This is a genomic window from Streptomyces sp. NPDC111507 (assembly GCF_055638955.1).
On sequence record NZ_JBVKBU010000015.1, the window covers coordinates 52,739 to 159,639 of the forward strand.

Annotated in this window: 129 protein-coding genes and 3 pseudogenes (1 of these 132 cut by a window edge); 35 read left to right on the top strand and 97 right to left on the bottom strand. The window is 70.2% G+C overall.

The features are described from left to right. The 3 genes in view from ACZ7M2_RS39900 to ACZ7M2_RS39910 are tightly spaced (at most 7 nt apart) and all read right to left on the bottom strand, a layout consistent with a single transcriptional unit that may run on beyond the window. Positions 1-1,084, bottom strand: partial view of a phage portal protein gene (locus ACZ7M2_RS39900; protein WP_471599470.1) — the 5' portion only. Its footprint begins 467 nt before the window's first position; 1,084 of the gene's 1,551 nt are visible here — the first part of the coding sequence; its start codon is at positions 1,082-1,084; the stop codon falls past the left edge of the window. A 7-nt stretch (positions 1,085-1,091) separates the two neighbouring features. After that, entirely contained in the window at positions 1,092-2,672 is a 1,581-nt protein-coding gene (locus ACZ7M2_RS39905; RefSeq protein WP_471599471.1) for a hypothetical protein, read from the bottom strand. Next, positions 2,669-3,220, bottom strand: a complete 552-nt coding sequence (locus ACZ7M2_RS39910) for a hypothetical protein (RefSeq protein WP_471599472.1) — start codon at positions 3,218-3,220, stop codon at positions 2,669-2,671. Before ACZ7M2_RS39910 ends, ACZ7M2_RS39905 begins: the two co-directional genes overlap by 4 nt. Before the next feature lie 199 nt (positions 3,221-3,419). Between ACZ7M2_RS39910 and ACZ7M2_RS39915 the strand changes: the two genes are divergently transcribed. Together ACZ7M2_RS39915 and ACZ7M2_RS39920 are read left to right on the top strand one after the other, a co-directional pair. Beyond that, positions 3,420-3,614, top strand: coding sequence for a DUF7218 family protein (locus ACZ7M2_RS39915; RefSeq protein ID WP_471599473.1), 195 nt, complete (start codon positions 3,420-3,422; stop codon positions 3,612-3,614). Between the two features lie 49 nt (positions 3,615-3,663). Further along, a complete protein-coding gene (locus ACZ7M2_RS39920) occupies positions 3,664-3,894 on the top strand; it encodes a hypothetical protein (protein ID WP_471599474.1) in 231 nt (76 codons plus the stop codon). 54 nt (positions 3,895-3,948) lie between these two features. On the opposite strand, the gene ACZ7M2_RS39925 is transcribed toward ACZ7M2_RS39920, so the two are convergent. The 9 genes from ACZ7M2_RS39925 to ACZ7M2_RS39965 are packed head-to-tail and all read right to left on the bottom strand — an operon-like array spanning position 3,949 to position 6,605. Then, positions 3,949-4,170, bottom strand: a complete 222-nt coding sequence (locus ACZ7M2_RS39925; protein WP_471599475.1) for a hypothetical protein — start codon at positions 4,168-4,170, stop codon at positions 3,949-3,951. Continuing rightward, complete coding sequence (locus ACZ7M2_RS39930; RefSeq protein WP_471599476.1) at positions 4,167-4,682, bottom strand: hypothetical protein; 516 nt, start codon at positions 4,680-4,682, stop codon at positions 4,167-4,169. Before ACZ7M2_RS39930 ends, ACZ7M2_RS39925 begins: the two co-directional genes overlap by 4 nt. Beyond that, positions 4,679-4,939 (bottom strand): hypothetical protein, encoded by a 261-nt coding sequence (locus ACZ7M2_RS39935; protein ID WP_471599477.1) that lies wholly within the window; start codon positions 4,937-4,939, stop codon positions 4,679-4,681. Before ACZ7M2_RS39935 ends, ACZ7M2_RS39930 begins: the two co-directional genes overlap by 4 nt. Then, a complete protein-coding gene (locus ACZ7M2_RS39940) occupies positions 4,933-5,289 on the bottom strand; it encodes a hypothetical protein (protein ID WP_471599478.1) in 357 nt (118 codons plus the stop codon). Before ACZ7M2_RS39940 ends, ACZ7M2_RS39935 begins: the two co-directional genes overlap by 7 nt. Positions 5,290-5,292: 3 nt before the next feature. Further along, on the bottom strand, positions 5,293-5,436 hold the full coding sequence (locus ACZ7M2_RS39945) for a hypothetical protein (RefSeq protein ID WP_471599479.1): 144 nt from the start codon (positions 5,434-5,436) through the stop codon (positions 5,293-5,295). Continuing rightward, a complete protein-coding gene (locus tag ACZ7M2_RS39950) occupies positions 5,430-5,855 on the bottom strand; it encodes a hypothetical protein (RefSeq protein WP_471599480.1) in 426 nt (141 codons plus the stop codon). Before ACZ7M2_RS39950 ends, ACZ7M2_RS39945 begins: the two co-directional genes overlap by 7 nt. Next, positions 5,852-6,121, bottom strand: coding sequence for a hypothetical protein (locus ACZ7M2_RS39955; RefSeq protein WP_471599481.1), 270 nt, complete (start codon positions 6,119-6,121; stop codon positions 5,852-5,854). The genes ACZ7M2_RS39950 and ACZ7M2_RS39955 overlap by 4 nt, the downstream gene beginning before the upstream one ends. Before the next feature lie 11 nt (positions 6,122-6,132). After that, entirely contained in the window at positions 6,133-6,255 is a 123-nt protein-coding gene (locus tag ACZ7M2_RS39960) for a hypothetical protein (protein WP_471599482.1), read from the bottom strand. An 11-nt stretch (positions 6,256-6,266) separates the two neighbouring features. Next, positions 6,267-6,605, bottom strand: a complete 339-nt coding sequence (locus tag ACZ7M2_RS39965; protein ID WP_471599483.1) for a hypothetical protein — start codon at positions 6,603-6,605, stop codon at positions 6,267-6,269. Positions 6,606-6,712: 107 nt separating this feature from the next. On the opposite strand from ACZ7M2_RS39965, the gene ACZ7M2_RS39970 reads away from it, so the two are divergent. The 3 genes from ACZ7M2_RS39970 (at position 6,713) to ACZ7M2_RS39980 (ending at position 7,623) form a co-directional block, all read left to right on the top strand. After that, positions 6,713-7,018: a hypothetical protein gene (locus ACZ7M2_RS39970; RefSeq protein WP_471599484.1), complete on the top strand. Its 306-nt coding sequence runs from the start codon at positions 6,713-6,715 to the stop codon at positions 7,016-7,018. Further along, entirely contained in the window at positions 7,015-7,209 is a 195-nt protein-coding gene (locus ACZ7M2_RS39975; protein WP_471599485.1) for a hypothetical protein, read from the top strand. The genes ACZ7M2_RS39970 and ACZ7M2_RS39975 overlap by 4 nt, the downstream gene beginning before the upstream one ends. 213 nt (positions 7,210-7,422) lie before the next feature. Continuing rightward, complete coding sequence (locus ACZ7M2_RS39980; protein WP_471599486.1) at positions 7,423-7,623, top strand: hypothetical protein; 201 nt, start codon at positions 7,423-7,425, stop codon at positions 7,621-7,623. On the opposite strand, the gene ACZ7M2_RS39985 is transcribed toward ACZ7M2_RS39980, so the two are convergent. The 18 genes from ACZ7M2_RS39985 to ACZ7M2_RS40070 form a co-directional block, all read right to left on the bottom strand. Further along, positions 7,624-8,049, bottom strand: coding sequence for a hypothetical protein (locus ACZ7M2_RS39985; RefSeq protein ID WP_471599487.1), 426 nt, complete (start codon positions 8,047-8,049; stop codon positions 7,624-7,626). 80 nt (positions 8,050-8,129) lie between these two features. Further along, the gene (locus ACZ7M2_RS39990) at positions 8,130-8,636 is read right to left on the bottom strand and encodes a DUF6197 family protein (RefSeq protein WP_471599488.1); all 507 of its coding nucleotides are present in this window, start codon (positions 8,634-8,636) and stop codon (positions 8,130-8,132) included. Continuing rightward, the gene (locus tag ACZ7M2_RS39995; RefSeq protein ID WP_471599489.1) at positions 8,636-9,412 is read right to left on the bottom strand and encodes a hypothetical protein; all 777 of its coding nucleotides are present in this window, start codon (positions 9,410-9,412) and stop codon (positions 8,636-8,638) included. The genes ACZ7M2_RS39990 and ACZ7M2_RS39995 overlap by 1 nt, the downstream gene beginning before the upstream one ends. 207 nt (positions 9,413-9,619) lie before the next feature. Then, positions 9,620-11,623 carry a hypothetical protein gene (locus ACZ7M2_RS40000; protein WP_471599490.1) on the bottom strand — a complete coding sequence of 668 codons (2,004 nt, stop codon included), beginning with the start codon at positions 11,621-11,623 and terminating at the stop codon, positions 9,620-9,622. Beyond that, positions 11,620-12,969 (bottom strand): hypothetical protein, encoded by a 1,350-nt coding sequence (locus tag ACZ7M2_RS40005; RefSeq protein WP_471599491.1) that lies wholly within the window; start codon positions 12,967-12,969, stop codon positions 11,620-11,622. The genes ACZ7M2_RS40000 and ACZ7M2_RS40005 overlap by 4 nt, the downstream gene beginning before the upstream one ends. A 19-nt stretch (positions 12,970-12,988) precedes the next feature. After that, positions 12,989-13,198, bottom strand: a complete 210-nt coding sequence (locus ACZ7M2_RS40010; protein ID WP_471599492.1) for a hypothetical protein — start codon at positions 13,196-13,198, stop codon at positions 12,989-12,991. Position 13,199: 1 nt separating this feature from the next. Continuing rightward, complete coding sequence (locus tag ACZ7M2_RS40015; protein ID WP_471599493.1) at positions 13,200-13,403, bottom strand: DUF4236 domain-containing protein; 204 nt, start codon at positions 13,401-13,403, stop codon at positions 13,200-13,202. Next, entirely contained in the window at positions 13,403-13,867 is a 465-nt protein-coding gene (locus ACZ7M2_RS40020; RefSeq protein WP_471599494.1) for a hypothetical protein, read from the bottom strand. The genes ACZ7M2_RS40015 and ACZ7M2_RS40020 overlap by 1 nt, the downstream gene beginning before the upstream one ends. 13 nt (positions 13,868-13,880) lie before the next feature. Further along, positions 13,881-14,177 carry a hypothetical protein gene (locus tag ACZ7M2_RS40025; RefSeq protein WP_471599495.1) on the bottom strand — a complete coding sequence of 99 codons (297 nt, stop codon included), beginning with the start codon at positions 14,175-14,177 and terminating at the stop codon, positions 13,881-13,883. A 24-nt stretch (positions 14,178-14,201) separates the two neighbouring features. Then, positions 14,202-14,399, bottom strand: a complete 198-nt coding sequence (locus tag ACZ7M2_RS40030; protein ID WP_471599496.1) for a hypothetical protein — start codon at positions 14,397-14,399, stop codon at positions 14,202-14,204. Between the two features lie 83 nt (positions 14,400-14,482). Continuing rightward, the gene (locus ACZ7M2_RS40035; protein ID WP_471599497.1) at positions 14,483-14,671 is read right to left on the bottom strand and encodes a hypothetical protein; all 189 of its coding nucleotides are present in this window, start codon (positions 14,669-14,671) and stop codon (positions 14,483-14,485) included. A gap of 35 nt (positions 14,672-14,706) precedes the next feature. Further along, the gene (locus tag ACZ7M2_RS40040; protein WP_471599498.1) at positions 14,707-14,901 is read right to left on the bottom strand and encodes a hypothetical protein; all 195 of its coding nucleotides are present in this window, start codon (positions 14,899-14,901) and stop codon (positions 14,707-14,709) included. A gap of 45 nt (positions 14,902-14,946) precedes the next feature. Then, positions 14,947-15,327 (bottom strand): RapZ C-terminal domain-containing protein, encoded by a 381-nt coding sequence (locus ACZ7M2_RS40045; protein ID WP_471599499.1) that lies wholly within the window; start codon positions 15,325-15,327, stop codon positions 14,947-14,949. Then, positions 15,327-15,932: a DUF6919 domain-containing protein gene (locus ACZ7M2_RS40050; RefSeq protein ID WP_471599640.1), complete on the bottom strand. Its 606-nt coding sequence runs from the start codon at positions 15,930-15,932 to the stop codon at positions 15,327-15,329. Before ACZ7M2_RS40050 ends, ACZ7M2_RS40045 begins: the two co-directional genes overlap by 1 nt. Then, positions 15,932-16,162: a hypothetical protein gene (locus ACZ7M2_RS40055; RefSeq protein WP_471599500.1), complete on the bottom strand. Its 231-nt coding sequence runs from the start codon at positions 16,160-16,162 to the stop codon at positions 15,932-15,934. The genes ACZ7M2_RS40050 and ACZ7M2_RS40055 overlap by 1 nt, the downstream gene beginning before the upstream one ends. Positions 16,163-16,269: 107 nt before the next feature. Continuing rightward, positions 16,270-16,440: a hypothetical protein gene (locus ACZ7M2_RS40060; RefSeq protein ID WP_471599501.1), complete on the bottom strand. Its 171-nt coding sequence runs from the start codon at positions 16,438-16,440 to the stop codon at positions 16,270-16,272. A gap of 151 nt (positions 16,441-16,591) precedes the next feature. Next, positions 16,592-16,756, bottom strand: a complete 165-nt coding sequence (locus tag ACZ7M2_RS40065; protein ID WP_471599502.1) for a hypothetical protein — start codon at positions 16,754-16,756, stop codon at positions 16,592-16,594. Beyond that, the gene (locus tag ACZ7M2_RS40070; RefSeq protein WP_471599503.1) at positions 16,753-16,992 is read right to left on the bottom strand and encodes a hypothetical protein; all 240 of its coding nucleotides are present in this window, start codon (positions 16,990-16,992) and stop codon (positions 16,753-16,755) included. The genes ACZ7M2_RS40065 and ACZ7M2_RS40070 overlap by 4 nt, the downstream gene beginning before the upstream one ends. A 176-nt stretch (positions 16,993-17,168) precedes the next feature. Between ACZ7M2_RS40070 and ACZ7M2_RS40075 the strand changes: the two genes are divergently transcribed. From ACZ7M2_RS40075 to ACZ7M2_RS40090, 4 genes are all read left to right on the top strand, one after another. After that, positions 17,169-17,366 (top strand): hypothetical protein, encoded by a 198-nt coding sequence (locus tag ACZ7M2_RS40075; protein ID WP_471599504.1) that lies wholly within the window; start codon positions 17,169-17,171, stop codon positions 17,364-17,366. A gap of 179 nt (positions 17,367-17,545) precedes the next feature. Next, a complete protein-coding gene (locus ACZ7M2_RS40080) occupies positions 17,546-18,178 on the top strand; it encodes an NUDIX domain-containing protein (protein ID WP_471599505.1) in 633 nt (210 codons plus the stop codon). Beyond that, positions 18,175-18,600: an NUDIX hydrolase gene (locus ACZ7M2_RS40085; protein WP_471599506.1), complete on the top strand. Its 426-nt coding sequence runs from the start codon at positions 18,175-18,177 to the stop codon at positions 18,598-18,600. Before ACZ7M2_RS40080 ends, ACZ7M2_RS40085 begins: the two co-directional genes overlap by 4 nt. A gap of 187 nt (positions 18,601-18,787) precedes the next feature. Next, positions 18,788-19,081: a hypothetical protein gene (locus ACZ7M2_RS40090; RefSeq protein ID WP_471599507.1), complete on the top strand. Its 294-nt coding sequence runs from the start codon at positions 18,788-18,790 to the stop codon at positions 19,079-19,081. Positions 19,082-19,377: 296 nt separating this feature from the next. Here the strand turns inward: ACZ7M2_RS40090 and ACZ7M2_RS40095 are convergent, their stop codons facing one another. From ACZ7M2_RS40095 to ACZ7M2_RS40175, 17 genes are all read right to left on the bottom strand, one after another. Continuing rightward, positions 19,378-19,596 (bottom strand): hypothetical protein, encoded by a 219-nt coding sequence (locus ACZ7M2_RS40095; protein WP_471599508.1) that lies wholly within the window; start codon positions 19,594-19,596, stop codon positions 19,378-19,380. A 2-nt stretch (positions 19,597-19,598) separates the two neighbouring features. Next, on the bottom strand, positions 19,599-20,360 hold the full coding sequence (locus ACZ7M2_RS40100) for a hypothetical protein (RefSeq protein ID WP_471599509.1): 762 nt from the start codon (positions 20,358-20,360) through the stop codon (positions 19,599-19,601). Then, entirely contained in the window at positions 20,357-20,653 is a 297-nt protein-coding gene (locus ACZ7M2_RS40105) for a hypothetical protein (protein ID WP_471599510.1), read from the bottom strand. The genes ACZ7M2_RS40100 and ACZ7M2_RS40105 overlap by 4 nt, the downstream gene beginning before the upstream one ends. Next, positions 20,650-20,805: a hypothetical protein gene (locus ACZ7M2_RS40110; protein ID WP_471599511.1), complete on the bottom strand. Its 156-nt coding sequence runs from the start codon at positions 20,803-20,805 to the stop codon at positions 20,650-20,652. The genes ACZ7M2_RS40105 and ACZ7M2_RS40110 overlap by 4 nt, the downstream gene beginning before the upstream one ends. Beyond that, a complete protein-coding gene (locus ACZ7M2_RS40115) occupies positions 20,802-20,981 on the bottom strand; it encodes a hypothetical protein (protein ID WP_471599512.1) in 180 nt (59 codons plus the stop codon). Before ACZ7M2_RS40115 ends, ACZ7M2_RS40110 begins: the two co-directional genes overlap by 4 nt. Further along, positions 20,978-21,316: a hypothetical protein gene (locus tag ACZ7M2_RS40120; protein WP_471599513.1), complete on the bottom strand. Its 339-nt coding sequence runs from the start codon at positions 21,314-21,316 to the stop codon at positions 20,978-20,980. The genes ACZ7M2_RS40115 and ACZ7M2_RS40120 overlap by 4 nt, the downstream gene beginning before the upstream one ends. Further along, a complete protein-coding gene (locus ACZ7M2_RS40125; RefSeq protein ID WP_471599514.1) occupies positions 21,313-21,588 on the bottom strand; it encodes a hypothetical protein in 276 nt (91 codons plus the stop codon). Before ACZ7M2_RS40125 ends, ACZ7M2_RS40120 begins: the two co-directional genes overlap by 4 nt. After that, the gene (locus tag ACZ7M2_RS40130; RefSeq protein ID WP_471599515.1) at positions 21,585-22,706 is read right to left on the bottom strand and encodes a hypothetical protein; all 1,122 of its coding nucleotides are present in this window, start codon (positions 22,704-22,706) and stop codon (positions 21,585-21,587) included. The genes ACZ7M2_RS40125 and ACZ7M2_RS40130 overlap by 4 nt, the downstream gene beginning before the upstream one ends. A 57-nt stretch (positions 22,707-22,763) precedes the next feature. Then, a complete protein-coding gene (locus ACZ7M2_RS40135) occupies positions 22,764-23,285 on the bottom strand; it encodes a hypothetical protein (RefSeq protein ID WP_471599516.1) in 522 nt (173 codons plus the stop codon). Positions 23,286-23,367: 82 nt separating this feature from the next. Continuing rightward, positions 23,368-23,820, bottom strand: coding sequence for a hypothetical protein (locus tag ACZ7M2_RS40140; protein WP_471599517.1), 453 nt, complete (start codon positions 23,818-23,820; stop codon positions 23,368-23,370). Between the two features lie 44 nt (positions 23,821-23,864). Then, positions 23,865-24,548, bottom strand: coding sequence for a hypothetical protein (locus ACZ7M2_RS40145; protein ID WP_471599518.1), 684 nt, complete (start codon positions 24,546-24,548; stop codon positions 23,865-23,867). 79 nt (positions 24,549-24,627) lie between these two features. Further along, positions 24,628-24,903, bottom strand: coding sequence for a hypothetical protein (locus ACZ7M2_RS40150; RefSeq protein WP_471599645.1), 276 nt, complete (start codon positions 24,901-24,903; stop codon positions 24,628-24,630). Next, on the bottom strand, positions 24,834-25,316 hold the full coding sequence (locus ACZ7M2_RS40155) for an HNH endonuclease (RefSeq protein WP_471599519.1): 483 nt from the start codon (positions 25,314-25,316) through the stop codon (positions 24,834-24,836). Before ACZ7M2_RS40155 ends, ACZ7M2_RS40150 begins: the two co-directional genes overlap by 70 nt. A 9-nt stretch (positions 25,317-25,325) precedes the next feature. Further along, positions 25,326-26,687 (bottom strand): replicative DNA helicase, encoded by a 1,362-nt coding sequence (dnaB, locus tag ACZ7M2_RS40160; RefSeq protein ID WP_471599520.1) that lies wholly within the window; start codon positions 26,685-26,687, stop codon positions 25,326-25,328. Further along, entirely contained in the window at positions 26,684-27,280 is a 597-nt protein-coding gene (locus ACZ7M2_RS40165) for a P-loop NTPase family protein (RefSeq protein ID WP_471599521.1), read from the bottom strand. The genes dnaB and ACZ7M2_RS40165 overlap by 4 nt, the downstream gene beginning before the upstream one ends. Further along, positions 27,277-28,389: a hypothetical protein gene (locus tag ACZ7M2_RS40170; RefSeq protein WP_471599522.1), complete on the bottom strand. Its 1,113-nt coding sequence runs from the start codon at positions 28,387-28,389 to the stop codon at positions 27,277-27,279. Before ACZ7M2_RS40170 ends, ACZ7M2_RS40165 begins: the two co-directional genes overlap by 4 nt. Before the next feature lie 75 nt (positions 28,390-28,464). After that, a complete protein-coding gene (locus tag ACZ7M2_RS40175; protein ID WP_471599523.1) occupies positions 28,465-29,031 on the bottom strand; it encodes an endonuclease domain-containing protein in 567 nt (188 codons plus the stop codon). Positions 29,032-29,116: 85 nt separating this feature from the next. Here ACZ7M2_RS40175 and ACZ7M2_RS40180 point away from each other — a divergent pair, with 85 nt between their 5' ends. Then, positions 29,117-29,317: a hypothetical protein gene (locus ACZ7M2_RS40180; protein ID WP_471599524.1), complete on the top strand. Its 201-nt coding sequence runs from the start codon at positions 29,117-29,119 to the stop codon at positions 29,315-29,317. Positions 29,318-29,380: 63 nt separating this feature from the next. Here ACZ7M2_RS40180 and ACZ7M2_RS40185 read toward each other — a convergent pair whose 3' ends face one another. The 21 genes from ACZ7M2_RS40185 to ACZ7M2_RS40285 form a co-directional block, all read right to left on the bottom strand. Then, complete coding sequence (locus ACZ7M2_RS40185; protein WP_471599525.1) at positions 29,381-29,572, bottom strand: hypothetical protein; 192 nt, start codon at positions 29,570-29,572, stop codon at positions 29,381-29,383. Beyond that, positions 29,569-29,919 (bottom strand): hypothetical protein, encoded by a 351-nt coding sequence (locus ACZ7M2_RS40190; RefSeq protein WP_471599526.1) that lies wholly within the window; start codon positions 29,917-29,919, stop codon positions 29,569-29,571. Before ACZ7M2_RS40190 ends, ACZ7M2_RS40185 begins: the two co-directional genes overlap by 4 nt. Next, positions 29,916-30,917 (bottom strand): hypothetical protein, encoded by a 1,002-nt coding sequence (locus tag ACZ7M2_RS40195; RefSeq protein WP_471599527.1) that lies wholly within the window; start codon positions 30,915-30,917, stop codon positions 29,916-29,918. Before ACZ7M2_RS40195 ends, ACZ7M2_RS40190 begins: the two co-directional genes overlap by 4 nt. After that, positions 30,914-31,147 (bottom strand): hypothetical protein, encoded by a 234-nt coding sequence (locus ACZ7M2_RS40200; protein ID WP_471599528.1) that lies wholly within the window; start codon positions 31,145-31,147, stop codon positions 30,914-30,916. The genes ACZ7M2_RS40195 and ACZ7M2_RS40200 overlap by 4 nt, the downstream gene beginning before the upstream one ends. Positions 31,148-31,432: 285 nt before the next feature. Further along, positions 31,433-31,813: a hypothetical protein gene (locus ACZ7M2_RS40205; RefSeq protein ID WP_471599529.1), complete on the bottom strand. Its 381-nt coding sequence runs from the start codon at positions 31,811-31,813 to the stop codon at positions 31,433-31,435. Between the two features lie 60 nt (positions 31,814-31,873). Then, a complete protein-coding gene (locus tag ACZ7M2_RS40210) occupies positions 31,874-32,416 on the bottom strand; it encodes a hypothetical protein (protein WP_471599530.1) in 543 nt (180 codons plus the stop codon). Positions 32,417-32,483: 67 nt separating this feature from the next. Further along, a complete protein-coding gene (locus tag ACZ7M2_RS40215; RefSeq protein ID WP_471599531.1) occupies positions 32,484-33,335 on the bottom strand; it encodes a hypothetical protein in 852 nt (283 codons plus the stop codon). Continuing rightward, positions 33,332-34,219 (bottom strand): PD-(D/E)XK nuclease-like domain-containing protein, encoded by an 888-nt coding sequence (locus ACZ7M2_RS40220; protein WP_471599532.1) that lies wholly within the window; start codon positions 34,217-34,219, stop codon positions 33,332-33,334. Before ACZ7M2_RS40220 ends, ACZ7M2_RS40215 begins: the two co-directional genes overlap by 4 nt. Further along, positions 34,216-34,716, bottom strand: coding sequence for a hypothetical protein (locus tag ACZ7M2_RS40225; protein ID WP_471599533.1), 501 nt, complete (start codon positions 34,714-34,716; stop codon positions 34,216-34,218). The genes ACZ7M2_RS40220 and ACZ7M2_RS40225 overlap by 4 nt, the downstream gene beginning before the upstream one ends. Next, positions 34,713-35,045 (bottom strand): hypothetical protein, encoded by a 333-nt coding sequence (locus tag ACZ7M2_RS40230; RefSeq protein WP_471599534.1) that lies wholly within the window; start codon positions 35,043-35,045, stop codon positions 34,713-34,715. The genes ACZ7M2_RS40225 and ACZ7M2_RS40230 overlap by 4 nt, the downstream gene beginning before the upstream one ends. Before the next feature lie 170 nt (positions 35,046-35,215). Next, entirely contained in the window at positions 35,216-35,743 is a 528-nt protein-coding gene (locus tag ACZ7M2_RS40235) for a hypothetical protein (RefSeq protein ID WP_471599535.1), read from the bottom strand. Positions 35,744-35,840: 97 nt separating this feature from the next. Beyond that, positions 35,841-36,206 (bottom strand): hypothetical protein, encoded by a 366-nt coding sequence (locus ACZ7M2_RS40240; RefSeq protein ID WP_471599536.1) that lies wholly within the window; start codon positions 36,204-36,206, stop codon positions 35,841-35,843. Further along, positions 36,206-36,508 (bottom strand): DUF6197 family protein, encoded by a 303-nt coding sequence (locus tag ACZ7M2_RS40245; RefSeq protein WP_471599537.1) that lies wholly within the window; start codon positions 36,506-36,508, stop codon positions 36,206-36,208. Before ACZ7M2_RS40245 ends, ACZ7M2_RS40240 begins: the two co-directional genes overlap by 1 nt. Further along, positions 36,509-36,679 (bottom strand): hypothetical protein, encoded by a 171-nt coding sequence (locus tag ACZ7M2_RS40250; RefSeq protein ID WP_471599538.1) that lies wholly within the window; start codon positions 36,677-36,679, stop codon positions 36,509-36,511. Next, a complete protein-coding gene (locus ACZ7M2_RS40255) occupies positions 36,679-36,978 on the bottom strand; it encodes a hypothetical protein (RefSeq protein ID WP_471599539.1) in 300 nt (99 codons plus the stop codon). Before ACZ7M2_RS40255 ends, ACZ7M2_RS40250 begins: the two co-directional genes overlap by 1 nt. Next, positions 36,978-37,295 carry a hypothetical protein gene (locus ACZ7M2_RS40260; RefSeq protein ID WP_471599540.1) on the bottom strand — a complete coding sequence of 106 codons (318 nt, stop codon included), beginning with the start codon at positions 37,293-37,295 and terminating at the stop codon, positions 36,978-36,980. Before ACZ7M2_RS40260 ends, ACZ7M2_RS40255 begins: the two co-directional genes overlap by 1 nt. Beyond that, entirely contained in the window at positions 37,292-37,594 is a 303-nt protein-coding gene (locus ACZ7M2_RS40265; protein WP_471599541.1) for a hypothetical protein, read from the bottom strand. The genes ACZ7M2_RS40260 and ACZ7M2_RS40265 overlap by 4 nt, the downstream gene beginning before the upstream one ends. Continuing rightward, the gene (locus tag ACZ7M2_RS40270) at positions 37,591-39,027 is read right to left on the bottom strand and encodes a phage Gp37/Gp68 family protein (protein WP_471599542.1); all 1,437 of its coding nucleotides are present in this window, start codon (positions 39,025-39,027) and stop codon (positions 37,591-37,593) included. Before ACZ7M2_RS40270 ends, ACZ7M2_RS40265 begins: the two co-directional genes overlap by 4 nt. After that, entirely contained in the window at positions 39,024-39,872 is an 849-nt protein-coding gene (locus ACZ7M2_RS40275; RefSeq protein WP_471599543.1) for a hypothetical protein, read from the bottom strand. Before ACZ7M2_RS40275 ends, ACZ7M2_RS40270 begins: the two co-directional genes overlap by 4 nt. Positions 39,873-39,968: 96 nt before the next feature. Continuing rightward, positions 39,969-40,226 (bottom strand): DNA-binding protein, encoded by a 258-nt coding sequence (locus tag ACZ7M2_RS40280; RefSeq protein ID WP_471599544.1) that lies wholly within the window; start codon positions 40,224-40,226, stop codon positions 39,969-39,971. Further along, the gene (locus tag ACZ7M2_RS40285) at positions 40,219-40,479 is read right to left on the bottom strand and encodes a helix-turn-helix domain-containing protein (RefSeq protein WP_471599545.1); all 261 of its coding nucleotides are present in this window, start codon (positions 40,477-40,479) and stop codon (positions 40,219-40,221) included. Before ACZ7M2_RS40285 ends, ACZ7M2_RS40280 begins: the two co-directional genes overlap by 8 nt. Before the next feature lie 166 nt (positions 40,480-40,645). On the opposite strand from ACZ7M2_RS40285, the gene ACZ7M2_RS40290 reads away from it, so the two are divergent. Continuing rightward, complete coding sequence (locus ACZ7M2_RS40290; RefSeq protein WP_471599546.1) at positions 40,646-41,062, top strand: hypothetical protein; 417 nt, start codon at positions 40,646-40,648, stop codon at positions 41,060-41,062. A 438-nt stretch (positions 41,063-41,500) separates the two neighbouring features. Next, positions 41,501-42,787, top strand: coding sequence for a site-specific integrase (locus ACZ7M2_RS40295; RefSeq protein ID WP_471599547.1), 1,287 nt, complete (start codon positions 41,501-41,503; stop codon positions 42,785-42,787). A gap of 86 nt (positions 42,788-42,873) precedes the next feature. On the opposite strand, the pseudogene ACZ7M2_RS40300 reads toward ACZ7M2_RS40295, so the two are convergent. Next, positions 42,874-43,599 (bottom strand): annotated as a pseudogene (locus ACZ7M2_RS40300) (carbohydrate ABC transporter permease); the annotation flags it as partial. A 215-nt stretch (positions 43,600-43,814) separates the two neighbouring features. Here ACZ7M2_RS40300 and ACZ7M2_RS40305 point away from each other — a divergent pair. Next, complete coding sequence (locus ACZ7M2_RS40305; RefSeq protein ID WP_471599548.1) at positions 43,815-44,678, top strand: phosphotransferase enzyme family protein; 864 nt, start codon at positions 43,815-43,817, stop codon at positions 44,676-44,678. 75 nt (positions 44,679-44,753) lie between these two features. On the opposite strand, the gene ACZ7M2_RS40310 is transcribed toward ACZ7M2_RS40305, so the two are convergent. The 4 genes from ACZ7M2_RS40310 to ACZ7M2_RS40325 form a co-directional block, all read right to left on the bottom strand. Further along, on the bottom strand, positions 44,754-45,476 hold the full coding sequence (locus tag ACZ7M2_RS40310; protein ID WP_352048131.1) for a 3'-5' exonuclease: 723 nt from the start codon (positions 45,474-45,476) through the stop codon (positions 44,754-44,756). Between the two features lie 130 nt (positions 45,477-45,606). After that, on the bottom strand, positions 45,607-46,845 hold the full coding sequence (locus ACZ7M2_RS40315) for an SAV2148 family HEPN domain-containing protein (protein WP_352048130.1): 1,239 nt from the start codon (positions 46,843-46,845) through the stop codon (positions 45,607-45,609). A gap of 113 nt (positions 46,846-46,958) precedes the next feature. Further along, positions 46,959-48,278 (bottom strand): copper amine oxidase, encoded by a 1,320-nt coding sequence (locus ACZ7M2_RS40320; protein ID WP_352048129.1) that lies wholly within the window; start codon positions 48,276-48,278, stop codon positions 46,959-46,961. A gap of 96 nt (positions 48,279-48,374) precedes the next feature. After that, on the bottom strand, positions 48,375-49,190 hold the full coding sequence (locus ACZ7M2_RS40325) for a Tat pathway signal sequence domain protein (RefSeq protein ID WP_471599549.1): 816 nt from the start codon (positions 49,188-49,190) through the stop codon (positions 48,375-48,377). A gap of 178 nt (positions 49,191-49,368) precedes the next feature. On the opposite strand from ACZ7M2_RS40325, the gene glgX reads away from it, so the two are divergent. Both glgX and treY read left to right on the top strand, forming a co-directional pair. Next, the gene (gene glgX / locus ACZ7M2_RS40330) at positions 49,369-51,477 is read left to right on the top strand and encodes a glycogen debranching protein GlgX (protein WP_471599550.1); all 2,109 of its coding nucleotides are present in this window, start codon (positions 49,369-49,371) and stop codon (positions 51,475-51,477) included. A 60-nt stretch (positions 51,478-51,537) separates the two neighbouring features. Further along, complete coding sequence (gene treY, locus ACZ7M2_RS40335) at positions 51,538-53,943, top strand: malto-oligosyltrehalose synthase (protein ID WP_471599551.1); 2,406 nt, start codon at positions 51,538-51,540, stop codon at positions 53,941-53,943. Here the strand turns inward: treY and ACZ7M2_RS40340 are convergent. Further along, entirely contained in the window at positions 53,903-55,240 is a 1,338-nt protein-coding gene (locus ACZ7M2_RS40340) for a cytochrome P450 (RefSeq protein ID WP_471599552.1), read from the bottom strand. The two genes, treY and ACZ7M2_RS40340, sit on opposite strands and share 41 nt — an antisense overlap. 292 nt (positions 55,241-55,532) lie before the next feature. On the opposite strand from ACZ7M2_RS40340, the gene ACZ7M2_RS40345 reads away from it, so the two are divergent. Then, complete coding sequence (locus tag ACZ7M2_RS40345) at positions 55,533-56,783, top strand: M14 family zinc carboxypeptidase (protein WP_352048124.1); 1,251 nt, start codon at positions 55,533-55,535, stop codon at positions 56,781-56,783. Positions 56,784-56,933: 150 nt separating this feature from the next. Here the strand turns inward: ACZ7M2_RS40345 and ACZ7M2_RS40350 are convergent, their stop codons facing one another. The 3 genes from ACZ7M2_RS40350 to ACZ7M2_RS40360 form a co-directional block, all read right to left on the bottom strand. Further along, positions 56,934-57,350 (bottom strand): SSI family serine proteinase inhibitor, encoded by a 417-nt coding sequence (locus ACZ7M2_RS40350; RefSeq protein ID WP_471599553.1) that lies wholly within the window; start codon positions 57,348-57,350, stop codon positions 56,934-56,936. Then, on the bottom strand, positions 57,347-58,714 hold the full coding sequence (locus ACZ7M2_RS40355; RefSeq protein WP_471599554.1) for a M14 family zinc carboxypeptidase: 1,368 nt from the start codon (positions 58,712-58,714) through the stop codon (positions 57,347-57,349). Before ACZ7M2_RS40355 ends, ACZ7M2_RS40350 begins: the two co-directional genes overlap by 4 nt. Positions 58,715-58,864: 150 nt before the next feature. Continuing rightward, positions 58,865-59,416 (bottom strand): DUF1707 and FHA domain-containing protein, encoded by a 552-nt coding sequence (locus tag ACZ7M2_RS40360; RefSeq protein ID WP_352048121.1) that lies wholly within the window; start codon positions 59,414-59,416, stop codon positions 58,865-58,867. Positions 59,417-59,685: 269 nt separating this feature from the next. Between ACZ7M2_RS40360 and treZ the strand changes: the two genes are divergently transcribed. Then, the gene (gene treZ, locus ACZ7M2_RS40365; RefSeq protein WP_471599555.1) at positions 59,686-61,431 is read left to right on the top strand and encodes a malto-oligosyltrehalose trehalohydrolase; all 1,746 of its coding nucleotides are present in this window, start codon (positions 59,686-59,688) and stop codon (positions 61,429-61,431) included. Positions 61,432-61,458: 27 nt separating this feature from the next. On the opposite strand, the gene ACZ7M2_RS40370 is transcribed toward treZ, so the two are convergent. The 4 genes from ACZ7M2_RS40370 to ACZ7M2_RS40385 form a co-directional block, all read right to left on the bottom strand. Next, complete coding sequence (locus ACZ7M2_RS40370) at positions 61,459-62,388, bottom strand: aminoglycoside phosphotransferase family protein (RefSeq protein ID WP_471599556.1); 930 nt, start codon at positions 62,386-62,388, stop codon at positions 61,459-61,461. Between the two features lie 67 nt (positions 62,389-62,455). Beyond that, positions 62,456-63,595 carry an aminopeptidase P family protein gene (locus tag ACZ7M2_RS40375; RefSeq protein ID WP_471599557.1) on the bottom strand — a complete coding sequence of 380 codons (1,140 nt, stop codon included), beginning with the start codon at positions 63,593-63,595 and terminating at the stop codon, positions 62,456-62,458. A 242-nt stretch (positions 63,596-63,837) separates the two neighbouring features. After that, positions 63,838-64,476 (bottom strand): PDZ domain-containing protein, encoded by a 639-nt coding sequence (locus tag ACZ7M2_RS40380; RefSeq protein ID WP_471599558.1) that lies wholly within the window; start codon positions 64,474-64,476, stop codon positions 63,838-63,840. Between the two features lie 92 nt (positions 64,477-64,568). After that, complete coding sequence (locus tag ACZ7M2_RS40385; RefSeq protein WP_471599559.1) at positions 64,569-65,435, bottom strand: LysR family transcriptional regulator; 867 nt, start codon at positions 65,433-65,435, stop codon at positions 64,569-64,571. Positions 65,436-65,552: 117 nt separating this feature from the next. Here ACZ7M2_RS40385 and ACZ7M2_RS40390 point away from each other — a divergent pair, with 117 nt between their 5' ends. Both ACZ7M2_RS40390 and ACZ7M2_RS40395 read left to right on the top strand, forming a co-directional pair. Continuing rightward, the gene (locus ACZ7M2_RS40390) at positions 65,553-66,344 is read left to right on the top strand and encodes a CTP synthase C-terminal region-related (seleno)protein (protein ID WP_471599560.1); all 792 of its coding nucleotides are present in this window, start codon (positions 65,553-65,555) and stop codon (positions 66,342-66,344) included. A gap of 38 nt (positions 66,345-66,382) precedes the next feature. Further along, the gene (locus tag ACZ7M2_RS40395; protein WP_471599561.1) at positions 66,383-67,945 is read left to right on the top strand and encodes a hypothetical protein; all 1,563 of its coding nucleotides are present in this window, start codon (positions 66,383-66,385) and stop codon (positions 67,943-67,945) included. Here the strand turns inward: ACZ7M2_RS40395 and cyc2 are convergent. The 3 genes and pseudogenes from cyc2 to ACZ7M2_RS40410 all read right to left on the bottom strand — a co-directional run. Beyond that, complete coding sequence (gene cyc2, locus ACZ7M2_RS40400; protein WP_471599562.1) at positions 67,905-70,250, bottom strand: germacradienol/geosmin synthase Cyc2; 2,346 nt, start codon at positions 70,248-70,250, stop codon at positions 67,905-67,907. The genes ACZ7M2_RS40395 and cyc2 overlap by 41 nt on opposite strands. Before the next feature lie 138 nt (positions 70,251-70,388). Next, positions 70,389-71,555 carry a damage-control phosphatase ARMT1 family protein gene (locus tag ACZ7M2_RS40405; protein ID WP_471599563.1) on the bottom strand — a complete coding sequence of 389 codons (1,167 nt, stop codon included), beginning with the start codon at positions 71,553-71,555 and terminating at the stop codon, positions 70,389-70,391. 77 nt (positions 71,556-71,632) lie between these two features. Beyond that, positions 71,633-71,896, bottom strand: a pseudogene (locus ACZ7M2_RS40410) (proprotein convertase P-domain-containing protein); the annotation flags it as partial. A 519-nt stretch (positions 71,897-72,415) separates the two neighbouring features. On the opposite strand from ACZ7M2_RS40410, the gene ACZ7M2_RS40415 reads away from it, so the two are divergent. After that, positions 72,416-73,360, top strand: coding sequence for a lytic polysaccharide monooxygenase auxiliary activity family 9 protein (locus tag ACZ7M2_RS40415; protein WP_471599564.1), 945 nt, complete (start codon positions 72,416-72,418; stop codon positions 73,358-73,360). 34 nt (positions 73,361-73,394) lie between these two features. On the opposite strand, the gene ACZ7M2_RS40420 is transcribed toward ACZ7M2_RS40415, so the two are convergent. Next, on the bottom strand, positions 73,395-74,045 hold the full coding sequence (locus tag ACZ7M2_RS40420; protein WP_351426005.1) for a Tat pathway signal sequence domain protein: 651 nt from the start codon (positions 74,043-74,045) through the stop codon (positions 73,395-73,397). Between the two features lie 665 nt (positions 74,046-74,710). Between ACZ7M2_RS40420 and ACZ7M2_RS40425 the strand changes: the two genes are divergently transcribed. The 3 genes from ACZ7M2_RS40425 (at position 74,711) to ACZ7M2_RS40435 (ending at position 77,276) form a co-directional block, all read left to right on the top strand. Then, positions 74,711-75,367 (top strand): DUF6230 family protein, encoded by a 657-nt coding sequence (locus ACZ7M2_RS40425; RefSeq protein ID WP_054236784.1) that lies wholly within the window; start codon positions 74,711-74,713, stop codon positions 75,365-75,367. Continuing rightward, positions 75,367-75,786, top strand: a complete 420-nt coding sequence (locus ACZ7M2_RS40430; protein WP_403701027.1) for a DUF6114 domain-containing protein — start codon at positions 75,367-75,369, stop codon at positions 75,784-75,786. The genes ACZ7M2_RS40425 and ACZ7M2_RS40430 overlap by 1 nt, the downstream gene beginning before the upstream one ends. 227 nt (positions 75,787-76,013) lie before the next feature. Continuing rightward, positions 76,014-77,276, top strand: coding sequence for a cytochrome P450 family protein (locus tag ACZ7M2_RS40435; RefSeq protein ID WP_471599565.1), 1,263 nt, complete (start codon positions 76,014-76,016; stop codon positions 77,274-77,276). A gap of 10 nt (positions 77,277-77,286) precedes the next feature. Here ACZ7M2_RS40435 and ACZ7M2_RS40440 read toward each other — a convergent pair whose 3' ends face one another. The 5 genes from ACZ7M2_RS40440 to ACZ7M2_RS40460 form a co-directional block, all read right to left on the bottom strand. Next, positions 77,287-78,585, bottom strand: a complete 1,299-nt coding sequence (locus ACZ7M2_RS40440; protein WP_471599641.1) for a cytochrome P450 — start codon at positions 78,583-78,585, stop codon at positions 77,287-77,289. 83 nt (positions 78,586-78,668) lie between these two features. Continuing rightward, entirely contained in the window at positions 78,669-79,274 is a 606-nt protein-coding gene (locus ACZ7M2_RS40445) for a GTP-binding protein (protein WP_120985597.1), read from the bottom strand. Continuing rightward, positions 79,252-79,611 carry a DUF742 domain-containing protein gene (locus ACZ7M2_RS40450; protein WP_054236780.1) on the bottom strand — a complete coding sequence of 120 codons (360 nt, stop codon included), beginning with the start codon at positions 79,609-79,611 and terminating at the stop codon, positions 79,252-79,254. The genes ACZ7M2_RS40445 and ACZ7M2_RS40450 overlap by 23 nt, the downstream gene beginning before the upstream one ends. Then, on the bottom strand, positions 79,608-80,021 hold the full coding sequence (locus tag ACZ7M2_RS40455; RefSeq protein ID WP_067375890.1) for a roadblock/LC7 domain-containing protein: 414 nt from the start codon (positions 80,019-80,021) through the stop codon (positions 79,608-79,610). The genes ACZ7M2_RS40450 and ACZ7M2_RS40455 overlap by 4 nt, the downstream gene beginning before the upstream one ends. Continuing rightward, positions 80,018-81,508: an ATP-binding protein gene (locus ACZ7M2_RS40460; RefSeq protein ID WP_471599566.1), complete on the bottom strand. Its 1,491-nt coding sequence runs from the start codon at positions 81,506-81,508 to the stop codon at positions 80,018-80,020. The genes ACZ7M2_RS40455 and ACZ7M2_RS40460 overlap by 4 nt, the downstream gene beginning before the upstream one ends. A gap of 188 nt (positions 81,509-81,696) precedes the next feature. Here ACZ7M2_RS40460 and ACZ7M2_RS40465 point away from each other — a divergent pair, with 188 nt between their 5' ends. Together ACZ7M2_RS40465 and ACZ7M2_RS40470 are read left to right on the top strand one after the other, a co-directional pair. Beyond that, positions 81,697-82,638, top strand: coding sequence for an AraC family transcriptional regulator (locus ACZ7M2_RS40465; RefSeq protein ID WP_471599567.1), 942 nt, complete (start codon positions 81,697-81,699; stop codon positions 82,636-82,638). A 181-nt stretch (positions 82,639-82,819) separates the two neighbouring features. After that, positions 82,820-85,210, top strand: a complete 2,391-nt coding sequence (locus ACZ7M2_RS40470) for a SpoIIE family protein phosphatase (protein WP_471599568.1) — start codon at positions 82,820-82,822, stop codon at positions 85,208-85,210. A 24-nt stretch (positions 85,211-85,234) separates the two neighbouring features. Here ACZ7M2_RS40470 and ACZ7M2_RS40475 read toward each other — a convergent pair whose 3' ends face one another. Then, on the bottom strand, positions 85,235-85,699 hold the full coding sequence (locus ACZ7M2_RS40475; protein ID WP_471599569.1) for a cupin domain-containing protein: 465 nt from the start codon (positions 85,697-85,699) through the stop codon (positions 85,235-85,237). A 312-nt stretch (positions 85,700-86,011) separates the two neighbouring features. On the opposite strand from ACZ7M2_RS40475, the gene ACZ7M2_RS40480 reads away from it, so the two are divergent. The 7 genes from ACZ7M2_RS40480 to ACZ7M2_RS40510 all read left to right on the top strand — a co-directional run bounded on the left by ACZ7M2_RS40480 (position 86,012) and on the right by ACZ7M2_RS40510 (position 94,347). Continuing rightward, entirely contained in the window at positions 86,012-87,031 is a 1,020-nt protein-coding gene (locus tag ACZ7M2_RS40480) for a substrate-binding domain-containing protein (RefSeq protein WP_471599570.1), read from the top strand. A 115-nt stretch (positions 87,032-87,146) separates the two neighbouring features. Further along, a complete protein-coding gene (locus tag ACZ7M2_RS40485; protein ID WP_471599571.1) occupies positions 87,147-89,576 on the top strand; it encodes a sensor histidine kinase in 2,430 nt (809 codons plus the stop codon). 11 nt (positions 89,577-89,587) lie between these two features. Beyond that, entirely contained in the window at positions 89,588-90,019 is a 432-nt protein-coding gene (locus ACZ7M2_RS40490; protein WP_352048101.1) for a roadblock/LC7 domain-containing protein, read from the top strand. A 1-nt stretch (position 90,020) separates the two neighbouring features. After that, positions 90,021-90,377 carry a DUF742 domain-containing protein gene (locus tag ACZ7M2_RS40495; RefSeq protein WP_471599572.1) on the top strand — a complete coding sequence of 119 codons (357 nt, stop codon included), beginning with the start codon at positions 90,021-90,023 and terminating at the stop codon, positions 90,375-90,377. Then, a complete protein-coding gene (locus tag ACZ7M2_RS40500; protein ID WP_471599573.1) occupies positions 90,364-90,966 on the top strand; it encodes a GTP-binding protein in 603 nt (200 codons plus the stop codon). Before ACZ7M2_RS40495 ends, ACZ7M2_RS40500 begins: the two co-directional genes overlap by 14 nt. A 140-nt stretch (positions 90,967-91,106) precedes the next feature. Next, positions 91,107-92,048, top strand: coding sequence for a glycosyltransferase (locus ACZ7M2_RS40505; RefSeq protein ID WP_471599574.1), 942 nt, complete (start codon positions 91,107-91,109; stop codon positions 92,046-92,048). Between the two features lie 157 nt (positions 92,049-92,205). Continuing rightward, on the top strand, positions 92,206-94,347 hold the full coding sequence (locus ACZ7M2_RS40510; protein ID WP_471599575.1) for an ArnT family glycosyltransferase: 2,142 nt from the start codon (positions 92,206-92,208) through the stop codon (positions 94,345-94,347). Positions 94,348-94,430: 83 nt separating this feature from the next. Here the strand turns inward: ACZ7M2_RS40510 and ACZ7M2_RS40515 are convergent, their stop codons facing one another. Continuing rightward, on the bottom strand, positions 94,431-95,183 hold the full coding sequence (locus ACZ7M2_RS40515) for an NADPH-dependent F420 reductase (protein WP_471599576.1): 753 nt from the start codon (positions 95,181-95,183) through the stop codon (positions 94,431-94,433). Between the two features lie 138 nt (positions 95,184-95,321). Between ACZ7M2_RS40515 and ACZ7M2_RS40520 the strand changes: the two genes are divergently transcribed. Next, the gene (locus ACZ7M2_RS40520; protein WP_471599577.1) at positions 95,322-95,915 is read left to right on the top strand and encodes a TetR/AcrR family transcriptional regulator; all 594 of its coding nucleotides are present in this window, start codon (positions 95,322-95,324) and stop codon (positions 95,913-95,915) included. Positions 95,916-96,034: 119 nt separating this feature from the next. On the opposite strand, the gene ACZ7M2_RS40525 is transcribed toward ACZ7M2_RS40520, so the two are convergent. After that, positions 96,035-96,601, bottom strand: a complete 567-nt coding sequence (locus ACZ7M2_RS40525; RefSeq protein WP_352048094.1) for a cysteine hydrolase family protein — start codon at positions 96,599-96,601, stop codon at positions 96,035-96,037. Positions 96,602-96,880: 279 nt separating this feature from the next. Here ACZ7M2_RS40525 and ACZ7M2_RS40530 point away from each other — a divergent pair, with 279 nt between their 5' ends. Then, positions 96,881-97,912: a lysylphosphatidylglycerol synthase transmembrane domain-containing protein gene (locus ACZ7M2_RS40530; RefSeq protein ID WP_471599578.1), complete on the top strand. Its 1,032-nt coding sequence runs from the start codon at positions 96,881-96,883 to the stop codon at positions 97,910-97,912. Between the two features lie 3 nt (positions 97,913-97,915). On the opposite strand, the pseudogene ACZ7M2_RS40535 reads toward ACZ7M2_RS40530, so the two are convergent. From ACZ7M2_RS40535 to ACZ7M2_RS40550, 4 genes and pseudogenes are all read right to left on the bottom strand, one after another. Next, a pseudogene (locus tag ACZ7M2_RS40535) lies at positions 97,916-98,125 on the bottom strand (peptide-methionine (R)-S-oxide reductase); the annotation flags it as partial. 375 nt (positions 98,126-98,500) lie between these two features. Then, a complete protein-coding gene (locus ACZ7M2_RS40540; RefSeq protein ID WP_471599579.1) occupies positions 98,501-99,415 on the bottom strand; it encodes a hypothetical protein in 915 nt (304 codons plus the stop codon). A 368-nt stretch (positions 99,416-99,783) separates the two neighbouring features. Next, positions 99,784-100,500, bottom strand: coding sequence for a response regulator (locus ACZ7M2_RS40545; RefSeq protein ID WP_471599580.1), 717 nt, complete (start codon positions 100,498-100,500; stop codon positions 99,784-99,786). Next, positions 100,497-104,747: a HAMP domain-containing protein gene (locus ACZ7M2_RS40550; RefSeq protein ID WP_471599581.1), complete on the bottom strand. Its 4,251-nt coding sequence runs from the start codon at positions 104,745-104,747 to the stop codon at positions 100,497-100,499. Before ACZ7M2_RS40550 ends, ACZ7M2_RS40545 begins: the two co-directional genes overlap by 4 nt. A gap of 87 nt (positions 104,748-104,834) precedes the next feature. Here ACZ7M2_RS40550 and ACZ7M2_RS40555 point away from each other — a divergent pair, with 87 nt between their 5' ends. Beyond that, entirely contained in the window at positions 104,835-106,715 is a 1,881-nt protein-coding gene (locus ACZ7M2_RS40555) for a SpoIIE family protein phosphatase (RefSeq protein WP_471599582.1), read from the top strand. Positions 106,716-106,901: the final 186 nt, after the last annotated feature.

Genomic DNA, 106,901 nt, shown 5'->3' on the forward strand with positions numbered 1-106,901 from the left:
CCTCCCCTGAGATCGCGTCCCCGGTGGAGTCGAACAGGGCGAACGGCGTGTCCGTGACCTGCGACATTGCCTTGATGTATCGGTCGAACGGCTCCAGGTACACCTTGGGGTCGGCGGCAGCAAACTGACCGACAGCCTTGTAGCCCTGGAGCTGCCACACCTCGCCCGGGTCGTTCCGCAGCTGGCTGTAGTTGAGCGGGCTTTCGGGGTCGGCCGCCTCGTCCTCGGGCCGGTCGGGGAAGAAGTCGGACTGCTGCCCGGACTGGTCGACGGCGGGATCGATGAGGCCGTAGCGCTGCGGCAGCGACTGGTAGTCGATCGTCGCCAACTGCCCCAGCACGATCTTGTTGATGGCTGCCTGCGGGCCGTAGGCGGCGTAGTGCTCGGGGCGTCCGTAGGGGCGGCCGGTGCGGAAGTGGAAGAACGGCACCTCACCCCACGGGTTCGGGAGGATCGCGTCCTGGCCGTCGTCGGTGTACGGCATCCACTTGTCGACCTTGCCGGAATGCTTGCCCTTCCACTGCCAGCGCTCGATGCGGGCAGGCGTCTCGCCGTCGGCCGCGTACCAGAGGTCGGCGCGGATGACCTGGGTCTTGCCGGAGCCGATGCACCACGACTTGATCGCGAGCTTCTTGCGGAGCGGGTTCTCCTCGTCGTAGATGATGCGAACCGTGGCCGCCGAGTTCACGAACATGTCGACGCCTGCGGGCTGGCCGTCGTCGGCGAGGTCGGGCCACACCATCAGGTAGGCGTCGCCCTGTGAGCACGCCCGCGTGTGGAGCGCCGGGCCCTCTTCGTCCAGCTGGTTCCGCTTGATCAGGTCGGCAACCTCGGCGTCAGCATCCTCGTCGCCCGTGGTGATCGCGGTGATGTGGAGCCGGTTGGCGACCGCGTCGACGGGAATCCGCGCAAAGTTGATCTCGTCGAGTTCGTCGAGATGCGACTTGGCGAGCATCTGCGCGACCTTGTCCGACGCGTAGATCTCCTCCACGTCGCCGTCGTAGTACGCCTCCGCCTTCGCGTACTTGGGGCGGTTCTCGCACAGCTCCTCATACGCGGCGATCAGGTCAGCGGTACCGGCCATCAGTGGATCACCTCGGGCTCACGGACCGCGCTGCGGCCTTCGGGCGGGCAGGGGGCTTCAGGAACCGCAGGACCGCGTTACCGACGCTGTCGACGAGGTCGTCGTTGGGGGCCTTCGGGAAGCCGACCATCTCCTCCTCCAGGGCGGGGAGGGGTTCGGCGTGCATCACGCGGGTCGGAATCAGCTGGTACAGGTTCAGGGCCCGCTCGGCGCGGGTCTCCTTCTTGTCGCTGTTGGAGAAGGTGACGACCTTGACGGGAAGGTCGTGGAACACCTCCAGCCACAGATCGCCGCCCTGGTTCGACTCGACCAAGAGGGCGCCGACTTCGGGGAAGGACTCCAGGATCTGAAGGATGCGGGCACGTAGCGGCTTGCCCTTGAGCTTGACGCGCTGCGCGAACTTGACCAGGCAGCGGGCAGGGTGCGTCCCGTTGGCGGGCGCCCAGCTGACGACGGACAGGCCCGTGAAGTCGGAGCTCTGTTTCGTGGTGACGGCGCCGTCAACGGACAGGTAGGTGCGGGCGGTCGGGAACTGGCCGTAGGTGAAGTCGGTCTCGGACCAGTAGGCGCCGTCGGCGGCCATCGGGTCGTTGAGGTAGTTCTTCCGGAAGCTGCGCGTGTGTTCGATCTGCTTCAGGAAGGAGATCGGCCACTTTGACGGCCACATGGACCGTTCGCGCCCGTAGTCGTCGGCGACGATCGGGAGGTGGTGGTGGACGCGGAACTGCTGCTCCCCCACCCACGCATTCGACTCGGAGCGCTCGCCCTTGCCCCACTTCACCAGTTGATGCGTGACGCTGCCGGGCATTGTCACCGTCCCGGACAGGACAACGCGGGCGTAGATGTTCAGGGGCAGGATGGCGTCCGTGACGGTCTTCAGCCGCTTGTCCGCCTGATACGCCGAGTACTGTGCCTCGTCGGGTTCCACATCGTCGAGGAGTAGCAGGTCAGGGCGCTGCGATCCCACCTTCATGCCGAGGCTGGATGCGTCGATGCCCTTCGCAGCGAACACAAACCCGTTGCCGCGGATGACCATGTGCTTCGCGTCGGACTCCGACGCACCCGACGGGCGCCGGCCCGCGGTGCACAGCTTCGGGAAGTCGCGGCTGAGCGCGGCGTTTTCGTCGACCTCTTTGCGGAACGTCCCGAGGTGCATTTCCGCCTGCGGCCCGGAGTCGGCGAACACGGCCGCGAACTTGACGTGCCCGTGCGCTGCCGCCCACAGGGGCAGAATGAACAGCATCCACGTCGACTTGCCGGTATCCCGTGGTGCGAGGAACGCGTCCCGCTGCTCCATGGGGGCCTGCGGCGGGATCGCCCACTGGCGGGCGAGGCGGACCCATTCGAGGTGGGCGTCGGCGAAGGTGACGTGGCCTTCGGGGTCGCGAAGGTGGTGCAGGCAGTAGAGGACGGCAAAGAGCAGCGGGTCGTACTTGGTGGCTTCGATGCGGGCTTCGCGGTGTTCGGGGCTGCCGTCGAGGAGGCGCGCGTCGATGCCGTTGACCCAAGCGCCGAAGTCGAACGTGTAGGCGTTTGCCGCCGAGCTATAGGGGTCGGCAGGGCGCGGCCGGTCGACGGCGGTGGTCACTCGCCCTGCTCCCGGTCCGCGCGCAGAGTCTCGGCGACGACAGCGTTCTTCGCCTTCATCTCAGCGACGAGCTCTTGCAGCGCAACGTCCTGCTGCGTGGTCTCGGTGACCGTTGCTTCGACCCTGGTGGGTGCGTCGAGGCCGAACAGCTGTCGGAGGGCCGCGGTGTTCTTCTGCCGCTCGCTTTCAACTTTGACGAGGCGGTCGATGGCTTGGAGGACGGGTCCGTCGTCGAGGAGGGGTTCGCCGTCGACGACGATGACGCGCCCATTGTTGACGGTGATGTGATGCCGCTCGAGGACTTTGAGTGCGGCCTGCTCGAGGGCGTCAAGGCGCGGAAGGGCGGCCTCGATGCGTTCGAGGACGACGGCACGCCAGGTATCGATCTTCGGGTCGACGCGGCGCGCGCCTTCTTCGCGGATGAGGTCTCGGACGGTGCTGGCGCTGATGCGTCGGCCGCCGGTGGGCCCGTCGGGGTGTTGGGTGAGGTCGTCGATGGCGCCGTTGCTCATGCCGCGGGCTTTGAGATCGAACACGATCTCGGCCAACTGGGCGCGTTCGGCGGTGTTCCGCTTTGCGTAGGGGGCCGGTCCGCCTGCCATACCTCACACCCCTCACTGCCGATGATTCTTCAGGATGACACCACCTTCACCTTCGAATCGTAGGACATCGGCGCGCATTAGTCGCTATCCCCCTACCGAAAGCCTCACGGTGGGCGCACCATTGAAGGCGACGAGAGGGCGCGCCATGGTCAGCAGCCGCGGAGGCCGGTACGGATTCGTCTACCGAAACCGCTTCAAGACGTATCGCGCCCTGCGCCGGAAGGGCATGTCGAAGACGCGAGCAGCGGAGATCTCGAATGCGGGCCGGAGCTTCCCGCAGAGGTCAGTCATGGCTCGCAAGGCGGCCAAGTCTCGGCAGGCGAGGGGTCGTCGGCGGTAGCATCCCCGGACTGCACGCAGGGGGTGCGTGCGCCTTGTAGGGGGTTGCGATGGGGGTTCGACTGTCGGGCGGGATCGGACCGCTGAGAGTGTCGGTGTCGCCGGGTAGAGCTGCGGGCGGGTTCTTCGCCCTCGGGGCTGCGGTCATCGTCGGCATGTTCAGGTTGATGTTCTGGATGCTGTACGGCTGCTACTGGCTGATGCGGGCGCTCTATTGGGAGCTGCCGCGGGCGGGCTACCGGTGGTGGCAGCGGCGCCAGGCGGCAACCAGCCCGCACTGACGGCACGTCAAAGGGCCCGCTCCGGACGTCGGAGCGGGCCCTCGGTCTCGCGATTCACGTATCGTCGCCGACAGCCTTCGCGCATCCCCGGCATTCCCGGATCGCCCCGCCCGGGTATCCGCGGCAGAGGTATCCGGTTTTCCCGCAGGCGGCTTCGAGCAGGTCCCACCACCGCTCATCGACGGGCCGGCGGGTGCGGTGGTGGGTGCGGCCGTTGACGAAGCGGACGTTCTTGATCGGGTACTCGTCGGCGAGCGTCGGGGTGGGCGCGGTCACGTCGGGAACACCTCGGGGTGCGCGGCCTTCCAGTCCGTCCAGCGCTTCAGGTAGATGCTGTGGTCGAGGTCCATGACCTGCTCCAGGCTCAGCGGACCGGGGTGCTTCGTGTATTCGTGCTCGCCACCGCGCGCCTTCGGGCCGGTGGGAACGAATAGCGGCCCGTACTGCCAGGTGACGACGCGGTATCCCCAGTCGTCGGGCCCGTACTTGACGAACACCCGTGTGACGACTCGGCCTTCGACGTCGAGGGGCCGCTTGAGCATGCGCTGCCGTTCGCGGTCGCCGAGGAAGTAGTGGATGTACTCGTCGATGTACGAGGCGATCATGGCGGCTTCGGCGTCGGTGGGGCGTTCCTGGCTGCCCCAGCTGTAGCGGCTCCGGTCGACGTCGATGTATGCGGCGATGTACTTCCACATCGGGTTGAAGCTGGTCACGACGGGGATGCGGAGCTTGGTGAGCGGGTCGTTCTCGTCGGCGTCGGTGCCGAAGGGCCAGGCGGTGGTGGTCATGTGCAGACTCCGTTCAAATATCCGCGGGCGGCAGCTTCAGCGGCCTGCCCCCGCCCGTCGGCGATCACGTCGAGCGGCGAGCCGTCCCCGAGGTGGGGGTTCATCCCGACCATCCACGCGGTCGCCACGTTGTCGCCTGCCGTGTCGGCGATCATGCGGTGGATGCGGTGCGCCGCCGCCCGCTGTGCTGCGGTGGTCAGAGTGCGGGCGGCGGTCGGGCCGAACCAGACGTTTAGGTCGGCGGCGATGCTCACCATTGACCTCCCATGTGGGCAAGGATGCTGGTTGCGCGGTCGAGGGCGGCGCCTGCTTGGGCAAGGAGTTGGCGGGCTTCGTTCAGCTCCACCCGACCTTTCTCGGCCTCCTCGTTCACGTCGGTGCCGTTGTCCATGCGGATGGCGTCGGCGTCCCGCATGGTGCGGAGTTCCCCCCAGATCTGCTCGATGGCCTGCGGCATGCCCCACACGGTCTGCTTGAGCTCGTTCACGGTGCTGTAGATCTCGGAGGGCTCTTCGAAGACGCTGCGTCCGAGGGTGCGGTGGTTGAGGGCGCGGATTTCCTCGGCTGCGCTGCGGGCAATGGTGGCGGGTTCGCGGTTCAGGTTCACAGGTCAGTCCTCATTCCAGTAGCGGCGGTCAAGTCGTGCGGCTTCGGCGGCCGTTTCCTCCCACCAGCCGGGTGCCGGGCCGGGCTCGACCGGCGGCGGCACCTCGGCAGGCGGGATGGGGGCGGCGGTGCGGTCGGTGGCTACCAAGGCTCACCGCCTCCCCAAACACCGCCAGAGCCGGTCGCGTTCTTGGTGCGGCGCTTTGGGTTGATGCCGTCCAGTTCCATGCGCCGGTTGTCGAGGCGGGTCTGGATGCGCATCCACTGGCGGCATCCGTCGGTCTTGCAGTCGGCGCAGTACGGGTCGGCGCTCTCACCGGTGAAGTCCGCGGCCCATCCGGTGGCGGCGTGGTACTTCGTCGGCTCGGCGTCGAGGCGTGCGGCGCGGCGGGCGATCATCCGTTCCAGGATCATCGCCTGATCGGGCTCCATCCACTGGTGCATGCCGATGATGGGTTTCCACCGACGGCCGTGGTGACGACGTTCGATGCCGCACCAGCGGCAGCCGTAGGGCGGCTCGGCGTGGATTCCCCGGGCAGCCAACTCGGCGCGGATCGCGGCGGTCACGACTGCGGCGCCTTGGGCGTCTCGGTGCGGGCCGCGTACAGGGCTTCGCGGTGCTGGTCCATGGCTTCTTCGCGAGTGGTGGCCTTCTCGGCGGTGGTCTCGATGGCGCGGTCGCCGATCTTCCAGCCTTCGAGCCTCCTGTCCGGAGTATCGTCGAAGACAGTGGTGCTGTACGCGCGGAAGCCGACCTGAACGGTGGACACGATCAGGGCCCACTCGTCGCCGTGCTTGACGGGCGTCTGGCGGACGATCTTCGGGAAGCTCATGACGGTGCTCCTTACGGCGTGGTGACGGCGACTGCGGGCTGCGGGGTGACGGCGTGCACGTGGTACGGGGCGAGCGCGCACCACACGAACAGCAGCGTCAGCAGCAGGCACAGGCCGGATATTTGGGTGCGCATCACAGGCCTCCTCAGGCGGCGAGGGCGAGCTTCGCGGCGGCAAGCTTGTAGGCCGGCTTGCGGGGGCGGTACAGGGCGACGAGCGCGGCAACCTCGACACGCGAGTAGCGGGTGCAGGGGCGGGCGGCGCCCTTCCGGAACGCACGGCCCGCGATGCCGACGACTCCAGCCTTCTCGACCTTGTCCCGCAGGCTTCCGGCGACGGAGCTGGCCTGGGAGTGGGTGAGGCCGACCGCGATGCAGTGGCTGGCAAGGGTGCCGTTGCCGCGTCGGGCGATACGGGCCGCGACGCGGGTGGCGATGGCGCGGGCCTTGGCGGTGGCGCGGCGGCTGCGGTTCGAGCGGATCACGGATCCCCCTATGGATCATCGGTAGCGATACTGACTATCGCTGCCCACAACTCAAACCATACCCACGAGGGGGCGGCATCGCAAGTCAGTTGCGGTACCTTGTTCTCATGACAAGCGAATCCCCCACGCTCGACGACATCGCCGCTGCAGGCGCACGCCGCAAGCGCGACGCCGAACGCCTCAAGCAGTCGAGCGACGCCCTGAAGGAACTGGTTCTCGCCGCGCTGCGGGACGGCCAGCACAAGCCGACCGAGGTGACGAAGGCTTCGGACTGGACGGCAGCACACGTGCGAAAGATGGCGCGTGAGGCTGGCATTCAGCCCGACGAGCGCTACAAGGAGCGCGCCGACCGCCTCCGTAAGACGACCACCACCCCGGAGCGCCCGGAGGGAAGCGAGGAGGACGCCGGATGAAGGTCAGATACCGCACCGAGCTTGGGGGCGAGTCGACGGCTTATCTGGACGACGGAGACGGCAACACCCGAACGGGAGCCGACAAGTACACGGATGAACCGCTGACAGTCTGGTGGGACGGCTCGAACTGGGTTGAGGTCGCCGCGCTCTCGGAGCACGGCGCGGGCTCGGTGCGCCCGGACGAGGAGTAGCCGTGAGCGAGCGATGCGACGTGTGCGGTCTACCCGACCTGCACCACGGATACGGTGACGGCATCGGCTCCTGCGACTGCCCCCGCTGCGAATGCGGCGTAGCCGAATGGTCTGATCTTTGCACCTGCCCGCCGGACGATGAACAGCCCTGGCCCGACGCCTGATCCCCCGATTCCCGCCCTACTCCCCCACCGGCCGCGTCACACTCCATGTATGGCGCTTCGTTTCACGGTGCAGGGCGACGACGAGCAGGAGACGGCAGCCGGTCTGCGGCTGCTGCTGACGCTCGGGCTGCGGCAGAAGATGCCGCCCACCGACATGATCAGCAACGGGTGGATGGCCCGCGCCGTACCCGCCCGCACGACAAAGGCCCCGACCGCCGAGGAAGGCGGCCGGGGCCCTGGCGTTGGCTGATCAGGCGGCGAGCAGCACGGTCTTTGAGCAGATAGCGATGAGGACTTCGGCACCACAGTGCTGACACCAGTACTCGTCGACAGGGTCTCCGTGCTTACGGGTCCGCCCGTCGGTCCAGGGGGCGACGCGGCAGCATTGCGGGCATTCGTAGAGACTGTTCGACTCGGGCTCCCCGATGGCCTGCCACTCGGTGACAGCTGTTTCGATCTGATCGCGGTGTAGCAGTACGGGGTGCGAGTGGGTTGCCGGGTCGACTCGGCCGACGACGCCTGCGGCCTGGAGTTCCACCAGGATGGCGCGCGCGGCCTCGAATGTGATCTCGACGCCGTAGTCCTGCCGGAAGCGCCGCTTCAGCATCGACGGCGACCCGTGCCGCGCCCCCTCGGTGACGAGCTCGGCGGCTGCGTAGAGAAGGTTCTGTCCCATGGCTCGAGTGTCCTCCTACTGCTGGTTGTTGGTCTTGGCCCACACGCCGCGGGTGCTGCTGTGGACGTTGCGCTGGTCGGTCACAGGGTTCTTGCGTGTGCGAGTGCGGCGGCCCGGTCGAGGTAGAGCAGCGGCAACCGCGGGTCGCGCTGTACGTCGTTCCAGCTGGCGATGGTGTCGACCTGGAAGTCCCGCCGGATCGCCTCCAACAGGAGGATGCATGCGTCGTCGGCCTCGCTGAGGCTGCCGGCCGAACGCTGGATGACTCCGATCAAACAGGCGGCGCCCTGCTCGTCGCGCAGCTGGCCGGTACACCAGCCGCCGGCCTCGAGTCGGACGCGCGCCCGGTGCAGGGTGGCGGCGACGGGTGTCGGGTATGGGCAGGGCGCCGCGGTCGGGGTGAGCGGCAGCGGCGCGACGATCTCAGGGATCGGGTCGGCGGCAGGGATGTGGGCGGTGTCGACTTCGAAGGACAGGTTGGCCAGGGCCAACCGGGCGTCCATGACCAGGCCCACCTCGACCAGCCGCGTGTCCAGGTCGAGTTCGACCGGGGCAGCGACTTTCGTGGCCGTGGTGGGCGTGGTCATCAGGCGGCAGCCTTGACCGGTGCACCGCGGCCTTGACATTCACCGCAGACGACGATGAGTTGCTGACCACCGAAGGCGCTGTAGATCTTTCCGTCGCCGGAGCACTGCCAGCATTTGCCTGCAGCAATGGCTTTGGCGACGGGCATGGCCTTGTTCTGCTTGATCCATTCCTCGTCGGTCTTGCCGGAGTCCGCGACGACCTTCGACACCGGGGGCGGCATCTGAGGTGCGGCCTGTTCGGGCGCCGCTTGGGCGGTCTGCGCGTACCAGGCGCCGCCGACGGTGGTCCCGCCGTGCTTCTGCCGCTCGTGGGTGCGCAGCGCCTTGGTGGCCGTCCGCGCGTCGCGGTAGCGGGGCTTCTCCTTCTTGCCGCAGGGGCAGGCCCAGCCGACGAGACCGGTGTTCCTGTCGGCGCCGAACCGGCTGGCCTTCCAGACCTCAAGGCGTGAGGCGCGCTCCTTGGTGGGCTTGGCGGGGCACGGCTTCGATCCGGTGAACGACCCGTCCTTGCCTTTGGTGAAGATCTGCCCGTTGCCCTTGCAGACGGTGCAGCCCTTGTGGGTGGCACGGAGGATGGCGGCGTCCTTGCGGGACTGGACGGTATCGGGGCGGATGTCGATACGGGAGACGGCGAAGAGCACCATGCGGGCGCCGATCTGCTGGTGCAGCGGGCCGGTACGCGGGACCTTGACGCGGCTGGCCGGGTGCTTGCGGGCGGCGGGCTTGCGGCGCTTCGCCGGGGTAGTCCGGCGGGCCGGCTGGCGCTTCGGGGGCATGATCGGGGCTCCTCGGACGTTGGTCGGTATGTGATGGTTTGAGAGGTGCTCGACTGCTGCTCGCGGGTGCTCCGTTGCAGGTCACAGCCGCTCGGAGTGCTGCTCGCGGGGTGCTCGGCATTTCGGCGAGCAGTTCGCCGAGCACCTGGTCGAGCGGCTGTGACCTGCGGTCGAGCAGTGCCGAGCACCCCGCGAGCAGTGCACATATCAGGTCAGAACGGTCAAGGCTTCGAGCTTGTAGCCGCGAGGGTTCTTCATGCCGTCGATGTCGCCGATCGGCACCGGGGAGCCGACACCGACGTCCTTCATCAGCTTCCGCAACTCGGCCGCCGTGAGGTCGCCGTAGGTCTCCTCGTTGAGTACGGCGAGGGCTTCCGCGAGGGGCTCGGGGCGGATGCGCTCCACGCCCGAGTCGGCCATGACCTCGATGGCATCGAAGACGATCTGCCGGTCGCCCGGGATCCGCTTCTCCCCCGCCCCGCCATCCATAAGGTGAAGCAGGCCGGCAGCTGCGAGGGTGTCGCGGTCGAACCACGGACGGCCCGCCTCGATGCGATCGGCGACGGCCCGCTTGATCGCCTCGTTGCTGTGCTCGTTCCAGCCGTAGAGCAGCGGCCGGTCGAGGCCAGGCCCCTTGATGTAGGACTGGCCCGCATCGTTCTTGAGATGCTTGTTCTGGGCAGGCACGAGCCGGTCGGGCCGGTAGCCGGCGGCGATCGCGCCGCGGCCGAGAACGAGCGGGATGTCGTCGTGCCGGGACGCCAGCATGACGCTCAGGGTGAAGGTGTCGGCAATGGCGTCGCCCATGCTGCTGCTGGTGGCGTCCTGCCCGGCGGCGACGACGTAGATCCCGGACTGCTTGCCAATGCGCTGCAGCTCGATGAACTTCTCCTTGGCCTTCTGGCTGAGGAAGATGAACTCGTCGACGAGAGCGAAGATCGCCGGGCGTTCCTTGGTGGCCACCCACGTGTCACCCATGCCCAGCCGGTTACGGACGACGTTCCGGCCGCCGGCCATCTTCACCAGGTGGTCAAGCCACTGCTCGCACGCCTTGCTTCCACGGATCGGCGGTACGGCCATGGCGCCGTCGAACTCACGCAGACCGTCCTTGACCGGGTCCATTTCGATGGCGATGGCGTTGTGGCATGCAGTGATGACCTCGGCCAGGTCGCGGAGCACGCCGGTGGACTTGGCGGAGCCGGACACGCCGATAACGAGGATCCGCTGTCCTTCGAGGACGATATCGAGCGGCGATCCGTCCATGCAGCGGCCGAAGTTGTGCGAGTCGGCGATGTCGATGCTGTTCGGGGCGTGGATGGCCGGGCGGGGCATGTTTTCGAACGGGTTGGCGGTGACGAGACGCAGCACGATGTGGGAGGCGTCCTGCGGGTCGGGGTCGATGAGGGTTCCGCCATGCTTGATCCCGAAGTGCGTGTCCAGCTGCTCGGTCGCCGCGCTCACCCTGCCGGGCGTCGAGCCCTTGAGGATGACGTCGATCTCCCAGCCCCAGCCTCGGTAGCCGAGCGCGCGCACCGCGCGGGTGCCGACACCTTCCCAGGCGAGCGCCCGCGAGACGCAGTCCCCAATCTGCCCGGGGGACTGGGCCAGCGCGAGCGGGAACGGCTCGTCCGAGTTGGGATCATCCTGGTCGGCGATCATCATCTGGGGTGCAAGCTCGGGCCGGTTGGTCCGGTAGCGGCCGTACAGGGTGACGGCCGCGGCGGCGACCGCCACGGTCAAGGTGGGCGGGATCTTCCAGGACCAGTCGACGGCGGTCATGCCGCCGAATTTCACGAGCGCCCACCAGCCGGCCAGGTTCAGCCCGGCGACGGCGCCCGATGCCCAGCCGAGGAACCGCCAGCGGGAGTGCCGCTCCAGTTTGACCTTGTTCCAGTCGGAGGCCTTCGACATACCGCCGAGGGTTTCCTGGAGGTCGTGGGTGCGGACGTAGCGCCAGCCGAGGAAGCCGACCGCGCGGGCGCCGGTGAAGAACCAGCGGGCGGTGAGCCCGCACGCCCGCCCGGTTGTCGCGGCGACGACCATGGCGGCCGATCCTGCGGTGCGCAGGGCGGGCAGGCGCGGCTCGTAGGGGACGACGATGCCGGGCGCAATGTCCTCACCGGACAGGTCGTCGGGCACGTACAGCTCGCCCGGGACGACCTTCGTCAGGTCCCAGTCGGCGGGGAACTCGGGGTTCGCATCGAGGCTCATGACGGGTCCTTCTGGCGGGCGTTCGCCTCGCGCTTTGCGTCGGCGGCGAGGGCTCGGGCGGCAGGGTGGAACTTGGGCGTGTCGTTGCGTCGGCGGCGGGGCGGAACCGGCTTGTACGAGGACGTCTTCCGAGGCGCGTTCACTTGGATCGCACGCTGCGCGTTCGTGGTCTTGCTGAGGGTGTTCACGGGGGTGCCGGTGAGGGCCGATTCGACGCGCTTCTCGGCGGTACGGCGGGCAGTGATGGACTCGATGGACTCGCCCGGGTCGCAGCCCTTGATGTTGCGGTAGGCGCGCGGCCACACGGCCGGATCGTCGGGCGCCTTACCGAGCGCGGCACCGATCTTCACGGCCTCATCCCACACGTCCTCGAACACGGTCTGCCGTGTCTCGCGCAACTCCTGCCGAGCCTCCTCGGCGGCCTTGTCAGCGGCTTCCTTCTCGAAGCGCTGCGCCTTCTCCTCAAGCTTCTTCACGGCCTCGGCCCTGGCCTCATCCCGCTTCTTCGTCTTGCGCTCCCGGCGGGTGAGGACACCGTCGCGGCGGCGGATCCGGCCGTGCTCGTGGAGGTCCCACACGCCGGGGCCTGCGAGCGAAGCAAATGCTGTGCCGACCGCCGTCGCCGGGTCGAAGTGAGAGAGACCGTGCGACAGGTTCACCGCGGCGGCGACGAATGCCAGCAGCCAGGCGATGAGCCGGTAGTGCCAGTGCGGCCGGTGATCGTCGACCGCAGCGGCAGCACCGCGGAGTACGACCCAGGCGCCGCCTTCCAGCATCACGGGGGCGGCAAGCAGCCATCGGGCGTGCGGGTTGTAGAACGCGGACATCTGTACGGGCAGTGCCACGATGGCGCAGGCGATCGCGAATCCGAGGGCCGCGTTCCGCCACGACTTGGCGGACTTCCCTCGCCTCTTGTCCTGTGCGGCGGCGGAGACCTGTTCGGCTTCGTCCTGTTCGCGCGCCTTCTCGCGAGCCCGGTCGGACTCGTCGCGCTTGAGGTTGGACGCGGCGATGCGCGCCTCGGACGCGGCGTCCTCCTCGCGGGCCTGACGTTCCTGCTTGTCGTTGCCGAGCTTCATCCGCCTGGCGGATTCCACGGCCTTGGTGCGGATCGCGTCGGCTTCCGCCTCGGCGATGAGCCGCGCCTGCTCAACCTCGGCTTCGCTGCGGGCGCGGATCGCGGCGGCCTCCGCGGCGGCGACCAGGTCGATCTTCGGCTCGGCGTCGGGTGCCGGTTCGGGCTGGGGGGTGCGCTGTTCCTCGGGGGGTGTGGCGATACGCCAGTCCGCGAACTGCACGGTGCGCGGCCTGGTGCTGCCGTTGGCCTTGGGCGGGCTGGCGGTCATGACGTTCGGTCCTTTCGGGTCAGCCGCGGGTGCGGCGGTCGATGACGGCGGCAGTGGCGAAGTACACGCCGAGGGCGACGGTGAGGGACATCAGGGCCGCGACCGGCCGGGCGATGCCGAGGGCGGTGAGGCCGAGTAGGGCGCCGAGGACGACGGCCACGGCGGGGATCAGGAGGGTGAAGGACTCGCGCACCGTGTAGCGGCGGTTGAGGTAGTCGAGGATCCGCACGTCAGTCCCCTCGGTTGCGTCGGGTGGTGGTCTTGCGCCAGCCGAAGCCGCCGGGAAGGTTCATCGACGTGGTGCGGCGGCCGGTGGAACTGCGCGTGTGCTTCGGCCCGTTGCGGAACCCGGTCGTCACCGACCAGGAACGCCGGTTGATGTTGAGGCGGACCCCGGGCAGGATCCGGAAGCTCTTGCGGAACGTGATCGGCATCAGAACTCCCCGCTCGTGAACGCGTTGATCTCCCGGGTCTCGGCTGCGACGTAGAACAGGACTGCCTCGACGTCCTCCGGCCGCATCCAGCCCACGATCTGGCCGATCGCGGCGCCGATCTGACCCGCACTGTGATTGAGGGCGTTGCCGACACGAACGGCAGACACGACCTGGTCGGCGGTCTCGGCTAGGTCCAGCGGCATCGGCGCGAAAGCCTCAGCGGTGCCCTCGGCGCCGCCGTAGTCCGGTCCCGCCGCGCGGTGGGAGCGCGTCCGGTACGGGTGCAGCAGCCGCCACACCTCGGGCTCGTAGTCGAACGCGATCGACCAGCCTTCACTGACCGGCAGTTCCTGTTCGGCAGCCATACGCACGGCGTCGGCCGGGTCGTCGGCGCGGACCAGCTGGGTATAGACGCCGTTCGGGCGCGTCGGCCAGGTCACCGACCATCGGGGCTTGCGGAACATGCGGTGCTCCTCTCTAGGCGGGCGCGCTGGTGCGCGCCTTGTGGAATTCGCGGATGAACTCGTCGGTCAACCCGGAGCCGACAGCCGCCCCAACCGGGCCGATCCCGGTCACCGACGCGGCCCACAGCTCCAGCCAGGCGGCCCGGGTCGCCACGTAGTTGAGGACCGGTCGGGCGGCACGCAGCGGGAACACGACCGCCCCGAGCCCGACCATCACCGCCAGGGCGAGGAGCCGCACCGTCCACCGGCCCGCCCAAGCGGCGGCACGGGCCAGCCGGCCAGGCTTCGCAGTGATCAGATAGGCGTGCACGATGGGCTCCTCTCAGGGGTGGGGTCAGCGGGAGTAGCGGACCTGGATGTTGTCGGTGTCGACCTTCTCGCCGGGCTTGACGGTCTTGCCGAGCTGGGTGGCGGCGTCGGCGCGGGCCCTGTCGTGCGTGTACATGGGGCTGGACTGCTCGACGGTGCCGGTGACTTCGCGGGTGGCGCCGTCGCGGCCGGTGACCTTCGCGACGATGTTGAACTTCGGCATGCGGTTCTCCTCGGATGGGCGTTGGAGGGCTGATGCGACTCCCCTCAACCGGGACCGTGCGAGACGGTCCCGGCGGGCAACCGTCAGGCCTTGCGCAGCTGGTCGTCGGTGAACGTCGGCAGGCCGAGCGCCAGGTCGACCTGCGGATCACGAAGGCCGTCGACCTCCACCCGCCCGTCGCCCGTCGGCCACGCCTCGCCGGTCCGACCGACCAGACCGGGCGCATCCGGGCTGGACACGACGGTCACCTGGTCGCGCTTCTTGATCGTCATTGCTTCTCCTTCAGGGATGCGGGTGTGGGTTGGTCCTAACTGCGACGGCTTGCCTCGTTGCGCATCCACTGCTGCAGGTCCTGCGACTGCTGGACGGCTTCCGGTCGCACGCCTCCGTCGCCCGCCATCTCCTGCTCCCGGGCGAGGTCCGAGCTGATGCGCTGGGCCGCCTCGCGCAGCTGGTCGGCGCTGTGGTTGCTGTAGTCGCGGTTCGTGTGGTGGGTGCTCATTTGTTCCTCCTGGGTTGATTGCGCATTGGTTGGTTGTTGGTCTGTTCAGCGCTGTACAACTGGGCGACGGATGTCGCGGTGCTGGACGGTCACGGCGTGGCCGCGGCGCCGGAGTCGGCGGGCGAGCTTCTCGGCGACGACCACGGAGCGGTGCCTGCCGCCTGCGCAGCCGGAGCCGATGACGATCCGGTCGACGGACGGGCCGGACGCGTAGGCGGCGACCTGCCGGACGGTGGCCCGCAGCAGGGCGCGAACCCCGCCAGTACGGAGTACGGCCCGCCGAACGGGCCGGTCGCGGCCGGTCAACTGCCGCAGCGCCGGGTCGACGTGCGGGTCACGGAACGCCCGCCGCAGATCGAGGACAACGTCGGCTTCCGGCGCCTCGGCGTGCAGGTAGCCGAAGGACACGATCTCCACGACGGCCATCACGCGGCAGCCGACTGGTGAGTGATGGCGGTCTCGAGCGCGGTCCACAGCCGGTCGTTGCGGTCGTACTCGGGATCGATCACGGTGACCTGCCAGGCATCCACGACCGCGTCGAGCGCGACCGGGCCGAGCCCCTGCCAGATGAACCGCAGGTCGCAGGGCGACAACTCGGCGCCGAACCAGGTACACGGCTGGCCGCCGCGCCACGTCACCGCAGTCCCGTGCGACCACAGGCCAAGGTCGGGGTGGTGGAGCATCACGAGCAGTCCGGCAGACTCGCCGGCCTTGCGGATGCGGGCCAGTAGCCGCTCGTCGGCGACGAAACCGGTCACCGCCGCGGACTGCCGCCACCACGCCCCGTCGAATCCGATCCCCTCGCGGCCGGGCTGCGACTGCTCGGTGACGAATCCGGCACGGTTCACGGCGGCGAGAGTCGGGATCAGGTCCGTCGTCTCGTCGTCGGGCCCGCATCCAACGGCATAGCCGGGCCACGAGGACAGATCGCCCTCCAGCCAGCGGGCCACCAACTCGCCCAGCTCGGCGACCGTCTCGGCCTGCGCCCACTGCTTCCGGTCGGCGCGCGCCTTCCGCCAGCGGCCGAACATCACGCGGCGGCCGGGTAGTCGAAGCCGTCCAGCTCGGCGAGAAGCTGCGAGTCGGCGGCGAGACGGATCTGCCGCATGCGGGCCAGATCACCTGACCCGCGGGCCTTGGCGTACTCGCCGAACAAGTCGCTGATGCTCAAGACGGTCGCCTCGGCCACGGTCGTGTTGGCGCGGGCCCGACGGCCGATCTCGGTAGCGGCAAAGTCGGCGGAGAACAGGAACGGAGACATGGGGGTGCCTTTCACGTGGATCAACGGAATGGGAGAGGTAGTGCAGAGGTGGGGCACCGCGACGCGAGACGGGGGGGTTGGTGTCCGCGCCGCGGCGGTTCTTGGGGTTAGCGCTGCTGCTGGGCGAGGAGCTGTCGTGCAGCCTCGGCGGCCAGCGCGGCGGCCGTGGCTTCGGCAATACGCTGCTGAGCGAGAGCGTCAGCGGCTTCCTGCTCGGTCATGACGTCACCGCCGGCCACGGCCGTGCCGTGCATGCGCCGGCGTGCTGGATGGCCCACGCCTCAACCTGGGCGACACGGTCGGTGTCCCCGCGGTGGGCGTACCGGCTACCGCTGCAGCCCGAACACAATGCGATCCGGAGCGGGCTGCCGAGCGAATCATCGTCGCGGACCGAAACTGGGGCACCAGCAGCAGTCGTGAGGGCGGCCATCACTGCTCCCCCGTCTTCACGACGAGGAACCGGTCGCTGTCGATGTCCTGGACGACCGTGGCCGGGATGCCCTGGTCGCGGAACTGCTGCGCCTGCTCCTCCGCCGGCCACGAACCGCGCGGATGCCCGGCCTCGGTGGAGGCGAGAACCTCGCGGGCGGTCACGACGCCACCTCGATCAGGTCGAGGCGGCCGACATCGGCGAGCTGGCAGCGGCACATCGTCATCTCGTCGCGGACGTACTCGCAGCCCTCGTAGTCGCCGTGCGCGGCGAGCTGCTGGTAGTGGGTGGCGGCGGCCTGGTAGCGGGCCAGAGCCTCGACGGCGGCCGGCGGGAGCGGAGCGGTGGTACGGGCGATGCTGGTGCGCTCGGGCGCACCGGTAAGCTGCGTTCCAGCCATCAGGGTCTCCTTACAGAACCTGTGTGGTCAGGCCTCGTCGCGGTGTGTGGAAGCCCGTGACGGGGCCGTTCTGCATTCCAAGGCGAAGGCGGTGGAAGACGCCTTGCCCTGGTGGCACTCCACCAACATAGACCGTCCTATGGACCGGTGGCAATCCACCGTGCGAAGATTTCGCCATGCCCCATGGAGTCCACAGAAACAGCGCGCGCACATTCCGGCCCGACCCTGAGCTGTACGCCCGGGCGCAGACCGGCGTGGCCTCGGTGGGCTCCGACATGAACACGTACATCTGCGCGTTCTTGAGCTGGCTCGTCCACGACACGGACGAGCTGCCGACGCGGCCGGCGCCACAGCCTGCCGAGAAGTCGGCGTAGCGGACTGTCATCGCAGACCGCGCGGGGAGGGAGTTGCTCATGCCGTCGAGTCAACGCGCACCGCAACGTCACCTCCATGCGGTCGGCCGCAGCCCGCATGAAGTGATCATGCAGCCACCTTGCAGTGATCATGCAGTGCCAGTGCAGAAGACCCCACGCGAACGGCCAGGGGGCCGATAGTGGACGACCAGTGGACCGGCCGAACGGCAAGCCGGCTACAGGAAGCATTCCAAAAGACGCACGAAGAATTCGCGGAGTATCTAGGCGTCTCAGTAAGGACCATTGCGGCATGGCGCGCCCACCCCGAAATGGTTCCCCAGCTGGAGACTCAGCGGATCCTTACGACGGCATTCGAGAGGGCAGGTGATGCGGTGCGCCGGAAGTTCATCCATCTATCGCGCGTAGCAGCCGGGCAAGTCGAAGCCCAGGCGCTGCGCGTGGCCATCGCGGTGGTACGCCGCGGCGGCGAAGTGCTCCTCGTCTGCAGGCAGGACGGCACCGACATCACCTGGCAGTTCCCGGCTGGCATCGTCAAACCGGGCGGGTCTGCGCAGAAGGTTGCGGTGCGGGAGACGCTGGACGAGACGGGCGTGCATTGCATGGTCCGCGAGCACTTGGGTGAACGGCTTCATCCTTTGACGCGCGCCTACTGCGATTACTTCATCTGCGATTACGTGCACGGCGAGGCGGTCAACGGAGATTCCTCCGAGAACGTCGCCGTGGCGTGGGCTCCAGTGAAGGAGCTCGCCCGCTACATCCCCGAAGACCGCATCTACCCGCCGATCCTGGAAGCCTTGGAGGCCACCGTATGACGACCGACGCCAGCACTGAGAAGAAGACCGAGAAGCCTCCGGTGTCGGTCGCCATCATTGTCGACCAAGGCAAAGTGCTGATGGCGCGTCGGCGGGCGGCCGAGGGTGAGATCTCCTGGGTGTTCCCCGGCGGCGCCATCGAGACTGGGGAGAGCCCGGAAGAGGCCGCGGTCCGCGAGGTCGCCGAGGAGACCGGGCTGAAGGTCGAGGCGGCGAAGGTTCTCGGGGATCGTGTCCACCCGAAGTCTGGGGTGCCGATGCACTACGTCGCGGTCAGGCTCGTCGACGGTGAGGCCACGGTCGCCGACGACGAGGAGCTCGACGCGGTCGCCTGGATCACGCATGCGGAGATCGCCGACTACGTGCCCTACGGCCTGTTCGGCCCGGTGCAGGAGTACCTCGACGGGGTCCTGCCGCACTGAGCGAAAGACGTCAAGCGGGTCCGGCCAAACGCAGCCGAATTCCAACCGCTGCTGGACCGATCCCGCCGCGCCGGAAACCCTGGCACCCCCACAAGCGAACGGCCGAGGTGCGTCAACACCCCGGCCGGTTCGACCAGCGGATGTCCGTCCGCTGATCTTCAAGCTCGCCTCGTCAAAAGGAGCCCACGTGAATGCTACTGCCTTAGCGCCCGCCGCACGATGCACAATCACCGCCGCCCGCCTGTTGGCTGCGCCACTCGACCAGCTGCTCGCCGAGACGGGCGCCGAGCTGGTCGAGTCGTCGATCACCGAGCGCGGTTTCAGCGGCTACGCGCTGCGGGAGAGCGGCCGGCTGCTGCTGGCAATGCGCCGCGGCCAGCCGATGGTGGAGCGGGACTGCATCGCCCGCGCACTGCTGGGCGACATGCTCGGCGTGCCGCTGCCGCCGCTGCCGGAGCCGTACCAGCTCACGACGCTGTAGCCGCACAGCGAAGCGCCCCCGTAGCCGAGTTGGCTGCAGGGGCGTTGTCGTCTCCGGGGGCCTCTGCCCCGCTGCGGCGTTGATCCCGTCGGGCGCGGCGTGTTGCGGGAGGGTCCAGTTGCCTGGTCTCGGCCTGATCCCGGCAGACGGCGCGGGGCGGCGGCCGTCACCGCCGGGTGTCGGCGGAGGCTCCGCCGGATCGTGCCGTCCCGCTGGTCGTCCGGCTTGTGCCGACAGGTTCTCGGGTGCCCGGGTTTCCCAGGGCAGACGGACGTCCCACGGCCAGGATGCCACGGCTACAGCGATCGCGTGCTGCCGACCATTGGCCCGGGGATGGAGTCGGCCCACTTGAGGCAGTAGGCGTGCTGGCCGATGACGACGGCGACGCCGATGATGAATCCGAAGGAGCGGTTCCACATGGCCCTTGGCGCGCCAGGGGCGACGCGGTATCGGTAGGCGCGGAGCCGGTGCCACTTTTTGCGGTCGGCGGGTGTGAACGGGTCTCGTGCGGCCATGGTCAGTTCTCCTTCGTGGTGTCGGTTGCTTCGGGTGCGGGCTGTTCGGTGACGGGCCACGGGTACGGGAGTGGCCCGCTGAACATGGCGGTGATCTTCTCGTACAGGCCGGGCTCGTCGGCGGCGAGTTGCCTCCCGCAGCGTGCGCCCTTCAGCCATGCACGGACGTCGGCGGTGGTGATGGGTCGTTGTTCCCGGTCGAAGATGTCGCACCATTCGCCGACGTATGCGAGAGCGTCCTCAGCTTGGTACAGCTGGGTGCCGAGTTCGTCGGCGAGGTCGCGGGCTTCCTCAGCGGTCAGCTCAGGGTCGTCGGTCGCTTGGGTCGCTTCGGCCGGCGCGGGCTCACCGAGGACGGCGAGGCGCTGTTGTTCGCAGGCGTCTTCCTCCTCGATCGTCTGGTGCGGGAGTTCGCAGATCTTTGGGGTGACGGGCTCGACGTCGAGCTGGCGGCGGAGTTCGGGATCGGTGGTCGGCTGGCCGGTCATGCGGCGGATCTCGACAGGGGTCGGGCCGTGGCGTTCCCCGAACGGGAACTTCGGCCACGCGTTCGGGTCGGCCATGAAGGCGTGGGCCCAGTTTTGTTCGTAGTCGCATCCGGTGACGTAGCAGTGCCAGCCGTTCGTCGTGGCTTGGAGGATCGCCTTAGGGTGCGCGGGGTGTTCATAGCCGCAGGTGAAGGGGTGCATGCCGCCCTCCCGTTGGAAGCGGTTCAGGGCGGCCACCTGCTCCGGCGTCCACGGGGCGCGGATCTTGTCGGTCATGCTGCTGCTCCTCGCTGCTGGCTGGTGAGTTCGGCGATCTGCTGTTCGAGCCGCTGGATCTCCGTGTCGGCGGCTTCCCGGTGGCGTTCGAGTGCGCGGGTGGTGTCGGCGAGGGACTGCCGGGTCTTGTCGGCGTTCTGCCGTTCGGCCCGCACGTAGTCGGCGAGGAGCGCGGCTTCGGGGATGGTGAGGGCGACGCCTCGGAGGGCGCGCCCAATCAGGTTGTCGATGGCGGCCTGGCGGTCGGCGCGGTCGTGCCGGTTGGGCTTGGGGGCACGGACGGTGGGCTTCACAGGTACTCCCCCATGATCGTCGCGTCGGTGATGTTGCCGAGCTGGTCGTCGTCGATCTGCCCGTGCAGGTTGGGGTGTTGTAGCTGGTCGGCGAGAGCAACGAGGTCGCTGATGTGGCCGCAGACGTCGGCCCAGACGGGGTCGTCGGTCACGGCTGGTCCCCGTCTCGCTGCTGCCGGCGGGCGAGCATCCGGTCGCGTTTCGCCATTTCCCGCAGGGCGCGTTCGATGACGACGGCCCGGACTTGTCCGGCGTAGTCGGTGGCGAGGATCCCTTCGGACTGGCGGGTCAGGAGCTGGCGGGCGGCCGGACGGTGCTGCGGGCTCACGGCTGGCCGCCGTTGATGGCGCGGGCCACGGCGAGGGCGTGCGGGTCGGGACCGATCTGCTTGGCGTCCTCGGCGGCGGACTCCAGCCACTTGGCGAGCAGCGCGCCGACGCCGGGGTGCATGGCTCCGATGTAGTGGGCGTCGTCCTGGTGACGCTCACCGCTGCTGATCGTTTCGGTGACGTAGTAGCCGATGCTGTCCGCCCACAGGCTGGCGTTGATCTCGCCGTGCTGGTGGTGGTCAACGACGCCTTCCCACGGGCCGGGCGTCGCGTCGGCTGCGAGGTTGCGTAGCTTCTCGGCTGCGGTGCGCAATTCGTCAGCGGGCGTGGTCATGCGGCTTCCTCGATGTCGTAGGTGTAGGGCTCGGTGTGGGCCCAGGAGGGCACGGGGCGCCGTTTGGGCGCGGGTTGGACCTCGGGGGCCGGGACGGGCTGCGAGGGCGGGAGACGGCGACTGAGACGGCTTCGTGCCGCCTTCACGCCGGGCCCGACGCACATGGCGAGCGTGCACAGCACGATCGCGGCGAGCCCGGCAGCGATCTGGACCGCCGCCTTGGCCCCGTCGATGATCGCGACGAACGCGGACGCAGCATCGTGGACGATCACAGGCGGGGCTCCTGCGGGATCAGAACGTCCACGCCGCAGTCCGGGTAGGTGCAGATCCCGCCGTCGGGCAGATCGTCGGAAGTGACGGGGGTGCAATCGACCGCTCGTGCGGCGGGCGGCGGTACGTGCTCCAGGCAGCGGAGCATCTGGGCGGAGAGGGAACGCCAGGCGACGATGCGGTCCGTCTGGGTGTCGGCTGGTTCGGCGGGCTGCACCACAACAGCGGGCTCCTGGTGCGCGCCGCAGTGGTGCTTGCAGCCCTCGCAGGGACAGCGGCACGGGGTCGGTCCGTCCAACTCGCGGCCGGGGCAGGAGGCGATCGCGGCGGCGACGTCGCTCGGGCATCCGCAGCCCCAGTTGTGGGACTCCGGGGTCGGGCAAGTCTCGGGCTTGGGTGTCTCGCCAGCCACACGGCGCAGCTCGGCACGGCGCAGCGAGTCGAGCGCGGCCTGATCCTCTTCGGTGAACCCGTCCTCCGACCAGATCTTTTCCTGGGCCTGGTCGAGGGCGTAGGTCAGCATCGTGCGCTCGGCCTCGGATAGTGCGGCGGTTTGGTTGGTGGTCGCGGGGAGGACGGCGGCAAGGCGCCGCTGCTCGCACTCGTCCTCGTCCTTGATCGTCTCGTGGGGAAGCTCGCAGATCGTCACGCCGGCCCGGTTGGCGAGTTCGGGGAGGACGGCCAACACCGCGTCGGCGCCCTCAAGGAAGGTGGACTTGCTCCAGTCGCCGAGCCATTCGCGGATGGCGTTGGCGATGCGGTCGCGGAGGTCGGCCTGGTCTGCGGGCGGCACGACGACAGACACGGCGTCTGGGTCGTGGAGCCGCGCTTCCTCGGCCAGCCACGCGGGCCAGCCGTCCGGGCCGTTCTTGAAGTGCACGTTCACCGTGCGCTCCGGCTGCTCGCGCTTCCCGAACCGGGTCCAGATGCCGGTCACGGCCGCGTGCACGTAGGCGGGCCTGTCCTTCAAAGCTGCGTGATAGTTGAGTTCGATCAGGGTCGGGGCGACGCCGACACCGGGGGCGTAGCTGCCATCCATCTCGGACTCGTCGAGGATCGGGGCGCCGGTGATGCCGTAGCGGATCTTCGTGCAGTACGGGGTGCGGGTCTGTTCGGTCATGGCGATCTCCAGGGGTGGGGGTGGGGCTGCTACACGACAGCCCCACGGGCAGGCAGGTCAGGCGGAAGCGGCCCATGCGGTGAGGGCGGCGAAGTCGGGCTCCAGCAGGCCAGCGCGCGGGCTCACCCAGTGCAGGAGCGCCGGGCCGTCGTGGTGCTCGGCGACGTACTCGCGGTCGACGTCGTCGAAGTCGTCGTCGATCCACGCGAACGGGCGGCCCTGTGCCCACTCGACGACGTACTCGGTCTTCCAGAACGTCGGGGCGTGCGGCGCCCGTCGTCGGGCAGCGCCCTCGGGCCAGTCGACGACGGGCAGCTCGGGCAGTCCGATGTGCGGGGCGATCCACTCGTTGGCCTCGGCTGCCCACGTCGTGCACCACACGAGATCGAACGGCAGTGCTTGGAGGGCGGCGCCGTGGGTGGGGTTGAGCCAGACACGGAGCGGCTTCTGCCAGGGCTGCTCCCAGCCGGAGGGCCGCATGCGGTGGGTCTGGTAGCCCTCGGGGCGCCGGGAGGGCTTAGCGGCGTAGGGGTTGAGCGGGCCGTCGACATCGATGAGCAGCAGCGGGCGGTCGGGCATTGGGTCTCCTTGCGGTGAGAGATGCTGGGAGGCACGGCCCGCGCGGACTACGACTCCGCGCGGGCCGGCATGCGGGGCATGGCTACGCGTCAACAGCCGGCGGGGTCGGCTCCGGCCAGCCCAGGACCTCCCGGATCTCCCGCTGCGACAGCACCGCTTCGGAGACGAGCCGCTCGCCCTTCCACTGCTGCCCCTGCGCCATGAGGCCGGCCAGTCGCTCCAGCGGCCCGGTGCGCGGCTCGTCAGCGTCACGCCACTGCTGGGTGACAACGGGCCGCTGTTCGACCTCGGCCGCCTTGATCTCGCGGTCGTAGTTCCAGGGGTCGGTGTCGTCCTGGTGCTCGGTCAGGCCCTGGTCGTAGTAGACGCGGTAGGCCTTGCCGTCGTCGGGTGCGCGGAAGATCAGTTCGTTGACGGAGACCCAGCGGCGGGTGTCGACCTGTTCGCGGTGGAGGATCTCGGGCGCGTTGTCGGCCCACGCGTCGGGGAGGTCCCAGGCTTCGAGATGCTCGCGGGTGAAGATGCGGGTGGTCATGGTGCTGCTCCTTTGGTGGTTGTTGGTGGTGGTTGGGTGTCCGGTCACAGGCCGGACACGGGCGCGGGCCGGTCGGCGGCGCGTTCGGCGGCGGCCTTCCGGTTCCGTTCGAGTTGCGCCATGGCCGCGTCGTGCGGCAGCTGCCTGTACGCCGGGCACGGGCAGGTCTGGCCGAACGCGAAACAGGAGTGCGGCGCCGGGACGGTGTGGGCGATGTGGCTGTGCCCGCACTCGCAGAGCCGCGGGGTGCGCGGGGTGGCGATGCGCTCCAGCTCGGCGACGCGCTCGATCAGCCAGTCCACAGCCGGGGTGAGCGTGTCTCCCAGCGGGAACGGAACCTTGCGGTCCTCGCCGTGCGGGGAGAGCGATCCGCGCATGCTCAGCGCGTCGTTCTGGAGTGCGACGAGCCGGACACGACGCCGCTCCCGCTGCGCCTCCAGCTCGGCGACTTGGGCGCGGAGGCGGCGGATCTCGTCGGCCATCGCGTTAACGTCCTCCGGCGCGTGGGCGATGAACTCGCCGAGAGCGCGGTTGCCGATGCTCACCACGGCCGATTGCTCGTCGGGCTCGTCCGGTCCGCTGGCCGGGGTACGGACGACCCAGAGGTGGCCGGGGTATCCGTCGCCCTCCAGGTCATCGGACAGGGCCCACGGGCCGTCAGGGACGGCGTTCAGGCGGGTTTCGATGTCGTTGAGCTGCTGGTCGGTGAGCGGGGCGGGCAGGGTCATCGGGTGTCCTTTCGGCGGAATCGCGTGGTGGGGTGGTGTGGGCGCAGGTCAACGGGCGACAACGGGCGGCAGGGGGCGGTCAGGCGGCGGTCCCTTCCTGGTGGCTGGTGTTGCCGGGGTTGCTGCGGTGGATCTCGGAGTAGGCCGACAGGAGCCGGCTGGTGGCCCAGCGGTGGCCGCAGCCGGGGCACTGGTAGCCGTGGACGATCGAGTCGCCGCGGCGTTTCTCAGCGGCAGGGGCTATGCCTCGGCGGCAGCAGTTGGGGCAGGAGTCGGTCACGGCGATCACGCGGCATCCCGCCTCGCCCGGCGCAGTCGGTATCGCGCCGCCGCGTCCCGGCTGCAAGCGCGGCATGCCCGTTTCCCCCGATCCATCCAGGTGTTGGACGGGGTGAACTCGTGGCCGTTCTTGCAGCGTGTTTTGCGGCTGTTGCCGCCGCGGATCGTGTTTTCGAGCCCAGCGACCGGTTCGAGGTGTGCGGGATTGATGCAACGGCGGTGCAGGCAGTCGGTCCCGCCTGGACAGGTCATGTCGCGCGTATGGCAAAGGTGATCGAGGTGGAGCCCTTGCGGTATCTGCCCAACCAGCAGCTCGTAGGCCACGCGATGTGCCCGCCGAGTCTTCCCGCCAGACTCACGGATGAGGCTGTAGCCGTCGCGGTCAAGTCCCGCTGTGCGCAGGATGCAGCCTCCCCAACCGGGGGTAACGGAGGCGAGGAGACGCTCGCGAGTTGTGTCCAGGCCGCGCTTGGCTCGGGTAGATGCCATGACGCCCTCCTAGCTCTGTGCCATGTCGACGAAGCGGGAGTAGTGCCCCTGGAAGGCGGTCGTGATCGTCGCCGTCGGGCCCCCGCGATTCTTCGCAACGATGAAGTCGGCTTCGCCGGCTCGCGGGCTCTCGCGGTCGTAGGCGTCTTCCCTGTGCAGGAGGATCACCATGTTGGCGTCCTGCTCGATCGCTCCGGACTCGCGGAGATCGGACAGCAGCGGCTTCTTGTCAGTGCGCTGTTCCGCGCCTCGATTCAGCTGCGACATGGCGATCACGGGGACCTCGAGCTCCGCGGCGAGCTTCTTCAGGCTGCGGCTGATCTTCGCGACTTCCTGCTGCCTGTTCTCGGTGCGCCCGGACAGCTCGCCTTCCATCAACTGCAGGTAGTCGATGACGACGAGGCGCAGGTCTCGCTTCCGCTTGATGCGTCGGCAGTGAGAGCGGATCTTCGTCATCGTGAGGCCCGGGTCGTCGACGATGTCGAGTGGCGCGTCGTTGATCACCGGCCAGACTTTGGCGAGGCGGGTCCAGTCGTCGTCCGTCATGCCGTTCTGGCTCTGCAGGTGATGCAGGGCGACCCGCGCTTGAGCTGACGCGATCTTCATCTTGAGTTCGGTGCGGGACATTTCCAGGCTGAAGAACACCGCGGGCAGGCCGTCGACGATCGTCGCGTGGCGGACGATGTCGGTGCCGAGCGTGGACTTGCCGACGGCGGGGCGGGCTGCGATGACGATCAGTTGGCCGGGCTGGAGGCCGTTGGTCAGCGAGTCGAAGTCGGTGAATCCGGTCTTGATGCCGCGGGCCGGGCCGTTCTTCTGCAGGTTCTCCAGCTGCTCGAGGAAGTCTTCGCCGTCGGCTCCGATGAGGGTGTCTTCGTCTCCGCGGGTGGTGTCGTCGACGATGCCGTCGACTTCGGCGCGCAGGTCGTCGAGGAGTTCTCCGGTCTCGCCGGTGCCGTCGGCGATGACGTGCAGGGTGCGGGTGCATGCCGCCTGAAGGTTCCGCAGTACGGCTTTCTCGCGGACGATCCCTGCGTAGTACTCGCCGTTCGTGGCGCTTGGTACCTGCTGGATCAGGTGGTGCAGGTAGGAGGCGCCTCCGATGCGGCTGACGTCGCCGCTCTTGGCCAAATCGTCGGCCAGGACGATCGGGTCTACGGGCGCGCCATCGACGTAGCGGGCAACGATCGCGCTAAAGATCGTCTGGTGGGCGGGTCGGTAGAAGTCGGCAGGGTTCTTAATGCTCTCGGTGACGTCTGCGATCGCGTCGCGCGACAGGAGCATCGAGGCAAGGGTGGCCATTTCGGCGGCCAGGTCGTGCGGGGGTGCGGATTCGCGCTGCGGCTCAGGCTCGAAGTCGTCGTGGGTCACTGAGTTTTGCCCTTCCTGCGGTCGGCGCCGGTGAAGTGGGCGACGGTTGCTCCGTCGCCGAGTCGGGATGAGGCCCGGTCGCCGAGGACGTCGCGAATTTCGCGGCCGATCAGGTTCGTTGCGATGAGCGTCGGCCGGCGCTTCTGCCAGCGGTTGTCGATCAGCTCGCTGATGGCGTCCGCGGTCCAGTCGTTGACGGCGCGGGCACCGAGGTCGTCGATGGCGTACAGGTCCGCCTCGCGCCATCGGGTGAGCGCCTCGTGATCGACGGGCCGGTCGGTGGCGAGCTTGACGTCGTAGGTGGTGGCGACACGGAACAGGCCCTGCCAGCCGCGGCGGATGAGCGTCTCGTTGAGCTTCCACAGGTGCCACGTTTTGGTGGTGCCGATCTCGCCGGTGAGGATCAGCGATCCGTGATGGCCAGCGAGGAAGTTGTTCATCCAGGCATGGACGTCGGTTCGCAGCTCGCCGGGGTCGGCGAAGGCGGCGGGGCGGCGGCCGAGGAAGGCTTCCAGTCGGTTGGCGACGGCTTCCGCTTGGGCTTCGGCCAGCCAGGCATCGTGATTGTGGGGGTCGTAGTCGGTGGTGTTCATGATGCGAACAGGTCCTCCACTGATGAGTTCGTGTAGTCGTCTGCGGTGTGCGAGTCGGCACGTGACCCGGTGCCCGGGTGGCGGTTGCCGCCAGCGGCCGGCGTGTTCATGGCCTGGTTGACGAAGCCGGGGATCGCGGATGGTGCGGAGCCTTTGGCCATCCAGAGGGACATGCCGCGGCGGACGTCGTCCGGGTGGATCTTGTCTTCCTCGAGGAGTTTCTTGATCTGCCTGGAAGCCGCGCCGATCGTCTGTCCAGGTGGCCGCTTCTGGCAGCGGTCGATCCATTCGCCGACGATCGTCTGGGCCGTCACGGGTGCTTCGTCGAGGGGAGCGGCTTCTGCCGCTCCGGCGTAGCCGCATTCCTCATCGGAGACCAGGCTGAGCTCGACGACCTCAGCCACCCCTAGCGGAGCTGTGGCAGGGGCAGGGGCAGGGGCAGGGGCAGGGGCAGGGGCAGGGGCCGCGCGCACGTGCGGGGCTGCGCGCCCGCGCGTAGAGCCTTTCGGACCCCCTTCAGTAGGGGGCTCTTGAGGGGTATCAGAGGGGGTTCCGAAGGGGGTTGCCGAGGGGGTTTCGTTACCCCCTTCAGAGGGGTCCGGGTCGGGGTCTCCGAAGGCCTTGCGGAGGGTGTCGATGTGCTCGGCAACCTGCTGCCGAATTGAGGGACCTTCGCTGCCGTTGCGGAGCTTCGCCGGTTCGTCGCTGAGTTCTTCCAGCGGGATCCGGTCCACCTCCGCGAGCAGTGCCTGCTGAAGCCGCTTGGAGGAGATCTCGAGCGCGCCGGACACCATGGCGCCCATGACCTTTGGCATGCGCCAGACGCCGTCGTTGCGGACGAACGAGCGGATGAGGAGCTCTTCGGTGTCGTCGTCCATGACAATAAAGTGCGCGGCCTCCAGTGCCTGGAGAAGCTTCTCGAGCTCGGCCGACGTGAGGCCGCGCGCCTTGCGGGACCAGCGCCGGAGGGTGAGGTCGAGCAGGCCGGCGTGGTTCAGGTTGGGCTGCGAGATCAGGAACAGATAGAGCCGCTGCTCTCGCTCGCCGAGGTTAAGGAAGTCGGCGTCGTCCCAGATGCTGGTGAGGATGCGTCCGTGTCCGCGGGCCATGAGTTGGTGTCCTTCGAGGAGTGCTGGTTGGGGGCTCGGATTGGGCGGTGAGCCCTCAAGGCGGCTTCCGGCGCGCTACTTGGGCTTCGAGAGGAGCTCGACCAGCCGAGCTCGCTGCCTGTCGGAGAGATGTCGACGCAGCTTCTTGGCCATATCTGTCACCGACCGGTCCAGTCGGACCTGAAGCGTCTTCGGCCGTTCCATGGGAACGAAGGGTCGGTCCTTGACCTTGTAGGTCCGCCTGGATGCGATGTAGCGATCGGCCTGCTCGAATTGCTCGGGTGTCGGACGCTCGAAGGCGGCCACGTGGTAGGCGCGAGCCTGTTTCGCCCATGGCAGTGATGAGGGTCCCCAGGCGGCCGTCCTGTCGTGGCGCGACATGACCGAGTTGCATCGGTCGCAGATCAGTCCCCTGACGAAGAACAGGCCGTCGCCCTGGAAGTGATCGATGACCAAGGCCCCCCGCGGTGTCTCCCTCTCTGGCGTCTGGCAGATCTCGCATTGGCCATTCGCGCGAGACCGCAGGCGATCGAAGTCCTGGCAGGTCATGTCGTACTTCAGAAAGTGAGTGCAGGCGTTCCCGGGTGTCGCATGGCGTGTTTCGGTACGCCTGTTGGGCACAGGCAAGAGTTCCCCTGTCATGCGTATGAGAATAGCGTTCGCGCATCGCGTTCACAATGCGCGGCAACGTAGCGCGACCGCAGATCGGTATGTCACTATGTGCAACATGGACGAGCTGGACGAGAGGATTCAGGCCGCCGCGAAGAAGCGGGCCCGCGCCGAGAAGGCCTTCAACGACGCCGACGCTGAGCTCCGCGACCTCCTGGTGGAGGGCCGCGCCGCCAACAAGGGCCCCTCCCACATGGCGAAGCTGACGGGTTTCACCCGTGAGTGGGTCGCACGCATCGCGCCGGCTGCCAAGTCCTGACGTCACGTCCCCTCCTCCTCTCCTTCCTGGCCCCGCCATTGCGGGGCCTTCGTCATGCGCGGGTTAGCGCTGGCCGGCTTGCCAGCAGTTGGGGCAGATGTCGCGGCCGTCGCGGGTGCGGTGCCAGCCCTGCTTGCCGAGCCGGCGTCGGGCTTCGGTGGCGGTCTGGGCTTCGCCGGGCGGGGTGTCCTCGGTCCAGCAGGGGCCGGATTCGGGACTGCTGGCCTCGCAGACGAGGGAGACGTAGAAGCTCACGCGGCCCGCTCCTCGTCGTCTTCACCGTCGGGCGTCTCGTGCTCGAAGGCGCGTTCTTGGTCGGCCGGCGTGAGGGTGCGGTAGCAGGCGCGGCATAGCTGCTCGTCGCGGAACCGGTTGGTCTTTACGTGGTCGCGTTCGAACTGGGGGAAGGTTCGCTTGCCGCAGCGGGTGACGGTGGGCGCGATGGCCATGGCGATGAAGGCGCCGCCGCCGTCGACGGTCTTGGTGATGGCGTCGTCGTCGAGGTGGTAGGCCCGGTAGCGGACGGCGATGTGGACGGTGCCGGTCGCCTCGGTCTCGATGAACAGCAGGTCGGCATCGGACGGGATCGGGTCGACGCTCACGCCGCCACCTCCCCGAAGATCGCCGCAGGCTCGGCCGACACCTCGACCGCGGGGTGGCGTTTCATCGCCTGGTGCAGGTGCGGCCGGGTGACCTCGAGCCGCTCGGCGGCCTGCTCGACGGTGAGCCCGCACACGCGCATCAGTTCGCGGGCGTCGTGGGCGAGGTCGGCTTCGCGGGTGGTGGCTGCGGCGCGGGCGCGGAAGCGTTCCTGGTTGAGCTGCTGCATGGTCAGGTCGGCGTGTTCGTCGAGCCACTCGTCGTGGGCCTGCTTGCAGCGCGGGCACATCGGCAGGTTTTGCCGTTGGTGCATCCAGTAGCCGCGGTCGGTGCCGCAGTGCCCGGTCCAGTCGGGGACGGCGTTCGGGTCGTCGATGTCGTCCCAGGCGGCCGGGGGCGCCCAGCCGTTGGCGAGGGCGTGCTTCCTGGCGACGGTGGCGCTGCGCCCGGCGGGTGCGGGCGTCTGGTGGAGCTCCACGAAGACCTTGAGGATCTTTACGGCGAGGAAGTGGCGGACGGTGGGCTGCTGGCCGGAGCAGATGAGCTGAATGCGGACTTCGGCGCTGCCGGCCTTGTCGGCGATGACCTTCGCGGAATAGCCGATGGCGCGGAGGGCTCGGATGCGGCGGCGGATGCCGGTGGAGTCGATGAACTTTCCGGGGGCGGGCGCCTCGGGCTGGACGGCAAGGACCGAGTTGAGGGTGCTGCGCCGGGTCTGCTTGCGGCGCCCGTCGCCGATGTATCGAAGGTTGTCCGGCCGGCATCCTGTGGCGGCGGCGATCTGCTCCCAGGTCATGGTCTGCCGGAGGAGGGTGAGTCGTTCGCGGGCCGGGGTGGCGTCGATGAGTCCGGGTCGGCCGGTCTGCCGGTTGACGTTGTACTGCTTGCGTCCGCGGCGCATGGCCTGGTGGCAGGGGTCGCACGGGCAGGGTTTGCGGTAGCCGGGGGCGCCGTTGCCGCGGGCGTAGGTGCCGTGCGCCGGCGGGGTCTTAGTGGTCACGGCTTCTCCCTCCTCTGGTTGATGGGTGCGTTGGCGTAGTACTCGGCTTGGCGGGCGAGGCGGGGCCCGTGCCAGCGGATGGCTATGCGGGTGCCGGTATGCCGTCCCGCGAGGATGATCAGGTAGGCGGCGAGGATGACCGGCAGGGCGAGGGAGACGACGGCGAATCCGAAGGCTCCGGCGAGCGCCCAGTCGTGGGTGAGGAGCCAGCCGGCGATCACGGCGATCACGTCCGCCTCCTGTTGCGGCGGTCGATGATGACGGCGATCACGGCGACGAGGCTGAAAGCGAGGCCCAGGCAGCCGAGGAAGAGGGCGACGTCGTTCATGCAGCCACCCCCCGTCCTGCGCGCTCTTCGCGGATTCGTCGGCGGATGGGGAGCTCGACGGCCCATACCTCGTCTGCCGTCATGCCGGTCTGGGTGAGGTGCCGACGGATGCCTGTGATGGCGCCGCATCGACGCAACTCGGCTTCGAGCTGTCGGAAGAGCTGTCGGCGAAGGCGCAGGTTGGCGGTCACGCTGCTGCCGCCTTCCGCTGCTGGGTGCGGGCGGCGCGGCGCTTGGCGGCGATGACCCGCCCCTTGCCGGTCAAAGTCCAGACCGCTATCCGATGCCCGTGCGTGTTGGCCTGGGTGGACGGCACCATCTGCCCGGTGTGGTCGATGATTCCGGCGCCGCGAAGGCTGTTGATGACGGCGCCGAGGAGGCCGCTGCCGAGGTCGGGGAGGACGTCTCGGATCTGGTTGCAGGAGAAGGTGATGTACCGCTCCCCGAAGTGCAGGACGGCCTGCTCGACGAGGAACCGGTCCCATTCGGAGTGCTTGGCGATGTCGTCGAGGAGGGCGTCCTTCTCGGTGGACGCGAGTCGCTCGGCGACAGACAGACGACGGGTCATGTGATGTCCTTGGGTCGAGGGGCCGGCCCGATTCCCGCGGGCCGGCCTCTGGTGTGCGGGCTAGAAGGGGTGCTCTTCGTCGAGCCGCCCGAGGGCGATCTCGGTGAAGCGGTTGGCGATGGCTTCGCGGAGGTCGACGTCTGTGCGCCGCAGTTCGTGGGTGAGGCTGCGAGCCCAGGTGCGAACCTCTTCGCCCTTGCCTTCGACGAGGGCTTCGGCGAGGTGGCCGGTGACGATCCGCTCCACGGCCGCGAGTCGCCGCTCGCCGGGGCCCATCTCCGCCCAGGTCCACGGGTCGATGTCGGGAGCGGCGGCGCCGTACTTGTCGTGCTGCTCGTCGTCGTGGACCTGTCCGCAGTCGCCGCGGCGCCGCTCTTCGTCGGTCATCAGCGAGCACGGCACGCGACCCGAGTCGATGACCCGCTTCAGGTCGCGGATGTTGCGCAGGTAGATGTGCCGGTAGTCGGCGTATCGACGGTCGAGGTCGTCGCGCGGCGGGTCAGTCTTGTAGGCGTCAGCGACTTCCTGCCAGCGCTCGATGAGCGTGGCGATGAGGGCGCGGCTCGGGTCGCCTGGAGAGGTCTCGGTCTGGTTGGCGGTCATGGCCTGTGATCTCCTGGGGTTCAGGAGCCGCCCGCATAGCCCGCGGGCGGCTCTCTGCGGGTGCGGGCTACTTGGTGGGCTCGTCGGCCCACGGGTCGTCGCCGGGCGGGGACTGCTTGCCGCGACTGGCGTTGCTCTTGATCTCGCCGCCGGTGATGCGGGCCTGCGGGAATTCGTCCTCGACGGCAATCTCGCGGCGGTCGATGGACTTGTGCGTGATCAGCAGTTGGGCGATGTCGGCCCCGGTCCACTGGTCCTTCTTGCGGCCGAGCTTCTGCTCCAGGCGCTCTTGGCTGACGCCGAGGCTCTTGAAGACGCCGATGGCTCCGTCGGCGCGCTGCTCGATCGGCTTGCCGTCACCCTTCTGCAGGGTCTCCTTGCAGAGCTCTTCGGCCTCTTCGATGAACCAGTCGGGGATGACCGCGAAGATCGCCTCGCGGAGTCGCCGGGCGCCGTTGTTGGCGTTGTTCTCGTAGATGTCCCGCAGGTCGATGAGGGCTTCGACCTTGCCCTTCACGAACTTGGCGTGGGGGACGATAAAGGTGAGGACGTGCCGGGTGTTGGCCTCGACGTCCCACGCCCACGCCTGCATCTCGGACTGGCGATACTCGTCGTCGCGGCGCATCTCGGTGACGCCGTATTGAATATTTCCCCAGGTCTGGGCGAGGGCCTTTGCGAGGTGGATGGTCGATCCCTCGACGGCGCCACCGGCCCGAGGGAAGCGGAAGCGGGACTTCTCGGCAAGGGCCATCGAGCCGCAGGCGGCCTGCATGGCGTTGCGGGAGCGGCCGACCTCGCGCGGGAACTGGCGGGCCACGTAGATGGCGGCCTGGACCTCGGCGACAGCGCGAGACTGCTCGACGGCCGTGGACTGGCCAATGCGGTCGGGCCCCTGCGCCTGTTGGACGGGGAAGTTCATGAGAGGTAGAGCTCCTTGTCGCGGTTCTCGGCGTAGCCGGGGAGGTCGAGGTAGTTGGGTTCGTCGTCGGCGTAGCCGGGCCAGTAGCCGGTGCTGCTGCACTCGGCGAACTTCTCGATGGCGTGCCGGTTTTTGGCGCCAGCGATGACGCGGGAACCGAGGGTGATGCCGATGACGTTGACGAGGTACGGGGGCTTCTTCTCCTGTGCGATGAGGAGGAGTTCGGCCGTGTGGTCGCCGAGTCCGAGGGCTCGGGCGCCGGTCTCGTACCAGTCGGCTTGCTGGTTGTAGCCGTACTTGTCGATGTCCTTCTGCATCGCTTCGTTGCTGGCGTCGGCGCAGGTCTTGAAGTCGGGAATGATCAGGCGGCCTCCTTGGATGGAGGGCAGCCAGTCGAAACGCACGCGGCAGCGGATACCGCTGGCCTCGTCGATCCAGAACCCGGACTGTTCGGGCGCCCCGTAGGCGGGGTCGAGGAGGGCGGAGGCGAGCGGGTGGCGGCGGATCTCCGCGGCCATCGCGTCGATCATGTCCATCTCCGCTCGCTTCAGCGGGATCGCGCCGCGGGCACGGGCTTCGAGGACCGCAGCCTTCGCGTCCTTGGTGTTCCAGGTGTCGTGCTCGATGACGACGAGTTCGGGCCCGTTGCCGAGCACCTTCTTGTGGGCGGCGTTGCCGTAGTCGAAGGTCTTGCTCGCCGGCTGCGGGTTGTCCTGCTCGTACCGGAACTTGGCGGGGCAGGAGGGCGGGAGGAGCTTGCGGGCGCCGGACGACGAGAGCGACGTCTTGTCCGCGTGGTAGTCGTCGTTGGAGAGGTCGTCGTGCATGCCCAGGGCGGGCGGTGCGACGGCCGTCTCAACCGGCGGCTCAAGGGTGGTCGTCATGCGGCGCCGCCTTCGATGAGGGACGTGTAGAAGCAGTGGCCGGGCCGCTCGCTGTGCAGTTCGACGAGCCCGTCGCGATGCAGGGCGTCGAGGTGGCGGCGCGCCACGGATCGGTAGACGTTCGTGCCGATGGCTCGTCGGAGGACGACCTTGGCCCGGCCAGGGGTCCACTCGCCGCCTTCGTTCGCCATGGCCTGCAGGAGGGCCAAGGCGGGCCGGACGCGACCCCCGGGGTGGCGCCAGACGGTCTTGGGGGTGAGCAGGTAGGCGCGCTGGCCGACGACGGTTACGGCGAGGAGGTGACCGCGTCGGGCGAGGTCTCGCAGGTCTCGGCGGGCGGCGTTGCGGCCGATGCCAGACCACGGGGTGACGCTGTACAAGTCTTGGGCTCGCCCGGTTGTGACGGGTCGCCGCGGGCCTTCCTTGATGAGCGCGAGGAGGCTGTCGCGGCGTGCAGTGACGTCGAGGGCGCCCCTGAGCTCGACGGCGGCGGTCATCGGACACCGTCCAGCGGCATGGGCTGGGCGCAGGCTTCGCAGTGCCCGGACGGCGTGTTGGGCCCGTCGTCCTTCTTGCAGCGGGGGCAGCGGCCGGCGGCCAGGTCCTGGAGGTGAGCGACGCCGTTCGGGTCGTACTTGATGGCGGTGATCGCGGCGACGTAGTCGGGGAATCCGGCGGCGAACCGGTCCCGGTTGATGTCGTCGGCGCGGGAGATCAAGCTGATCAGGTCCTCGGCCCAATCGCCAGCGGGGTGGCCGCCGCGGCCGTAGTGGAACAGGACGTGCGCGGCAACGTCCGGCGGGATGGTGGGGCTGTTGGTGCTCATGGTTCTCCGTTTCTGGGTGTGCGGGGTGGTGGGCCCGCCGTCAGCGGTGGGGGGTGCCGTGACGGCGGGCCCTGGGTGCCGCGGCGCGCCGGGGGGTGCGCGTCACGCGGCGGACTGTGTGGTTGTTGGCGCCGGGTCCGCCAGCCGGTGACATCTGGCGGCCCGGCGAGTCAGGTGGCGGCCGGCTCGGGCTGGCTGATGACGGGCACGGGCACCGTGTCGTCCTCGCTCCGGGCCGAGGGCACGTGGCCGGGGTCGGTGGTGGCGAGCCGTGAGGCGCCGAGGCGGACCGGGATGCCGGTCTCGAAGCGGTCATGGGCTGGGGTAGGAGGCGCGGTCGGGGCGGGCAGGCTGCTGACGGAGGTGACGTTTGCCTTGAAGGCCCGGAGTGCGTTCAGCTCCTCCGTCTGCTCGTCGAGTTCTCGTTCGGCGTTGGTCGCCCGCGTTTCGGCGTCGTCGTACCGGCACGCCTTGGCGTTGACGGCGGCACGGATCGTCTTCGCCGTGTTGAGCTGCTCGCGCAGGCTGTTGATGGTCAGGGCCTGCTCATCGAGTCGGGCTTCCAAGGCGGTGGCCTGCTCGGCGCGGGGCGTCAGCTGGCGGACCTTGCGCTGGAGTTCGCCGAGGAGGCGGTGCAGTTCGAGGCAGGACATGCCCCGGTGGGAGGCGATGCTGCGCACGGTGTCGACGGTGCTCACGGTTGCTGCTCCTTGCGGGCGCGGATGCGGCGGCTGATGGGCTCGCCGAACAGGAGGAGGAAGACGGCGACGTTGCCGAGTACGGCGGCGATGTAGCTCACGACGCCTCCAGTCCGGCTCGGTCGATGGAGCCGGAGCTGGCGGCCCGCACGGCGTGCTCCAGTTCGGCGATGTACGCGCGGTACATGGCGAGGTAGAAGCAGACGGCGAACCCGATCCGCTTGCCGATCTGCTCCAGCGACGGGACCGTCGGCAGGCCGAGCGTGGCGAGGAGTTCCAGGACCCCGGCTGCGGCGATCGGGTCCCGGGCGATGAGCCGGCCCGCAAGCTGCGGCATGGTGTCGTCGAACAGGTGCGGGTGCTCGGCAGCGATGTGGCCAGCGACTCGTACCGCGGCCCGGTGCTGTTCGTCCTGCTCCGAGACGGCCGGCTTCGGCCCGTAGTCGGCGAGTTCCATGCCCATCAGCGGGTCACCGCCTCGGCAGCGCTGCGGAGCGCCGACAGCACCTGCATCTGCGTCCGTCCCGGGGCGGTCTCCCACTCCACGACGAGCTGGTCGCCGAGGTGGGTGACGAGGGCCTCCCAGGCGTCGAGCGTGGCCTGCTCGGCGTCCGGCGTGCCCTTGCCGGGCATGTAGCCAGCCGCCCGGTCGATGGCGTCGGCGATCGGCTTCTGCAGCGGGTCCCAACCCTCCGCCTCCAGCAGTTTCACCGCGCGCCTGAGGACGGCGGCGACACGGGAACGGGTTACGGACAGCGTCACCATCTACGCCACCACCTCAGGGTCGAAGCGGGCGGCGTCGAGGCGCAGCCAGTACTCGCGCCACTGGCCCGGCTCCCACGCGGACTCGTCGGGCCCGAACTCGCGGTGAACTTCGGTCCAGACGCGGATGAGCGCGTCCTCCACCACATCGGCCAGTTGGATCGGGGAGGGCATCACGCCACCGCCTCGGCGTCGGCCTTCAGGCGGGCGATCTCCTCACGGGCGGCGGCCAGTTCGTCGACCGCGGTCCGCCGCCTCTCGGCACCCTCCGCGATGCTGTCCCGCCACCGCTGCACACCGGCCAGGACGCGATCGGCCACGGCGAGCTGGACGTCGACGGGCGTGTTCGAGCGGAACATCATCTGCAGCTCGTCCGAGTCGGGGCGGCCGTTCGACCGCAGCGACAGGGAGGCGATGGGGTACGGGCCCGACTCGACGGTGCCGGTCTCGTCCCAGAAGTCGTAAGCGCGCATCAGGAGCCCTCCTCGGGCTTGTGCTTGGTGAGGTTCACGCGGAAGGCGGGGCTGGTGGAGTCGGGGTCGGCGTCGTGCAGCCAGTGCCGCTGCTCCTTGATCTCGCCGGACGTGCCGTGCTTGTCCGCGGTCTCCGGATGGGCGAGGAGTTCGGCGAGGTGGTCCATTCGGGCCTGGAACTTGTCCCGGGCGATCTGCCGCTCGACGTCGGCAGCCGGCACGTCCAGGTCGGAGATCGGGCGGATGGAGCCAGCCGGCATCGGCAGGGCGCCCAGGGCGGCAACAGCGGCGGGGAGGGAGGTGATGGGATCGGTCATCGCGCACCGCCGATCAGCGCGGTCACTGCTTCTGACCAGGCGACGTCGGCACTGACGCCGACGTAGCGGGCCTCAACCCGCGCACCGAACTCGGTGAGCGCGTGCCGCGTCTCGAAGCTTCCCGCCGGGCTGTACGGCGACCGCTGTGACGGCCGCTTCACCATCGCGTTCTGGATGTAGCCGGCCGCCCCGTCAGCAGACTGTGACGAGTTGTACTCGCCGACCGGCTGCCACACGCCCGGATTCGCCCGGCACGATGCGGCCACTGCGAAGTGATCGATACGGGGAAGGCGCTTCATGACGCCACCGCCTTCGGGAACTCGTCCCAGGTGCGGCCGTCGAGCTCACGACCAGCGGTCCGCTTGCCCCAGCGGCGGATGGCGGCCGTGCCGTCCGGCAGGCCGACCCGCTCAAGTGACCAGGGCTTGTGCCCGATCTCGTGCAGCCAGTACTCCCGCTCGCCGTCCTTCTCATACGAGTGGCCGGTGTGGACGTGGGTGGCGCCGCGGGCCTCGCTGTCGGCCTTCGCCGCGGCCAGCTCCTCGTCGGTGCCCTTCCAGCCCACCTTGGGGTCGCAGACGCGGACGATGAACGGAGCCGGACCCCACTCGCCGTGCTGCTTGAAGAAGAACGGCACGTCAGCGGCAACGGCCTGGTCGCGCAACGAGCGTGCCCAGTCGGGGTGCATGGCGCGGGCCCGGTGACCGGACTCCCCGCCAGCGATGACCCAGTCGATGCCGCGGGCCTGCTCCTGGGTGCGGGATCCGAACGAGGTGTACGCGTACTCGCGGGTCGGGTCGTCGTCGAGGACCAGGCGGCCGATGTTGTTCCACGCGTGGACGTACCGGCCGGTCAGCTGGCGAGGGTTGCGACCGAAGCCGTCATCCATGCGGAGCGTGGCACCGAACGGCGGCGCGCCCTGGTGGTGCATGTCGCGGATCCAGTCCCGGGGCGAACGGCCCTGACTCGCGCCCCAGGAGCCTTGGATCTCCTCGCGGACTCGGGCGGGCACCCAGTCCGGCCAGGTCCACTCGGCCCACGTGGCCGGGGCCTGCTCGGCCGGCATCGGGGCGATCGGCGGCATCCACCGGGTGAGGTCGAGCGGCCCGAGCAGCGGCTCGCAGGACAGGAACCGCACCGCGGCCGGCACCTTGACCAGGGCGGGGATGCGCAGGTCGGCGTACTTCTGGTTCTCGACGCTTGTGCCGATCCATACGTTCGGGAGGGGCCAGCCGGCGCGGTGGTAGATGCCGTGCTCCAGACCCGGGACGTAGGTCGGGCTATGCGAGGTGGCGGCCCACTCCATGTCGGAGCGGAAGTGCTCGCCGTTCGGATGCCCGCACTTACACCCGCCGCCGAGGATGCGGGCCGCGCGCTCGGGACGCTTGGTCAGGATCTGGTAGGTGTGCTGCGGGGTTGCGGCCATGACAGCAAACACGCGGGCGAGGAACTCGCGCGGGACCTTCGCGTGGAACAGGTCGCTCATGCTGTTGACGAAGACGCGGCGAGGCTTGCGCCAGCGCAGCGGCTCGGTCAGAGCCTCGTCGTGGGTAGCGATGCCGAAGCCGGGTCCCGAAGTACGCGGGTCGCCGTCGGTCTGGTACTTCGCCTGCCCCATGGCCTTAAGGCGCTTGGCCATGCCCAGCGCGTAGCAGTTGTCGCATCCGGGGCTGATGCGGTCGCAGCCGGTCGTCGGGTTCCAGACCTCGTCGGTCCACTCGATCTTCGTCATGCCGCACCGTCCAGGCCGAGCTGGGTGGGGTACTTGGCCGCGTAGTAGCGGTCCCACGTCTCCTCGAAGACGGGGCGATGCCGCTCCGTCCACGCCTTCGTCTTGCGGACTGTGTCGTTCGGAAGCTCCGACTGCCGCTCCTGGGGCGGGTCGATGCCGAGCTCCGCAGAGATCTCGACGGCGAACCGGCCGAACCAGGACTGCACGGACTCGATGTCCTTGCGCTTCAAGCCGAGGGACTTCAGGAAGTCCGGCACGTACAGCGGGACATTCAGCGGGTCGATCTCCGGCTCCTCGCCGAGCGCCTTCGCCACGACCAGCCGGGCCTTCGTCTCCAGCCACTCGGAGGCGACGATGCCCTCGGCGGCCTTGAGCACCCGCATTCGGGCCTCGGAGAGAGCGACCAGCTCGGCAGCTTCGGTGCGCGCTTCGGGGGTAGCAGCCTCCTCGACCTCCAGCAGGTACGTGCGGACCTGGCGGGCGACGTCCGACTCCGTCAGCAGCTGGCCGACGTTCAGGATCGTTCGGCGGGTGAAGAGGGCGGCGGTCCGAGTCTTGGGGTTTGCTGCGGACAGATTGTCCGCAGCAAAGGAGCGGTACTCAGCGCCACGGAGGACCGTGTAGCCGTTCTCCTCCAGCTCCTTGCGGTTGCGCTGCACGACCTTCTCGATCGCGTCGATCGAGGATTCGAAGAACCCGGCGACGATCTCGATCGTGGCGTGCACGCCGTCCGGCAGCAGCGCCAAGGCCTTGACCTTGGCGAGGACGTCGACCCGGCCGGCAGTCTGGGCCCGCATCGTGCGGGACTCGGTGAGGATCAGCTCGTTGGGCTGATCTGCGATCATCGGAGACACGGGGTCCCCTTTCTTCTCAGTGGTGAAGGTGGATCTCGATCGAGGTCGTCCCGGGCTTGGCGGTTACGGGGCGGCCTCTTTGCCGCTCTAGGCGGCGTGCTGGAGCTCGGCCGGCTTGGCGGCGGCCCGCTTGCGTCCTGCGGCGTGGATCCGGGCGCGGTCGGCCTTGCTGGTCATGACGCGGCGGCCGATCTTGCTCTTGAGCTTCAGCTCATTGAGCCGGGTGCGGATCGTGTCGACGCCGCAGCCCAGGACGTAGGCCGTCTCCTGGATGGTCATGAAGTCCTGGTTCACGTCGGCCGGCGGCGTGGGGCGGCCGTATCGGAGGTACTTGTCGCTAGGCACGGGGGGTCTCCTCGGGGGGTGTGGTCTCGGGTGGGGCCAAGATCAGTTCGGTTTCGTTCGCCCCCAGGGCCTTGCGCAGGCGCTGATACGGGGCCGGTCTCATGCGCTTGCGGGTGCCGTTCTCGATGTGGCTGAGGTAGCGCCGACTTATGAGCGCACTTCTGGCCATGTCTGCGAGTTCGACCCCGGCGTCCATTCGCAGTTCACGGGCTCTCGGCCCGTTCACCAGGAAGGTGGTTGGGGGTTGGTACATGCCTAGAAGTTAGCCGTACATAGCCTCGATGTCTAGCTCTAGTTAGGAACAGATCGAGCCGGATATCTAGCCGAAGTTAGGTCAACCTCAAATGTGCTGGTCAAGGATTCGGCCTTAGTTGCCCCTGGTCCTAGCTGGCCCTGGCTGGCCCTGCCAAGATGTCCCCATGTCGACACCCGACCTTGCTGGCCTCGCCAAAGCTGTGAAGGCGCAACGCCTTGCCCTGTTCCCGTCACGCCTGGCCGCAGCAAAGGCCGCGGAGATCTCGAAGGACACCTGGGCTCGCGTCGAGGACGGCCTCGTGGTCCGCGACGGGACCTACGCCAAGATGGAACCGGCGCTCCAGTGGGCAGCCGGAAGCTGTGAAGCGATCCTGCGCGGCGAAGATCCGACAGGAGCCGTGCCGGTGGACAACGGTGTCCCTGGTGCCGTGAAGACGACTCTCACAGGAGAGGATCTCGGCGAAGACGTCCGCGAGTCCGTGCAGCTGGCAGCGATCGCCACGACCGGACTGTCAGCCGACGAGATCCGGGCGCTGAGCGAGCGGGTGGTCCAAGACCTCAGGAAGCGCGGCCGGATCTGACTGAAGTTCACCCAATTGGCGTACAACCATTTGCTTTGTCGACCCTGTAATCGATTACTCACACACCTCTTGTGACTCAAGTGGTTCTAACCGGCACTGAACGTGGCAGAGTTCAAGCCACACCCTTGGAGGCTCCCTTCAAGCCCGAACAGGGGGAGTCATGATGCAAGAAGGCGCACTCATAGCCGACTACGGGCCGGGTTTTCTAGGTCAGGCCACCAAGGTCGACAACGGGATCGTCTGTGTAATCCCCTGCCAGTGGGGGCGTGTCGAGGTGCGGGAAACGATGCGCAGTCTGGTGCAAGGCCTCGGTGGCGAGTGTGGAAGATGCCAGGGCTGTCCGCTGGGCAACGCTGGCTGAGATCATGAGTGGTGCGGAGTCTCGGCGGTAGGGGTACCTGCCGAGCCACCGCTCACCACCGGCACTCAGGGGGCGAGATGACGAGACGAGCGCGCGACGTCTATGTCGAATGGCGCGGCGGTACCTGCCGCGTGAAGTGGTGGACTGGCGAGTACCACGATGACGGACGTAAGCGTTTTGAGTCCAAGGGCGGCTTCACCGACGAGGACAGCGCCTACGAGCACGGTCTCGAGAAGATGTCCGAGATCCGGCGCGGCGATCACGTCTCCAATCGCGACGGCAAGACCCTCATGTCGGACTGGCTCGACGACTGGCTCGAAGCGATGGATCACGGGCACCTGACCGAGCGCGGCTACCGGTCGGTGATCGAGAACCACATCCGCCCGTACTTCAAGAAGCGGAACACTGCGGTCGCCGACATCGACGTCCTCGCCTATCGGGCCTTCCGCAAGTACGCCAACGGCGCGGTCGGGCCGGGGTCCGCGAAGAACGTGATGATGGTCCTCGGCATGGTCCTCGACGACGCGGTGCCCCGACTCATGAAGACCTCTCCCGTCGAACGAACCAGGCGGCGCGGCAAGTTCACGAAGAAGCCGAAGGAGCGGAAGAAGGATGTCCGCCCGGAGACCGTTGAGCAGCTGGCCCGCAACGCGCGCATCTACTTCGGCGAGTCCGGCTACGTCTTCATGTGGACGATGGCCATGACCGGGATGCGGCCGGCCGAGCTGTACGGGCTGACCCGTGAGTACTGCTATCCGAACTGGCCGGGCTCCGATCCGCGGGAGAGGCCGGAAGAGGAGGAGCGGTACGAGGAGGATCCGGAGCGCTACGGCAAGGGCGGCGATCTGATGCCGGCGATCCGTGTTGAACGCCAAGTTCAGTACGCAGAAGGGAAGCTGCAGTTCTTCCCTCCGAAGTACGAGAGCTACCGCACCCTCGTCGTGCCGCCGTTCCTGGCGCACCTGTTGGAGCAGCTGCTCGACTCGCATGACAGCCGGTGGGTGTTCCCGGCGATCGAGGGCGGCAGTCTGGGCGCGGTGAACTTCGACTACAAGTACTGGCGCCCCATCGCGGACGGCGCCGACGCCCGGTCCGGTGAGCGGGTACGCAAGCCGCGGCCGGCGATCCCCAAGGTTCCGACGTTCGAGGGGAAGCGTCTGTATCTGCTGCGGCATGCGGCCAAGGCCTGGCTGGACGAGGACGGGCACAGCAAGTTCGCGGTGGAGTCCCGGATGGGGCACGAGGTGCCGGGCGTCGAGGGGGTCTACAGCAGCGTGACGGTGCCGATGGAGCGTGCCATCATGAAGACGTTGCAGGAGCGTTGGGATGGGCTCCAGGAGCGGTTGAGGCGGTCAGAAAGCTAGATCGTTTCCCACTCGTTTCCCACTCCCCCTCTTTGGATCAAGGGGTCCGCAGGCCAGGGCGATCGGGAGGCTCAATCTCCCGACTTCCAGATGAAGTTCAGCGCCGTGATGGCGAGGGCGATCGGTCTCAGGGCGGGCCAGGTGACGGTCAGGAAGCGGCGCCAGGCTCCGGCGCCGTCCATCGCGGCCGCCTCGTGGAGTTCGCGCGGGGTGTTCTGCAGCCCGGCCAGCAGCGCGACCGTGGTCTGGGGCATGCCCGCCCAGACGCCGACGACGATCACCGCGGGCAGGGCGGTACCGAGAGCGCTCAGCCAGTCGTGGCCGTCGCCGAGGCCGAGGTCGCGCAGGGTCTCGTTGAGGATGCCCGCGTCGGGGTTGTAGACGAGCCGCCACATGATGCCGACGACGACCTCGGGCATGGCCCAGGGGATGATCGCGAGGGCGCGGGCGAGCGGACGGAGGCGGAGGTCCTGGTCGAGGAGCAGCGCGAGACCCAGGGCGAGGAGGAACTGCGGCACGGTCACCCCGACCGCCCACAGCAGTCCGATCCGGAACGAGTCCCAGAACAGGGTGTCGTGCAGCAGGTCCTGGAAGTTGAGCGCCCCGATCCACTGTGTGGGCGCGGTCCGGCCCGACTGCGCGTCGGTGAACGCCAGCGCGATCCCGTAGAGCAGCGGTCCGACGCTGAGCACCAGGATCGGGATCAGCGCGGGCAGCACCAGGAACCAGGCCCCCTGGTCGACGGGGCGCCGCCTCCCGCCCGCATCGGGGGTGCGCGTCGCCGGCCGCCTGGTCGCGCTCGCCAATGTCATGGAATCGGCTCCTTTGCACGACTCGTGGCGGTCTGGCCGTCCCGGCGGCCCCCGTCATGGTCCTGACGGAGACGGAGACCGTCAAGACACCTCGCACGCGGTCCGACCTGTGCGAATGCGAGACTGGCCGACGGATGGCGGGAACGCGACGCCTTACCCGAAGGTCGTACACGAGGGTCGTGCACGGACTGTGCGCGAGGACACGGAGGCGAAGGATGGACGAGGCACGGGCGCGGGACGTACTGGCCGCGGCCGAGGTGCTGCCCGGGCCGACGCGGGACGCGACGCTCCTCGCCCTGGGCGAGAACGCGGTGTTCGCCGCCGGTGACCTGGTGGTCAAGGTGGGACGCGATGCCGAACTCCTCGACCGCGCCCGGCGGGAACTGGACATCGCCGCGTGGCTCGCCGAGGCGGGCGTTCCCGCGGTGCGGGCGGCCGAGACCGAGGCTCTGCTGGTGGACGGCCACCCGGTGACGGTGTGGCACCGGCTGCCCGATCCCGTACGTCCCGCCGAGCCGCGGGATTTGGCCGAACTGCTACGGGTGGTGCACGCACTGCCCTCCCCCTCCTTCCCCCTGCCGCCCCGCGAGCTGCTGGGCGGGGTGGAGCGCTGGCTGCGGCTCGCGGGCGAGGCGATCGACCCCGCGGACGCGGCATATCTGCGGGCCCGGCGCGACGGCTTCGCGGACGCCGCGGCCGTGCTCACCCCGCATCTCGCGCCGGGCCCGATCCATGGCGACGCACTGCCCCGCAATGTGCACGTGGGCCCCGACGGCCCGGTCCTGGTCGACCTGGAGACCTTCTCCGCCGATCTGCGCGAGCACGACCTGGTGGTCATGGCGCTCTCCCGCGACCGCTACGGGCTGCCCGCCGAGGCGTACGACTCCTTCACCGATGCCTACGGCTGGGATGTGCGCGCGTGGGAGGGCTGCTCCGTACTCCGAGGCGCCCGCGAGACCGCCAGCTGCGCCTGGGTGGCCCAGCACGCGCCGAGCAACCCGAAGGCCCTGGCCGAGTTCGAGCGACGGGTGGCATCACTGCGGGACGGCGACGAGACCGTGCGCTGGTACCCGTTCTGACACTTCCCGGCTGACCTTTCCGGGCGCCCGGGCAGTGCGGGCCGTCCAGCTGGGCCCGGTCCGGTGCGGGTCCGGTCAGACCTTCTGGTCCGCCACGTCCCGCATCGGCCATGTCCCGTCGACCACCGCGTCCGTCTCCCCCTTGCGGCGCAGGAAGCTCTGGAAGTCGGCCGCCCACTCGGCGTACCACTCGATCTGGCGGCGGTGCAGCTCCGCCGGGCCGAGGGCCGCGACCTTCGGGTGGCGGTCGGCTATCGCACGCGCGAGCCGGGCCGCGGCGAGGGCGTCGGCGGAGGCGTCGTGGGCGGAGTCCAGCGACACGCCGTACTCCGTGCAGACCGCTTCGAGGTTGCGCTTGCCTCGGCGGTAGCGGTCGACGGAGCGGTCGATCGTGTACGGGTCGACGACCGGCGCGGGGTCGGTCCCGCCGAGCCGCTCGCGCAACGACGGCAGCCCGTACCTGCGCAGTTCGGCGGAGAGCAGGGTCAGGTCGAAGGCCGCGTTGTACGCCACGACCGGGACGCCGCTCTTCCAGTACCCGGTGAGGACGCCGGCGATCGCGTCGGCGACCTGGTCGGCGGGCCTGCCCTCCGTGGCCGCCCGCTCGTTCGAAATCCCGTGCACCGCCACCGCGTCCGCCGGAATCTCCACGCCCGGATCGGCCAGCCACTCACGGCGCCCTATCGGCTCTCCGTCCTTGACCTCGATCACGGCACCCGTGACGATGCGCGCCTCGCGCGGATCGGTCCCGGTCGTCTCCAGGTCGAAGCCGATCAGCAGCTCCCGGTGCCAGCCCATGGGCGGCCCCCCTTCTTCGTGGTGCTTTCCCCCAGTGGTCTCCACGATCGCACGAGCCACTGACAGTCCGAGGACCGCGTTCCGCTTCCCGCGCCGGACACCACGTCACGACCCGGGTCGGGGCGACGTTTCAGGACACCGGGCGCGAATCCGCCCAGGCCACCTCGAACTCCTCGCGATATGTCGGGAAGAGACCCTCTTCGCCGATCTCGTCCGGTTTGACCACCCGGCCACCGCCGCGCAGCACCAGCACCGGCGCCTCCATGCCGCGGGCGCGGCGCAGATACGACTGCACGATCGCGATGCCGTCGGAGCCGTCCCCGTCGACGAGGTACGCCGTGAAGCGCGGCGTCTCGTCGTACACCTGGATCTCGAACGCGCCGGGGTCGCGCAGCCGGGCCCGCACCCGCCGCATGTGCAGGATGTTCATCTCCACGGACCTGCTCAACTCGCCTCGTTTGAGGCCGAGTTCGCGCTCGCGTCGCTTGACCGCGCTGGATGCCGGGTTCAGGAAGAGCAGCCGCACCCGGCAGCCCGTCTCGGCGAGGCGCACGAGCCGCCGCCCGGAGAAGTTCTGCACCAGCAGGTTCAGACCGATGCCGATGGCGTCGAGGCGGCGGGCGCCGCCGAAGAGGTCCTCGGCGGGGAACTGGCGCAGCAGCCGCACCCGGTCGGAGTGCACGCCGACCACGTCCGCGTACCGGTCGCCGACCAGGTCCTCGACGGCGTCGACGGGCAGCCGGCGCGCGGAAGGCACGTCGCTGCCGGCGCCGAGGATCTCCAGGAGCTTGGCCGCGGCTCGCTCGGCCTGTCCCAGGACCGCCTCGGACAGGGCCCGGTTGCGGGAGACCACGTTCCGGGTGACTTCCAGTTCGTCCAGCGCGAGTTCGACGTCCCGGCGCTCGTCGAAGTAGGGCTCGAAGCACGGCCAGTGCTGCACCATCAGCTCGCGCAGCTGCGGCAGGGTGAGGAAGCTGAGCACGTTGTCGTCGGCCGGGTCGAGCAGGTAGCCCTTGCGGCGGCTGACTTCGCGTACGGCGACCGCGCGCTGCACCCACTCCTGCCCGGCGGGTCCCGCGGCGGCGACCACCCAGTCGTCGCCGTGGACGGGCTCGTAGATGGGACGCAGAACAGCGGCCACGACCGCGCGCAGCCGCTGTTCGACCAGGTTCAGCCAGATGTAGGCACGGCCGGCTCGCTGGGCGCGCGTACGCACCTCACGCCAGGCGTCGGCGCCCCAGTCCAGTTCCGGTCCAATGGATCCCATCTCCATCGGCCGTGCCAGGGACACCGCGCCGGGTGGGACATCTGTGGAGTTCCCCTCGTGACCCTCGTCACCAGGAGGCAACTCCAGCCCTCCCGAGCCCACCCGCGCACCGCCTTCCGCTCCCCCGAGCTCTTCCGTGGGTCAGCCCCACTCAACGATCAAGGAAGGGTACTCCGGGAGCGGCGGGCGGTGCAGCCCGATGGACAGGTCGTTTCTCAACTACCGTTTTCCACATGCCCGTTCTGGTCGGCGAGCTCCGGCGGAGTGAGCGGATTCATAGCGGTGACGTCGCGCGGAGCGAGAGAGAAGCCCTGCCAGTGGACCGGCATGGGCTGCTGGTCCTCGTCGCGCGCTATGTGGTGGAAGCCCACGTTGACCCACACGATGGGGTGGGTGAGCGTCTGACCGTTGACGTACTTGTCGACGGACGTGCCCGCTCCGGCACCGCAGTTGAGCAGGTTGTCGGTGGCGAACTGCTCGCACTTCTTGTACTCGGTGAAGTACACGTCGTGCTTGGTGAAGGGGCGGCCGAGGTACTTGGTGGTGGCGCCCGGGACGATCTCGTAGCTGCGGGCGTGGTTGTCCTTGTTCTTGCCGGTGTCGCTGACGACGCGCCACCAGCGCATGTTCGCGGCGTCGCCCGCGAGTTCCTTGGTGACCTTGGTGCGGGTCGTCTTGTTGGTCGGGCCCTCGTTGCCGTTGCGGGGCGGGCTGACGACGGAGTCGTACTGCTCGACCTTGTTCTTGGAGGAGCCGTCGAGGCCGAAGTCCAGCCGCCAGAAGACGTTGTGGCTGTGGCTGGTGGCGTAGGCCTTGGCGCCCTTGCCGATGGGCCAGCCGCGGCCGTCGCCCGCGTCGTAGTCGCCGGGCGAGAGACTGCCGGTGGCACCGATGTTCATGTTGATGGTGCCGTCGTCCTGGAAGCGCCACTCGGTGATGTACTCGTACCAGCCGACCTTGTTGGCGGTGTAGATCAGCAGGTCCTTGCCCTGGGTCTGGTAGACCTTGTTGCCCGTGTCGGCCTCCATGCGGTAGGCGTGGCCGCGCGAACGGGTGGTGGTGCACAGGCCGTTGACGTTCGGGTGCTGCGGGTCCCAGGCGTTGGGGATCTTCACGGTCTTGATGGTGCCGCCGGGACACTCGCCGGGCGCCATCTTCATCAGACCCTGGCCGAAGCCGGCGCCCGTGAGGTCGTCGTACTCGGCCTTGCCGTCGTCGTAGGGGACGTGGATCTGGCCGAGCTTGGCACTGGTGAGGACCTTGATCGGCTGGGCCTCGCCCTTGGGCTGGTACGAGATGTTCTCCAGGACGAGCCCGGCCTCACTCTCGTAGTGCCAGCACATGCGCCAGGTGGTGCCGGTGGAGAGCTTCTGCTCGATCTTGTACGCCGTGCTGCAGCTGGGGGCCGCCGCGGGCGCGGCCTTGGGCTGGGCGACGGCCGGACCCGCGGCCGTCGTCGCGCCGACGGCGAGTGCGGCCACCGAGAGACCGACCGCCGCCCGGCTGCGGGCACGACTGATTCTGTTCACGCGCATAACGAAGAGACTCCTTGCGAAAGCATGCGAAAGAAGGAGGTGAGTGGGAAAAGTGAACGGAGGCGGCTCAGCCGCCGGGAGCGCGTCGGTCGCGGCTCAGCCGAGCTTGCCGACCTTGCGTGCGCTCAGATCGATGACCAGTTGACGGGCGTCGATCCAGGACCCGTTCCTGACCTTCGGGAACAGCCTCACGCAGCGGTGCTCGCCGCACTTCGCGAGAAGAGCGGGCTGGGCGCCCGGGGTCGCCCGGTAGACCATGCTGTTCAGCGTCAGCTGGTCGGGCGAGGTGAGTTCCTTGCCGGTGGCGTCCTTGTAGTCGGCCCGCAGGCCCGCGCCGAGCGGGTCGGCGATCAGCAGTTTCGCGGCCTCGGTCATCTCGTCAAGGCTGATGGGCGGCTGGACACCGTGCTGGGTGTCCGTCCGCTCGACCTTCCCGCTGCCGAGGTTGACCGTCTTGGTGACGAGCGTGTCGTCCTTGTAGTCGTAGAACGTGACGTCCGCGCGGCGCGGCGCGTTCGGGTCGTCGAGTTCGTTCTCCTCCGGGTCGGCGAGGTCGACACCGATGCGCTGCGGGCCGCGCTGCCCCTCGACGTTCTCGCCGGAGGTCGACAACTGCCGGTTCAGCGCGATCTGTTCGACCCGCTTGGTCTCGTCGTCGGTCAGCGGGTCACGGCCGGTGCCCTTGTCGCCCTCGGCCGGGGCCCGCTCGACGACACCGGGCTCGACGGCCGTCTGCCCCTGTCCCTGTCCCGCCTGCTGTGCGGCCTGGTTGCCGCCGCGCAGGCCGCCCGAGCTCTCATCGGCCCCCGCCGAGCCCGGAAGGGTGATCCCGACCATCACGGCCGTCCCGGCCACCGCGACGGCGGCACCCGCCACCACCTTTCCCAGATGGCGGTGCACTATCTTGCGCACATTTCCCCCTACTCCTTCTGTTTCTCCAGGAGTGATCTGAGCCCCACTGGTTCGGCATACGACGTATGCCTGGTCAGCGGGTAAGAGGGACATAAGTCATAGGAGGTTCCCTCAGTTTCGGGGAGACTCGACCCCGAGTTGCCCCCAGGGGCGCGGCACTACTGGAAGAGTCATATCCATGCAGGTCTGGCCTGGAGAGGCATATCCACTCGGTGCCACGTACGACGGCGCCGGTACCAATTTCGCGGTCTTCTCGGAGGCCGCCGACCGCATCGAGCTGTGTCTGCTGCAGGACGACGGCTCGGAGACGGCGGTGGAACTGCGCGAGAGCGACGCGTTCGTACGGCACGCGTATCTGCCGGGGATCATGCCCGGGCAGCGGTACGGGTTCCGGGTGCACGGACGGTACGCGCCGGAGCGCGGACAGCGCGTCAACTCCGCGAAGCTGCTGCTGGATCCGTACGCACGTGCGATCAGTGGCTCGATCAAGTGGGGCGAGGAGGTGTACGGCTATCCGTTCGGGGCGCCCGACAAGCGCAACGACCTGGACTCGGCGCCGCACACCATGACCTCGGTCGTGGTCAACCCGTACTTCGACTGGGGCGACGACCGGCGCCCGCGCACCGAATACCACCACACGGTGATCTACGAGGCCCATGTGAAGGGCCTGACCATGCAGCATCCGGCGCTGCCCGAGGAACTGCGCGGCACCTACGCGGCACTCGCCCACCCGGCGATCATCGAACACCTGACGGAGCTGGGTGTCACGGCACTGGAGCTGATGCCCGTACACCAGTTCGTGAACGACCACCGGCTGGTGGAGATGGGCCTCAACAACTACTGGGGCTACAACACGATCGGCTTCTTCGCCCCGCACAACACCTACGCGTCCTGGGGCGACCGCGGCCAGCAGGTCCTGGAGTTCAAGTCGGCGGTCCGGGCACTGCACGAGGCCGGGATCGAGGTCATCCTGGACGTGGTCTACAACCACACCGCCGAAGGCAACCATCTGGGCCCGACGCTGTCCTTCAGAGGCCTCGACAACGCCTCGTACTACCGCCTCGCGGACGACCCCCGCTACTACATGGACACCACGGGGACCGGCAACTCGCTCCTCATGCGCTCCCCGCACGTGCTCCAGCTGATCATGGACTCGCTGCGCTACTGGGTCACCGAGATGCACGTCGACGGCTTCCGCTTCGACCTCGCGGCCACGCTGGCCCGCCAGTTCCACGAGGTGGACCGGCTGTCGTCGTTCTTCGATCTGGTCCAGCAGGATCCGGTGGTCTCCCAGGTGAAGCTGATCGCCGAGCCCTGGGACGTCGGCGAGGGCGGCTACCAGGTGGGAAATTTCCCGCCACTGTGGACCGAGTGGAACGGCAAGTACCGCGACACCGTACGGGACCTGTGGCGCGGCGAGCCGCGCACGCTGGCGGAGTTCGCCTCCCGGCTGACCGGCTCCTCCGACCTCTACCAGGACGACGGCCGCCGTCCGCTCGCCTCCATCAACTTCGTCACCTGCCACGACGGATTCACGCTCAACGACCTCGTCTCCTACAACAACAAGCACAACCAGGCCAACGGCGAGGACAACCGCGACGGCGAGAGCCACAACCGGTCCTGGAACTGCGGCGCCGAGGGCGACACCGACGACGCGGCCGTACTCGCGCTGCGGGCCCGTCAGAAGCGCAACTTCATCGCGACGCTGATGCTCTCCCAGGGCGTGCCGATGCTCAGCCACGGCGACGAGTTCGCGCGCACCCAGAACGGCAACAACAACGCCTACTGCCAGGACAGCGAGCTGGCCTGGGTGCCGTGGCCCGAGGACGACGGCGAGCTGCTGGACTTCACGCGCGCGATGGTGTGGCTGCGCCGCGACCACCCGGTCTTCCGGCGGCGCCGGTTCTTCCACGGCCGGCCCGTCCAGGGCACCCACGACGAGCTGTCCGACATCGCGTGGTTCACCCCGGCGGGCACCGAGATGACCCAGCGCGACTGGGGGTCCACGCAGGCGCAGGCGCTGTCGGTCTTCCTCAACGGCAACGCGATCTCCGAGCCGGGCCCGCGCGGTGAGCACATCGCCGACGACTCCTTCCTGCTGATGTTCAACGCCTCGCCCAAGCCCCTGGAGTTCGTGGTTCCGGTCAACCACGGACGGCAGTGGCAGGTGGCCGTCGACACGGCCCTCCCGGACGGGGTCACGGCGGGCACGGGCGCGAAGGTCCAGGCCGGCGACCGGCTGACCCTGCTCGACCGAAGCCTGACCGTGCTGCAACGGCCCGCGTAGCCGGTCATTCGGACGTACGTCGATGACACGAAAGAGGGCGAGGCGGGTACGTAGGTTTCCATGACACCTGAGCGTCCCGAACGGGAGATCCCGGCCCCGGTGGTACCCGCCGCACCCACCGCCACCTACCGGCTGCAGCTGCAGCCGGAGTTCCCCTTCGGGGCCGCCGAGGCCGCCGTGCCGTACCTGGCCTCGCTCGGGGTCTCCCATCTGCACCTGTCCCCCGTCCTGGAGTCGGTCCCCGGCTCGACGCACGGCTACGACGTGGTGGACCACGCGCGTGTGCGCGGTGAACTGGGCGGCGAGGAGGGGCTGCGCACCCTCGCCCGCACGGCACGGGAACACGGACTCGGCCTGGTCGTGGACATCGTGCCGAACCACATGGCGATGGCCCCCCGCCACAACCACGCCTTGTGGCAGGTACTGCGCGAGGGCCCCGAGTCGCCGTACGCGCGCTGGTTCGACATCGACTGGGACGCCGGGGACGGCCGACTGCTGCTGCCCGTGCTCGGGGGCCGGCTCGGCGCGGAGATCGACCACCTGAAGGTGGACGGCGACGTACTGCGCTACTACGACCACGTGTTTCCGCTGCGCGAGGGCACCGCGGGGCTGCCGCTGCCGGAGCTCCTCGACGCCCAGTGGTACCGCCCGGCCTGGTGGCGGCTGGCCCGCACCGACCTCAACTACCGCCGCTTCTTCAGCATTTCGGAGCTCATCGGAGTGCGCGTCGAGGACCCGGAGGTGTTCACGGCGACCCACGCGAAGATCCTGGAGCTGCTGGACGAGGGTGTGATCGAGGGACTGCGCATCGACCATCCGGACGGCCTGGCGGACCCGGACGCCTATCTGCGCCGCCTCCACGAGGCGACCGACGGGCGCTGGACGGTGGTCGAGAAGATCCTCGCGGACGGCGAGCCGCTGCCCGCCGCCTGGCCCGTCGCGGGCACCACGGGCTACGACGCCCTGCGGCACGTCGACGGCCTCTTCACGGACCCGGCGGGCGCGGGGGAACTCCTCGGCCAGTACCTGCGGTTCGCGGCCCCCCAGGCCGATCGGGGCGGCCGCTGGGAGGCGACGGTGCGCCGGGCGGCGTACAAGGTGATCACGCACGAACTGGCCACGGAGTTCGACCGCCTCACGCGCGTGGCGAGCCGGCTGTGCGCCGCCTCCCCCGACCCACAACCGCGCGACCACGCCCCGTGGGCCCTGGGCACCGCGCTGCGCGAGCTCCTGGTGCGCGTCGAGGTGTACCGGCCGTATCCGTCCACGGACGCCTCCCTGGTCGTGACGGAGGAGGCCGCCGAAGAGGCCCGGGCGGTCTTCACGGTGCCGGAGGAGGCGCATGCCGTGGACGTCGTGCGGGACCTGCTGCTCGGGCGGGCCGGTGACGGGCCCGAGCACGCGGAGTTCCGGGCCCGGTTCGCGCAGACCTCGTCCGCGCTGCGGGCGAAGTCCGTGGAGGACACCGCGTTCTACCGCTATGTGCCCCTGCTGTCGGCCAACGAGGTGGGTGGCAACCCGGGCGCTCCGGCCGTGTCCCCGGAGGACTTCCACACCTACTGCGCGCGCGTGCAGCGCGACTGGCCCGCCACCGGCACCGCCCTGTCCACCCACGACACCAAACGCAGCGCCGATGTCCGCGCCGCCCTCTCGGTGCTCACCCAGTGCCCCGAGCGGTGGGCGGACGTACTGGCCGAGGTGACCCGCGAGGGAACGACGGGCGTACCCGACCCCCAGCCGGCGTGGGCCGCGTGGCAGACGGTGTTCGGACTGGGTCCGGCCGACGCGGAACGCGTCCAGGGGGCACTGCTCAAGCACGTCCGGGAAGCGGGGCTGCACACCTCCTGGACCGAGCAGAACCCCGCCTACGAGGAGTCGGTGGCGTCCTTCGTGGCGGCGGGCCCCTGCGGGCCGCCCGGGCGGCGCGTGACGGACTTCCGGGCCTCGCTCGCCCCGCACGTCCGGGCGAACGTCCTGGGGGCCGCTCTGGTCCAGCTGACGATGCCCGGGGTGCCCGACGTCTACCAGGGCACCGAGGGCGAGTACCTGGCGCTGGTGGACCCGGACAACCGTGAGCCGTTCGCGCCCCTGAAGCAGGCTTCGGCGAAGTCCGCGCTCACCACGGCGGCGCTGCGGCTGCGCCGGCGGCGCCCCGAGGTCTTCGGCGACGCGGCGACGTACGTGCCGCTGGCGGCGGAGGGGCCGGGCGCCGCGCACTGCACGGCGTTCGTCCGCTCCGGAGAGGTGATTTCCGCCGTCACCCGGCTTTCGCTGCGCCTGGCGGAGGCGGGCGGCTGGCGCGACACCCAGCTCGCGCTCCCGGAAGGGCGGTGGGCGGACGTGCTCGCCCCGGAGCGGGAGTTCACTGGGCACACACGTGTGGCCGAGCTCTTCGAGCCGCTGCCGGTGGTCCTTCTGGAGCGGGTCAGCGCAGACGGACCAGCAGGCTCCGGGGAGAGCGGCTGATCAGGCCGTCCGCGACGGGGTGGAAGCCCGGGGACCTGCGCAGCTCCGGGAGGGCGGCGAACAGGGCGCGCAGGCCGTGTTCCGCGGTGAGCCGGGCGAGCAGCGCGCCCGGGCAGAAGTGCCGTCCGGAGCCGTACGCGAGCTGCCCGGGGTCGGGCCGGAAGACGTCGTAGCGGTCCGGGTCGGCGAACCGGGCCGGGTCGCGGCCCGCGGCGCCCAGCAGACACGCCACGGTGGCGCCCACGGGTACCGCGCCCACCGGCTCGACGGCCCGGCGCAGCACGATGTGCAGCGGGGGATCGCGGCGCAGCGACTCGGCCCAGGCCCCGGCCGTCAGCTCGGGGCGGGCGCGGACCAGCGCCAGCTGGCCGGGGTGGTCGAGAAGGTTGGCGAGGAACGACGCCAGCGCGTGCGCGGTCGCCTCGCCGCCCGCGCCGAGGAGCGTCCCGGCGATCCCCGCCACCACCTCGTCGGACAGCGCGCGCCCGTCCGCCCGTGCCGTGCACAGCGCGGAGAGCAGATCGTCGCCCGGGTGGGCGCGCCGACGGGCGATGTACGGGAGCAGGAAGGCGTCGAGCTCGGGGTGGTGGCCGCCGAGGTGGTCGAGGCCCGTGCGGCACCACGCGTGCACGCGCGCGGTGTCCTCGTACGGCAGCCCGAGTGCGGCGACCGCCGCCGCGGTGGGCAGCCAGTGGCAGAACTCGGCGACGAGGTCGGCCTCCTGACGGTCGGCGAGGCGGCGGGCGAGGACGTACGCCGTCCGTTCGACCCCGGCGGTCAGCGCGGTGAGGGCGTGTCCGCGGAACGCCGGTGAGACGAGCGCCCGGTGCGCGCTGTGCGTGCCGCCCTCCAGGTGAGCCAGGGTGCGTCCGGGCGGCGCGGCGACGAGCCGGGGGTCGGCGAGGGCGGCGCGTACATCGGCGTACCGGCTGACCAGCCACGCGCCGAACGGCCGGTCGTACACGAGCGGGAACTTCTGGCGCAGGATGCGGTACAGGGGGTACGGGTCGCGTTCGATGCCGGGGGTGAGCAGGCTCGCGGGGTCGGGCAGCCGTCGCACGACGGGCGGTCGTGTCGAGGTCGCGCGCGGTGTGACGGGGGCGACGGGGGCGACGGGGGCGACGGGGGCGACCGTAGCGGTGGGCGCGATGGAAGCGCCCTCTGTGGGAAGGCCATGAGGACACAACACCGCGGGCCTCCCACCTCGGGTCTGCGCGCCGAGGAGCGGCACGTGGTTGTCCCAGCGGACCACCGCGACCCCCGGACCGCAGTCCTCGTGCGCCCGTACGGGTGACACCGGGGCTCGCCCCTGAGACCGGCTCGCGACCGCGCACGCTCCCAGGGCTCGCACCGGACGGACGGTGTGCGCGGTGGGCCACGATGAGCGGGCCGCGCCGGGACTCCCGAGGTCGGCCCCGGCTCTCGGACCTGCACGAGCGGCGCCGCGTGCGCCCCTTCCGGCGCCGCACGCCCGTCCTGGCGGAGATCAACGCCACCTGGCACCCCGGGGCGGCGCCCCGCCTTCTCCTTGACAGTTCCCCCAGACCGTGGAGTACTGCGGAAAGCGACGCAGGGCGGACAAGTCGGGGGTGAGTCTCCTGCCGGAGTTGCGCTACCCCAGTGTGACCGAAATCGTCTCGTCCGCTCGGACGTTGGCGGCTCACCGCCCCGGGCTGTGCGCCCTCAGACAGATCGGCGTCTCGCGCGCGGGCAGGCCCCTCCATCTGCTGTCCGTCGGTCACGCCGAGCGCGCGGTCCTCGTCGTGGCGGGCGCCCACGCGAACGAGCCGACCGGCGGCTCGACGCTCCAGGCCCTGGCCGAACGTGTACTGCACGAGCGGGAGTTGCGGGCCGACACCTCCTGGCACTTCCTCCTCTGCGCGGACCCGGACGGCGCGAGCCTCCATGTGACACCGGCCCCGCGCACGCTGTTCGACTACCACCTCGGGTTCTTCCGTCCGGCCGGCCCCGAGCAGCCCGAGTGGTCGCCCTCCGTCCTGCCGCCCGACCGGCTGCCCCCGGAGACCCGCGCCCTCACCCGGGTCATCGACGAGCTGCGGCCCTACCTCCAGGTGACCCTGCACGGCACCGATCTCGGCGGCAGCTGGGTGCAGCTGACCAAGGACATCCCGGGCCTCGCCGAACCCTTCGCCAAGTCCGCGGCGGAACTGCACATCCCCGTGGAGACGGGCGCCTCCGACGCCGCCGGCTGGCCCGCTTCCGGACCCGGGGTGCATGTGATGCCGGCGCCGGGCTCGGACGCGGCGTACCCGAGCATGCCCGACGACGCCCGGCACAGCACCTGGTACCACACCCACCGGTACGGCGGTCTGACCGCGGTCGTCGAGGTGCCGATGTGGGCCAGCGACCTCGTGGACGACCCGGCGCCACATCCCGCACCGGACGCGGCGATGCGACGCCTGGCACACCGGCTGCTGCGCGACGCGCTCCAGGTGCAGACGGTGCTCACGGAGGTCCTGCCAAGGCTCCCCGGCCCCGACGGGCCCCTCCTGCGCGCCGCGAAGTGGGCACTGGAGCTGGTGCCGGGCCTGGCCCACGACTGGGTGCGGACGCCTCCTCCCGATCCGACGATGGCCTACGTCGGCAGTGTCGACGCGTTCGGACGCCGCCTCCCTTTGCGAGCCGCCGCGATGCTGCTGCGGGTCCTGCAGGAGGCCGACGACCGGGCGGCACCACGCCTCGAGCGCCTGGTCGCCGCGTGGAGCGACGCCTTCGCCGAACGCTTCCGGGCCCGCTGGGTTCCCCTGGAGCACCAGGTCGAGCACCAGTCCCGCACGGTGGTCGCGGCGGCGCGGCATGCGCGGGACGGTGCGGCTTGACGTCTGACAGACGGCAGATGGCAGATGACAGATCGCGCCTGACGGATGACGGATGACGGATCGCGTCTGACAGATCGCGCGTGACGGGTGACAGATTTCAGATGACGGATATCAGATGACAGATGTCGTCATCTGTCATCCGATGCCACCTCAACCCGCCAACGCAAACACCGCCCCCGTCTCAGCCCCCATCACACACGAGTTCGAGAACGTGTGCGAGTACGTCACCTGCCGCCCCTCCCACTCCCCGCGCGCGGAGGCGGTGACCGGGGCGTAGATCATCGAGCAGATGGTGTCGGGTCTGGGCGGGATCCGGGAGATGTCTCCCCCGACGGTGGCGAGTTCGACGCAGGCCTCGGCCGCGCGGGCGTGGCCCTGGGGCGGGTCGCAGAGCAGGAGCGTGCCGCGGGTGCTGCTGGAGTGGGCGTCGCCGGTGGTGAGGGTGAGGTAGAGCCAGTTGCCGGGGAACGCATGGTGAGACGTCGCCTGGGCCGGGGTCGCGCCCAGGGTGAGCAGGGCGACGGTCGCGAGGAGAGCGTTGCGTACCGTGTGGAAGTCTCTCGTCATTCCCGGTGCATCGGCAGCGCGGCCTGCGAACCCCACCCGGCCTCACCCGAATGGGAGCGCGCGGGCGCGTACCGCCCGGCGAGTTCGAACGCGGCGATGACCACGCGCGCCTGGTACTCGACCTGGCGGGCGACCGGGATCCAGCGCGCCCCGCAGCCCTCGCGGTAGTCGGCGCACCATGCGTCGATCAGCCGGTCGAGCTCCGGCAGCGCCCCGCTCGGGTCGCGCCCGGAGCCGGTCACGAGCTGGTGCAGCAGCCCGGCCGTGCGCAGGGCGACCCGGCGTCCGGCGAGGCGCAGGGCGGTCAGGCGGGCCGTGTCGAGCGGTGGCAGGGGGCGCGCGCCGGCGTCGTTCACGTCGGGGTCCCAGGAGTCGGCGAGGCCGGGGCCGACGAGTAAATAGTCGTCGACGGGCGCGAGGAGGCAGGCCGCGTCCGGGGAGGTGTCGAGGCCGGGGCGGATCCGGCCGAGGATGCCTTCCAGGAGTCGTGTGTCGTGGCGCAGCGCATGGCTGACGGAGCGCAGCACGGCGTCGGCGTCGGCGGGCCGGGTGGCGTCCTCCACGGCCGCCACGCCCCACATGGGCGCCTCGACGACGGCGGTGACGGTGCCGTAGCGGTGCGGATGGAACCAGGTGGACTCGACGGCGGCCTCGGTGATGGCGGCGGCCAGGTCGCCGGGGTGCGGCGGCGGGATGCGGTAGACGGCGGGGCCGAGCCTCGGCCAGTACAGGGTGTCGTAGGGGCCGAGTTCGCGCGGGATGCCGAGGCGGGCCGCGGTGTGGGCGACGCGCTGGGCGAGCCCGGGCAGCTCGCGGGTCAGTTCGACGAAGGCGCCGCCGACGTCGACGCCGTGCAGGGAGCACTGGAAGACCGGCCGCAGTTCGTCCTGGAGGTCGAGGAGGGCGCGGGTCTCGGGGAGGGTGGCGCCGGCCGCGCCCTCGGGCAGCCACTCGGGCTGTTCGAGGAAGCCGGGGCGAAAGAAGTTCCGGAAGTAGTGGCCGAGGGTGTATGGGCCGGACAGCCAGGCCTCGTTGCGGCGGGCGCCGTCGGGGTCGAGGCAGAGCAGCAGGTTCCAGGTGGCGTCGGCGCCCTCGCGGAGCCGGGGGTCGGCGAGCACCCGTTCGGCCAGGCGCAGGGCCGTGGCACCGCCCACGGGCTCGTTGGCGTGGGGTCCCGCGACGACGAGGGCCTGGCGGCGGCCGTGTCCGACGGACAGCAGCCACATCGGCGTGCCCGCCCGTGACGTGCCCACGCGGCGCAGTCGGGCGTCGCGCGGCCGGCGGGCGACGAGCGCGGCCGCACGGGCGCCCAGCTCGTCCACGGTCGGGTAGCGGAGGAGTGGCGGCAGGGCACACCTCCACAAATGTGGTGCCGTCGATTCACCTGATGTACATGGTGTACGCACAGTCAGTCACGGCTGTGGAGGTACGTCAACACCGTCGAACGTAAGGGAATTTAAGGAAATCGCTGAGTGAAACCGAGGCCAAGGCTCACGCGGGTGCGGGTCGGTCGCTCAGGAGGACGAGAGGCGGAAGGACATGCGTCCGAAGCTGATCTGGTCGCCCTCTTTGACGACGGCGGCGCTGATCACCCGCCGTCCGTTGACGGTCGTCCCGTTGGTCGAGCCGAGGTCGCGCAGCACCCACAGGCCGCCCTGGCGGCTCAGTTCGGCGTGGACGCGGGAGACCGTCTCGTGGTTGAGGCGCAGTCCGCTCGCGGGGTCGCGGCCGATCCGCAGGGGGTAGTTGTTGCCCGGGTGGGGAAGCAGCAGTTTGGGGAGCCGCTCGGCCTGCCAGGCCCTGCGCAGCCGTACGGTGAAGCCGGAGAGCGCCTCCACGGTGCCGAACACCAGTTTCGACCAGCGTCCCTCGGTGGGCAGGTCGGCGATGAGCACGGCGAGTTCGTCGGAGCGGCGGGCGGCGAGCGCCAGTTCCATCCGGCGGACGAACGTGTCGTGCGAGAGCCGCCCGAGGGCGACGCCGTCACTGAGCGCCTTCAGCGCCCGGTCGCGCTCCGCGTCGGACAGCCGCGCGGGGTACGTGTGGAACTCGAAAGACGACGTCACGGAGGTGATTGTCGGTCAGTAGGAGCGGGGTGTCCAGAAGACCCGGAGAAGGCCGTCGGCGCCGACAGGTGGGTTCCACGCGTCCATCACGTGGCAAACACGCGGCAAAAGGGTGGATTCGAAAGCGAATTGATCTCGTGTGAAGCACCATGGACGTGCTACGTCACGACATATTGCGTCACTCACGTCGCGCTCTGTCACGAAGAGCGGACAACGGAGAACAAGCAACGGGCAGCGGACAACAGAGAGCGGACAAGGGGGAACCGTCTGTGCGGTTCGAGGTGTGGGCACCGGAGGCCGACCGGATGACGCTCCACTGCGCGGGCGCCACGCGCGCGCTGGAGCGCGATCCGGAGCGCGCCGGATGGTGGACGGGCGACGCGGAGGCGCAGGACGGCACGCGGTACGGATTCGCGGTGGACGACGGCCCCGTGCTGCCCGATCCTCGTTCGCGACGGCAGCCGGACGGCCCGGACGGACTGAGCGCGGTGGTCGACCAGGCCCGGTACGCGTGGCGCACGGAGTGGGCGGGGCGCCCGCTGCCGGGCGCGGTCCTCTACGAGCTGCACGTGGGGACGTACACCCCCGAAGGAACGCTCGACGCGGCCTCCGGGCGGCTGGAGCACCTCGCGGAACTGGGTGTCACCCACGTCGAGTTGATGCCGCTGTGTCCGTTCCCCGGGCGGCACGGCTGGGGGTACGAGGGGGTCTCCCTGTGGGCCGTGCACGAGCCGTACGGGGGCCCGGAGGCGCTGAAGCGCTTTGTCGACCGGGCGCACGAACTCGGGCTCGGTGTGGTCCTCGACGTCGTGCACAACCACCTCGGCCCGTCCGGCAACCACCTCCCCGCGTTCGGGCCGTACTTCACGGACACCCATCAGACGCCCTGGGGCTCCGCGGTGAACCTGGACGCACCGGGTTCGGACGAGGTGCGCGCGTATCTCGTCGACAGTGCCCTGGCCTGGCTGCGGGACTTCCGGCTGGATGGGCTGCGCCTGGACGCGGTGCACGCGTTGCGGGACACGCGCGCGGTGCACTTCCTGGAGGAGTTGTCGACGGCCGTGGACGCCCTCGCCGACGACCTGGGCCGGCCGCTGTTCCTGATCGCGGAGTCGGATCTGAACGACCCGCGGCTCGTCACCGCGCGCGCGGAGGGCGGTCTTGGACTGCACGCGCAGTGGAACGACGACTTCCACCACGCGCTGCACACCGCGCTGACCGGTGAGGGGCAGGCCTACTACGCGGACTTCGCGCGGTCCCCGTTCGCGGCGCTCGCGAAGACGCTGAAGTCCGGCTTCTTCCACGACGGTACGTACTCGACCTTCCGCGGTCGCCGCCACGGCCGCCCCCTGGAGCGCACGCGCGTCTCGGCGCACCGGCTGCTCGGCTACTCCCAGACCCACGACCAGATCGGCAACCGTGCCCAGGGTGACCGGCTGTCGGCGTCCCTCTCCCCCGGCCTGCTGGCCTGCGCGGCCGCGCTGACGCTCACCGGGCCCTTCACCCCGATGCTGTTCATGGGCGAGGAGTGGGCGGCGGGCACCCCTTGGCAGTTCTTCACCGACCACACCGATCCCGAGCTCGCTCAGGCCGTACGGCGGGGCAGGCGGCGGGAGTTCGCGGCCCACGGCTGGGCGGAGGAGGACATTCCCGACCCGCAGGACCCGGCGACCCGCGACCGCTCCTGCCTGGACTGGTCGGAACCCGAAAAGGCACTCCACGCGCGTGTGCTGGCCTGGTACCGCGAACTCATCGCCCTGCGTCGGCGTCAGCCCGACCTCGCGGACCCCGATCTGGCCGCCGTCAAGGTCGCCTACGACGACCAGGCCCGCTGGCTGGCCCTGCGGCGCGGGGACGTACGGGTGGCGGTGAACCTCGGTAAGGAGGCCGCCTCGATCCCGCTGGGGCTGCGCCACGCGCGCGTGCTGGCCGCGTGGGAACCGGTCGAGACGCCGGACGCGAACGGGGTGTTGAGCGTGCCCGGCGAGTCGTGTGTGGTGCTGACGCAGGCGTGAGCGCCTGGCGGCTTCGCGCGGCCGGACTCAGCTGTCGCCCGGCAGTTCCGTGACCCGTTCGAGGAGGATCGGCTCCCAGGCGCGACCCAGTTGGGTCCGCAGCAGCGGGAGCGGGCCTTCGCCGCGGCCCCGCAGGTGCTCGGCGAGGCGGATCACCGTGTCGCAGCGGGACAGCCACAGGCCGCGCAGACAGGGGCGGGCCCCGTAGTCGGCGAGGGTGGCGGCGCGTACGGCGGCGGGGGCGCCGACGGCGATCGCGAGCCCGGCGATGTCCTCGGCGGGGTCCCCGAGGACCGCGCCGGCCCAGCCGAGGACGCCGCGCACCCGCCCGTCGGCACTCACCACCAGGTGGTCGCCCCTGAGGTCGTGGTGGACGAGGACGGCGGCCGCGGTCTGTGCGGCCAGCTGGCCGGCGGCGGGCTGGGTGAGCTGGGCGAGGCGTCCGGGGTCGAACTCGTCGGCGGCGGCGAGCCCCTCGGCGGCCCGCTCCGCGGCCGTCCGCAGCTCCTCCAGGGAGCGGGGCGCGGCTCGTGGCACCCCGAGCGCCTCGGCCTGCCGTACGGGCACCTCGCGCAGCCCCGTGAGCAGTCCCGCGAGGTCCGCCTCCCCCACCGCGGAGACGTCCTGTGCCTCGCCCGAGCGGCCGGGAAGCCGGGTGTCCAGGGTGTAGGGCAGGCCGCCCGCCCAGTCGCCGTGCGCGACACTGGTCGGCACCGCGACCCCGACGAGCGGGCGGACGAGGTCGCGCAGCCGCAGCTCGCGGCGCCGGCGCACGGCGGTCTCGCGGTCCGGGGCGAGTCGCAGCACATGGCGGGTGCCGACCCACCAGGTGGAGTGCTGACCGCCCTCGGTGACGGGCCGGACGTCGGGTCCCGCGCCCGCCGTCTCACTGTCGGCGAGCAGCGAACGGACCAGTCGGCGGACGGTGTCCGCGGACGGTGTCGGTGCCTGGGTCATGGTCGCGCCGTTGACGTCGGGGGCCTTGGACTGCCGGGAGGCCCTGGGGAGTACTCCTGGTCGCCGGTCAGTCGACGATCGCCATCTCGCGGGACGTGGTGTTGAGGCGCCATCCGCCCTCCTCGGTCACCGTCACGATGTCCTCGATGCGTACCCCGAAGCGGCCGGGCAGATAGATGCCGGGCTCCACGGAGAAGCACATCCCGGGCACGAGGGGCAGTTCCTCGCCCTCGATCATGTACGGCGGTTCGTGGGTGGTGACGCCGATGCCGTGCCCGGTGCGGTGGATGAAGTACTCGCCGTATCCCGCCTCGGTGATGACGGCGCGGGCCGCCCGGTCGACGTCCTGGCACGCGGCCCCCGGCCGGACCGCCGCGACGCCCGCCTCCTGGGCCGCGCGCACGACGTCGTGCACCCGGCGCTCCTCGAGGTCCGGCTCGCCGACGTGGACCGTGCGGGAGGTGTCGGAGCCGTAGCCGTGCTTGAGACCGCCGAAGTCGAGGACGACCATGTCGCCGCGCTCGATGACGCGCTCGCCCGCCTCGTGGTGCGGGTTGGCGCCGTTCGGGCCCGAGGCGACGATGGTGAAGTCGACCTGGGAGTGCCCGAAATGCCGCAGCAGCCCGGCGAGGTCGGCGGCGACGTCGGCCTCCCTGCGTCCCGCGAAGGGCACCTTCCGGATCTCCTCGTACGCGTCGTCCGCGGCCGCCCCGGCCTCCGCCAATCGCGCCACCTCCGCCGCGTCCTTGACCGCCCGCAGCATCGGCAGGGCTTCGGTGAGTGCCACGTACCGCGTGTCCGGCAGCCGCCGCTGGAGGCCGAGGAGATGCAGGGCCCAGGAGTTGTCGCTGACGCCGAAGCGGCCGTCGCTCCCAACCAGGGACGCGGCCGCCGCGTACGGGTCCTCGCCGTCGGTCCAGTCACGCAGGGTCAGCATGGGGGCCGCCGCTGCCGCGTCCGGGGCCTCCAGGGTCGGCACGACCAGCACGGGGTCCTGCCCGGCCCTGACCACCAGCAGGGTGAGGCGTTCGGTCTCCACGGGCCGATAGCCGGTCAGCCACACCAGATCGGGCCCGGGGGCGATCAGGACGCCGTCGAGTCCCGCGTCCACGGCGGCCTCGGCCGCGCGCCGCATACGGGCCTCGTAGTCACCGGCGGTGAAGGGCGCGGGATCACCGGCGGTGAAGCGCGCGGGCGTGCCGGTCATCCATGCCTCCGTCTGTCCGGAGTTTCCCCAGGGGCTACGGGCAGCATCCTGCCCGTTCGCCGATGCGGACGCGAGCCGGTTGCGGCCGTGGCGTCGGTCCGGGAGCTCAAACTAATGACTGATCGCCGCCCGTCCATTAGAGTCCATGAGCGCTCATGGTGGGATGCGGATGCTCCATTATTTCCAGGGTGAGGTCTCAGGCCCTGCGAGCCGCCGACCGGGACGCCCCCTGGCTTCGCGTTTCATGTCACGATGCCCGGGACCGTGGACAGTTCCTGGTGGTTGCCGTTCGCGTGGCGCACGTCGAGTGTGACCGTCGTCCCGGGATCTGCGGTCGAGACCGCCCGTGCGAGGTCGCCGGCCGAGCCGAGCCGTGTCCCGCCGAAGGCGGTCAGGGTGTCACCGCGGACCAGGCCCGCGGTGCAGCCGGGGCCGGGAATGTGCACACCGACGACGAGCGCGCCCCCGCCGTGGGGGGCGTCGACCGCCTCGATGCCGAGCGTGGCCTTCCCGGGCGCGGGCTCCGGTGCCGTCGAAGCGACCGGACTCCCGCCGCCGGGCGCCGACTTGGTGCCACCGGCCCCCGGGGCGCCGGGGACCTGCCCGGGCCGGGACGGCCGGCCGGACGGCCCCTGCGCCGCCTCCGCCCGCTTCTGGAAGTCCGCCAGCCTGCTCATACCGATCACCGTGGCGCCTACGGTTCCGAGTCCGACGCCCGACAGGACCAGCACGGTCGCGACGAGGAGACCGAAGAGCAGGGACATCAGCCGCCTGCCACGCCGTCGCGCGGCGTGGGGGCGCTTGGTGGTGCCGGTCGGACTCCCGTCACCGCCCGGATCCTGACCGGGCATCGGTTTGGGACGCAGTGCGGCCTGTTCCATGGATCGCCTCCGGCAGATGCTCTACGGACCGCCCCCGGCTGTTGCTCTACCCTGCGCTCCGGCGCACGACGATTCACGAACGAGTGAGACTGTCAGACACGTTCGAGAAGTGTGTCCACCACGGCCGCGGCGGCTCCGCGCGGCGACCCGCTGTGCACCAGTTCCGTCCGGTGCACAAGGCGCGGCGCCACGAGCGGAACGGCCACCGCCCCGGGGACGCCGGTGGCCGCGGCCCGCGGCAGCAGCGTGAGGCCGTGCCCGGCGGCGGCCAGGGCGGCGAGGGTGCGCACGTCGGTGCCCTCGTAACGCAGGGCCGGGCGGAAGCCTCCACTGCCGTTCGCCCGGCGGAGGTGGGCCAGGGGCAGTCCCGCGTCGGGGGCGTCCAGCCAGCGGGCGTCGACGAGATCGGCGAGGCGCAGCCCGTCGCGCCGGGCGAGCGGATGGGTCTCGGGCAGCAGCACGCAGACGGGTTCCTCGCCGACGCCGTACGTGGTCAGCGGGGCCACGTCGGGATGGCGCAGGGGGTCGTTGGGCGCCGTCAGTCCGTCCACCAGACCCAGCTCCGCCGCGCCCTGCGCGACGGCGGCGGGGATCTCCTCGCGGGCCAGCACCCGCAGGGTCACCCCGGCGGCGGGCAGCGCCGCGAGCGTGCGCGAACCGAGCGCCGTCGGTGTCGCCGCGAGCGTCAGCCCGTGCTCGGGCGCGCCCACCATCCGTACGACGTCCGCGCGGGCCGCGTCCAGACGCAGCAGCAGCGGCCCGGCGTGTTCGAGAAGCCGTTCGCCCGCCGCCGTCGGTGCTACGGGGCGCCGGGTCAGCAGGGGCGCGCCGAGGTCCTGCTCCAGCGCGGCGATGTGCTGGGACACCGCGGACTGGGTGTAGCCGAGTTCCCGTGCGGCCTCCGAGAAGGAGGCGACGCGGGCCACGGTGACGTATGTGCGCAGGAGATGCGGATCCATGCGCTCCAGGATCCCGTAGGGAACCTGTACCTCAGCAGCATTCCCATCAGCGTTGCTTATCGAAGGTGCAGTAATCATCGTTGGACGTGAACGAGCGGGCGCGCCGAGGATGAGGGCATGACGAACATCGTGGCGCAGACCGCGCGCCTCGCCCTCGTGGGCGACCGCTCCCCGAACGTCCTCGCCCACACCCGCGTCCCCCTTCTTCTGGACGCCCTGGCCACCCGCGACCGCCTCGTCCTCGACGCCTACTGGGTGCCGTCCGAGGACGCCGAGGACGCGGCCGCGGTGCGCGGCTTCGACGCGGTGTGGGTGCTGCCCGGCAGCCCGTACCGCAGCGAGGCGGGGACCCTCACCGCGATCCGCACCGCGCGCGAGGAGGGCATCCCGTTCCTGGGCACGTGCGGCGGATTCCAGCACGCGCTCCTGGAGTTCGCGCGCGACGTCTGCGGGCTCACCCGAGTCGCGCACGCCGAGCAGGACCCCGACGCCGATGACCTTCTGATCGAACCGCTCGCCTGTTCCCTCCTGGGCCACCAGGCCACCGTCACCATCGAACCGGGTTCGCTCGCCCAGTCCGTCATGGGCGTCGAGCGGACGGTCGAGCGCTACTTCTGCGCGTACGGCCCCACCCGCCATCTCGACACCCTGCGCGCCCACGGCCTGCGCTTCAGCGGCCACGACGAGGACGGAAACGTACGGATCGTCGAACTCCCGGGCCACCCCTTCTTCCTGGGCACCCTCTTCCAGCCGGAGCAGTACGGGGACGGCTCACGCCCGCACCCGATCGTGCGGGCGCTGGCACGAGCCGCCGTGGCCCACGCGGCCGTCGGGGAACTCAGGGAACCCGGCGCGGTCGGCGGGGCCGACGTGGTCGACGTGGTCGGCGGACGGCGTCAGCCGGTGTGACGGAGCCGTTGTCAGTGCCGGCTGTTACGTTCGGCGTCATGAGCGATCACGCCCTGCGGCTGCTCCGGGAGCAGCCTCACCTGGCCGAACTGGCCGCGTTCCCCTTCAACTTCGACCTGGCCCGGGCCGACCACGGCGAGGACGTCCGGCTCGCCTCGGGCGGTCCGCTGGAGGCGGTGGCGGGGGACGACACGGGCGGCACGTATTTCGTGTGCGGGGACGGCTCCGTGCTGTACGCGGACTCGGAGGGCTCCGCCGGAATCATCGGCAACAGCGTCGACGAGGCGTTGGAGGTGCTGGTCGGGCTGCCCGGCTGGCACGACCACCTGGGGCTCGCGCCGGCCGACGGCGAGGAGAAGATCCGCGCGGCGGTCGCCGAGACGGAGGAGGAGATCCGGGAGTACCACGGGATCGACGACGAGCGGACCGAGCTGCGGGCCGGTCTGGGCCTGCCCGAGCGCTCGCCCGTCGAGCTCGTCGGCCTGCTGCACGCGGCCCTGCTGCGCACCGAGCCCGACTTCCTCCTCCTGAACGCGGAGGAGGGCGGCGCGCACGACCTCCTCGACCGCCACCCCCGTCCCCCTCTGTGGGAGGCGGTCCTCGCGCGGGGCCGCACCGACCTCGCGCTGCTGCGCGAAGGCTCGGCGTGGGACGAGGTGGCCGGGGACCGGGCACGCCGGGCGCTCGCGCTGCGCGCCGCCCAGTTCGACCGGCGCGAGGGCGATCTGCCGCTGCTGCGGCATCTGCTGAGGCACGAGGCCGAGGCGTCGATGACCGACGAACTGCGGCTCGCCGCCGTCCTGGTGGGCCTGCACGGACATGCGGAGGATCTGCCGCTGCTGCACGAGGTCCGTGAGACGGACTTCGACACCTGGTGCGGACTCGGTGGGATGCCCGAGCCGGGCGCGGATCGGGCCGAGCTGCGGAGGTGGGCGCGCGACCTGGACGACTCGCTCTTCGGTACCGACCCCGCCGACGAGCCGCTGTTCACCTGGACCGGCCTCGCCCACGAACAGGGTCTGGTGGAGCTCGCCCGCGCCGCGCTGATCCGGCGGTTGGACGACATCGACTTCCGGGCGTACTGCGACGCGCGGGACAGCAAGGTCATGGAGCGCCGCGACGCCTCCCAACTGAGCTCGCTCGTCCGCGAGTTCGAGCAGTTGGGCGACACCTTCCAGGCGCTGCGCGCTCAGCGGCTGTACGTGCCTCTGCAGACCAAGGCCTGGGACCGCGTCTCGGCCCTCCTCAGGCTCGCCCGGCTGGAGCGGGAGGAGGGTCGGTTCGGCGCGGCGATACGCACGTTGACCTCGCTGCGGGACACCCTCCCCGAGCCGGACGGCGGCGTCGGCGACAGCGACGGCTCGCTGGAGCACTGGTGGCGCACCAACCTGGGCACGTACATCGTCGAGGAGCACTATGCGCTGGCCCGGACCGCGGCCACCGACCCGGCGCTAGCCGACGAGGTCCGGGCCGTCACCGTGGCCGCCGGCGAGCTCCTGGCGAGACTCTCCGGGACGGCCAGGGCGAACACGGACACCGGTGCGAACCCCGACGCCGACGTCAGTGCGGAGCCGACGCCGCCTCAGCCTTCGGCAGGCTGAACTCCGCGGCGGCTCCCACCCCCTTCGGCAGGGTGAACGACGGGGTGGCGCCTGCTGCGATCCGGGGAGTCAGGTCCGGCGGGGCTTCCGTCACCGCCCTGCCGTGCGAACTGAGCACCGGCTCCGGTACCGGCACGGTCCCGGCCTCCGCCCCGGGGAACGGGACCGCGGGGGCCCGGTCCGGCAGGAAGCCGTGGGCGCGGCGGGCCAGGTCCTCGGCGCCGTAACGGTGGCAGTCCTGGTGCCACTTCAGGATTCCGGACAGCCAGTTCTCGAGTTGCACCACATAGCCGTCCATGATGCCGCGCACCTCCGGCGAGAGCTTGAAGTCCTCGTACAGAACGGGCAGTTCGTGAGCGGCGACGTGCTGGAACTGCTCCATGCGCTGGGTCATCAGGTCATGGACGATGCCGAGGCCGGTCGGGTAGTCGCAGCCGAAGAAGTTCTGCACGACGAGGATGGCGTTGTGGACCTCGCCCTCGTACTCGATCTCCTTCTGGTACGAGAAGACGTCGTTGATCAGCATCGCGTAGTCGATGGCGGCGTTCTCCAACGACCGGACGGGACCACTCCCGTACACCTCGGGCGGGACCTTGGGGCCGTGGCCGAGGCGGCACAGGTTCAGGGTGAGGTCGGAGCCGAAGGTGGCGCGGCGCATCTCCAGGTAGTCGACCGGGTCGGGGATGCGGTGCTGGAGCTGGTTCGACAGCTCCCACACCCAGCTCTCCGTCATCTTGTCCACGTCACCACGCAGCTTGCGCCGCTCGTCCGGCGTCATCGTCGCCGCCGTGCGCTCCCACAGGTCGAGGAGGCCGTGCTCCATGGCGTTGGCCGGGACCGGGGTCGGCTCGCCGTCCATGGGCATGCAGGCCGAGAGGCGTTCGGTGGTCGTCCTGGCCGCCGCGAGGTCGCGGCGGTGTCCGAACACCAGCGGGTAGTAGTCGTCGCCGTACGTCCCCCAGGCCAGCCACTGCGAGGCGAGGTCGAGGGCCTCCTCGGTCGCGTCCGGGTGGATGCCCGCGGCGCACAGCGGAAGGTCGTACGCGTCCAGCTTGTCCTCGTCCCAGACGCCCTCCTGGAGCATGCCCTTCTCGTACATCCAGCCGGTGAGGCGGTCGCGGGCGCCGTCGAGGTGGGGGCTGAGGGTGAGCTCGAAGGGCATGTGGAAATCGGGGAGCAGGGACGGGCCGACCTTCTGGTACGGGACGTGGGTGTACCTGCGCAGCCGCTGCGCCCCGGCCGCGGAGAGCAGGGCGCCGATGTCGACGGCCGAGGTGCCGAACCCGGCGCTGCCGAGCGGCCGACTGCCCTCCACCGCCCCCTTGTTCATGTAGCGGCTGGAGCGCAGGTGCCACTCGTGGCCGCCCGACTGCCAGTCCTGGAGCCCCTGGGTGTACGCGGCGACGGCGGCGACCTGGTCCGGGGTGAGCCCCTTGTCCGCGGCGAGTGCGGGCACTTCGGTGAGGGCCGTGTGCTCGAACTGGTGCAGGCGTGAGGTGAGGATGTCGTTGACGGTCTCGGCGGCCTCCTGGGTGGTGCAGCCGAAGAAGGTCTCCAGGACGAGGATGCCGTTGCTGAGCTCGCCCTCCTCCTCGACCTCGCGCTGGTAGGAGAACAGGTCGTTGCGCAGATGGACCCCGTCGGAGAACGTCTCCATCAGCACCCGCAGCGGACGCGTCCCGGCGACGGAGGCGGGCACCTCGGCCGTCGCGTACTCCACGAGCCCCGCCGACCAGGGGGCGCCGCCCACCTTGCGGCGCATCTCGATGTACTCGACGGGGTTGGCGATCCGTCCCTCGTTGATGTTGGAGAGTTCCCACATCGACTCGTTGAGCAGGTGCTCCGTGGACACCGCGAACCGCTTGCGCCAGTCCACCGACATCGCGGGCACCGTGCGCGCCCAGAGGTCGGCGAGCCCCGCCTCGACCGGATTCTCCGGCTCCGGTACGGGGGTCGAGAGGTCGAGCGGCATGAAGAGGGGTAGCCGGTCCAGGTAGGCCTTGCCGCCGTCGCGGTCCTGGGTGCGTTTGAAGGTCTCCAGGAAGTGGTCGTCGAAGAAGAAGACCCACACGTACCAGTCGGTGATGAGCGAGAGTGCCGGGCCTTCGCAGTCGGGGTGGGTGTACGCACAGAGCAGCCCGTAGTCGTGCGCGTCGAGGTCGGACTGTTCCCAGATGCCGGAGCCCTCCAACATGCCCATCCCACGGGCCCATTCGACCGTGTGGGTGCGCGCCTCGTCGAGGTGCGGGTTCAGCCGTGCGGGATACGGCATGTAGAAGTGCGGGAGTTCGAACGGCTGCGTCATGGCCGGGCCCTACCCAGGGCCCTCCGGGGGCATCCACCGGGCGGGACATGATCACACCATCGCGTGAATTTACCCCTTTTCGAGGCAGGTGAAGTGCACGGCTGATGGCCGCTTGGCCCTCAGGCTCGCACCTGGCTCTCAGGCCCGCACCTGGATCAGGGCGTGTGTGCCGCTCGTGCGCCAGCGTCCGCCCTCGGCCGCGTCGAGGGCGGCCTCCGTGCGGGCGTCCAGGCCCACGATCACATCGGACTTGAGGGTGCGCAGGGCGGCGACCGGGCCCGGGAAGTACGCGGTGGGCTCCGCGAAGGGGGTGGTGGCGGGGTAGCGCCGGTCGCCGACCAGGCGGCGGTAGTTCAGGTCGCCCTTCACGACGGTCACATCGGCTTCGGCGAACTCACGGCGCAGGTCGTCGGGCATGTCGGCGTACGGCAGCGGGGCACAGGAGAAGGGGTGGGCCCGGACGGTGAGGCGACCGTCGGTCAGGGCCGCCCACAGCCGGTGGCCGGACTCGGCCGCCGCGCCCTTCGCGCCGATGAGGTGGCGCAGGGCGTCGACCACGTCGGCGGTCGTGGCGTCCGAGACGTAGTACGGGTACGGCTTCACGTGCAGGAGCGCCCGCCCGACGCGGCGGTGGTGGAGCAGGTGGTCGATCAGGAGCAGATCGGGGATGAGTTCCCGGCCGGAGTTGTCCGCGACCAGGCAAAGGATGCCGCCAGGGAAGAGGGACCGCAGCAACTCGCCTTCATTGGCGACCAGTTGGGCGCTGACGTCCGAGTCCTCGTCCGCGGCGGCGAGACGGAAGCCGAGGTCCGCCCGGTTGCCCCACAGCGAGCCGTGCAGCAGAGCCTCCTCCCGCTCCTCGACCGGACGCTCGGCCAGCGGGTCGAGGGCGGCGAGCTCCTCGTCGGCCTCCGGGGTGTCGAGTTCCGCGAGCTTGAAGGGGCGGAAGGGGTCGATTCCCTTCCAGGGGCCGGGGGTGAAGTAGCCGACGGCTTCGAGGAGTTGGCGGTAGAAGTAGCTCTCGGACCAGAGGAAGGGCACGTCGAACCAGGAGCGGCCTGTGTACTCCTCGGCGCCCCACCGCTCCCACTGCTCGCGGTCCGCCGCCCGCTCGCCGAGCGGTTCGATGACGCCCTCGGTGGCGTTCTTCAGCAGGGCGTCGAGCGCGCGGTGCTGCTCGGGGCCGTAGGGGAAGGCGTCCCGGACCGTCCGGATGAGGGCCGGATGCCGCTCGGCCAGCACGCTCCAGGGGAACGAGCCCGGCTCGTCGCTGAGGATCACGGGCGCGTCGGCGGGTTCAGACATGTGGCTCACGGTACCGGCCGAGCCGAAAGGGGCGGCCCACGCCGCGCGTGGGCCGCCCCTCCCCCCGTGGGCCGCGCTCAGAGGGTCAGTTTCCAGCCGTTGAGCTTGCCGGTGTCCGAGGCGGCCACGTCCTGGACGCGGAGTCTCCACGTGCCGTTCGCGGTCTCACTGGACGCGTCGACCGTGCAGGTGGTGTTGGCGTTGTCCGCGGAGTCCGAGGTGCTGGAGGACTTCAGGCGGTACGTCGAGCCGTTCGGGGCGACCAGGTCGATGACCAGGTCACTACGGTAGGTGTGGGTGATGCCGACGCCGACCTGGAGGGCGGAGGGCGCCTCGCCGGTGGCGGTCACGGTGGACGGCTGGGCGGCTGGGCGGCGGCGATCGTGGTGGTCATTCCGGCCGGCAGGGCCGCGGAGACCGCGGCGACGGACATCAGCTTCCGTCGGACTTCTCGTGAGGGGGCGGGACGCAAGGGCTTGCCTTTCGTGGCCGGCTCCGGGCGGTGAGGGGCGCGGCGGAGCAGCGGTCGAATCGCTTCGTCGTCGAAGCGGCGGGGGGCGCGGTCCAGAAGCGGCGCGGGGGCCGGCCGTACGTCGCGAGCGACCTGTCGAGGGTTGCCTGTGGGTCGGCTGTGCCTGAACGATAGGCAAAGCCCAGGCAATACGGATACAGGGGAAACCCTCGATCTGGCCGGTAACCGCCCCTCAAGGGCTCCCAGTTGGCCGGGAGTGCCCGGTTTCACCTGGCTCGCGCATCTGAACGCACGGCCCTGTGCCCCCGTACTTCACGGTGCGGCCACGCCTGCGCGCGATGCCGTACGGCCGCACCCGCCGTCCCCACCCCGCGAGGAGACCCACCGGATGACCGCACACCGCACCGCCACCGCGGCCGCTGTCGCCGTGGCGGCCCCGCTGCTTCTTCTGACGTGGGCCGTCGGTCCGGCCCAGGCGCACGGCGCGCCCACGGATCCGGTCAGCCGGGTGGTGGCCTGTTCGCCGGAAGGCGGCAGCAACACCGGTACGGCGGCCTGCAAGGCGGCGATCGCGGCGAACGGCGCGCCCTTCACCGCCTGGGACAACCTCCGGGTCGCCGGTGTGGGCGGCAGGGACCGTCAGGTGATCCCGGACGGGCAGCTGTGCAGCGGGGGTCTGCCCGCCTACAAGGGGCTGAACCTGGCCCGCGCCGACTGGCCCTCCACGCGGATGACGCCGGGTGCGACCTTCACGCTCTCCTACAGTTCGACGATTCCGCACACGGGGACCTTCAAGCTGTATCTGTCCAAGCCCGGGTACGACCCGACCAAGCCCCTCAAGTGGTCCGATCTGCCGACGAAACCGTTCGCCACCGCGACCGACCCGGCGCTGGTCAACGGCGCCTACCGGATCAAGGCCACGCTGCCCTCCGACCGGACCGGCCGGCAGATGCTGTACACGATCTGGCAGAACACGAGCACGAGCGACACGTACTACTCATGCTCGGACGTGGTCTTCCCGGCCGCGAGCGGCGGCGGGGCCGCCACGCCGACGACCGCGTCTCCCGCGCGTACGACACCGACGGCGAAGGGGACGGCTCAGCCCAGCCAGGAGCCGACCGCGACCACGGTCAGCCCCACCGACCGGTCACCGTCGCCCGCCCCGGAGACCACCGCGGCGACGACGGAGGTGACCGCGCCCGACCATCTCGCACCGGCCGCGGACAGCTCGTCCGGCGGCAGCAACACGCTCCCCCTCGTCGCCGGGGCGGGGGGAGCGGTCGCGTTCCTGCTCACCGCGGGTGTCGCCATCACGCTGCGACGCCGTCGGTGACCGGCCGTCCGGGTCGGGTCGGTTCCGGCTCGGGTCAGTTGACGGTGACCGCCGGGCTGCCCGACTGGGTGGTGTCGGAGACGGGCGCGTACTTCGCGGTGAAGTAGCCGCTGCTGAAGCAGAGCGAGGAGCCCGAGGACTTCGCGAACGCCTGGTTGGTGAAGGTGATGCTGTTGTCGGTGTTGCTCGCCGTGCCGGTCAGGCTGGGCGCCTGGTAGACGCAGTTGATGCTGCCCAGCAGGGTGCGCAGCACGACGGTGGTCTGGATGGTGGAGCCGGCGGCCGGGGTCACGGTGACCGTGCCGCCGGAGGCGACCGTGGTGGTGTACGGGAGGTTGTTGACCGTGACACTGGTGACGCCGAGCACGCCGATGACATTGCTGGTGCAACTGCCGAAAGTGTGGGCGCTGAGGGACTCGGTGGCCGTGCCGGGTGCCGTCGGGTTGTCGGTGACGGAGGCGGTGAAGGTCGACGCGGCACAGGAGACACCGCTCGTGCCGGTCGCGCTGGAGTAGAGCGTGGCGGCGGTGCCGCTCGCCAGTGAGGCGGTGAGGACGTCACCGGTGGCGACGGCTGCTCCGCCGGCGGTGAGCACGGGGGTGTCGTCCGCGGAGGCGGGGGCGATCGCGGAGACCGAGAGCGCGGCGGCGGTACCGAGGAGGGCGAGCAGGGATCGAGTGCGCATGGGGGTGCCTCTTTCTCAGACGGGGGTGCGGGTGGGTACGAGGTCGTCGCGGGCATGCGGTCACCGGCGGACCGCTGCCGGTCCGTGACGCCTTCTCCTTACGTCACGGACCGGCAGCGGAAGCCGGGCGACCGGACACGGCTCAGGGGGGAAAGTGCCGTGCCGGTGCCGCGGGGGGAGGTGGTTTCGGGGTTGGAGCGCACCGCACGTTCAGACATGCCACGGCCGCCCCGCGAGGAGCGGGGGGTCCAGGAGGTGGCGTACGTGCCGCGCATCGGATCCGGCGCCACGGATCCAAGGGAAACCATGCAGAGTTCTAGACCTGATGAATGGTCAACGTCAAGGCGTAGTAAGGAAGTTGAAGGTCAACGCGGCCTCAAGAACGACGCGGCGGCCGACCCGGCCACGAGCGCGTCGCGGGACCGAGACCGAGGTCAGCACGGCCAGGCCTCCACAGTTGGCACACAATCAACATCCCTTTGCCACATGTCTCTTGACCCACGAATGTAACCCCCGGTAACTTCCATGTCGGCTACTGCTGCGTAACGAGAAAGCCCTTGCGACCGCCGGGAGTTGTGAGGAGGCGTGCGCGGCAGCCGCTGTCCGCGCCAGGACAACGTGCCCGTTGAAGCCCCACCTGCATGACTATGTCCAGGGAGCAGAACATGGCCTCGTCCTCGGACGCCACGGCGTCCACCGATTCGACCCCCGAGAACGAAAGCGGTTCCGGCAGACGCGGGCGGGTCCGCCTGCGCCGCGCCGCGGTGATGGCGGTGCCTGCCACCGCGGTCGCCGCGGGACTGATGATCCTCACCGCCCAGGGCGCTCTGGGGGTGCAGTTCGCCATCTCCGGCATGCCGTTCACCGTCACGGCCACCGAACTCAACGGCACCGGCTTCGAGCAGTTCGGCAACCTCGACAACATGGCCGACGGCAGCCCGAACGCCGGCGACACCGGCGGCCAGGTCCTCGTCATCACCTCCGCGATCAAGAACGCGACGCTCACCAAGCTGTGCCAGAGCGTCGACCTGGGCGGTACGAACCTGGTCATCACCGCGGGCGGTGGCACGGACAAGGTCCAGGCGACCAATCTGACGACCGACTCGACCGAGCTGTCGGGCGACGCGGCCTTCAACAACATCGAGATCGGCAACGACGCGAGCACGCTCGACAAGGCCGGGGTCCAGGGGAACAAGGGCGTCTTCAGCCAGCAGGCCGACACCGTCCACATCGGGAACCTGCGGCAGACCAACTACGCCACCACGGCGGCCGTGTTCAAGCTTCCCGGTCTCAAGCTCCGCTTCAGCGACTCGGGCTGCTGATGTCGACCGTCCAGGATCTGCGGTCCGGCTTCCGGCAGTGGCGTGCGGACCGCCCCTTCTGGGGCGGGCTGCTGCTCACCCTGGGCGGGGCGGAGATCCTCCTCACCGAGAAGGCGTCCCTGAAGGTCGTCATGCACATCGGGATGCAGGGCATGGCGGGCTATCTGCTGCCGACGGTCATGATCCTGTGCGGTCTGCTGATCCTCTTCAACCCGACGCAGCGCCTCTTCTACTCCCTGCTCGGCATCCTCCTGTCCCTCGGCACCTGGCTCACCTCCAACCTCGGCGGCTTCTTCATCGGCCTCCTGCTCGGAGCGACCGGCAGTTGCCTGGCCTTCGGCTGGCTTCCCCAGCAGGAGCCGCGCAAGCGGCGTCTGCTGCGCAGGCGCCGCCGGCAGCAGATGGCGACCGAGGCGTAGGAAAAGCGAAACGGAAGGGGTCCGCCCCGGCCGAGCTCAGGGCAATGGGCGGCCGGGGCGGGAGCTGTGACGGTACGGCTCCAGGAGGCGGACTGTCCTCCAACTTGCTTGTACGCGCAGGGAATTTGCCCTCGCACGCAGTGGATACCGGACGGTCGCGTCGGGGGACGCCACCCTCGCGTAGCGTGACACGCCGTACCGACATCCGAGCGCCAGGGAGGCTTCCGATGGGAATCCCGAGTCCCTTGACGGGCAACCCGAGCCCCTTGGTGGTGGACGCGACGGGCCGTGACATCCACGCGGAGGCGGCCCGCATCCGCGCGCGCGGACCGGCGACCCGTGTCGCCCTGCCCGATGGCGTCGAGGCCTGGGCGGTCAGCAGCCCCGAGCTGCTCAAACGGCTGCTCCTGGACCCAAGGGTGTCCAAGGACCCGCGCCGGCACTGGCCCGCCTGGATCAACGGGGAGATCTCCCCCGAGTGGCCGCTGTTCACCTGGGTCGCGGTGCAGAACATGTTCACCGCGTACGGCGGCGACCACAGGCGGCTGCGGACCCTCGTCTCCACGGCGTTCACGGCCCGCCGCACGGCCGCGCTGCAACCCAGGATCGAGGAGATCACCTCCGGCCTCCTCGACCGCATCGCCGAGGCCGGCCGGCACGGCGAAGTCGTCGATCTGCGCGAGGAGTTCTGCTATCCGATCCCCATCCAGGTGATCAGCGAACTCTTCGGACTGCCCGAGGACAAGCGGGCGGACCTCAGGGACCTGGTGGACAGCATCTTCCACACCTCCGCGCAGCCCGAGGAGGTGACGGGCAACTACGCCAGGCTGTACGCCGTACTGGGTGAACTGGTCGCCGAGAAGCGGGAGTCGCCCGGCGACGACCTGACCTCCGACCTCATCGCGTCCCGCGACGAGGGCGACGGCCGGCTGAGCGAGCAGGAGCTGCTCGACACGCTGGTCCTGATGGTCAGCGCCGGTCACGAGACCACGGTCAACCTCATCGACAACGCCGTGCACGCCCTGCTCACCCACCCCGAGCAGCTCGCCCACCTCCGTGCCGGACGCGCCACCTGGGACGACCTGATCGAGGAGACCCTGCGGGTCGAGGCGCCCGTCGCGAGCCTGCCGCTGCGCTACGCCGTGGAGGACCTCGACCTCGCCGAGCTGGGCGGTCCTGACGGCACGGTGATCGGCCGGGGCGAGGCGATCCTCGCCGCGTACGCCGCCGCCGGACGCGATCCCGAGCGCCACGGCAAGGACGCCGACCTCTTCGACGTCACCCGGGCGGACAAGGAGCACCTCGCCTTCGGACACGGAGTCCACCGCTGCCTCGGCGCCCCGCTGGGCCGCCTGGAGGCCCGCATCGCCCTCCCCGCCCTCTTCGACCGCTTCCCCGACCTCCGGCTCGCCGTACCGGCATCGGATCTGGAGCCGGTGGACTCCTTCATCTCCAACGGCCACCGCACCCTGCCCGCCCGGATCCGCTAGCGGCCGGCGCTCACTCGCCGCGCCACCAGGACAGGAGTCGGGTCCAGCCGCTGCGCGGGCGGTCGGGCTGCGGAGCGGGAGGCTCGGTCACCAGAGCCGGGAGAGGGCTCGCGTACGACTGCCGCTCGCCTTCGGGCCGTTGGACCGCCGTGGTGGGCGGGAAACGTACGGGCAGCGCTGCCAGCGCGCGGTGGAAGGGGCCGGGCCGCCAGGACAACTCCCCCAGCGCCACACCCAGTTCGACATCCGGGAGGCGGTCGAGGAGCTTCTCCACCGCGGCCGTCGCGATCAGCCGGGCCGGGCTCTGCGCCGGGCAGTTGTGGGGTCCCGCGCTCCACGCCAAGTGGGCCCGGTTGCCCGCCCGTTGATCGGCCGTGAGGGCGGGATCGGTGTTGGCCGCGGCGAGACTGACGACCAGCGGATCGCCGGCGCGCAGCACCGCTCCCTCGTACACGACGTCGTGCAGCGGATAGTGCACGGCGTAGTTGGCGATCGGCGGATCGGTCCACAGCACCTCGTCGAGGGCGTCCTCCACCGGGAGGCTGCCGCCGGACAGGTCGCCCGCGAACCGTTCGTCGGACAGCAGCAGCCGCAGGCTGTTCGCGATCAGGTTCTGCTGGGGCTCTGTGCCGGCGCCCATCAGCACCACGAGGGTGTGGATCATCTCCTCGTCGGTGAGGTCCGCGGGGTGCGCCATCAGCCAGGACGTCATGTCCTGACCGGGGTTGCCCCGCTTCAGCGCGACCAGGTCGAGCAGGGTGCTGGTCAGCAGTTCGTCGGCCCTCTCCGCGTCCACCCCGTCGAAGATCCCGGACATGCCCTCGACCAGCCGGACCCCGTACTCGGCCGGGCAGCCGAAGAGGTGGTTGAAGACCAGCAGCGGCAGGACCTGCGCGTACTCGCCGAGCAGGTCCGCCGTGCCGAGCGGCGCGAAGCGGTCGATGAGGGTGTCGGCGCTGCGCTCCACATAGCCGCGCAGGGTGTTCGGATCGACGAGCGCGAGGCTGTCGGTGATCGCGCCGCGCAGCCTCTCGTGCTGCTCACCGTCGGTGAACAGCGCGTTGGGCCGGTACATCATCATCGGCACGACCGGGCTGTCCGGCGGAACGGTCCCGTCGGCGAGGTCGCGCCAGCGGCGGGGGTCCTTGGAGAAGGTCTCCGGAGTGCGCAGGACGTGCAGGGCGGCGTCGTAGGAGGTGACGAGGGTGGCCCTGACGCCGGGTGCGAGCTCGACGGGTGCGGTCGGTCCCGCCGTACGCAGCCGCCGGTAGACGGCGGCGGGGTCGGCCGCGAACCCGGGCCCGTACAGGGGCTCGTGCGCCGGGCAGCCGGGCGGTGGCCCGGACGGTGGCGACGGGGACGGTGGCGGTACGGGCGGTGGTGGTTCGGAGGTCACACGGGCTCCAGTTCGCCGCTGCGGGTCATCAGGTACTCGACGAGGGCGATCAGCGCCTCGGTGGACGAGACCCGGTCGCGGGCGTCGCAGCGCACGAGCGGGGTCGAGGGCAGCAGGTCGAGGGCCTCGCGCACCTCGTCCAGGTCGTGCGCCGCGGAGGCGGCGTCGAAGTCGTTGAGGGCGACGGCGTAGGGCAGGCCCAGCTCCTCCAGTACGCCCATGACGTCGAAGGACTCGGACAGCCGCCGGGTGTCGGCCAGCACCAGCGCGCCGAGCGCTCCGCTGGTCATGTCCTTCCAGAGTTCGGTGAAGCGGTGCTGTCCGGGCGTGCCGAAGAGGTAGAGCACCAGGGCGTCGCTGAGGGTGAGGCGGCCGAAGTCGAGGGCGACGGTGGTGGTCGTCTTCTCCCTCGAACCGGCGAGGTCGTCGACGCGTGCGCCCGCCTCGGTCATCACCTCCTCGGTGCGCAGCGGCCGGATCTCGGAGAGCGCGCCGACGAACGTGGTCTTGCCGACCGCGAAGTGGCCCACGATCAGGAGTTTGACCGCGGTTCGCACACCCGGGCCGAGGTGGACGTCGTCAGAGGCGGGCGCGGAGCCCATCCAGTACCTCCTGGAGGATGCGGGCGTCGGAGAGACGGGCGGCCGGTACCGGCGCCCGGGTGACGAGGTGACCGCTGTCCATGAGGTCGGCGATCAGTACTTTGGTGACGCTGACCGGGAGTTCCAGATGACCGGCCACCTCGGCGACCGACAGCGCTCCGGGCCGGCACAGCTCCATCAGCCGGCGCTTCTCCGGGTTCAGCCCCGTCAGCGGCAGGTCGTCGGCGGCGATCAGCAGGGTGACGAGGTCAAGGGTGTTCCGGGAGGGGTGGGCGCGGCCGTCCGTGACGACGTACGACCGCACCAGCCTCCCGCCCGGCCGGCGCCCCGGCGTCATGCCGGGCTGCCGGTGTCCTGCCGGGCCGGGCTGGTCAGCTCCTTGCCGAGCCGGTCGACCAACTTGTGCATGCGGTAGGTGACCGCCTCCATGTCCACGTTCTCGCCGGTGGACACCGCGAGGTGGGCGCCCTGCCCGGCGGCGACGAGGAAGACGTATCCGTGCGCGAACTCGATCAGGGTCTGCCGCCACGGGGCGGTCGCGCTGCCGCAGAACTCGGCGGTGCTGCGGCTGATCGACTGCACCCCGGACAGGCCCGCGGCCAGCCGCTCCGCGTCGTCGCGGCCGATGTCCGCGGAGTGGGCCCGGAGCATGCCGTCGGCGGACAGCAGGATGGCGTGTCGCGCCTCCGGCACCTTCAGGACCTCGTCGAGCATCCACCCCAGCTCGTTGGTCATGGGCGCGATCATCCCTGTGTGTTCCCTTCGGATTCGTGGGGGGCTTCGATGTCGTGGGGGGCTTCGGCCGCGGTACGTGAGGAGGGCGCGGTGTCCTGCCCGGCCCGCGCGGACTCCGTGTCCTGCTCGGCCCGCGCGGAGCGGGTGCCGCGCGCGAACGCGCCCATGCGCCGGGCGTTCTCCTCCGCGGAGCGGCCCACGCTCTCCTCGGCCGGTGCGGCCGGCGCGGCTGGTTCGCCCGGTGCCGCCGGGGGCTGTGCGGCGGCGGGCGGGGATACGGGTGCGCGGCGGCGCCGCTTGGGCAGTCCGCCGGCGGTCGTCGCCTCCGCGGGCCCGCTCGTCCGGGCCGTACGACGGGGCGTGCGCGCCGGTTCCCTCGGCGGTGGGGGCTCCTGGACCGGGTCGGCATGGGTGAGCAGCGCGGCCGGTACGAAGACCACGGCGCGGACGCCGCCGTACGGCGAGCGGGTGTCCACGGAGACACTGAACCCGTAGCGGGCGGCGAGGACGCCGATGACGGCGAAGCCGAACTGGGGCGGGTCGTCGAGGCGGGTGACGTCCACCGCGCGGCGGCCGGTCAGCAGCGCGGCTGCGTGCTCGGACCCGCGGCTGTCCATGCCGACGCCCGCGTCGTCGATGACCACGACGGCGCCGTTGTGCACCGCCTGGACGCCGACCTCGACCGTGGTGTTGGGCTGCGAGTGGCGCGCGGCGTTGTCCAGGAGTTCGGCGACGGCGAGGACGACCGGTTCGACGGCCCGGCTCTCGACGGCGATGTCGGCCTGTCCGTTGATGCGGATGCGCCGGTAGTCGCGGATGCGGGAGGTCGCGCCGCGGACCACCTCGATGAGCGGTGAGGTGGCTCGTTGGCGTCCTGGCCAGGATCCGCAGAGTACGGCGATGGCCTGTGCGCGACGGCCGAACTGGGCGTTGGTGTGGTCGATCTCGAGCAGGTCGCGCAGCACGTCGGGGTGGTCGTGGCGGTCCTGCATCTCCGAGATGGACACCTGCTGCTCGTTGGCGAGAGCCTGGATGGAGCGCATCGACGCCTTGAGGGCGGCCTTCGCGGACTGGTCGGCGCGGGCCTGTGCGTGCCGCACGGCGTCGGAGAACCGCTCCAGGAGGCCGTCGAGGCACTTCGCGAAGTCGGTGTCGGCCAGCCGCGCGTCGAGGAGGCCCACTGCGGGGAGGGCCGGTGCGGGCGGGGACGAACCGGCCGCGGGCAGGGTCTGACCTGGTGCGGAGAGAGGGTGCCCCGTCACGGCGAGGTGGTGCCCCGTCGCGGAGGCGGGCTGGTGCGGGGCGCTTTCGAGCGCGGGCAGGCGGACCGCGACCAGGTGGCGCAGCTCCTCGTCCCGGGCCCGCAGCGCGTCCGCGAGCTCGGCGCTCCGGCCGCGCTGCCGTCCCGTGATCCCGCGCTGGCGCACCAGCAGCACGATGACGGCGAGCAGCCCGGCGGCCAGGCACCAGAACGCCGCCTCCGGTATCCGTTCGGTCATGAAGTCCTCAATGGCATATGCAAGTTGACGGGTCGCACGACCCTAGCCGCCCGCCCGTACAAGCGCTTGCCGTCGCGCGCAAGGAAGTTGCCGTGGGGCGCACGGACTGTATGCACTAGGCTGACATGGAGTAACTACCGCTCGCTGCACGGGAGTTGAGGGTGTCTTTGCCCGCGGAAAGCTACATCGTGGAAACACGGACGACCGCGGAGGTGGATCCGCGCGAGCGGGCCGACTTCTGGAGCGAGCACGTCGGGTCCTACCAGTCCAGCATGGGCTACCGGTACGCGCGCACCGACGACTTCCGTGGCACCACGGTCCGCCAGCGCACCGAGCGCTATCAGCTCGTCAAGTTCTGGTCGGACGAGGTCGCGTACAGCAGGACCGCCCGCCAGGTCCGCCAGGACCCCGACGAGGACTACCGATTACTGCTGCCGCTCAGCGGGGAGATCGTGCTGCGGCAGGACGGCCAGGAGGCCCGGCTGACACCGGGCACCGGCACCCTCGTCAGCTTCGGGGCGCCCTTCGAGTGCCTCCAGGACGCCTCGACGCACGCGTTCGTCCTCACCATCCCCGCGCGCGAGATGGACGGCCCGCTGAACCGCAAGTCGCCGCTGGCCACCGGGATCGATCTGCGCAGGGGGCTCGGCCGGGTGGTGAGCTCCATGATCGGCGACCTGCACGCGGAGCGGGAGCACCTCACCGACCCGCACTTCAACGCCGTCTCCGACCGTGTCGTCGAGCTGCTGTGCATGCTCACCCTCGGCGACGACCGCCCCGACGGGGCGGGCCAACTCACCGACGTGGAGACGATGGTCCGCCGCTACGTCCGTGAACACGCCGCCGACCCGGGTCTCACCGGTACGTCCATGGCGCACACGCTCGGCTGGTCCCTGCGTCAGATCCAGCTGGCCCTGCAGCGCGCCGGCACCACTCCGCGCGAGCTCATTCGCGAGGAGCGGCTGCGGCTGGTGCGTGAGCGTCTCCAGTGCGGCGACTGCGAGCACCTGACCATCACCGATCTGGCCTTCGCCTCGGGGTTCTCCTCGGCGAGTGCGCTGAGTACGGCGTTTCGGCAGCGGTACGGGGTGAGTCCGCGGGAGATGCGGTCCGGGGGGCGGCGGCCGTGACGCCGTGGTGCGGCCGGCGCCCCGGGCCGCGCCCCTGAAAGCAGAGCGCCCGCCTCACCGGGGCCGGGCCGGAGGCCGTGGCGCCGGAGGACCCTCCGCGGCTGCTGAGCGACCCTTCCTGGACCGGATTCCGGCCCATTCCGGGTTGATGTGACTGCCGGATCACACCATCCTTGTACATATGGTGAAAATCCCGGGCGATGCTGGGCGGGCAACCACGGCCGGTGACGCCATGATGGTGGTCGACGCGCACGGTGTCGTGACCGGCTGGAGCGAGGGCGCTCAGCTGCTGACCGGGTACGCCGCGGCGGAGGTCACCGGCCGCCCGGTGTCGGACCTGCTGGACGGCGACCCGGACGAGGCCTGGCGGGCGCTGCGGGCGAACGGCGGCCACGGTGTGGTGGCCGTACGGCGTGCGGACGGGCGGCGGACCGAGCTGGCCCTGCGGGCGTACCCGCTCCAGGGCCTGGAGGGGGCGCCGGCCGGATACGTGATCACCGCGGCGCCGGACGGGCGGGGCCGCGACCTGGGAGAGCTGGCGTTCAAGCAGGCGTCGGTGTCGATGTCGGTCTTCGACACGGAACAGCGCTATCTGCGGATGAACGACACCGCCTGCCGGATCATGGGCGTCCAGGAGGCCGAGGTCCTCTACCGCTACTTTCCGGACACCGTCGAGGACGCGGAGCACAGCCGCGGCTTCTTCAACCATCTGCGCCAGGTGGTCGAGACCGGCCGTCCCGTCCACTACGAGAGCTGGACCCGGGCCCCCTCCGGACTGCATATGCACGCCTGGAACATCGAGATGTGGCCGCTGCGGGCCCCCTCCGGACAGTTGCTCGGCGTCTCGCTGGCCGGTTACGACAGCACCGAGCAGTACCGGGCCCGGCAGCGGCTCGCCCTACTGAGCAAGTCCGCCGCCGCCATCGGTACAACGCTGGACGTGATCCACACCGCCCGTGAGCTGGCCCAGCTGGCGGTGCCCGGGCTGGCCGACTTCGTGAGCGTGGACCTGCTGGACTCGGTGGTCGAGGGCGAGGAGCCCACCGGCGGCCCGGTGGAAGCCGATGTGGAGCTGCGCCGGGTCGCGCACCACTCCCGTACCGCCGGCGTGCAGGAAGCGGCGATCGACCTGGGCGCGGCGGACGTCTACCCGTCCTCCTCCCCACCGGTCCGCGCCCTGGTCACCGGGCACGCGGTGCTCACCAGAACCGGCGACCCGGACCTCGACGGATGGCTCAGCCGGCGCGGCGCCCAGGCCGCCAAGCCGCACCAAGCGGACCGCCGGGACTTCTCACTGATGGCGGTACCGCTGGTGGCGCGCGGTACGACGCTGGGGGTGGCGGTCTTCGTGAGGCTGCTCACCGCCGAGAGTCCGGACCCCTTCGACCAGGACGACGTGTCGCTGGCCCAGGAGCTGGCCAGCCGCACGGCCGTCTGCGTGGACAACGCCCGCCGGTATGCCAAGGAGCGCACGACCGCCCTGGCCCTCCAGCGCAGTCTGCTGCCCCAGGCGATGGCGGGACAGGCGGCGGTCGAGTTCGCCTCCCGCTACCTTCCGGCGCTGTCGCGGGCGGGCGTCGGCGGCGACTGGTTCGATGTGATCCCGCTGTCCGGGACCCGGGTGGCGCTCGTCGTCGGCGATGTCGTCGGGCACGGCATCCACGCCTCCGTCACGATGGGCCGGCTCCGTACGGCGGTGTGGACGCTGGCCGACGTCGACCTGCCCCCGGAGGAGCTGCTCACCCACCTCGACGACCTGGTCGGGCACCTGGCGGCCGACGAGAGCCCGACGGGCGCGGAGATCGGCGCCACCTGCCTGTACGCGGTGTACGACCCGGTCTCCGGGCACTGCGCCGTCGCCACGGCCGGGCACCCGCCGCCCGCCGTGCTGTTCCCGGACGGCACCGTGAAGGTCGTCGAGGTGAGCGCGGGACCGATGCTCGGCGTGGGCGGGCTCCCCTTCGAGGCCACCGAGCTGCACCTGCCGGAAGGCACCGTCCTCGCCCTCTACACCGACGGTCTCTTCGAGGCCCGCCACCTCGACGCGGACGCGGGCACGGCCGTGCTGTGCAGCGCGCTGACGGTCCCCGCCGGAAATCTGGACGAGGCCTGCGACAACGTGCTCCAGGTGCTGCTACCGCAGCATCCCAAGGACGACGTGGCCCTGCTGCTGGCCCGCACCCGCACCCTGGACAGCGACGAGGTGGCGGTGTGGGACCTGCCCGCCGATCCGGCGGAGGTCGCCACCGCCCGGCAGTACGCGACCGACCAGCTGGCCCGCTGGGGGCTCGACGAGGTCGCGTTCGTCACCGAACTCGTCGTCAGTGAACTGGTCACCAACGCCATCCGCTACGGCGGCGCGCCCATCCAGCTCCGGCTCATCCGCGACCGCACCCTCATCTGCGAGGTCTCCGACGCCAGCAGCACCTCACCCCATCTGCGCCGGGCCCGCACCTTCGACGAGGGCGGCCGCGGACTGCTCCTCGTCGCCCAGCTCACCGACCGCTGGGGCACCCGCACCACCGGCACGGGAAAGACGATCTGGGCCGAACAGGCACTGCCGTTCGAGTGATCGCGGCCCAGAGCCTGTCGGGCGCTATTGGAAGTCGCAGCCGGGGTTGGGCGCGTCCTCCGAGAACGGCGAGCCGTGGGGCAGGACGTACAGCACGTCCAGGACGACGGGGACCGAGCCCTCGTTGCGGCCGATGTGCACATGGCCGGGACCCGCGGGCTCGGTGATCGCACGGCCGGCCGGGTAGCTGCCGTCCTGCGCGCAGGTGGCGTCGAAGTGGCTCAGGGTGCCCTTCTTCACGAGGCCGTACAGGGGACCGTCGTGATAGTGCCAGCCGGTGCTCTGGCCGGGCGGGATGGTGATCTCCCGGAGCGTGTAGTCCGTGTTCCCCACGGTGGTCCGGTAGAGCACCGTCGCGGTGACACCGGGGCCGGACGGAGTCGCGTACGCGGTCCCGGCGACCAGCGACATGGCCGACAGGCCGACGACCGCGGCGCCCGTCACTCCCGTACGCAGCACGGCCCGGACAGCGGAAACCTCACGCGTCATCTCGTCCTCCCCCGTGTGAACGCAACAGCCCGCCAACGGCAGGCCCGCGCACCATCATTGAACATTCGTGCCCCATGCGGAAGGTGCGATACCACCCAACTCACTCGCCACGCGTCCAACTAGTGACGATGCGACGGCGACACCCCCGCCCCGGCCATCTCCGGCATATGCCCGCTCACTTGACGGCCGAGTGTGACACACGATTGGCTCCGGCCCAACGAAAGTACGACAGTCGGTGCACAACATCCCGACATCGCACCGATCTCACTCTCCCCGACCCGCCGCTGGGCCGCACAGCGAGGTGCCGCACCCATGAACATGTCCCCCACACCTCACCACTTCACCGGATCTCCGCACCGCGCAGCCCTCGTCGCCGCCGTCGCCGCGGCCTGTCTGCTCGCCGCCGGCTGCTCCGGCTCCGGCGGCTCGAACGACACGAGCGACGCCTCGGCGGGCAAGGCGGGCACCGGCCGGATCAAGATCGCCCTGATCACCCACGGAGCCCGCGGAGACGCGTTCTGGGAACTGGTGCGCAAGGGCGCACAGGCGGCGGCCACCAAGGACAACATCGACCTGACGTACGCGAGCAACTCCGAGGCCGCCGCCCAGGCCAGCCTGGTGCGGGACGCGATCCGCGACCGGGTGGACGGCATCGCGCTGACGCTGGCCAAGCCGGAGGCGATGCAGAGCGCGGTCAGCGCGGCCAAGGCGGCGGGGATACCCGTGGTCGGTCTCAACTCCGGGATCGACGCCTGGAAGTCCGAGGGCCTGCTGGAGTACTTCGGCCAGGACGAGAGCGTCGCGGGCCGGGCCACCGGCGACAAACTGGACGAGCTCAAGGCCAAGCACGCCCTGTGTGTCATCCACGAACAGGGCAACATCGCCCTGGAGGCCCGCTGCGCCGGAGTGAAGAAGGCGTTCGGCGGCGAGACCGACATGCTCTATGTGAACGGCACCGACATGGACGCGGTGGGCACCGCCGTCACGGCCAGACTGCGCCAGGACCCGAGCGTCGACGAAGTGGTCATGATGGGCGCGCAGTTCGCGCTCGCCGCGGTGAAGTCGGTGAAGACGGCGGGCAGCAAGGCCCAGGTCGCCACCTTCGACCTCAACAGCACCGTGGTGAAGTCCGTGCAGAGCGGGGACGTCCAGTTCGCGGTGGATCAACAGCCCTATCTCCAGGGCTACCTGGCCGTGGACTCGCTCTGGCTCTACCACTCCAACGGCAACTTCAGCGGCGGCGGAACCGCCCCCGTGCTCACCGGACCCGCGTTCGTCACCAAGGAGAACGTGTCCTCGGTCGCGAAGTTCGCGGCGAACGGTACCCGCTGACCGGCCACCGCCCGTACAGGCGGCACCAAGGTTTTCCGTCCCTCACGGTGCGTACGGTCACTTGTACGGATAGCATCCTGCGCACCCTCTCCTCGCTGATCGCTCTAGGACGACGATGTCTCCACGGACCGGTGCCCGGCGCCGTCTCGGCTCCATACGTCTCTCCCTGATCCTGCTGGCGCTGGTCCCCAGCGTCACCCTCGCCGCCATGTGGGGTGTGACGACGACGCAGATCTTCTCGGAGGGGCTGCGACTGCGCGAACAGACGGGGCTGAGCCGGTCGACGGGTGCCATGGGCACCGAGGCGACGCTCGCGCTGCAACAGGAGCGCAGCCTGTCGGCCGCCTGGATGGCCTCGCCGCACGGTTCCCGGGCCGCCCTGGACCGGCAGCGCGGGCGCACGGACGTCGCGGTCGCGAAACTGGTCCGCCGGTCCGAGGACTTCAGAAACGCGCCCGCCCGGATCGGCGACCGGATGTACTCGGTCATCGCCTCGGTGGGAAGCCTGGAGTACTACCGGGGGCAGGTGGACCACCCCACCGACATCACCGCCCAGCAGGCCCTGGACCAGTACACCTCGATCATCGGCGACCAGATCCACGCCTTCCAGGAACTCTCCCAGGTCGACGACGGCGACCTCACCTCGCAGGCGGGGCCCCTGATCACGGTGGGGAACGCGGCCGAGCTGGTCGCCCAGGAGGACGCCGAGCTGGCGCTGGCCTGGCCCTCGGGAAAGCTCGACCAGGAGTCGTGGCAGCAGTTCGCCCAGCGGGTCGACGTGCGCCGCTGGGTCTTCCAGAGCCAGGTCCTCAACTCGCTGCACGGCACCGTGAAGGACCAGGTCGAACGGGTTCTCCAGAGCCAGGACTGGAAGACCCTGGAGACCGTCGAGGACCAGATCATCACGGCCCGGACGGCCCACGGCCGGGTGGCCAGGACGGTCGACCTGCCCGACGCGCACGCCCGCTGGAACACCGCGCTCGGCAGGATCTCCGACCAGTACACGAACCTGATCCAACAGCAGACCACGCAACTGCTCGACCGCAGCGCCGACAAGGCCCACAGCCTGCTGATCAAGGCGGCCGCGCTGAGCGCCGGCGGACTCGTCGCCCTGCTGGTCTGCGTCGTGATGTCCTGGCGCATCACCCGCTCCCTCTCCCGGCGGCTGCGCGGTCTCAGGATGGCCACGCTCAGCCTCGCCGAGGAACGGCTGCCCGACGTGGTCACCCGGCTGAATCGGGGCGAGAAGGTCGACGTGGAGTCCGCCACCCCGCCCCTGGACTACGGCGAGGACGAACTCGGCCAGGTGGCCAAGGCGTTCAACACCGCCCAGCGCACGGCGGTGTACACCGCGGTGGAACTCGCCGACACCCGACGCGGCTTCCAGAAGGTGATCCTGGGCATCGCCCGGCAGAGCCAGAACCTGGTCAACCTTCAGCTCAGCAAGCTCGACGCGCTGGAACGCGAGCACCAGGACCCGGGGATCCTCAAGGGCCTGTACGAACTCGACTCCACCGCCAGCCAGCTCCGCCGCTACGAGGAGAACCTCGTCATCATCAGCGGCGAGCAGCCCCGGCGCAGCTGGACCGAACCGGTCGCGCTGATCGACATCCTGCGCAGCGCCGTCGGTGAGGTCGCCCAGTACCAGCGGGTGGACGTGCACACCGACGACGAGGTGTACCTGAGCCCGCCCGCGGTGGCCGACGTCATCCATCTGCTGGCCGAGCTCATCGACAACGCGACCACCTACTCCCCCGCGCCCAGCCCGGTGGGGGTGCGGGCCGCGATGGTGGCCAAGGGACTGGCCGTCGAGATCGAGGACCGGGGCCTGGGCCTGTCCGAGGAGGACTACGCCGCGTTCAACGCCCAGTTGGCGGTGGCCCCGCAGTTCGACGTGGTGGCACTCGCCGACGACCTGCGGCTCGGCATGTTCGTGATCGCGCGGCTCGCCACCCGGCACGGCATCGCCGTCACCCTGCGCTCCTCGCCGTACGGCGGGACCACCGCGATCGTGCTGATCCCGCACGACATCGTGGTCCGCGAGACCCCCGACTCCCCCGCCACCGACGGGGAGGTCTCGGTACCGGCGGGGGTCGTGGCGGCGAAGGGCTCCGCCGACGACGCGGTCCCGGAGCGCCGGCCCCATGAACGTGCGGAGGAGGCACCCCCCTCCGCCCGGGCCCGCACGACCGACTCGGCCGCGCCCCGCTCCGGCCCCGGTCAGGGCGCCGCCCGCCGCGACGGACTTGCTCCGCTGCCGCGCCGGGTGCCGCAGACCAGCCTGGCCACGGAGCTGCGGGAGGAGGCGGCGCCGTCCGAGGCCGACTACGCCGACGACAAGGACGCCACCGACCTCGCCGACTTCACCGCGGAACGCGCCGCCTCCTCACTCGCGGGCTTCCAGCGCGGGACGCTCCGGGCCCGCGACGACGAGGAGTTGTCGTACGACCACGGGGGCGAGGAACCGTCGTACGACCACGGGGAGGACCCGGCCCCGACCCAGCCCGCAGACCGCTCGTGGACTCCGCCCGCCGATCGCTCGTGAAGGACAGAGAAATGACACGCCCCAGCACCGCCACACACAGCCAGCTCGACCAGCTGCTCACCGGACTGGTGGAACGGGTCGCCGATGTGAACCACGCCGTCGTGCTCTCCGAGGACGGACTCGTCGTCAGCAAGTCCACGGCGTTCGTCCGCGACGACGCCGAACGGCTGGCGGCGACCGCGTCCGGCCTGATGAGCCTCAGCAAGGGCGTCAGCATGGACTTCCGCGGCGGTCCGGTGCGCCAGGCGCTGATCGAGATGCGCGACAGCTATCTGATCCTCACCGCCGCGGGCCCCGGCGCCCATCTCGCCGTGCTCACCAACCAGGGCGCGGACGTCGGCGTGGTGGCGTACCAGATGAACATGCTGGTGAAGAAGATCGGCGAGCACCTCAGGGCAGCACCTCGTGCGGGCATCGCCGCCGCGGCCGACAACGGCGAGTGAGGTGAGCGAAGGCGACGCGGCCGGCCGGCTGGTACGGCCGTTCACGCTGACCGGAGGCCGCACCCGGCCCAGCCGCGCCGACTTCACCCTCATCACGTCGGTGACCGCGGTGGAGCCGCCGCCCGAGGACGCCACCCGGCCGCAGCCCGAGCACGCCCGGATCCTGCGGCTGTGCGCGAAGCCCATCGTGGTGGCGGAACTCGCCGCCGAACTCGACCTGCCGGTGAGCGTGGTCGTGATCCTGCTCTGCGATCTGCTGGAGGCGGGCCGGATCACCGTCCAGGCTCCGCGTCTCGTCTCCCGTACCCCGGACCTGGACCTGCTGCAGAAAGTGAGGGACGGCCTTGGCCGGCTCTGACCCCGCCGCGCGCGGGACTTCGGCACCCGACGCACCCCCCGCTCCCGACGCGGTCAAGATCCTGATCGCCGGAGGGTTCGGCGTCGGCAAGACGACCATGGTCGGGGCGGTCAGCGAGATCGTCCCGCTGCGCACCGAGGAACCCCTCACCTCCGCCGGTCTGAACGTCGACGACCTCGACGGCATCGAGGAGAAACGGGCCACCACCGTGGCGCTGGACTTCGGGCGGATCACCCTCAGCCCCGAACTGGTCCTGTACCTCTTCGGCACCCCGGGCCAGCAGCGGTTCTGGTTCATGTGGAACGACCTCGCGATCGGCGCCCTGGGCGCCGTGGTCCTCATCGACGTCCGCAGGCCGGAGTCCAGCTTCGCCGCCATCGACTTCTTCGAGCGGCGCGGCATCCCCTTCGTCGTCGGCGTCAACGGCTTCCACGGGCAGCACCCGTACACCCCCGAGGAGATCCGCGACGCCCTGGCCCTGCCGAAACGGACCCCCGTGCTGCTCTGTGACGCCCGTGAGCGCGGGTCGTGCCGGGACGTACTGATCACTCTGATCGACGAGTTGATCGCCTCGCCCAGCCGCAACTGACGTAGGGAAAGGGGCTGTTCACCGGTCTTCCTGTGACCCGCCAGGGCCCGGCTGTGCGGAAGCTGTGAGTTCCCTGATTCTCATCCTTCCCTCAGCGCGGGCTCAGCGACGGCCCAGATCCGGCCCGGATCGTCGGGGCCATGAACGAAACGAACGCGGGAGGCGTCCGGCAGCGGTCGGTCGAGATCGTGGTGCCGGTCCACAACGAGGCACACGTCCTCGGCGACAGCATCGGCCGCCTCCACGCCTACCTCGAAGCCTCTTTCCCGTTCCCGTTCCGGATCACCGTCGCGGACAACGCGAGCACGGACGCCACCTGGCAGGCGGCGACCGGCCTGACGGCCCGTCTTCCACACGTCCACGCCGTCCACCTGGAGGCCAAGGGCCGGGGCCGCGCGCTGAAGTACGTGTGGAGCCGGTCCGAGGCGGACGTGGTCGCGTACATGGACGTCGACCTGTCGACCGGACTCGACGGCTTCCTCCCGCTGGTCGCGCCCCTGTTGTCCGGTCACAGTGACCTGGCCATCGGCAGCCGGCTGCACCCCCAGGCGGCGGTGGTGCGCGGACCGAAGCGCGAGTTCATCTCCCGCTCCTACAACCTGCTCCTGAAGCTGGGGCTCGCTGCCCGCTTCTCGGACGCGCAGTGCGGCTTCAAGGCGGTACGCACCGAGGTCTTCCGGGCGCTCGCCCCGCACATCGAGGACAACACCTGGTTCTTCGACACCGAGTTGCTGGTACTGGCCGAGCGCAACCGGCTGCGCATCCACGAGGTGCCGGTGGACTGGGTCGACGACCCCGACAGCCGGGTCGACATCGTCGCCACCGCCGTCGACGACCTCAAGGGCATGGGCCGGATGCAACGCCGGATCCTGACCGGCCGCACCCGCGTCGCGCTACCGCCCCGGGCCGGTACGGCGCACATGACGGGCGCCACCCACGGGGCCGCCTCCGTGGAGCCCGGCCCCGGTGGGGGCGGGGCTCCCGCGGCGGACGCCGGGCGTACGCCGCCCGCCGCGGGAGCCGAGCGCACGCCGCCGCCCGCGACAGCCGCCGCCCCGCCCGCCCGGGCGAGAGCCGCGTGAGCGGGCCGCACGACCCTGATCACCACGGTCCTGATCACCACGGCCCTGATCACCACGGTCGGCGCCCACCTCGGCGCCTTCGCACCCGCTTCGCCCTGATGCGGCTCCGGGCCCTGCGCCCGCGTCGCACTCCCTCTCCCCGCTTGGAGCCCGCGTCATGACGACTCTCGCCCCACCACCCACGTCCTCACCGAGCAGCCGACACCGGGCGGCACCGCCCGCAGAAGACCCCCGCTGGACGCGCCCCGCGCTGTGGGCGATCCTGCTCGCTGCGACGGCCCTGTACGCCTGGAACATCACCTCCATCAGCGGCAACAGCTTCTACAACGCGGCCGTCTACAGCGGCACCAAGAGCTGGAAGGCGTTCTTCTTCGGCGCGCTGGACTCCGGCAGCTTCATCACGGTCGACAAACCGCCGCTCGCCCTGTGGGTGATGGGGCTGTCCGCCCGCGCCTTCGGCTTCGGCACCTGGCAGTTGGCGCTGCCGATGGTCGCGGTGGGCACCGGCTCCGTGGCCCTGCTCCACCGCATGGTCAAGCGCGACTTCGGCCCGGTGGCGGCGACCGTCGCCGCGCTGGCACTGGCGCTGACCCCGATCACCGTCGCCATCAACCGGGACACCAACCCGGATCCGATCCTGGTCTTCCTGATGCTGCTCGGCGCGGCGGGTCTGTTCAAGGCCGTCCGCACCGGCCGACTGATGCCGCTCGTCTGGTCCGCCGTCGCGATCGGCTTCGCGTTCAACACCAAGATGATGCAGGCGTACGTCGTCCTGCCGGCCTTCTTCCTGGTCTATCTGTGGGCCGCGCGCGGCTCCCTGGGCCGCCGGATCCGCCACCTCGCCGTCGCCACCGTGGCCCTGGTCGTCTCCAGCGCCTGGTGGATGGTGGTCGTCGACCTGATCCCCGCCTCCTCCCGTCCCTACATCGGCGGTTCGACCGACAACACGGTCTGGGACCTGGTCATCGGCTACAACGGCTTCGGCCGTATCTTCGGCGCCGGTTCCTCGGTCGGCTCGGCGGGCAACGGTGCGAGCTTCGGCGGCAGCGCGGGCGTCTACCGGCTGTTCAACGAGATCATGGGCGGCCAGATCTCCTGGCTCATCCCCTTCGCGGCCATCGCCCTGATCGCGGGTCTGGTCCTGCGCGGCCGGGCGCCGCGCACCGACGCCGAGCGGGCGGCGCTCATGCTCTGGGGCGGCTGGTTCGTCCTGCACTACCTGACCTTCGCCCTGGCGGAGGGCACCTTCCACCCGTACTACGTCACCGCCATGGCCCCCGGCATCGCGGCCCTGGCCGGTGGGGGCGGCGTGACCCTGTACCGGGCCTTCCGTGAGGGCTCGACGGCGATGGGGGCGCCCCCTGCTCGAGCGGAGTCGAGAGCTTGGGGGAGGGGCTGGGTGCTGCCTGCCGCCGTCGCGGCCAGTGCGGCCTGGGCGATCGTGCTGCTCCAGCGGGTCTCGGGCTCCGGCACGCTGTACACCGTCGCGGAGATCGTTGTCGGCGTCGCGGGCACGGTCGCGGTGCTCGGCCTGCTCGCCGGACGCTTCACGCGACGCGACCGGCTCATCGGCTTCGCCGCGCTGGCCGCGGTCGTCGCCCTGCTGGCCGGCCCCGCCGCGTACTCGGTCTCGGCGGCCACCTCCGCCACGAACGGCACCAACCCCACGGCCGGCCCCGGCACCGGTGGCGGCATGGGTGGCATGGGAGGGGGTCCGGGCGGCGCGAGCGGTTCGAGTCGTACGAGTGGTACCGGCGGCCGGTCCATGGGTGAGCCCCCGTCGGGCGGCGGCTCCGCGCCTTCGGGCTCCGGCACCCGGCCGAGCGGCAGCGGGACGGGGGACGGCGAGACGGGCGGTGACCGGACAGGCGGTGGTCAGACGGGCGGAGGCGGCACGCAGGTGTCGTCCGCGATGATCACGTACCTGAAGAAGCATCAGGACGGGGCGACCTGGCTGCTGGCCGTGGCCACCGACCAGACCGCGTCCTCGATCATCCTGGAGTCCGGGCAGCCCGTGATCTCCATGGGCGGCTGGTCCGGCAGCGACAACGCCATGACCCTCGCCAAGCTCAAGAGCCTGGTGACGTCCGGCAAGCTGCACTACATCATCGTCAGCAGCGACGGCGGGCAGGGCACGAACTCCGAGATCGCCACCTGGGTCAAGGCACACGGCACGGCCGTCAAGTCCTCGGCGTACAGCTCCGGTTCGTCCTCGACCACCTCTTCTTCCACGTCTTCCACGTCCTCCACGTCGAGCACCGGCGGCCTGTACCGCCTGGACGCCTCCGACGTCGGCTGACCCAGCCGTCCACCCCGGCAGGGGCGGGCCACCGGACATCCCCCACCGGTGGCCCGCCCCTCCTTTCCGTTCTTTTCCGTCGCTCAGTCCCGGGCGAGGGTGGCCCGCGCTTCGCCCGCCGGGCGCCGTACCGCCGCGTCGGTCAGCTCCTTGACCCGGTCGGCGGGCACCGGGACGCCCGGGGTCTCGAAGAACCAGCGCTGTGCCTCCTCCTGGCTCAGCCCCTCGGGCTGCGTCGCGAGGTAGGGCCGCACGTAGACCGGGGTGCCCGGCTCGCTGCGCCAGCTGTCGGCGAGCGTGCCGATGTCCACCGCGTCGTACCCGAGAACGTCCAGCAGCTCCGCCACCCGCGCCTTGGCGGCCGCGTCGTCACCGGCGAGGGGCAGAGCGCTGCGGTCGGCGGCGCCGGAGGGCCGGGCGGAGAGGAACAGGCGCCGGAAGTCGATGGTGTTGAACGCCTTGACCACCCGGGAGTCGGCCAGGTGGCGCTGGACCAGGGAGCTGGACGTCGGCCCGCCCGCGTCCAGCTCGGCGATGCGGCCGTCGCGGTCCGGGTAGTAGTTCATGGTGTCGATCACGACCTTGCCCGCGAGAGCCGCCGCGGGCAGCCGGTCGTAGGCCTTCAGTGGCACGGTCGCCACCACCAGGTCAGCGGCGCGGGCGGCCTCCTCGGGGGTGGCCGCGCGCGCGTGCCCGCCGAGTTCGGCGACGAGGCCGGCGAGTGTCTCCGGTCCGCGCGAGTTGCTGAGTACGACGTCCACTCCGGCCGCCACGGCGAGGCGGGCCAGCCCGCCGCCGATCATGCCGCTGCCGATGAGTCCAAGGGGCTTCGTCACGGTGGGTTCTCCCGCTGATGTGATGTGAGGCAGATCGATCAAGAGTGAAGCTATATGTCAATCATGGAACTCAGTGTCACACTAGCGTCCGTAACTCACTATGGCGAGCGGGGAGCTGGTGAGCGGTACCATCCCGAGGTGGACGGAGCAGCGCGTACGAGCACGAGGGACATCGCACGGGCCGCCATCCGGGCCGAGTTGGCCCAGGTGGCCTTCGAGCTGTTCCGACGCGAGGGCTTCGAGAACGTCACCGTCAACGACCTGGCCGCGGCGGCCGGGGTGTCCCGCAGCACCTTCCTGCGCTACTTCGGCACCAAGGAGGACGCCGTCCTCGACGCGGTGGACGCCCAGGGTGGGCGGATCGCCGACGCGCTGCGCGCCCGCCCGGCCGGCGAGGACGACTGGACGGCGCTGCGACACGCCCTGGGCACGGTCGTCGAGCATCACCGGCAGGACCCGGCCGGCGCGCTCGCGCTGTCCCGTCTGATCATGAAGACCCCCGCACTGTGCGCGCGCAGCATGGAGAAGCAGAACGGCTGGCGCCCGGTCATCGCCGAGGCCCTCGCCGAGCGTGCGGCCCCCTCGCGGCCCTCGGCCCTGGGCCCGTTGGTGCGGGCCGCCGCCGCGGTCGACTGTCTGAACATCGCCGTCAACCACTGGACCGCCTCCGACGGCACCCTCGACCTCGACGATCTGATCGACGAGGCCTTCGCCGCACTCGCACCGCGGTAGATCCACTACCCCGGGGGCATGTCGGGCCCGGGGACGACGGACCGCGGCCACGCCGTCGAACGGGCCGTGCGCGCGCGGGTGGGGCGCGCCGACCGCCGATGGCCGCCGATCGGGGCGGCTCAGTCCCCGACGGCCGCCGCGAAGGTCACGTCCGCCGTGTCGACGGTGCCCCCGCGCCGCCCGGGTGCGCTCTCCCACTTCCAGTAGAGGTTGGTGTGCGCGATCACCTGCTCCGGCGACGGCGCCCCGTACGCGCTGAGGTCCTCCGTCGTGTGCGCGTCACCGACCAACGTCACGTCGTACCCGCGGACGAAGGCCCCGTGCAGGGTGGCGCGGATGCACGCGTCGGTCTGCGCGCCCGTGACGACCAGTCGGCCCACCCCGCGCTCGGCGAGCAGCGCCTCGAGGTCGGTGTCCTCGAACGAGTCGCCGTAGTTCTTGTGGACGAGGGGCTCGGCGTCGCGGCGGATCAGTTCCGGCACGTACTGCCAGCTCTCGCTGTCGCGCTTGAGCCGGTCGTCCGAGTGCTGCACCCACACCACCGGCACGTCCTGCGCGCGAGCCTTGCCGACCAGGGTGTCGATGTTCGCGACCACCTCGTCACGCCGGTGCGCGCCCGCCACCACCCCGTTCTGGACGTCGATGACGAGCAGCGCGGTGTTCGGCCGATCGGGCAGAGTCGTCATGAGGGGCCTCCATTGTCTCGTCCGTCTCGTCCATCGCACTCGGCAGGTGCGTTCCGGGTACGCCCCCCTTTTCTACCTTTCGACGACGGGAGCGCCAACTGCCCTGCCTCACAGGACGACGAGCCCGGCCGTGTCGCCCAGCCGCTGGTGCCCCTTCCCCTCCCGGACACCGCGCCGTCACACCGAGCGGGAACGTTCACCTCGTCCCCCTCCGCTCAAGCCTCTTCTTGTGTCCGTCCGCCGGTCCCGCGGGCGTGACGTGGAAGGACGATGTGCGCCGTGTCCCAGCTCCCGCTCGACGATCTCCCCGTAGCGCGCCCCGCCCCCGTCCGGTCCCCCGCCGCCGCGCGCCTGACCCGTCTCACCCGTCTCACCCGTCTCACCCGTCTCACCCGTCTGACGCTGACCCTGCTGCCGCTCCTGGCGATCGGGACGTGGGCGGCGGTCGACTGGCGGGCGGTGAGCGAGGGCGCCGCCCGGCTGGCCGCCGCCGATCCCTGGTGGCTGCTGGCCGGGGTCTTCTTCACCTGCCTGGGCTGGGTGACCGCCGCGTGCGTGCGGCAAGGTGCCCTGCCCGAACGGCTGCCGCCCGGGCCGCTGCTCGCCTCGCAGTTCGCCGCGGGCGCCGCCAACCACATCCTTCCGGCGAGCATCGGCGCCCACGCCGTCACCCTGCGCTTCCTCCAGCGCAACGGCATACCCCTGGCCCGGGCCACCGCCTCGCTCGCCCTGTACTCACTGGTCAAGCCGCTGGCGAAGACGGTGGTGCTCGTCGTCTTCCTCGTGGCCTTCCCGGACGCGCTACGACTCGGCGACCTCACCCCGGACACCTGGACGTTGCTCATGGCCGCCGGGGCCGCGGTGCTCGGTCTCGCCACCGCCGCCCTGCTCCTGACGGTCGTACGCCCGCTGCGCCGCCCGGCGCTGGGCTTCGTACGCACCGCCCTGACCGAGGCGCGGACCCTGCACACCCGGCCCAGCCGCGTCCTCGCCCTGTGGGGCGGGTCGGCCGTCGCCCCGGTGTTCCAGGGGAGCGTGATCGCCTCGGTCGGGTTCTCGCTCGGGCTGCCGCTGTCCTGGGCCCAGGTGGTCCTCGCGCTGCTGCTCGCCAGTACCGCCGTCGGCGCGGTGCCCGCCCCGGGCGGCATCGGACCGGTCGACGCGGCCATGGTCCTCACCATGGCCGCGTACGGCGCCCCCGTGTCCCTGGCCACGGCAACCGTCATCGGCTACCGCGTCCTGACGGTCTGGATCCCCCTCCTCCCGGGCGCCCTCGTCCTCTCGGCCCTCGTCCATCGCGAGGTGCTGTGAACCTCAGCCCCCGTCCGGTGCCAACCGCAGCGAGATGCTGTTGATGCAGTACCGCTGGTCGGTCGGCGTCGGGTAACCCTCACCCTCGAAGACATGGCCGAGGTGCGATCCGCAGCGGGTGCACCGCACCTCCGTGCGGACCATCCCGTGGGAGCGGTCCGCGATCAGCTCGACCGCGTCGGAGTCCTTCGGGTCGTAGAAGGACGGCCAGCCGCGCCACATTCACAACAAGACCCTCATAGGTCCCAGCAGCCCCAGGCGGAACGGACATGCCCCTCAAGGTGAGCACTGGCGTGCAGAAAGAACAGACAAGGCTCACCAAAGAGGGCTTCATCTCGTTTGCGGATGTCCGCATAACGGGGCGGAGCCCACCTGCGCCCTCGCCCACGGAACAGCGCCAGAACTTGGCCCTCTCGCCGCCGGGATGCCCGCCACGAATCCCGACCGCGTCCGAGTCATCGATCCGTACGTGCTCAACGGTGTGCCAGGCGCAGCCTCGTAGAGTTCACGCCTTTGCTGGTCGCGACCGGGCCGCCAGGAGAACCTCAAGTCCCAGGAGTGAGGGGCTCCTTCCCCTCGGCCGCGGCCTCACCGCGCTCGTACGAGAGGTGGTGCGGAGCCAGTGAGCGCAGGAATGTGTGCGCATCGAAGATCTCGCCGGGTGCGGCGACCCCGACCGTCTTGACCTGTCCCTCGCTCGTCGACCGGCGCCGAGGGTGCGGCGTCCGGGGCCAGCACGTCCTTGATGGCCTCGAGCGTCATGCAGGTGTGGATGTCCGGGGCGGACAGGTGGCGTGGGATGGTCACGCTTTCCGCCGTGGTGAACTCGCCGACCACCGCCCGGTTTCCGACCGGAGCGGGAAAGGACCACTGGCCGGTGGGTGCTTCGTCGGTACGCAGCTTCAGGCGGCCCTTCCCATAAACGAGCCGTCGGCCCTCGCGCCGGCCCCGGGAGACCTGAGTGGCCTTGCGCGTCCCGTACATGCCAGCTGCTGAGGGCGTACGCGATGTGCACCCCCTCGGCCGCCGAGGCGTCGCCCAGCGCTGCGGTGGCGAGCAGGTCGCCGAGGCCCCCGTAGAACGCCCCGCGGGCACGACCACGATTCCGGCGTTGTGGGCCCGGTCCGCGAGGTGCGCGAACGTGTCGGCGACGGCCTCCACTTCGGCCGCGACGTCCAGGTGGGTGATCCGTGCGCGCAGCGCCGCCTCGATGACCGGTGCGGCCCTCGCGGCGAACGGCCCGGCGCAGTTGGTCACGGCTGCCGCGCCGTCCAGTGCGCGGAGCTTGTCGGCGTCGCGGCCGGACAGGATCGGGGTCACCCCCCGGTCCAGCAACTCGGACACGACGAAGCGTCCGGTGTGCACGTCCCACCAGAAGCTGCGTGGCAACGGGCCGAACTCGCTTTGGTCGCCGATCCCGTGGACCATCAGCCCGTCGTACGTGATCTCGTTGCTACCGGTGAACATCGGGTTCTCGCAGCGCCGGTGGACACGCAGTGGCACCAAGAAAACCCGGGTCACGCCTCTGTTGAGTCAGGCCGCGGACGAGCGCCGGACGGAGAACACACCCCGGGAGAACCAGACTTCGGCAAGCGGTTCACGAGCCACTCCGGTCGGCGCCCTGCAGCACGCTACGGGCAGCAAACCCGACCACGCGCCACTACAGTCAGTACAAGTCAGCGGTTCAATTTCGTTGCCCCCTGCCCGCGAGTGGTTCGACGCGTTCGTCGCGTATGCAGGGTTCCCGCCACCCCCACCCACGGATCGTGCGGGACCTGCCCGCAAAGCCGACGCGCCCGACCTGCGCGGCAGGCGGCCGGGGCGGGGCCGTGATCGGCTGGGAGACCCCGGCAGGTACGTGCATACGCAGGTCAGGTGTCCCGGCGCACCCGCAGGGTGCTGACGGCACGTTCCAGGTCGGCGATGCGGTCGGCGAGCTCGGCTGACGCGGTTCCTTCGGCGTCGCGCAGTTGCAGCTCGATCTGGGCGAGCCGCTCGGTGATCTCCGCCAGCCGCTCGCCGCTGTCCGCCGCCGCACCGGTGCCTGTGGTCCCTCCTCGCAGCTTGTCCAGGGCATCTCCCCTGGATTTCACGGGTTCTGGGGACCCCGCTGGTCCCGTCGATTCCGCCGGCGTCCTCTCGCCGACCAGCAGCCGCCGCAGCTGCTCCGCTTGTGCGGCGAGCTGGCGGTTCTTGCGGTGCAGGTCCAGGAAGACGTTGACCTTGGTGCGCAGCAGCCACGGGTCGAAGGGTTTGGTCAGGAAGTCGGCGGCGCCGATCGCGTATCCCCGGTAGATGTAGTCCGTGTCGGCGTCGGTCCCGGTCAGCAAGATGATGGGAACGTCCTTGGTCTGGTCCAGGCGCTTGATGCTGGCGGCGGTCTCGAAGCCGTCCATGCCAGGCATCAGGACATCGAGCAGCACGACCGCGAACTCCTGGCGCAGCATCGCCTTGAGGGCCTCCTCTCCGGAGTGGGCGCGTACCAACTGCTGGTCGAGTGAGCCGAGTACGGCCTCCAGCGCTACCAGGTTCTCCTCCATGTCGTCGACGATCAGGATGTTGGCCTTCTCGGGTGTGGTCGGGCTCATGGCTTCTGCCTCGGCGGGATTTTTTCGTCTTTCTCGACGGTGTGTGGTTCTTCCGCGGTTCTTGGCTCCGGTGCCGGTAGGGCGTCCTGCGGGTCGAGCAGGTCGCAGATGACCGTCAGCAGGCGGTCCACGTCCACGGGCTTGGGGACGTAGTCGGAGGCGCCGCTGTCGATCGCCTTCTCGCGGTCGCCCGGCATGGCCTTGGCGGTGAGCGCGATGATCGGCAGGTCGGCGAGGCGGGGCGTGTGCCGGATGGCCCGTATCGCCTCATATCCATCCATTTCGGGCATCATGATGTCCATCAGGACCAGCGACATGTCGGGAGACCGGTCGAGGACCTCGATGCCTTCACGGCCGTTCTCGGCGTACTTCACGGTGATGCCGACGCGGCCCAGCACATGTGTGAGCGCGAAGACGTTCCGGATGTCGTCGTCGACGATGAGGATGCGGCGCCCTGCCAGCACGCGGCCGGGGCGCCCGCTCAGCCACTCCTTGAGTCGTGTCGTCTCCGGCCAGGTGTCGTCGCGGCCGTCGGCGGCCTCCGGAGTTCCCCTGCCGATCAGACTGTCCGCGCTGCCGAAGACGCCGCTCGGCGCGTAGTCGGCAGCGGACGGCGACGGTCCGGCCTGTCCGAGGAGCGCAGCGGGGGTGGTGGCCGTGGTCCGCGGCGCCGCCGGGTCGGGCTCGGGGGGAACGCCGGGGTGACGCGACGGAACGTAGAGGGTGAAGCGGGATCCGACGCCCAGTTCGCTCTCGGCGACGATGCGGCCGCCGAGCAGCCCGGCGATCTCGCGGCTGATGGACAGCCCGAGCCCGGTGCCCCCGTACTTGCGGCTGGTAGTCCCGTCGGTCTGTTGGAACGCGTCGAAGATCACCGAAAGCTTCTCGGGCGGGATGCCGATGCCGGTGTCCCTGACCGAGAACGCGATGACGGTCTCGGCGTTCCGCAGCGTCCGGTCCTCGAACTTCGTTCCCGGCACGCGCTCGACGCGCAGTTCCACGCCGCCGGACGAGGTGAACTTCACGGCGTTGGACAGCAGGTTGCGCAGGATCTGCTGGAGGCGCTGCTCGTCCGAGAGCAGCTCACTCGGCACGTTCTCGCCGACCGTGACCTCGAAGGTCAGGCCTTTGTCGAGGGTCAGCGGGCGGAACGTGGCCTGCACGTATTCCAGCAGCTTGACCAGCGGCAAGGCCTTCGGCCGCACATCCATCCGGCCCGCCTCGATCTTCGACAGGTCGAGGATGTCGTTGATCAGCTGGAGCAGGTCGGAGCCTGCACGGTGGATGGTGGCCGCGAACTGCACCTCCTGGTCGGACAGCCTGTCGTCCGGGTTGTCGGCGAGCAACTGCGCCAGGATCAGCAGCGAGTTGAGCGGGGTGCGCAGCTCGTGCGACATGTTGGCCAGGAACTCGGACTTGTACTGCGAGGAGGTGGCGAGCAGGGCGGCCTTCTCCTCCAGCGCGGCATTGGACCGCTGGAGCTCATCCGAGCGCTTGCGCAGCTCGGTAGTGAGGCGTTGGGACTCCGAGAGCAGGGACTCGGTTCGGGAGTTGGCGATGATGGTGTTGATGGAAACGCCGATGGTGGTGACGAACTGGTCGATGAAGGCGAGGTGTACGTCGCTGAATCTACTGAACGAGGCCAGCTCGATCACTCCGAGTACCTGGTCCTCGAAGAGGATCGGCAAGATGACGACGTTGGCCGGGAGTGCGGCGCCGAGCCCGGACTTGATGGTGATGTAGTCCGCGGGGACGTCGGCGATGAGGATGCGCTTCTTCTCCAGGGCGGCCTGGGTGATCAGCCCGCGGCCCGGAGTCCCGGAGTCGAGCAGCGGGCCGCTCCCGCTGGCCGCGTCGGTGCCGTAGCCGGCGATGAACTGAAGCCCCTCGCCCGGCCTGGCGGCCGCCTCGGTCAGGAAGAATGCCCCGAACTGCGCGTTCACCAGGGGTGTCAGCTCGCGCAGGATCAGGTCGGCGACCTCGACGAGATCGCGGTGGCCCTGCATGAGGCCGGCGATGCGGGCGAGGTTGGACTCCAGCCAGTCCTTGGCGCGGGTGGTCTCGCGGAGGTTGGCCACCATGAGGTTGACGTTGTTCTTCAGCTCGGCGACCTCGCCCTGTGCCTCGACCGAGATGGCGCGGGACATGTCTCCCTGGGTGACGGCGCTGGCGACCTCGGCGATCGCGCGGACCTGGGTGGTGAGGTTCGAGGCGAGTTCGTTGACGCTGGTGGTCAGCCGCTTCCACGTTCCGTAGACGCCCTCGACGCGGGCCTGGCCGCCCAGTTGCCCCTCGCTGCCGACCTCGCGGGCGACACGGGTGACCTCGGAGGAGAACGAGGAGAGCGTGTCCACCATCGTGTTGATGGTGGTCTTCAGCTCCAGAATCTCGCCGCGCGCGTCGACATCGATCTTCTTCGACAGATCGCCCTGCGCGACGGAGGTGGCGACCTGGGCGATGTTGCGGACCTGCGACGTCAGGTTGTCGGCCATGAAGTTGACGTTGTCGGTGAGGTCCTTCCACACCCCGGAGACGCCGCGGACCTGAGCACGTCCGCCGAGCCGCCCCTCGGTGCCGACCTCGCGGGCGACGCGCGTGACCTCGTCCGCGAACGCCCGCAGTTGCTGGACCATCGTGTTGACGGTGTCCTTCAGTTCCAGGATCTCGCCGCGGGCGTCGACATCGATCTTCTTCGACAGGTCGCCGTTCGCGACGGAGGTGGTCACCTGCGCGATGTTGCGAACCTGCGAGGTGAGGTTCAGCGCCATGAAGTTGACGTTGTCGGTGAGGTCCTTCCACACCCCGGAGACACCGCGGACCTGCGCCTGGCCGCCCAGGTTCCCCTCGGTGCCGACCTCGCGGGCGACGCGCGTGACCTCGTCCGCGAACGCCGACAGCTGGTCGACCATCGTGTTGATCGTCGATTTCAGCTCCAGGATCTCGCCCTTCGCCTCCACCGTGATCGTCTTGCCGAGGTCGCCCTGTGCGACGGCGGTGGCGACCTGGGCGATGTTGCGGACCTGGGAGGTCAGGTTGTCGGCCATGAAGTTGACGTTGTCGGTGAGGTCCTTCCACACCCCGGAGACGCCGCGGACCTGAGCACGTCCGCCGAGCCGCCCCTCGGTGCCGACCTCGCGGGCGACGCGCGTGACCTCGTCCGCGAACGCCGACAGCTGGTCGACCATGGTGTTCACGGTGCTCTTGAGCTGCAGGATCTCGCCCCTTGCGTCCACGGTGATCTTCTGGCTGAGATCGCCGTTGGCGACGGCGGTGGTCACCTGGGCGATGTTGCGGACCTGCGAGGTGAGGTTCGAAGCCATGAAGTTGACGTTGTCGGTGAGGTCCTTCCACACCCCGGAGACGCCGGGCACCTGAGCACGTCCGCCCAGTTGCCCTTCCGTGCCGACCTCGCGGGCGACGCGCGTGACCTCGTCCGCGAACGCCCGAAGCTGGTCCACCATCGTGTTCACGGTGAGCTTCAGCTCCAGCAGCTCGCCGGTCGCCTCGACCGTCACCTGCTGGGTCAGGTCGCCGCGCGCCACCGCCGTCGTCACTACCGCGATGTCGCGCACCTGTGCCGTCAACCGCGCGGCCATGGTATTGACGGCCTCGGTGACGTAACGCCAGTCGCCCGACAGGCCCTGCACCTTGGCCCGTCCGCCGAGCCGCCCCTCGGTCCCGGCCTCACGTGCGACCCGGGTCACCTCGCCCGTGAACAGGGACAGCTGGTCGACCATCCGGTTCACCACGCACCCCAGGCGCCGCAGGTCACCGCGGAGTTGGCGGTTGCCGTCGCGCAGATCCACCCGCTGCGTCAGATCACCGGCCGCGACCGCGTCCAGCACCCGCGTCGCGTTCGCGACCGGAGCCACCAACGCCTCCACGAGCTGGTTCGCCGCGTCCACGCTCGTCGCCCATGCCCCCTGCCCGGGGCTCGCTGCGATCCGCTCGTCCAGTCTGCCCTGGCGCACGACCTCGCGGCGCACCCGCTGGAGCTCCGAAGCCAGATGCGCGTTCCGCGCGCCGATCTGGTTGAGCACCCCCGCCATCTCGGCCAGGACGCCTTCATGCACACTCTCCACACGGACGGTGAAATCGCCGTCACACAAAGAATTCATCGCCCCGAGCAACGGCCACAGCTCGGCGGTGCGCACCCAGTGCCCGTCAGGGGCGGAGCCCGGCCGGGCAGCGGATTCCGGGGAAGGCGGGGCGGGGGAAGCGGGAGGCGGGGCCGAGTCGAGTGTCATGGCAGCCCACTCTCAGTAATCGCAGCATATGTGTGTTTTGTCGTAAAATACGTCACATAGCTGGAGTTTAACGTCACAGGAAACGTCATGGAGTCGCCCGTGGGGTCGTTGCCCTCTCACTCGCGTGAGTTCGTCTCGCGGACGACCCTGCCCGCCGACGACTCCGCGGCCTCCGCGGCACGCGCGTTCGCGCGCGCCGTGCTCGCCGAATGGACCGACCCGGCGATTCCCGCCTCACCGAAGATCACCGGCCAGCTCGTCGACGACGCCGTGCTGCTGGTCAGCGAGCTCGTCACCAACGCCGTCGTGCACGCCGGTACCACGATCGAGGTCGTCTGCCGCCTGGAGGCGGGGCACGGCCCGCCCGCCTCGCTCCCTCTCGACGTGGACGAGCCTGTCGCGGTCGTCATCGAGGTGGCGGACCGCCACCCCTCCCGCGTGGTGCGCGGCGGGAAGGACGCATGGCGCGAGCGGTACGGCCGTGGACTCCAGGTCGTCGGCGCACGGGCCGAATCGTGGGGCGTGACATACCGGCGCGACCAAAAAACCGTGTGGTTCCGGCTGGAGACCACGGCCGAGGAGTCCGAGACGGCCGGCGGCCCCTTCGACGGGGCATCCCACCGCGAGACGTACGTCGAAGAGATCCTCGCGACCGCCCCGCCGCACGACCGCCGCGACGGCACCGCCGAATGGGTCGACCGCGGAGGGCCGTCGTTCCTCGCCGAGGTCAGCGAACTCCTCGCCGGCCAGCTCGACCAGGACATGGTCGCCGCTCTGGCCGGGCAGCTGCTGGTGCCCAGGCTCGCCGACTGGTGCGGCGTGTGGCTGTCCACCGAGAACGGCGGAATGCGGCTCTCCTGCGTCTGGCACGCGGACGAACGGTGCATCGAGGCGCTACGCCTCGTGCTGGAGAAGGACCCGCCGCCCGCCAGGCTCGGCACAACCGGTATCCCCTGGCCCTGGCCAAAGGGCCCGGACACGGGCGGCGCGGGCGGCTCCGCGATCGCCTTCCCCCTGGTCACGGGTAGTCGCTGCCACGGCGTGCTGCTGCTCGGCCGGGCAGGACTACTGCAGATGGCCGACGGTGTTGTGCGGCTCGCGGAGGACGTGGCGCGGCGGGTAGCCCAGGCGGTGGTCACGGCCCGCCGGTACACCCGGCAGACCACCATCAGCCGGGCGCTCCAGCGCAGGCAGCTGCCCGCCTCCCTCGCCAGCATCCCGGGCGTCGACACGGCGATCGTCTACGAGCCGCACGGCCAGGGCCAGACCGTCGGCGGCGACTTCTACGACCTGTTCCCGATGGGAGACGGCCGCTGGGGCTTCCTGCTCGGCGACGTGTGCGGCCACGACCCGGAGGCGATGTCCGTCACCGGCCTGGCCCGGCACCTGGTACGGCTGCTGGCACGTGAGGGCCACGGCGTCGCATCGGTGCTCGGCAAGCTGAACGCCGCGATGGCGGAGGAGAGCGCTGAGGCCGTGGCGCTCAGTGGCGAGCAGGCCCGGCCCCGCTTCCTGAGCCTGCTCTACGGGGAGCTGGAGCCCGACCCGGTCGCGGGCGGCGCGCACTGCACGCTCGCCAGCGCCGGGCACCCGCTGCCGCTGCGGCTGTCCGTCGACGGCTCGGTGGCGCCCGCAGCGGACCCGCAGATGCTGCTCGGAATCGGCGAGGACATCCAGTTCCACGCCAACTCCTTCGACCTCGTGCCGGGCGAGACGCTGCTCTGCGTGACTGACGGCGTGACCGAACGCCGCAGCGGGAACCGGCAGTTGGACGATGACGACGGCCTGTCCGAGCTGCTGCGGGGCTGCGTGGGGCTGGGGGCCAAGGCGGTCGCGGAACGTGTACGGCAGGCGGCGCACGACTTCGACACAGGGCCGGTCGACGACGACCTCGCGGTGCTGGTGCTCGAGGCGCTCCCGATGCCCGCACCGGTGCCGGGGGCCGCTCGGGTGCGGCGCCGGGGATGAGGCCGACACCGGACCGCTGCCGGACACTCGGCCAAGGCCGGACGCCGACCCTGTCCCGCCCGGACAGATGGGGGTTCCCCCGAGGAGTGCACACCGTTTCACGTTCGGCGACTTCGACGCGAAGATCAACGGACGGACGCCGCCTCGCTTGCCGCCGACCACGGCAGCGGAACCCAGCCGGCCACC

Excerpts from the sequence above, each read along its gene's own strand:
- ACZ7M2_RS39915 (WP_471599473.1), top strand. The coding sequence starts at position 3,420 with ATGGTCAGCAGCCGCGGAGGCCGGTACGGATTCGTCTACCGAAACCGC.
- ACZ7M2_RS39920 (WP_471599474.1), top strand. The coding sequence starts at position 3,664 with ATGGGGGTTCGACTGTCGGGCGGGATCGGACCGCTGAGAGTGTCGGTG.
- ACZ7M2_RS39930 (WP_471599476.1), bottom strand. The coding sequence starts at position 4,682 with ATGACCACCACCGCCTGGCCCTTCGGCACCGACGCCGACGAGAACGAC.
- ACZ7M2_RS39935 (WP_471599477.1), bottom strand. The coding sequence starts at position 4,939 with ATGGTGAGCATCGCCGCCGACCTAAACGTCTGGTTCGGCCCGACCGCC.
- ACZ7M2_RS39955 (WP_471599481.1), bottom strand. The coding sequence starts at position 6,121 with ATGAGCTTCCCGAAGATCGTCCGCCAGACGCCCGTCAAGCACGGCGAC.
- ACZ7M2_RS39960 (WP_471599482.1), bottom strand. The coding sequence starts at position 6,255 with ATGCGCACCCAAATATCCGGCCTGTGCCTGCTGCTGACGCTGCTGTTC.
- ACZ7M2_RS39970 (WP_471599484.1), top strand. The coding sequence starts at position 6,713 with ATGACAAGCGAATCCCCCACGCTCGACGACATCGCCGCTGCAGGCGCA.
- ACZ7M2_RS39975 (WP_471599485.1), top strand. The coding sequence starts at position 7,015 with ATGAAGGTCAGATACCGCACCGAGCTTGGGGGCGAGTCGACGGCTTAT.
- ACZ7M2_RS39980 (WP_471599486.1), top strand. The coding sequence starts at position 7,423 with ATGGCGCTTCGTTTCACGGTGCAGGGCGACGACGAGCAGGAGACGGCA.
- ACZ7M2_RS39985 (WP_471599487.1), bottom strand. The coding sequence starts at position 8,049 with ATGGGACAGAACCTTCTCTACGCAGCCGCCGAGCTCGTCACCGAGGGG.
- ACZ7M2_RS39990 (WP_471599488.1), bottom strand. The coding sequence starts at position 8,636 with ATGACCACGCCCACCACGGCCACGAAAGTCGCTGCCCCGGTCGAACTC.
- ACZ7M2_RS39995 (WP_471599489.1), bottom strand. The coding sequence starts at position 9,412 with ATGCCCCCGAAGCGCCAGCCGGCCCGCCGGACTACCCCGGCGAAGCGC.
- ACZ7M2_RS40000 (WP_471599490.1), bottom strand. The coding sequence starts at position 11,623 with ATGAGCCTCGATGCGAACCCCGAGTTCCCCGCCGACTGGGACCTGACG.
- ACZ7M2_RS40005 (WP_471599491.1), bottom strand. The coding sequence starts at position 12,969 with ATGACCGCCAGCCCGCCCAAGGCCAACGGCAGCACCAGGCCGCGCACC.
- ACZ7M2_RS40015 (WP_471599493.1), bottom strand. The coding sequence starts at position 13,403 with ATGCCGATCACGTTCCGCAAGAGCTTCCGGATCCTGCCCGGGGTCCGC.
- ACZ7M2_RS40020 (WP_471599494.1), bottom strand. The coding sequence starts at position 13,867 with ATGTTCCGCAAGCCCCGATGGTCGGTGACCTGGCCGACGCGCCCGAAC.
- ACZ7M2_RS40030 (WP_471599496.1), bottom strand. The coding sequence starts at position 14,399 with ATGCCGAAGTTCAACATCGTCGCGAAGGTCACCGGCCGCGACGGCGCC.
- ACZ7M2_RS40035 (WP_471599497.1), bottom strand. The coding sequence starts at position 14,671 with ATGACGATCAAGAAGCGCGACCAGGTGACCGTCGTGTCCAGCCCGGAT.
- ACZ7M2_RS40040 (WP_471599498.1), bottom strand. The coding sequence starts at position 14,901 with ATGAGCACCCACCACACGAACCGCGACTACAGCAACCACAGCGCCGAC.
- ACZ7M2_RS40045 (WP_471599499.1), bottom strand. The coding sequence starts at position 15,327 with ATGGCCGTCGTGGAGATCGTGTCCTTCGGCTACCTGCACGCCGAGGCG.
- ACZ7M2_RS40050 (WP_471599640.1), bottom strand. The coding sequence starts at position 15,932 with ATGTTCGGCCGCTGGCGGAAGGCGCGCGCCGACCGGAAGCAGTGGGCG.
- ACZ7M2_RS40055 (WP_471599500.1), bottom strand. The coding sequence starts at position 16,162 with ATGTCTCCGTTCCTGTTCTCCGCCGACTTTGCCGCTACCGAGATCGGC.
- ACZ7M2_RS40070 (WP_471599503.1), bottom strand. The coding sequence starts at position 16,992 with ATGGCTGGAACGCAGCTTACCGGTGCGCCCGAGCGCACCAGCATCGCC.
- ACZ7M2_RS40075 (WP_471599504.1), top strand. The coding sequence starts at position 17,169 with ATGCCCCATGGAGTCCACAGAAACAGCGCGCGCACATTCCGGCCCGAC.
- ACZ7M2_RS40085 (WP_471599506.1), top strand. The coding sequence starts at position 18,175 with ATGACGACCGACGCCAGCACTGAGAAGAAGACCGAGAAGCCTCCGGTG.
- ACZ7M2_RS40095 (WP_471599508.1), bottom strand. The coding sequence starts at position 19,596 with ATGGCCGCACGAGACCCGTTCACACCCGCCGACCGCAAAAAGTGGCAC.
- ACZ7M2_RS40100 (WP_471599509.1), bottom strand. The coding sequence starts at position 20,360 with ATGACCGACAAGATCCGCGCCCCGTGGACGCCGGAGCAGGTGGCCGCC.
- ACZ7M2_RS40120 (WP_471599513.1), bottom strand. The coding sequence starts at position 21,316 with ATGACCACGCCCGCTGACGAATTGCGCACCGCAGCCGAGAAGCTACGC.
- ACZ7M2_RS40130 (WP_471599515.1), bottom strand. The coding sequence starts at position 22,706 with ATGACCGAACAGACCCGCACCCCGTACTGCACGAAGATCCGCTACGGC.
- ACZ7M2_RS40135 (WP_471599516.1), bottom strand. The coding sequence starts at position 23,285 with ATGCCCGACCGCCCGCTGCTGCTCATCGATGTCGACGGCCCGCTCAAC.
- ACZ7M2_RS40140 (WP_471599517.1), bottom strand. The coding sequence starts at position 23,820 with ATGACCACCCGCATCTTCACCCGCGAGCATCTCGAAGCCTGGGACCTC.
- ACZ7M2_RS40145 (WP_471599518.1), bottom strand. The coding sequence starts at position 24,548 with ATGACCCTGCCCGCCCCGCTCACCGACCAGCAGCTCAACGACATCGAA.
- ACZ7M2_RS40150 (WP_471599645.1), bottom strand. The coding sequence starts at position 24,903 with ATGCCGCGCTTGCAGCCGGGACGCGGCGGCGCGATACCGACTGCGCCG.
- ACZ7M2_RS40155 (WP_471599519.1), bottom strand. The coding sequence starts at position 25,316 with ATGGCATCTACCCGAGCCAAGCGCGGCCTGGACACAACTCGCGAGCGT.
- ACZ7M2_RS40165 (WP_471599521.1), bottom strand. The coding sequence starts at position 27,280 with ATGAACACCACCGACTACGACCCCCACAATCACGATGCCTGGCTGGCC.
- ACZ7M2_RS40170 (WP_471599522.1), bottom strand. The coding sequence starts at position 28,389 with ATGGCCCGCGGACACGGACGCATCCTCACCAGCATCTGGGACGACGCC.
- ACZ7M2_RS40175 (WP_471599523.1), bottom strand. The coding sequence starts at position 29,031 with ATGACAGGGGAACTCTTGCCTGTGCCCAACAGGCGTACCGAAACACGC.
- ACZ7M2_RS40180 (WP_471599524.1), top strand. The coding sequence starts at position 29,117 with ATGGACGAGCTGGACGAGAGGATTCAGGCCGCCGCGAAGAAGCGGGCC.
- ACZ7M2_RS40205 (WP_471599529.1), bottom strand. The coding sequence starts at position 31,813 with ATGACCCGTCGTCTGTCTGTCGCCGAGCGACTCGCGTCCACCGAGAAG.
- ACZ7M2_RS40210 (WP_471599530.1), bottom strand. The coding sequence starts at position 32,416 with ATGACCGCCAACCAGACCGAGACCTCTCCAGGCGACCCGAGCCGCGCC.
- ACZ7M2_RS40215 (WP_471599531.1), bottom strand. The coding sequence starts at position 33,335 with ATGAACTTCCCCGTCCAACAGGCGCAGGGGCCCGACCGCATTGGCCAG.
- ACZ7M2_RS40220 (WP_471599532.1), bottom strand. The coding sequence starts at position 34,219 with ATGACGACCACCCTTGAGCCGCCGGTTGAGACGGCCGTCGCACCGCCC.
- ACZ7M2_RS40225 (WP_471599533.1), bottom strand. The coding sequence starts at position 34,716 with ATGACCGCCGCCGTCGAGCTCAGGGGCGCCCTCGACGTCACTGCACGC.
- ACZ7M2_RS40230 (WP_471599534.1), bottom strand. The coding sequence starts at position 35,045 with ATGAGCACCAACAGCCCCACCATCCCGCCGGACGTTGCCGCGCACGTC.
- ACZ7M2_RS40240 (WP_471599536.1), bottom strand. The coding sequence starts at position 36,206 with ATGGGCATGGAACTCGCCGACTACGGGCCGAAGCCGGCCGTCTCGGAG.
- ACZ7M2_RS40245 (WP_471599537.1), bottom strand. The coding sequence starts at position 36,508 with ATGGTGACGCTGTCCGTAACCCGTTCCCGTGTCGCCGCCGTCCTCAGG.
- ACZ7M2_RS40250 (WP_471599538.1), bottom strand. The coding sequence starts at position 36,679 with ATGCCCTCCCCGATCCAACTGGCCGATGTGGTGGAGGACGCGCTCATC.
- ACZ7M2_RS40255 (WP_471599539.1), bottom strand. The coding sequence starts at position 36,978 with ATGCGCGCTTACGACTTCTGGGACGAGACCGGCACCGTCGAGTCGGGC.
- ACZ7M2_RS40260 (WP_471599540.1), bottom strand. The coding sequence starts at position 37,295 with ATGACCGATCCCATCACCTCCCTCCCCGCCGCTGTTGCCGCCCTGGGC.
- ACZ7M2_RS40265 (WP_471599541.1), bottom strand. The coding sequence starts at position 37,594 with ATGAAGCGCCTTCCCCGTATCGATCACTTCGCAGTGGCCGCATCGTGC.
- ACZ7M2_RS40270 (WP_471599542.1), bottom strand. The coding sequence starts at position 39,027 with ATGACGAAGATCGAGTGGACCGACGAGGTCTGGAACCCGACGACCGGC.
- ACZ7M2_RS40275 (WP_471599543.1), bottom strand. The coding sequence starts at position 39,872 with ATGATCGCAGATCAGCCCAACGAGCTGATCCTCACCGAGTCCCGCACG.
- ACZ7M2_RS40285 (WP_471599545.1), bottom strand. The coding sequence starts at position 40,479 with ATGTACCAACCCCCAACCACCTTCCTGGTGAACGGGCCGAGAGCCCGT.
- ACZ7M2_RS40290 (WP_471599546.1), top strand. The coding sequence starts at position 40,646 with ATGTCGACACCCGACCTTGCTGGCCTCGCCAAAGCTGTGAAGGCGCAA.
- ACZ7M2_RS40295 (WP_471599547.1), top strand. The coding sequence starts at position 41,501 with ATGACGAGACGAGCGCGCGACGTCTATGTCGAATGGCGCGGCGGTACC.
- ACZ7M2_RS40305 (WP_471599548.1), top strand. The coding sequence starts at position 43,815 with ATGGACGAGGCACGGGCGCGGGACGTACTGGCCGCGGCCGAGGTGCTG.
- ACZ7M2_RS40310 (WP_352048131.1), bottom strand. The coding sequence starts at position 45,476 with ATGGGCTGGCACCGGGAGCTGCTGATCGGCTTCGACCTGGAGACGACC.
- ACZ7M2_RS40320 (WP_352048129.1), bottom strand. The coding sequence starts at position 48,278 with ATGCGCGTGAACAGAATCAGTCGTGCCCGCAGCCGGGCGGCGGTCGGT.
- glgX (WP_471599550.1), top strand. The coding sequence starts at position 49,369 with ATGCAGGTCTGGCCTGGAGAGGCATATCCACTCGGTGCCACGTACGAC.
- treY (WP_471599551.1), top strand. The coding sequence starts at position 51,538 with ATGACACCTGAGCGTCCCGAACGGGAGATCCCGGCCCCGGTGGTACCC.
- ACZ7M2_RS40350 (WP_471599553.1), bottom strand. The coding sequence starts at position 57,350 with ATGACGAGAGACTTCCACACGGTACGCAACGCTCTCCTCGCGACCGTC.
- ACZ7M2_RS40370 (WP_471599556.1), bottom strand. The coding sequence starts at position 62,388 with ATGACCCAGGCACCGACACCGTCCGCGGACACCGTCCGCCGACTGGTC.
- ACZ7M2_RS40375 (WP_471599557.1), bottom strand. The coding sequence starts at position 63,595 with ATGACCGGCACGCCCGCGCGCTTCACCGCCGGTGATCCCGCGCCCTTC.
- ACZ7M2_RS40380 (WP_471599558.1), bottom strand. The coding sequence starts at position 64,476 with ATGGAACAGGCCGCACTGCGTCCCAAACCGATGCCCGGTCAGGATCCG.
- ACZ7M2_RS40385 (WP_471599559.1), bottom strand. The coding sequence starts at position 65,435 with ATGGATCCGCATCTCCTGCGCACATACGTCACCGTGGCCCGCGTCGCC.
- ACZ7M2_RS40390 (WP_471599560.1), top strand. The coding sequence starts at position 65,553 with ATGACGAACATCGTGGCGCAGACCGCGCGCCTCGCCCTCGTGGGCGAC.
- ACZ7M2_RS40395 (WP_471599561.1), top strand. The coding sequence starts at position 66,383 with ATGAGCGATCACGCCCTGCGGCTGCTCCGGGAGCAGCCTCACCTGGCC.
- cyc2 (WP_471599562.1), bottom strand. The coding sequence starts at position 70,250 with ATGACGCAGCCGTTCGAACTCCCGCACTTCTACATGCCGTATCCCGCA.
- ACZ7M2_RS40405 (WP_471599563.1), bottom strand. The coding sequence starts at position 71,555 with ATGTCTGAACCCGCCGACGCGCCCGTGATCCTCAGCGACGAGCCGGGC.
- ACZ7M2_RS40415 (WP_471599564.1), top strand. The coding sequence starts at position 72,416 with ATGACCGCACACCGCACCGCCACCGCGGCCGCTGTCGCCGTGGCGGCC.
- ACZ7M2_RS40420 (WP_351426005.1), bottom strand. The coding sequence starts at position 74,045 with ATGCGCACTCGATCCCTGCTCGCCCTCCTCGGTACCGCCGCCGCGCTC.
- ACZ7M2_RS40425 (WP_054236784.1), top strand. The coding sequence starts at position 74,711 with ATGGCCTCGTCCTCGGACGCCACGGCGTCCACCGATTCGACCCCCGAG.
- ACZ7M2_RS40430 (WP_403701027.1), top strand. The coding sequence starts at position 75,367 with ATGTCGACCGTCCAGGATCTGCGGTCCGGCTTCCGGCAGTGGCGTGCG.
- ACZ7M2_RS40435 (WP_471599565.1), top strand. The coding sequence starts at position 76,014 with ATGGGAATCCCGAGTCCCTTGACGGGCAACCCGAGCCCCTTGGTGGTG.
- ACZ7M2_RS40445 (WP_120985597.1), bottom strand. The coding sequence starts at position 79,274 with ATGGGCTCCGCGCCCGCCTCTGACGACGTCCACCTCGGCCCGGGTGTG.
- ACZ7M2_RS40450 (WP_054236780.1), bottom strand. The coding sequence starts at position 79,611 with ATGACGCCGGGGCGCCGGCCGGGCGGGAGGCTGGTGCGGTCGTACGTC.
- ACZ7M2_RS40455 (WP_067375890.1), bottom strand. The coding sequence starts at position 80,021 with ATGATCGCGCCCATGACCAACGAGCTGGGGTGGATGCTCGACGAGGTC.
- ACZ7M2_RS40460 (WP_471599566.1), bottom strand. The coding sequence starts at position 81,508 with ATGACCGAACGGATACCGGAGGCGGCGTTCTGGTGCCTGGCCGCCGGG.
- ACZ7M2_RS40470 (WP_471599568.1), top strand. The coding sequence starts at position 82,820 with ATGGTGAAAATCCCGGGCGATGCTGGGCGGGCAACCACGGCCGGTGAC.
- ACZ7M2_RS40475 (WP_471599569.1), bottom strand. The coding sequence starts at position 85,699 with ATGACGCGTGAGGTTTCCGCTGTCCGGGCCGTGCTGCGTACGGGAGTG.
- ACZ7M2_RS40480 (WP_471599570.1), top strand. The coding sequence starts at position 86,012 with ATGAACATGTCCCCCACACCTCACCACTTCACCGGATCTCCGCACCGC.
- ACZ7M2_RS40485 (WP_471599571.1), top strand. The coding sequence starts at position 87,147 with ATGTCTCCACGGACCGGTGCCCGGCGCCGTCTCGGCTCCATACGTCTC.
- ACZ7M2_RS40490 (WP_352048101.1), top strand. The coding sequence starts at position 89,588 with ATGACACGCCCCAGCACCGCCACACACAGCCAGCTCGACCAGCTGCTC.
- ACZ7M2_RS40505 (WP_471599574.1), top strand. The coding sequence starts at position 91,107 with ATGAACGAAACGAACGCGGGAGGCGTCCGGCAGCGGTCGGTCGAGATC.
- ACZ7M2_RS40510 (WP_471599575.1), top strand. The coding sequence starts at position 92,206 with ATGACGACTCTCGCCCCACCACCCACGTCCTCACCGAGCAGCCGACAC.
- ACZ7M2_RS40525 (WP_352048094.1), bottom strand. The coding sequence starts at position 96,601 with ATGACGACTCTGCCCGATCGGCCGAACACCGCGCTGCTCGTCATCGAC.
- ACZ7M2_RS40545 (WP_471599580.1), bottom strand. The coding sequence starts at position 100,500 with ATGAGCCCGACCACACCCGAGAAGGCCAACATCCTGATCGTCGACGAC.
- ACZ7M2_RS40550 (WP_471599581.1), bottom strand. The coding sequence starts at position 104,747 with ATGACACTCGACTCGGCCCCGCCTCCCGCTTCCCCCGCCCCGCCTTCC.
- ACZ7M2_RS40555 (WP_471599582.1), top strand. The coding sequence starts at position 104,835 with ATGGAGTCGCCCGTGGGGTCGTTGCCCTCTCACTCGCGTGAGTTCGTC.